Origin of the sequence: Craurococcus roseus (assembly GCF_039523795.1) — a bacterium.
In the GTDB taxonomy this organism is placed as follows: Bacteria; Pseudomonadota; Alphaproteobacteria; order Acetobacterales; family Acetobacteraceae; genus Craurococcus; species Craurococcus roseus.
In genome coordinates, this window is record NZ_BAAAFZ010000060.1 from 135,483 (window position 1) to 236,158 (window position 100,676).

General features: G+C 73.7%; 90 protein-coding genes and 1 pseudogene. 37 read left to right on the plus strand and 54 right to left on the minus strand.

All coding sequences use genetic code 11. From position 1 onward, the window contains the following. Positions 1-158: 158 nt before the first annotated feature. The 5 genes from ABD067_RS18720 to ABD067_RS18740 form a co-directional block, all read right to left on the minus strand. The gene (locus ABD067_RS18720) at positions 159-899 is read right to left on the minus strand and encodes a capsid assembly protein (RefSeq protein ID WP_343896890.1); all 741 of its coding nucleotides are present in this window, start codon (positions 897-899) and stop codon (positions 159-161) included. Continuing rightward, positions 892-2,328, minus strand: coding sequence for a portal protein (locus tag ABD067_RS18725; protein WP_343896891.1), 1,437 nt, complete (start codon positions 2,326-2,328; stop codon positions 892-894). The genes ABD067_RS18720 and ABD067_RS18725 overlap by 8 nt, the downstream gene beginning before the upstream one ends. 4 nt (positions 2,329-2,332) lie before the next feature. Beyond that, the gene (locus ABD067_RS18730) at positions 2,333-2,572 is read right to left on the minus strand and encodes a hypothetical protein (RefSeq protein ID WP_343896892.1); all 240 of its coding nucleotides are present in this window, start codon (positions 2,570-2,572) and stop codon (positions 2,333-2,335) included. Positions 2,573-2,713: 141 nt separating this feature from the next. Then, entirely contained in the window at positions 2,714-3,178 is a 465-nt protein-coding gene (locus tag ABD067_RS18735; protein WP_343896893.1) for a hypothetical protein, read from the minus strand. After that, a complete protein-coding gene (locus tag ABD067_RS18740) occupies positions 3,175-3,609 on the minus strand; it encodes a hypothetical protein (protein ID WP_343896894.1) in 435 nt (144 codons plus the stop codon). The genes ABD067_RS18735 and ABD067_RS18740 overlap by 4 nt, the downstream gene beginning before the upstream one ends. Before the next feature lie 128 nt (positions 3,610-3,737). On the opposite strand from ABD067_RS18740, the gene ABD067_RS18745 reads away from it, so the two are divergent. After that, positions 3,738-4,412: a S24 family peptidase gene (locus tag ABD067_RS18745; protein WP_343896895.1), complete on the plus strand. Its 675-nt coding sequence runs from the start codon at positions 3,738-3,740 to the stop codon at positions 4,410-4,412. 52 nt (positions 4,413-4,464) lie between these two features. Here the strand turns inward: ABD067_RS18745 and ABD067_RS18750 are convergent, their stop codons facing one another. The 4 genes and pseudogenes from ABD067_RS18750 to ABD067_RS18760 all read right to left on the minus strand — a co-directional run bounded on the left by ABD067_RS18750 (position 4,465) and on the right by ABD067_RS18760 (position 8,756). Then, complete coding sequence (locus tag ABD067_RS18750) at positions 4,465-5,019, minus strand: lipocalin-like domain-containing protein (protein WP_343896896.1); 555 nt, start codon at positions 5,017-5,019, stop codon at positions 4,465-4,467. 120 nt (positions 5,020-5,139) lie between these two features. Then, the gene (locus ABD067_RS26475) at positions 5,140-6,090 is read right to left on the minus strand and encodes a phosphatidylglycerol lysyltransferase domain-containing protein (protein WP_408871576.1); all 951 of its coding nucleotides are present in this window, start codon (positions 6,088-6,090) and stop codon (positions 5,140-5,142) included. A gap of 156 nt (positions 6,091-6,246) precedes the next feature. Next, positions 6,247-7,125 (minus strand): annotated as a pseudogene (locus tag ABD067_RS26480) (lysylphosphatidylglycerol synthase domain-containing protein); the annotation flags it as partial. Next, complete coding sequence (locus tag ABD067_RS18760; protein WP_408871575.1) at positions 7,125-8,756, minus strand: lysine--tRNA ligase; 1,632 nt, start codon at positions 8,754-8,756, stop codon at positions 7,125-7,127. The pseudogene ABD067_RS26480 and the gene ABD067_RS18760, both read right to left, overlap by 1 nt. A 368-nt stretch (positions 8,757-9,124) precedes the next feature. Between ABD067_RS18760 and ABD067_RS18765 the strand changes: the two genes are divergently transcribed. From ABD067_RS18765 to ABD067_RS18775, 3 genes are read left to right on the plus strand one after another with little or no spacing between them, the layout of a single operon-like run. Beyond that, positions 9,125-9,871, plus strand: coding sequence for a carbonic anhydrase (locus tag ABD067_RS18765; protein ID WP_343896899.1), 747 nt, complete (start codon positions 9,125-9,127; stop codon positions 9,869-9,871). Positions 9,872-9,929: 58 nt separating this feature from the next. Further along, positions 9,930-12,791 carry an ATP-dependent DNA helicase gene (locus tag ABD067_RS18770; protein ID WP_343896900.1) on the plus strand — a complete coding sequence of 954 codons (2,862 nt, stop codon included), beginning with the start codon at positions 9,930-9,932 and terminating at the stop codon, positions 12,789-12,791. Between the two features lie 50 nt (positions 12,792-12,841). Beyond that, a complete protein-coding gene (locus tag ABD067_RS18775) occupies positions 12,842-13,258 on the plus strand; it encodes a tellurite resistance TerB family protein (protein ID WP_343896901.1) in 417 nt (138 codons plus the stop codon). A gap of 81 nt (positions 13,259-13,339) precedes the next feature. Here the strand turns inward: ABD067_RS18775 and ABD067_RS18780 are convergent, their stop codons facing one another. Continuing rightward, entirely contained in the window at positions 13,340-14,134 is a 795-nt protein-coding gene (locus ABD067_RS18780) for a Bax inhibitor-1/YccA family protein (RefSeq protein ID WP_343896903.1), read from the minus strand. A 340-nt stretch (positions 14,135-14,474) separates the two neighbouring features. Here ABD067_RS18780 and ABD067_RS18785 point away from each other — a divergent pair, with 340 nt between their 5' ends. Continuing rightward, positions 14,475-16,028 carry a calcium-binding protein gene (locus ABD067_RS18785; protein ID WP_343896905.1) on the plus strand — a complete coding sequence of 518 codons (1,554 nt, stop codon included), beginning with the start codon at positions 14,475-14,477 and terminating at the stop codon, positions 16,026-16,028. Positions 16,029-16,046: 18 nt separating this feature from the next. Here ABD067_RS18785 and ABD067_RS18790 read toward each other — a convergent pair whose 3' ends face one another. Next, a complete protein-coding gene (locus ABD067_RS18790; RefSeq protein ID WP_343896906.1) occupies positions 16,047-18,557 on the minus strand; it encodes an ABC transporter permease in 2,511 nt (836 codons plus the stop codon). A gap of 100 nt (positions 18,558-18,657) precedes the next feature. Here ABD067_RS18790 and ABD067_RS18795 point away from each other — a divergent pair, with 100 nt between their 5' ends. Further along, complete coding sequence (locus ABD067_RS18795) at positions 18,658-18,915, plus strand: hypothetical protein (RefSeq protein WP_343896907.1); 258 nt, start codon at positions 18,658-18,660, stop codon at positions 18,913-18,915. 61 nt (positions 18,916-18,976) lie between these two features. On the opposite strand, the gene ABD067_RS18800 is transcribed toward ABD067_RS18795, so the two are convergent. Further along, positions 18,977-19,774, minus strand: coding sequence for an SDR family NAD(P)-dependent oxidoreductase (locus ABD067_RS18800; protein WP_343896908.1), 798 nt, complete (start codon positions 19,772-19,774; stop codon positions 18,977-18,979). A 42-nt stretch (positions 19,775-19,816) separates the two neighbouring features. Here ABD067_RS18800 and ABD067_RS18805 point away from each other — a divergent pair, with 42 nt between their 5' ends. The 4 genes from ABD067_RS18805 to ABD067_RS18820 all read left to right on the plus strand — a co-directional run bounded on the left by ABD067_RS18805 (position 19,817) and on the right by ABD067_RS18820 (position 23,526). Continuing rightward, on the plus strand, positions 19,817-20,716 hold the full coding sequence (locus ABD067_RS18805; protein WP_343896909.1) for a YicC/YloC family endoribonuclease: 900 nt from the start codon (positions 19,817-19,819) through the stop codon (positions 20,714-20,716). Next, positions 20,713-21,363, plus strand: a complete 651-nt coding sequence (gene gmk, locus ABD067_RS18810; protein ID WP_343896910.1) for a guanylate kinase — start codon at positions 20,713-20,715, stop codon at positions 21,361-21,363. The genes ABD067_RS18805 and gmk overlap by 4 nt, the downstream gene beginning before the upstream one ends. A gap of 10 nt (positions 21,364-21,373) precedes the next feature. Further along, on the plus strand, positions 21,374-22,303 hold the full coding sequence (locus ABD067_RS18815) for an AEC family transporter (RefSeq protein ID WP_343896911.1): 930 nt from the start codon (positions 21,374-21,376) through the stop codon (positions 22,301-22,303). Positions 22,304-22,437: 134 nt separating this feature from the next. After that, entirely contained in the window at positions 22,438-23,526 is a 1,089-nt protein-coding gene (locus ABD067_RS18820) for a TRAP transporter substrate-binding protein (protein ID WP_343896912.1), read from the plus strand. A gap of 54 nt (positions 23,527-23,580) precedes the next feature. On the opposite strand, the gene rsmA is transcribed toward ABD067_RS18820, so the two are convergent. The 5 genes from rsmA to ABD067_RS18845 all read right to left on the minus strand — a co-directional run bounded on the left by rsmA (position 23,581) and on the right by ABD067_RS18845 (position 28,735). After that, on the minus strand, positions 23,581-24,435 hold the full coding sequence (gene rsmA / locus ABD067_RS18825) for a 16S rRNA (adenine(1518)-N(6)/adenine(1519)-N(6))-dimethyltransferase RsmA (protein ID WP_343896984.1): 855 nt from the start codon (positions 24,433-24,435) through the stop codon (positions 23,581-23,583). Continuing rightward, the gene (locus ABD067_RS18830; protein WP_343896913.1) at positions 24,432-25,787 is read right to left on the minus strand and encodes a peptidylprolyl isomerase; all 1,356 of its coding nucleotides are present in this window, start codon (positions 25,785-25,787) and stop codon (positions 24,432-24,434) included. The genes rsmA and ABD067_RS18830 overlap by 4 nt, the downstream gene beginning before the upstream one ends. 112 nt (positions 25,788-25,899) lie before the next feature. Next, positions 25,900-27,081 (minus strand): MFS transporter, encoded by a 1,182-nt coding sequence (locus tag ABD067_RS18835; RefSeq protein ID WP_343896914.1) that lies wholly within the window; start codon positions 27,079-27,081, stop codon positions 25,900-25,902. 7 nt (positions 27,082-27,088) lie between these two features. Further along, entirely contained in the window at positions 27,089-27,784 is a 696-nt protein-coding gene (locus ABD067_RS18840; protein WP_343896915.1) for a DJ-1/PfpI family protein, read from the minus strand. A 69-nt stretch (positions 27,785-27,853) separates the two neighbouring features. Then, a complete protein-coding gene (locus ABD067_RS18845) occupies positions 27,854-28,735 on the minus strand; it encodes a TauD/TfdA dioxygenase family protein (RefSeq protein ID WP_343896916.1) in 882 nt (293 codons plus the stop codon). Between the two features lie 358 nt (positions 28,736-29,093). On the opposite strand from ABD067_RS18845, the gene ABD067_RS18850 reads away from it, so the two are divergent. Together ABD067_RS18850 and ABD067_RS18855 are read left to right on the plus strand one after the other, a co-directional pair. Beyond that, positions 29,094-30,479, plus strand: coding sequence for a vanadium-dependent haloperoxidase (locus ABD067_RS18850; RefSeq protein ID WP_343896917.1), 1,386 nt, complete (start codon positions 29,094-29,096; stop codon positions 30,477-30,479). Between the two features lie 233 nt (positions 30,480-30,712). Further along, on the plus strand, positions 30,713-31,423 hold the full coding sequence (locus ABD067_RS18855) for an SAM-dependent methyltransferase (RefSeq protein WP_343896918.1): 711 nt from the start codon (positions 30,713-30,715) through the stop codon (positions 31,421-31,423). 42 nt (positions 31,424-31,465) lie between these two features. On the opposite strand, the gene htpX is transcribed toward ABD067_RS18855, so the two are convergent. Continuing rightward, positions 31,466-32,392, minus strand: a complete 927-nt coding sequence (gene htpX / locus ABD067_RS18860; RefSeq protein WP_343896919.1) for a zinc metalloprotease HtpX — start codon at positions 32,390-32,392, stop codon at positions 31,466-31,468. A gap of 109 nt (positions 32,393-32,501) precedes the next feature. Between htpX and ABD067_RS18865 the strand changes: the two genes are divergently transcribed. After that, the gene (locus ABD067_RS18865) at positions 32,502-32,837 is read left to right on the plus strand and encodes a succinate dehydrogenase assembly factor 4 (protein WP_343896920.1); all 336 of its coding nucleotides are present in this window, start codon (positions 32,502-32,504) and stop codon (positions 32,835-32,837) included. 210 nt (positions 32,838-33,047) lie between these two features. Here the strand turns inward: ABD067_RS18865 and ABD067_RS18870 are convergent, their stop codons facing one another. Both ABD067_RS18870 and ABD067_RS18875 read right to left on the minus strand, forming a co-directional pair. Continuing rightward, the gene (locus ABD067_RS18870) at positions 33,048-34,154 is read right to left on the minus strand and encodes a S1C family serine protease (protein ID WP_343896921.1); all 1,107 of its coding nucleotides are present in this window, start codon (positions 34,152-34,154) and stop codon (positions 33,048-33,050) included. A 33-nt stretch (positions 34,155-34,187) separates the two neighbouring features. Beyond that, positions 34,188-34,973, minus strand: a complete 786-nt coding sequence (locus ABD067_RS18875; protein WP_343896922.1) for a hypothetical protein — start codon at positions 34,971-34,973, stop codon at positions 34,188-34,190. A gap of 355 nt (positions 34,974-35,328) precedes the next feature. On the opposite strand from ABD067_RS18875, the gene ABD067_RS18880 reads away from it, so the two are divergent. From ABD067_RS18880 to ABD067_RS18890, 3 genes are all read left to right on the plus strand, one after another. Beyond that, on the plus strand, positions 35,329-36,996 hold the full coding sequence (locus tag ABD067_RS18880; RefSeq protein ID WP_343896923.1) for an alpha-amylase family glycosyl hydrolase: 1,668 nt from the start codon (positions 35,329-35,331) through the stop codon (positions 36,994-36,996). A gap of 139 nt (positions 36,997-37,135) precedes the next feature. After that, positions 37,136-37,369, plus strand: coding sequence for a CopG family ribbon-helix-helix protein (locus ABD067_RS18885; protein ID WP_343896924.1), 234 nt, complete (start codon positions 37,136-37,138; stop codon positions 37,367-37,369). Next, complete coding sequence (locus tag ABD067_RS18890; RefSeq protein WP_343896925.1) at positions 37,366-37,665, plus strand: type II toxin-antitoxin system RelE/ParE family toxin; 300 nt, start codon at positions 37,366-37,368, stop codon at positions 37,663-37,665. Before ABD067_RS18885 ends, ABD067_RS18890 begins: the two co-directional genes overlap by 4 nt. Positions 37,666-37,746: 81 nt before the next feature. On the opposite strand, the gene ABD067_RS18895 is transcribed toward ABD067_RS18890, so the two are convergent. The 6 genes from ABD067_RS18895 to ABD067_RS18920 form a co-directional block, all read right to left on the minus strand. Then, a complete protein-coding gene (locus ABD067_RS18895) occupies positions 37,747-42,222 on the minus strand; it encodes a PAS domain S-box protein (RefSeq protein ID WP_343896926.1) in 4,476 nt (1,491 codons plus the stop codon). 331 nt (positions 42,223-42,553) lie between these two features. Then, positions 42,554-43,204 (minus strand): ABC-type transport auxiliary lipoprotein family protein, encoded by a 651-nt coding sequence (locus ABD067_RS18900; RefSeq protein ID WP_343896927.1) that lies wholly within the window; start codon positions 43,202-43,204, stop codon positions 42,554-42,556. A 3-nt stretch (positions 43,205-43,207) separates the two neighbouring features. Next, on the minus strand, positions 43,208-44,245 hold the full coding sequence (locus ABD067_RS18905) for an MlaD family protein (RefSeq protein ID WP_343896928.1): 1,038 nt from the start codon (positions 44,243-44,245) through the stop codon (positions 43,208-43,210). A 3-nt stretch (positions 44,246-44,248) separates the two neighbouring features. After that, positions 44,249-45,040 carry an ABC transporter ATP-binding protein gene (locus ABD067_RS18910; protein WP_343896929.1) on the minus strand — a complete coding sequence of 264 codons (792 nt, stop codon included), beginning with the start codon at positions 45,038-45,040 and terminating at the stop codon, positions 44,249-44,251. Beyond that, positions 45,037-46,182, minus strand: a complete 1,146-nt coding sequence (locus ABD067_RS18915) for an ABC transporter permease (protein ID WP_343896930.1) — start codon at positions 46,180-46,182, stop codon at positions 45,037-45,039. The genes ABD067_RS18910 and ABD067_RS18915 overlap by 4 nt, the downstream gene beginning before the upstream one ends. Before the next feature lie 121 nt (positions 46,183-46,303). Then, complete coding sequence (locus ABD067_RS18920) at positions 46,304-47,287, minus strand: tripartite tricarboxylate transporter substrate-binding protein (protein ID WP_343896931.1); 984 nt, start codon at positions 47,285-47,287, stop codon at positions 46,304-46,306. A 277-nt stretch (positions 47,288-47,564) separates the two neighbouring features. On the opposite strand from ABD067_RS18920, the gene ABD067_RS18925 reads away from it, so the two are divergent. Then, positions 47,565-49,727 (plus strand): PAS-domain containing protein, encoded by a 2,163-nt coding sequence (locus tag ABD067_RS18925; protein ID WP_343896932.1) that lies wholly within the window; start codon positions 47,565-47,567, stop codon positions 49,725-49,727. 421 nt (positions 49,728-50,148) lie between these two features. Here ABD067_RS18925 and ABD067_RS18930 read toward each other — a convergent pair whose 3' ends face one another. After that, positions 50,149-51,855, minus strand: a complete 1,707-nt coding sequence (locus ABD067_RS18930) for a sensor histidine kinase (RefSeq protein ID WP_343896933.1) — start codon at positions 51,853-51,855, stop codon at positions 50,149-50,151. A 68-nt stretch (positions 51,856-51,923) separates the two neighbouring features. Between ABD067_RS18930 and ABD067_RS18935 the strand changes: the two genes are divergently transcribed. Then, positions 51,924-52,076, plus strand: coding sequence for a type II toxin-antitoxin system Phd/YefM family antitoxin (locus tag ABD067_RS18935; protein WP_343896934.1), 153 nt, complete (start codon positions 51,924-51,926; stop codon positions 52,074-52,076). Between the two features lie 510 nt (positions 52,077-52,586). Here the strand turns inward: ABD067_RS18935 and ABD067_RS18940 are convergent. After that, on the minus strand, positions 52,587-53,288 hold the full coding sequence (locus ABD067_RS18940) for a response regulator transcription factor (RefSeq protein WP_343896935.1): 702 nt from the start codon (positions 53,286-53,288) through the stop codon (positions 52,587-52,589). A 144-nt stretch (positions 53,289-53,432) separates the two neighbouring features. On the opposite strand from ABD067_RS18940, the gene ABD067_RS18945 reads away from it, so the two are divergent. The 3 genes from ABD067_RS18945 to ABD067_RS18955 all read left to right on the plus strand — a co-directional run bounded on the left by ABD067_RS18945 (position 53,433) and on the right by ABD067_RS18955 (position 56,326). Beyond that, entirely contained in the window at positions 53,433-54,188 is a 756-nt protein-coding gene (locus tag ABD067_RS18945; RefSeq protein ID WP_343896936.1) for a HugZ family pyridoxamine 5'-phosphate oxidase, read from the plus strand. 159 nt (positions 54,189-54,347) lie between these two features. Continuing rightward, complete coding sequence (locus ABD067_RS18950; RefSeq protein ID WP_343896937.1) at positions 54,348-55,943, plus strand: phosphoenolpyruvate carboxykinase; 1,596 nt, start codon at positions 54,348-54,350, stop codon at positions 55,941-55,943. A 32-nt stretch (positions 55,944-55,975) separates the two neighbouring features. After that, positions 55,976-56,326, plus strand: coding sequence for a DUF2237 family protein (locus ABD067_RS18955; protein WP_343896938.1), 351 nt, complete (start codon positions 55,976-55,978; stop codon positions 56,324-56,326). A 9-nt stretch (positions 56,327-56,335) separates the two neighbouring features. Here ABD067_RS18955 and ABD067_RS18960 read toward each other — a convergent pair whose 3' ends face one another. The 3 genes from ABD067_RS18960 to ABD067_RS18970 form a co-directional block, all read right to left on the minus strand. Further along, positions 56,336-58,927: a sensor domain-containing phosphodiesterase gene (locus tag ABD067_RS18960; RefSeq protein WP_343896939.1), complete on the minus strand. Its 2,592-nt coding sequence runs from the start codon at positions 58,925-58,927 to the stop codon at positions 56,336-56,338. A gap of 110 nt (positions 58,928-59,037) precedes the next feature. Beyond that, positions 59,038-59,901, minus strand: a complete 864-nt coding sequence (locus ABD067_RS18965) for a prephenate dehydratase (RefSeq protein WP_343896940.1) — start codon at positions 59,899-59,901, stop codon at positions 59,038-59,040. Next, positions 59,898-60,644 carry a 3-deoxy-manno-octulosonate cytidylyltransferase gene (locus tag ABD067_RS18970; RefSeq protein WP_343896941.1) on the minus strand — a complete coding sequence of 249 codons (747 nt, stop codon included), beginning with the start codon at positions 60,642-60,644 and terminating at the stop codon, positions 59,898-59,900. The genes ABD067_RS18965 and ABD067_RS18970 overlap by 4 nt, the downstream gene beginning before the upstream one ends. 154 nt (positions 60,645-60,798) lie before the next feature. Here ABD067_RS18970 and ABD067_RS18975 point away from each other — a divergent pair, with 154 nt between their 5' ends. From ABD067_RS18975 to ABD067_RS19005, 7 genes are all read left to right on the plus strand, one after another. Beyond that, positions 60,799-61,350, plus strand: coding sequence for a c-type cytochrome (locus tag ABD067_RS18975; protein ID WP_343896942.1), 552 nt, complete (start codon positions 60,799-60,801; stop codon positions 61,348-61,350). A gap of 9 nt (positions 61,351-61,359) precedes the next feature. Next, complete coding sequence (hisN, locus tag ABD067_RS18980) at positions 61,360-62,142, plus strand: histidinol-phosphatase (protein ID WP_343896943.1); 783 nt, start codon at positions 61,360-61,362, stop codon at positions 62,140-62,142. A gap of 43 nt (positions 62,143-62,185) precedes the next feature. Next, entirely contained in the window at positions 62,186-64,066 is a 1,881-nt protein-coding gene (locus tag ABD067_RS18985) for an extracellular solute-binding protein (protein WP_343896944.1), read from the plus strand. A gap of 9 nt (positions 64,067-64,075) precedes the next feature. After that, positions 64,076-65,179 (plus strand): microcin C ABC transporter permease YejB, encoded by a 1,104-nt coding sequence (locus ABD067_RS18990; RefSeq protein WP_343896945.1) that lies wholly within the window; start codon positions 64,076-64,078, stop codon positions 65,177-65,179. 544 nt (positions 65,180-65,723) lie between these two features. Next, positions 65,724-66,764: an ABC transporter permease gene (locus ABD067_RS18995; RefSeq protein WP_343896946.1), complete on the plus strand. Its 1,041-nt coding sequence runs from the start codon at positions 65,724-65,726 to the stop codon at positions 66,762-66,764. Next, positions 66,761-68,440, plus strand: coding sequence for an ABC transporter ATP-binding protein (locus ABD067_RS19000; protein ID WP_343896947.1), 1,680 nt, complete (start codon positions 66,761-66,763; stop codon positions 68,438-68,440). The genes ABD067_RS18995 and ABD067_RS19000 overlap by 4 nt, the downstream gene beginning before the upstream one ends. Further along, positions 68,437-68,853: a hypothetical protein gene (locus tag ABD067_RS19005; RefSeq protein ID WP_343896948.1), complete on the plus strand. Its 417-nt coding sequence runs from the start codon at positions 68,437-68,439 to the stop codon at positions 68,851-68,853. Before ABD067_RS19000 ends, ABD067_RS19005 begins: the two co-directional genes overlap by 4 nt. 1 nt (position 68,854) lies before the next feature. Here ABD067_RS19005 and ABD067_RS19010 read toward each other — a convergent pair whose 3' ends face one another. Continuing rightward, positions 68,855-70,117 carry a hypothetical protein gene (locus ABD067_RS19010; RefSeq protein WP_343896949.1) on the minus strand — a complete coding sequence of 421 codons (1,263 nt, stop codon included), beginning with the start codon at positions 70,115-70,117 and terminating at the stop codon, positions 68,855-68,857. Positions 70,118-70,273: 156 nt separating this feature from the next. Between ABD067_RS19010 and ABD067_RS19015 the strand changes: the two genes are divergently transcribed. Then, positions 70,274-71,206: a 2-hydroxyacid dehydrogenase gene (locus tag ABD067_RS19015; RefSeq protein WP_343896950.1), complete on the plus strand. Its 933-nt coding sequence runs from the start codon at positions 70,274-70,276 to the stop codon at positions 71,204-71,206. Positions 71,207-71,222: 16 nt separating this feature from the next. Here ABD067_RS19015 and ABD067_RS19020 read toward each other — a convergent pair whose 3' ends face one another. The 9 genes from ABD067_RS19020 to ccoN all read right to left on the minus strand — a co-directional run bounded on the left by ABD067_RS19020 (position 71,223) and on the right by ccoN (position 78,542). Next, the gene (locus tag ABD067_RS19020) at positions 71,223-71,651 is read right to left on the minus strand and encodes a MarR family winged helix-turn-helix transcriptional regulator (RefSeq protein WP_343896951.1); all 429 of its coding nucleotides are present in this window, start codon (positions 71,649-71,651) and stop codon (positions 71,223-71,225) included. Between the two features lie 173 nt (positions 71,652-71,824). Further along, positions 71,825-73,207 (minus strand): leucyl aminopeptidase family protein, encoded by a 1,383-nt coding sequence (locus tag ABD067_RS19025; protein ID WP_343896952.1) that lies wholly within the window; start codon positions 73,205-73,207, stop codon positions 71,825-71,827. A gap of 125 nt (positions 73,208-73,332) precedes the next feature. After that, positions 73,333-74,385, minus strand: a complete 1,053-nt coding sequence (locus ABD067_RS19030; RefSeq protein WP_343896953.1) for an NAD-dependent epimerase/dehydratase family protein — start codon at positions 74,383-74,385, stop codon at positions 73,333-73,335. 198 nt (positions 74,386-74,583) lie between these two features. Continuing rightward, a complete protein-coding gene (locus tag ABD067_RS19035; RefSeq protein ID WP_343896954.1) occupies positions 74,584-74,748 on the minus strand; it encodes a hypothetical protein in 165 nt (54 codons plus the stop codon). A gap of 19 nt (positions 74,749-74,767) precedes the next feature. Beyond that, entirely contained in the window at positions 74,768-75,238 is a 471-nt protein-coding gene (locus ABD067_RS19040; protein WP_343896955.1) for a FixH family protein, read from the minus strand. Between the two features lie 11 nt (positions 75,239-75,249). Then, positions 75,250-76,119: a cytochrome-c oxidase, cbb3-type subunit III gene (ccoP, locus tag ABD067_RS19045; protein WP_343896956.1), complete on the minus strand. Its 870-nt coding sequence runs from the start codon at positions 76,117-76,119 to the stop codon at positions 75,250-75,252. Continuing rightward, entirely contained in the window at positions 76,116-76,298 is a 183-nt protein-coding gene (locus ABD067_RS19050) for a cbb3-type cytochrome c oxidase subunit 3 (protein WP_343896957.1), read from the minus strand. The genes ccoP and ABD067_RS19050 overlap by 4 nt, the downstream gene beginning before the upstream one ends. A 13-nt stretch (positions 76,299-76,311) precedes the next feature. Further along, positions 76,312-77,076, minus strand: a complete 765-nt coding sequence (ccoO, locus tag ABD067_RS19055) for a cytochrome-c oxidase, cbb3-type subunit II (protein ID WP_343896959.1) — start codon at positions 77,074-77,076, stop codon at positions 76,312-76,314. Positions 77,077-77,084: 8 nt separating this feature from the next. Then, positions 77,085-78,542: a cytochrome-c oxidase, cbb3-type subunit I gene (gene ccoN / locus ABD067_RS19060; protein WP_343896960.1), complete on the minus strand. Its 1,458-nt coding sequence runs from the start codon at positions 78,540-78,542 to the stop codon at positions 77,085-77,087. 128 nt (positions 78,543-78,670) lie between these two features. Here ccoN and ABD067_RS19065 point away from each other — a divergent pair, with 128 nt between their 5' ends. From ABD067_RS19065 to ABD067_RS19075, 3 genes are read left to right on the plus strand one after another with little or no spacing between them, the layout of a single operon-like run. Then, positions 78,671-78,895: a hypothetical protein gene (locus tag ABD067_RS19065; protein ID WP_343896961.1), complete on the plus strand. Its 225-nt coding sequence runs from the start codon at positions 78,671-78,673 to the stop codon at positions 78,893-78,895. Then, on the plus strand, positions 78,892-79,758 hold the full coding sequence (locus ABD067_RS19070) for a DUF2189 domain-containing protein (protein WP_343896962.1): 867 nt from the start codon (positions 78,892-78,894) through the stop codon (positions 79,756-79,758). The genes ABD067_RS19065 and ABD067_RS19070 overlap by 4 nt, the downstream gene beginning before the upstream one ends. Positions 79,759-79,775: 17 nt before the next feature. Next, entirely contained in the window at positions 79,776-80,468 is a 693-nt protein-coding gene (locus tag ABD067_RS19075; protein ID WP_343896963.1) for a DUF1971 domain-containing protein, read from the plus strand. A gap of 9 nt (positions 80,469-80,477) precedes the next feature. Here ABD067_RS19075 and ABD067_RS19080 read toward each other — a convergent pair whose 3' ends face one another. Genes ABD067_RS19080 through ABD067_RS19105 form a run of 6 tightly spaced genes read right to left on the minus strand, consistent with a single transcriptional unit; the run spans position 80,478 to position 87,509 of the window. After that, positions 80,478-82,877, minus strand: a complete 2,400-nt coding sequence (locus ABD067_RS19080; RefSeq protein ID WP_343896964.1) for a heavy metal translocating P-type ATPase — start codon at positions 82,875-82,877, stop codon at positions 80,478-80,480. 54 nt (positions 82,878-82,931) lie between these two features. Further along, positions 82,932-83,693: an urease accessory protein UreH domain-containing protein gene (locus tag ABD067_RS19085; protein WP_343896965.1), complete on the minus strand. Its 762-nt coding sequence runs from the start codon at positions 83,691-83,693 to the stop codon at positions 82,932-82,934. Between the two features lie 45 nt (positions 83,694-83,738). Beyond that, on the minus strand, positions 83,739-84,791 hold the full coding sequence (locus ABD067_RS19090) for a sulfate/molybdate ABC transporter ATP-binding protein (RefSeq protein ID WP_343896966.1): 1,053 nt from the start codon (positions 84,789-84,791) through the stop codon (positions 83,739-83,741). Next, on the minus strand, positions 84,788-85,645 hold the full coding sequence (cysW, locus tag ABD067_RS19095; RefSeq protein WP_343896967.1) for a sulfate ABC transporter permease subunit CysW: 858 nt from the start codon (positions 85,643-85,645) through the stop codon (positions 84,788-84,790). Before cysW ends, ABD067_RS19090 begins: the two co-directional genes overlap by 4 nt. Next, entirely contained in the window at positions 85,642-86,496 is an 855-nt protein-coding gene (gene cysT / locus ABD067_RS19100; RefSeq protein ID WP_343896968.1) for a sulfate ABC transporter permease subunit CysT, read from the minus strand. Before cysT ends, cysW begins: the two co-directional genes overlap by 4 nt. Further along, complete coding sequence (locus ABD067_RS19105; RefSeq protein WP_343896969.1) at positions 86,493-87,509, minus strand: sulfate ABC transporter substrate-binding protein; 1,017 nt, start codon at positions 87,507-87,509, stop codon at positions 86,493-86,495. Before ABD067_RS19105 ends, cysT begins: the two co-directional genes overlap by 4 nt. Positions 87,510-87,711: 202 nt before the next feature. Here ABD067_RS19105 and ABD067_RS19110 point away from each other — a divergent pair, with 202 nt between their 5' ends. Beyond that, on the plus strand, positions 87,712-88,488 hold the full coding sequence (locus tag ABD067_RS19110; RefSeq protein WP_343896970.1) for an SDR family NAD(P)-dependent oxidoreductase: 777 nt from the start codon (positions 87,712-87,714) through the stop codon (positions 88,486-88,488). A 2-nt stretch (positions 88,489-88,490) separates the two neighbouring features. Then, the gene (locus tag ABD067_RS19115) at positions 88,491-90,365 is read left to right on the plus strand and encodes an FAD-dependent monooxygenase (protein WP_343896985.1); all 1,875 of its coding nucleotides are present in this window, start codon (positions 88,491-88,493) and stop codon (positions 90,363-90,365) included. A gap of 9 nt (positions 90,366-90,374) precedes the next feature. Here ABD067_RS19115 and uvsE read toward each other — a convergent pair whose 3' ends face one another. The 6 genes from uvsE to ABD067_RS19145 form a co-directional block, all read right to left on the minus strand. Next, positions 90,375-91,448: a UV DNA damage repair endonuclease UvsE gene (gene uvsE, locus ABD067_RS19120; RefSeq protein WP_343896971.1), complete on the minus strand. Its 1,074-nt coding sequence runs from the start codon at positions 91,446-91,448 to the stop codon at positions 90,375-90,377. Further along, positions 91,445-92,434, minus strand: coding sequence for a single-stranded-DNA-specific exonuclease RecJ family protein (locus ABD067_RS19125; RefSeq protein ID WP_343896972.1), 990 nt, complete (start codon positions 92,432-92,434; stop codon positions 91,445-91,447). Before ABD067_RS19125 ends, uvsE begins: the two co-directional genes overlap by 4 nt. A 141-nt stretch (positions 92,435-92,575) precedes the next feature. Next, on the minus strand, positions 92,576-94,165 hold the full coding sequence (locus ABD067_RS19130; RefSeq protein WP_343896973.1) for an ABC transporter substrate-binding protein: 1,590 nt from the start codon (positions 94,163-94,165) through the stop codon (positions 92,576-92,578). A gap of 130 nt (positions 94,166-94,295) precedes the next feature. Next, positions 94,296-94,721 carry a hypothetical protein gene (locus ABD067_RS19135; protein ID WP_343896974.1) on the minus strand — a complete coding sequence of 142 codons (426 nt, stop codon included), beginning with the start codon at positions 94,719-94,721 and terminating at the stop codon, positions 94,296-94,298. A 31-nt stretch (positions 94,722-94,752) separates the two neighbouring features. Further along, a complete protein-coding gene (locus tag ABD067_RS19140) occupies positions 94,753-97,080 on the minus strand; it encodes a xanthine dehydrogenase family protein molybdopterin-binding subunit (protein ID WP_343896975.1) in 2,328 nt (775 codons plus the stop codon). Beyond that, positions 97,077-97,538 (minus strand): (2Fe-2S)-binding protein, encoded by a 462-nt coding sequence (locus ABD067_RS19145; protein ID WP_343896976.1) that lies wholly within the window; start codon positions 97,536-97,538, stop codon positions 97,077-97,079. Before ABD067_RS19145 ends, ABD067_RS19140 begins: the two co-directional genes overlap by 4 nt. Before the next feature lie 215 nt (positions 97,539-97,753). Here ABD067_RS19145 and ABD067_RS19150 point away from each other — a divergent pair, with 215 nt between their 5' ends. The 3 genes from ABD067_RS19150 to ABD067_RS19160 are packed head-to-tail and all read left to right on the plus strand — an operon-like array spanning position 97,754 to position 99,632. Further along, positions 97,754-98,701: a hypothetical protein gene (locus tag ABD067_RS19150; protein WP_343896977.1), complete on the plus strand. Its 948-nt coding sequence runs from the start codon at positions 97,754-97,756 to the stop codon at positions 98,699-98,701. 42 nt (positions 98,702-98,743) lie between these two features. Further along, on the plus strand, positions 98,744-99,190 hold the full coding sequence (locus ABD067_RS19155) for a CsbD family protein (RefSeq protein WP_343896978.1): 447 nt from the start codon (positions 98,744-98,746) through the stop codon (positions 99,188-99,190). A 13-nt stretch (positions 99,191-99,203) separates the two neighbouring features. Continuing rightward, on the plus strand, positions 99,204-99,632 hold the full coding sequence (locus tag ABD067_RS19160) for a hypothetical protein (RefSeq protein WP_343896979.1): 429 nt from the start codon (positions 99,204-99,206) through the stop codon (positions 99,630-99,632). Between the two features lie 41 nt (positions 99,633-99,673). Here the strand turns inward: ABD067_RS19160 and ABD067_RS19165 are convergent, their stop codons facing one another. Further along, positions 99,674-100,378, minus strand: a complete 705-nt coding sequence (locus tag ABD067_RS19165) for a YggS family pyridoxal phosphate-dependent enzyme (protein WP_343896980.1) — start codon at positions 100,376-100,378, stop codon at positions 99,674-99,676. Between the last annotated feature and the right edge of the window lie 298 nt (positions 100,379-100,676).

A 100,676-nucleotide genomic window follows, 5' to 3' on the forward strand; every position in this document is an offset into this window, starting at 1 on the left:
TCCCCGCGCGCGGGCGCGCGGCGCCGTTCCGCCGACCGGGGGTGGCGGTCGGCGGCGGCCTGCTTGCTCGCGTTGTCGGGCGGGGAGCCGCGCTGCGGCGGGGCGAGCGCGCGGGAGGGGGAGACTACGCCGCGCGCTTCACAGCCCCGCCGCGGGTTTCAGCCGCCGGCGGTGCCCACCAAGCGGCGGAAGCCTTCGGAAACGCGGCGGACGAACTCGGGCTCGCGGGAGCGCCAGTAGCGCGGGTCGCGCATCATGGCGCGCAGCTCCGCTTCGCTCTCGCGGGCGGGCGGGGCGGAGTCGCGGGAGAGGCCCGGTTCTTCCTTCCGCATCATCTGCTCCAGCGCGAGCACGCCCTCCGCGGTGCTGGCCAGCGCCTCGTACACGGGCTCAGGGAGCTTGGCGCGGCCCCAGGCGGAGAGCTGCGCCGCCACCTGGCGGAAGCGGTCCTCGCCGCCGAAGTGCGAGCACAGGCGCTCGCGCTGGCGGTCGGCCTCGAACTGCGCGGCGGCCTCGGCGATCAGCGGCACCAGGCGCTCGGCGGCGAGGTCGTAGACGAGCTGCGCCTGGGCGTTGGAGAAGTGCGCGGCGTGGAGGCGCTGGTTGACGCCCTCGTCGGCGCGGCACAGCTCGTGCGGCTCGTTGATGCTGTAGGCGCAGGGCGTCTCGGGGATGCCCATGGATTGGCGGAAGCGCAGCAGGTCTTCCGGCCCGGCGTCGTCCGAGGGCGGCGCGGCGCGCTGGGAGAGGCGGCGCTCCAGCTCGCGGTAGGACTTGAGCAGGGCGTCCACGCGGAGCGCGCCCGCCTCGGCGTCCCAGAACTTCTCCGGGACGTCCGCCGGCCGCGCCTTCGCGTCGGCGGGCGGCGGCGGCGTGTCTTGCAGCAGGTTCTCAGCCATTCGGGGCTTGCTCCGGGTTGGAGGAGAGGGGGACCAGCACCTCGGCGGGGGCGCCGAGGGTGCGGGCGAGCCAGCGCGTGGCGGCGGCGGCGTCCACCTGCGCCGCCGCGGCGCCGCCGAGGGCGTTCACGGATTGCAGGAACAGCAGCGTGTTGGCGGCGTCGGCGCGGCCCTGCACACGGGCGAGCGGGCTCTCGTAGCGGAGCGCCGCCTCGCGCCCGTCGAGCAGCAAGGGCGGAACCTCGCCGCGCCGGCGGAGGATGCCGAGGCAGCGCGTGACCAGCGGCGTCAGCAGCTCGGCTTGCAGGCGGCCGTAGGTGGCGCCGAGCAGGCGGGCCGTCTGGGCGCCGCGCTCCAGCACCTCCGTCGCCGTCATCTTGGCGTCCTGCAGCGGGCCGAGGCGGTCGGCGAGCATGGAGGCGCGGATGCGGGCGCGGAGGTCGTTCAGCACCAGTTGCGAGATGTCGAAGTTGCCGGGCGCCGCCAGCGGCGTGAGGCCGGCGCTGCCGGGCGCCTTCGGGATGATGGAGCCGGGCACGAGGCGGACGGTGGCGGGGTTCAGCACCCCGTCGTCCTCCGCCTGCCAGATGCCGGTGACGGCGATGGAGGCGTTCTTCAGCACCATCTCCACCACCGTGTTGGCGGTGCGGATGTCGGGCAGCGCCTTCATCACCGGGCCGCGGCCGTAGGTCTCGCCCGGCGCCTTCAGCCAGCGGAAGGCGACGCAGGGCGACTCGGCGAAGCGGCCTTCGGCGAGCAGGACGGGCCGGTCCGGCTCGGCGGTGAGCAGCGCGGCGTAGCGGGTGCCGGCGCGGTCGGGCCAGACGGCTTCCAGCACCGGGTGCTTGGCGTCGGCGGCGTCGGGCTTGAGCAGCGCGGGCGGCAGCTCCGCCGACGGGTAGCGGCGCCGGATGCCCGCCACGGTGAGGAGCGCCGTGCGGTACACGGTGTCGAGGCGGCCGGACGGCCCCTCCTCCAGCACCGCGTCGCGGAGCGGGACGGCGGTGAATCGGAAGGCCGACGGCTCGCCGAGCGGCGCCTCCTCCACCAGCAGGAGGCCGGTGCCGGCCACCACCAGGTCGAGGAAGGCCTGGTGCATCTCGATGGCGAAGTTGGAGCGGTCGAAGTGGCCTTGCAGGACCGCCGCCGCGTCCTCCAGCGCCTCGGCGGCGGCGCGGCCGGCTTCGGTGTCGGCGACGGGGCGCGCGGGCGCCAAGCCGAACCAGCGCGACCAGGGCGGCGTCAGTTCGGCCAGCAGCGAAGCGGCGAGCTGTTCGGCGGCGTCGGCGGCGGTGGCGTCGAACAGCGCGGGGCCGCCGGCGGGCGGCGGCAGCGCGTGGTCGTAGCAGGCGCGCCAGACGGGTTCGAGCGCGCGGCGCTTCTCCAGCGCGGCGGCGTGGCGGGCGGCGATGGCGGCGGGGTCGGTCATCGCTTCACTGCCCCAACAGCGACTTGCGCGCGAGGCCGGGCAGTTGCTCCAGCACGCCGCGCGAGGAGGTGGCGACGGTGCCGGCGATGCCGTGGGCGGCGCGGGCGCGGTTCTCGGCCCGCGCCTCCTCGCCGGCGGCCTGCGCCGCGGCTTCCGGCGCGGCGGCCACGACGGGCGCTGCGGCGGGCGCGGGCTCTGGCGCGGCGACGATCTTCGGCTTCGGGGCGCTGAACAGGCCACCCATGCGCTTCACCTCTGGCTTTGGCGGGGAAAACCGGCCCGAAACGCCGCGGGCCCGGCCCTCTGGTAGAGGAGCCGGGCCCGTTCGGTGGGTCGGGGGAGGGATCGGCCAGCGGGCGCAGTTCGCCCGTTGGCGAGGGGAGTTCTACGCGGGCGGAGCGCCAGGTGTCAAGAATATTTTCCTGTCATCGCCGCGCCGCGCGAGGGCGCGAAAAAGGCCGAAGGGGGTCATGGCGAAGGGCGCGCCGGCCCCGAGCACGGCGCGGCAAAGCGACACGCAGGAAAAAGGCGCGAACGGCGGCAGCAGACTCCGGCGCGGCCCGCCCGGCCGGAAGGGGCCGAGCACGGCGAGGCCGGCGCGGCGGTAGAAGCCCGGCAGGTCGAAGCCGGGCGGCAGGCCGTCGAGCCGCGCCACCACCAAGCGGCCCGACAACGGGTCGAGCACCGTCCAGCCGCCCGCGTCCTCCAGCGCCGCGAAGCAGTGGCGGAAGCCCCGGCGGAGCGGCCGCAGCCACGGCAGCTCGCCGCCGCCGCCGAACACGATGAACGCGCGTTGCGCCGCTTCCGCGGCGGCGCGGCGGTGCGCGGGGCGGGGCGCGCCGGCCGTCACGCGCCGCCGCCCGGGAAGGCGATGACATTGGCGCCTCCGACCGGCGCCGGCGGGACGCCCGCCACGATGCCTTTGGCGCGCAGCGGCCAGTCCAGGCGCCGCATGGCTTCGCGCCACAGGCGGGCGTCGCCGCGCTCGCGCGGGGCGCGCGGGTCGGGCGCGGCCTGCCGCTCGCCCCAAATGCCCAGGATGCGCGCGTGCTGCAGGTCGATCCGGCGCTGGCGGTACAAACGGTCGAGGCAACGGACCACGTCGTCGGGCTCGCAAGGCCGTTGCACGCGGCCGGCGCCGGACACGATGCGCGCCCCGTCTCGGCGGGCGACCAGCGCCGCCATCGTCCAGAACCACGCGTCCTCGGCGCTGCGGAACGGCTCGGCGGCGTTGGCGGCGCGCGAAACAGGGGTATATCCAAAACGAACGGCCGTTGTCATAGTGTATGTTCCTCTCGGGAAAGTGAGAACATCGAGAGAACATAATCCCTGGAATGCGAGCATCTCAAGCGCATTTTAAGGAAAATCCACCTATTGCACTCCGAACCAAGACCTAGGATGTTATCCCCATGCGGCACGACGACATCTGGCGAGCCATCGACGCCCTGGCGGCTGAGAACGGCTTGTCGGCGTCCGGCCTCGCGCGCCGCGCTGGGCTCGACGCCACCGCCTTCAACCCGTCCAAGCGGATCGGCAGCGACGGCCGCGCGCGATGGCCTTCCACCGAGAGCGTGGCCAAGGTGCTCGCGGCCACCGGCACGAACTTCGAGGTCTTCGCATCGCTCGTCACGGGCGCGCCCGGCGGCGGCCTTTCGCGCCGCGGCGACGAGGGCGCGCCCCATGCGGACCGCGCCCCGCCGCGGCGCATACCGCTGATCGGCTTCGCCCAAGCGGGCGGCGAAGGCTACTTCGGCGACGGCGGGTACCCCGTGGGGGGAGGCTGGGACGAGATCTCGGTGCCCGAGGTGGGCGACCAGAACGCCTACGCCCTGGAGATCTCCGGCGAGAGCATGGAGCCGGTGTTCCGCGACGGCGACATCGTCATCGTCTCGCCCGGCACCGCGATCCGCCGCGGCGACCGCGTGGTGGTGCGCACCGCCAAGGGCGAGGTGATGGCGAAGCAGCTCAAGCGCCAGTCGGCGCGGAGGATCGACCTGCTCAGCCTCAACCCGGCGCACCCGGACCACAGCTTCGACCTGTCCGAGATCTCCTGGATGCACCGCATCGTCTGGGCGAGCCAGTGACGGCCCGCTGAAGGGCGCGGCACCGGCGGCCGGCAGGCCTAGCGCGCGGCCTTTACCTCGCGCGCTCCCATGTCAGGCGGTTGGCGCGCTGCTCTCCCGCCCACTGGAACCGCGGCGTCGTCAGGGTCAGCCGGTCGCCGGACACTTCGGCCCGGCGCCGGTAGTTCCGCTCCACCTCTTGCGGCCACAGGCTCGCCTGCACGCGGTGGATGACGGCGCCATCCCGCTCGTCCACCTCATAGGTGCCGAAGTAGGCGTAATAGCCCATGTACGCGGCGCCGATCTCGTCCGGGGTGGCGGTCCGCTCGGGGATGCAGCACAGGCGGCCGGGCGCGAAGGTCGGCCGCGGGTCGCGCATGATCTGCACCGCCATGCGGCCCGTCGCGTCGTAGATGATCAGCCCGAGCGGGTTCCGCCCCATCCACTCGTGGCTCACCTCGCCATTCGGCCTCAGGGTCTCGACGGAAACCAGCCTCCACGTCCCGACGACATCGGCGCGCTTGAGGTCGTCGGCCTTGGCGGCGTGGGCGGAGCACAGCGAGGCGACTGCCGCCGCCGTCGCCGCTGCCAGCGCCGACGGCCGGGAACGAAGCCGATGCTTGGTCATGGCTGCCTTCTCCCGCTGGGGGAGAGCGGATTCTAACAGGTTCCGCACGGTCGGGGCGTGATCCGCGTCACGGAGCGGCGCCGTCCGCGGGGGGAGGGATCTCCTCGATGTCGAGCGGCCTCACGTCGCTTCCACGGCCGCCTTCCGTCCGGGCGGCAGTTCCCGCTGCAAGGCGGGTGGCAGGAGCTGGCGCAGCGCCTGGAGGTCGCGCTCCGCACGGCACGCCAGGAAGTGCTTGGCCTCCTCGCCGGGCGCCGCCAACGGCACCGCGGTCAGGCCGATGTCCTCGTAGACGCGCAGCAGGTCGGGGCCGACGCGCCAAAAGGCCGGGTCCACGCCCGCGCGCTCGCACGCGTCGCGGAAGCGCCAGATGGCGGAGATGGCGTCCTGGCGGTCGCCCGCCGGGTCGCCGAGGGCGAGCCAGATGCGGTCGCGCTTGAGGAAGGCGAAGCCCGCCCGCTGCTCCTGGCCGAACACGGCGCCGTCGGCCTGCACCGGCGCCAGCGCGCCGAGCGCCCGCAAGCGCCGCCGCGCCCCGTCGTCCCAGCCGACCACCCCGAGGCGCGCGGGCCGCAGCAGCCGGACCACGCCGACCAGCAGCAAGACGCCGGTGAGGCCCACCGTGAAGCGGAGCGACCAGGGCGCTTCCCTCGACAGCACGACCTCCCACCAGCTCTCGTCCGAGAACGGGCCGCCGCTGTAGGCGACCAGCGCGAGCGAGATGCCGCACACGGCGACCGCCGCCAGCGGCACCAGCGCCTGGTCCGAGAGCGGCTCGCGGGTGAGGCGCGCGTCGCGGTAGAAGGCGCCCCGTAGGGCGGCCAGCAGCGCCGCCGTCAGCAGCACCGCGCCCCAGAGCCACCAGCTCTCGCCGCGCGCCCAGACGACCACGGCGGCGTTGAGCAGCAGCAGCAGCGAGCCCCACCACGCGATGGAAAGGCGCCGCAGCAGGCCGTAGGCCATCACCAGCAGCAGCGAGCCCACCACGGACGCGGCGAAGTGCGACGCGAGCGCGGCCGCCCGGCCGAGCCAAGCCTCCGCGTCCGTGCCGCGGACCGGCAGCGCGCCCATGAAGAGCAGCAGCGCGCCGGCGAGGGCGACGAGCGAGGCGATGGCCGGCACCTCCAGCGCCTCCGTCCCGCGCCCGAGGGCGGTGACGCGCGCGAGCACGCCTCGGCGCTGGCCGACCTCGAAGCCGGCGAAGAGGCCGCCGGCGATGAAGAGCGGCACGATGTAGTAGTAGAGGCGGAACACCAGCAGCGCGCCCACCACCTCCGCCGCCGGCATGTAGGGCTGGAGGCCGAGCATGATGGCGCCGTCGAAGACGCCCAGGCCCCCGGGCACGTGCGCCAGGATGCCGGCCGCGTAGGCGGCGAGGTAGATGCCCACGAAGCGCAGGAAGGTCAGCCCTTCGGCGGCGGGGAGCAGGGCGTAGAAGATGGCCGCCGTCACCGCCACGTCCACGGTGGCGAGCGCCGTCTGCGCCAGCGCCATGCGCGGCCCCGGCAGGTCGATGTCGTACTTGAAGACGCGCACGCGCCGCACGAAGAGGCTCAGCACGACGTAGCCCAGCACCGCGCCCCAAAACGGCACCACGAGGAGCCGCAGCGCCCAATGCGGCAGGTGCTCGCCGAACCAGGGCACCACCTCCGGCTCGACCAGCAGCACGAGGCCGCCCAGCGCCAAGCCACCGAGGCCGAAGGTGAGGGAGGTGAAGCCGACGACCTTGGCGATCTCAAGCGGCGTCAGCCCCCAGGCGGAGTAGAGGCGGTACCGCACCGCCGCGCCCGAAACCGCCGCGAAGCCGAGGTTGTGCGCGAGCGCGTAGCCGCAGAAGGAGGCCACCATGGTCCTGGGCCAGGAGACGCGGCGCCCGGCGTAGATGGCGCCAAGCTTGTCGTAGATCGTCAGCACCAGGTAGGCGACGACGGTGAGGCCCGCCGCGATCCAGAGCGCGCTGACCGGCAGGGCCGCCATGGCGGCGCGGATGTCGGCCACCGAGAGGTGGCGGAACTCCTTCTGCACCACGTAGACGGCGCCGACCAGCAGCGCGACGCCGAACACCGCCGCGCCGTGCCGGCGGAGCGAAGCCGCCGCTCCCGCCATCAGACCGCCTCGCGCGCCAGCGCGGTCTCGATCAGGCCTATGGTGCCCGGGATGCCGTAGAGGGCGACGAAGCTGCCGAAGCGCGGCCCTTCCGGCTGGCCGAGCAGCACTTGGTACAACGCGTTGAACCAGGCGCGCGACACGCCCGGCCGGCCCCCGTCCTTGCCTTCGGACAGGAAGGGTTCGCGGCGGCCGGCGTCGTAGACGAGGTCCTGGATGGCCCGCGCGCGGTCGTCCGGGGGCAGGGCTTCGAGGTCGCCGGTGCGTTCGCGCAGCGCGGCCATCAGGGCCCGCAGCGCTTCGGCCTCCGCCGGCGTCGGGGCGCGGCGCTCCTTCCGGGGTTCGACGAAGTCCTTGTAGTAGTTGACCGCGTGCCGGCAGAGCGCGGGCAAGTGGTCGCGCCCCGGATCGGCGGTCGCCGCCTCGGGCGCGTAGCGGCGCACGTAGCCGAGCAGGTGCTCCGGGTCGTCGGAGCCGAGCACGGAAACGAGGTTCAGCAGCAAGGAGAAGGGCACCGGGCTCGGGGCGACGTTCGGCACACGGCCGTCGTGGATGTGCCACGCGGGGTTGGCGGGCTCCGGCGCGGCGCGCAGACGCTCCAGGTTGGCTTGGTAGTCGTCCACCGCGCGCGGGATCACGTCGAAGAAGAGGCGCTTCGCGCGCTGCGGCGCGGGGTACATGAACTGGGCCAGCGACTCGGGCGGGGCGTAGCGCAGCCACTCCTCGATGGTGAGGCCGTTGCCCTTGCTCTTGCTGATCTTCTGCCCGCCTTCGTCCAGGAACAGCTCGTAGGTGAAGCCCACCGGCGGCTCGCCGCCCAGGACGCGGCAGACCTGCGAGGAGAGCTTCACGCTGTCGATCAGATCCTTGCCGGACATCTCGTAATCGACGCCGAGCGCGAACCAGCGCAGCGCCCAGTCGGCCTTCCACTGCGCCTTGCAGTGGCCGCCGGTGATGCGCGTGCCGTGGCGCTCGCCGCTTTCCGGGTCGCGCCAGACCAGCAGGTCGTCCGCCGGGCGCACCTCCTCCATCGGCACTTGCATGACGACGCCGGTGCGCGGGTGGACCGGCAGGAAGGGCGAGTAGGTCGCGCGGCGCTCCGGTCCCAGCGTCGGCCGGATCACGTCCAGCACCGCCCCGTGGCGCTCCGCCATGCGCAGCAGCGCCGCGTCGAACCGGCCGGCGCGGTAGTAGTCGGTGGCGGAGGCGAACTCGTAATCGAAGCCGAAGGCGTCGAGGAAGGCGCGCAGCCGGGCGTTGTTGTGCGCCCCGAAGCTCGGGTGCGTGCCGAACGGGTCGGGGATGGCGGTCAGAGGCTTGCCGAGGTGGGAAGCCAGCATCTCCTTGTTCGGGACGTTGTCCGGCACCTTCCGCAGCCCGTCCATGTCGTCGCTGAAGGCGAGCAGGCGGGAGGGCAGGCCGGTCAGGCGCTTGAAGGCGTTCCGCACCCAGGTCGTGCGCGCGACCTCGCCGAAGGTGCCGATGTGCGGCAGGCCGGAGGGGCCGTAGCCGGTCTCGAACAGCGCTTCGCCCTTCCCGGACGCGCGCAGGCGATCGGCGACCTTGGCCGCCTCCTCGAACGGCCACCCCTTGGGCACGCCCGGCAAGGCTTGTGTCAACTGCGTGCTCATCCTCGTTTGGCGATACGTAGAGGGTTGTGGTCGGCGGCGGAAGGACCGGCTCCGGCGTTGCGAGGGGTCGCGGCCGGGCGAGGACTGTCGGGCACAACCGCCGTTGCCGCAACGGCGCGGCCCGCACACGCCTAGCGCCGGAGGGCGCCGCCGGTTCATGGCCCCAGCCGCCGCGCCGGCTCCTCGGAGAACGAAGGCGAGCTGCGGGCGAACGCGGCGCGGCCCCTCGAAGGCCGGCGCCCGTCCCGACAAGCCACCCGAGCGGAGACGCGGACGGCGGAGCACGGGTGGACGCCGCAGCCTTCGGTGGGTATCGCTCCCTATCGGGCGCGGCAGGAATTCCGCGCCGCTTCGATGGGGAGCGACGGATGCAGCTTTGCGAGTGCGGCCGGAACCACGCCGCCGATCCCGGCCGGCGGGCCTTCTTCGGGGCGGCCGCCGCCCTGGGGCTCGGCTGCGCGGCGGCCAGGATCGCCGCGCCCCCGGCGGCCCGGGCCGCCGACCCGGTGGCGCGGACCACGCTCACGCCGGGCCAAGCGCTGCAACTGCTGAAGGAAGGCAACGACAATTACCGCACGGACGCGCCGTTCCGCGGCGTGCAGGGCCGCGAGCGGCGCGTGGAGCTGGCGCGCGGCCAAGCGCCCTTCTGCGTGCTGGTCGGCTGCTCCGACAGCCGGGTGCCGCCGGAACTGCTGTTCGGCCGGGGCTTGGGCGAGTTGTTCATCGTCCGCAACGCCGGCAACACGGTGGACACCGCCGCGCTCGGCAGCGTCGAGTACGGCGTCGGCGTGCTGGGCTGCCCCTTGATCGTGGTGCTCGGGCACGAGAGGTGCGGGGCGGTCGCGGCGGCGGTGGACCTCGTGGAGAAGAACACCGCCTTCCCCGGCGTCATCGGCGAGATGATCCAGCCCATCGTGCCGGCGGTCTTGGAGGCGCGGCGCGCGACGGGGGGCGACCCGCTCCACAACGCGGTCGTCGCCAACGCCAAGCGCGTCGCCACCCGGCTCGGCGCGCAAAGCGCGTTGATCCAGGACGCGGTGCGGGCCGGCAAGCTCAAGATCGTCCCGGCGACCTACGACCTCGACGACGGCGACGTGGAGTTCTTCGACGGCTGAGAAGGGCTGCCGGCCGGGGTTCGACGGCGCGGGCCTCGGCGCCTTATCCTAGCGCCCGATGCCCCCCCGCGCCCGCAGCGGTGCCCCCTCCTCCCCCGCGCGGCTTCTGCTCCCGGAAGCGCCGGCCCTCGTCGCCGGCTACGGGCGCGGCACGCTGCTGACACCGGACGGCGAGCTGCTCGCGCTGTCCGCGTCGGACCTGCACGCGGCGCTGCGCGACCTGCCGCCGCCGCTGCTCGTCCACGCCCCGGCGACGGCGCGGCGGCTCGACCTGCCGCGCTTCGACGACGCCTTCGACCTGTTGGAGCTGTTCGCCTTCTGCCTGCCGGCCCAGGCCGCGGCGCCGACGCCGCGCGGCTTGGCGGCGGCGCTGGACCTGGAGCCGCCGCGCGACGACGCGGCCGCCGCCGCGCTGCTGCCGGAGATGGCGGCGGCGGTGCTGCGCCGCCTTTCGGAGACGCGCAAAGCGCCCTTGAACCGCGACGCGGCGGCGTTGGCGGCCAAGCTCGCGGACGCGGCCGCTTGGCCATGGGCGCCCTCCGTGCTGGCGGCCCTCGGCGCGCCGAACGCGAGCCCATCGACCGATGCGCTGAAGGTGTGGCGCCGGCTGCCGGACTGGGAGGACCAAGGGCCGCCCCTGCCGCCGGCGGCCTTCCCCGTGGCGCCGGCCGAGGCGCGGACGAGGCTCGCGCAGATTCTGGGCCAGTCCGCCGAACAGCGCCCGCAGCAGGCCGACTACGCCTCCGCCGCCGCGGCCGCCTTCGCCCCGCGCGAGGCGAGCGGCGCGCCGCACTTGGTGCTGGCGGAGGCCGGCACGGGCACCGGCAAGACGCTGGGCTACATCGCGCCCGCCAGCCTCTGGGCCGAGCGCAACGGCGCGCCGGTCTGGATAGCCACCTACACCCGCAACCTGCAACGGCAGATCGACCAGGAACTGGGCCGCCTCTACCCGGAGCCCGACGAGCGCCGGCGCCGCGTGGTGGTGCGCAAGGGGCGCGAGAACTACCTTTGCCTCCTGAATCTGGAGGAGGTGCTGGGCCGGGCGGGCGACCCGCGCTTCGCCGTGCCGCTCGGCTTGGTGGCGCGCTGGGCGTTGGCGACGCGCGACGGCGACCTGCTCGGCGGCGACTTCCCCGGCTGGATCGCCGAGCTGTACGGGCCGGCCGCGGTCTACCCGCTGGCCGACCGGAGGGGCGAGTGCATCCGCTCCGCCTGTCCCCGGTACAAGCAGTGCTACGTGGAGCACTCCATCCGCCGCGCCCGCGGCGCGACCCTGGTGGTGGCGAACCACGCGTTGGTCATGGTGCAGGCGGCGCGGGGCGGCGGGGAAGACGGCCGCCCGGTGCGCTACGTGTTCGACGAGGGCCACCACCTGTTCGACGCCGCCGACGCGGCCTTCTCCGCCGCGCTGACCGGGGCGGAGGCGGCGGAGCTGCGCCGCTGGCTGCTCGGCGCCGAAGGCGGGCGCAGCCGCGCGCGGGGCCTGCGACGGCGGATCGAGGAGCTGGCGGCTGGCGAGATGCCGGAACTGGTGCCTCCCATGGACGCCGCCCTCCTCGCCGCCCGCGCCCTCCCCGGCCTCGGCTGGACGACGCGGCTGGGCGAAGGGGAGCCTCCCGCTCCGGAGGCGGAGCCGGACGGCGAGGCGGCCGTCGCCAAGCGCGCGAATCCGACCGAAGCGTTCCTGCGCGCCGTCCGCCGGCAGGTCCTCGCCCGGACGGACGGGGAGGAGGGCCTCTACGACGTCGAATGCGACCTGCACCCGCTCAACCCCGGGCTGTCCGATGTGGGCGAAGCGCTGGAGCGCGCCTTGAAGCGGCTGGAGGAGCCGCTGGCGACGCTGCGCGACCGCCTCCAGGCGCGGTTGGAGGGCGACGAGGTCGACGAGCTGGACACCGGCGACCGCATCCGGCTGGAAACGGCGGCCAAGGGCATCGAGAACCGCGCCCTGGTGCCCCTGCGCGCGTGGCAGGCGATGCTGCGCGCGCTCCGCGAAGCGCCGCCCGCGCCGGGCGAGCGGCGGGACTTCGTAGACTGGCTCGCGGTGGGCCGCCGGGACGGGCGGGAGGTGGACGCCGGGATGCACCGGCACTGGCTCGACCCCACCGCGCCCTTCGCGTTGGTCGTCGCCGCGCCGGCGCACGGGCTGCTCATCACCTCCGCCACCTTGCGCGACGCCGGCCTGGGCGCCGACACGGAGGAGGAGTGGGCGGCGGCCGAGGCGCGGGTCGGCGCGACGCACCTGCCCGCGCCCGCGATCCGCGCCGCCGTGCCCTCCCCCTTCGACTACGCCGCCCGCACCCGCGCTTTCGTGGTCACGGACGTGGACAAGGCGCGCACGCCGCAGGTCGCCGCCGCGATGGCGGCGCTGTTCGAGGCGGCGGGCGGCGGCGGCCTGGGGCTGTTCACCGCCATCCGGCGGCTGCGCGAGAGCTACCACCGCATGGCGCCGGGGCTGGAGGCGTCGGGCATCCCGCTCTACGCCCAGCACGTGGACGCGATGGACAACGCCACGCTGGTGGACGTCTTCCGGGCGGAGGAGAACGCCTGCCTGCTCGGCACGGACGCCATGCGGGACGGGGTGGACGTGCCCGGCCGCTCGCTCCGCCTCCTGGTCTTCGACCGGGTGCCCTGGCCCCGCCCGTCCATCCTGCACCGGGAGCGGCGCGTCCACCTCTCGGGCGGCGAGCCCAAGGCCTACGACGACGCCCTGGCGCGGCACCGGCTGCGGCAGGCCTTCGGCCGGCTGATCCGGCGTGCGGACGACCGCGGCGTCTTCGTGCTGCTCGACCGCTCCTGCCCGAGCCGGTTGCTGGCCGGGCTGCCGGAGGGGGTGGAGGTCCAGCGGGCCGGGCTGGCGGAGGCGGTGGCGGAAACGCGGCGCTTCCTCGCCCCCGCGCCCGAGCGCACGACACCCTGAGTTGACGCCGCCCCGCTGGCGCGCGACGGAAGGGCGGAAAGGAAGGTTCCATGCTCCACCCCCGCTTCAAGCCGCAGGAGGCGCTGGTCTGCGCCATGGTGCTGATGGCGGCCGCCGACCGCCAGATGTCGGACGCCGAACTCGGCATGATGTCGCGGCTGGTGCAAGAACTGCCGGTGTTCAGCGACTTCCACCCGAGCGAGATCGGCAACGTCACCGAGACCTGCCTTTCCCTGCTGGAGCAGACGGACGGCCTCGACGCGGCCTGCACCATCATCCGGGACGCCCTGCCGCCACGGCTGCGGGAGACGGCCTACCTACTGGCCTGCGAGGTCGGCGCGGCCGACGGCGACCTGACGCAGGAGGAGTTGCAGTTCCTCCAGGACTTCCGCATCGCGCTCGACATCGACCGCCTGATCGCCGGCGCCATCGAGCGCGCGGCGCGGGCCCGCTACCAGGTCATCTGACGCCGCGCGGCGACGGCGCCAAAGAAAAAGGCCCCGGGTTCACCCCGGGGCCTCCATTCGCCGCAGCGGCGCCCTACCGGGTCACTCGCTGCTCTGCCGCACGCCCACGAGCTGCAACAGGAACTGGAACAGGTTGATGAAGTTGAGGTACAGGCCCAGCGCGTCCATCACGCTGCGCTTGCCGGCCTCTTCCGTGCCCTCGGCGTAGGAGTGCTCAATGTAGTCGGCCTTGATCCGCTGCGTGTCGTAAGCGGTCAGGCCGAGGAACACGAGCACGCCGATGACGCTGATCGCGAACTGCAGCGCCGAACTCGCCAGGAAGATGTTGACGATGCCCGCGAGGATGAGGCCGATCAGGCCCATCAGCAGGAAGCTGCCCATCCGCGTCAGGTCGGCCTTGGTGGTGTAGCCGTAGAGGCTCACCGCCGCGTACATGCCGGCCGTGATGAAGAAGGTGCTGGCGATGGAGGCGCCAGTGTAGCGGAACGCGAGGTTGCTGAGGCTCGCGCCCATGCACACGCAGAACGCCCAGAACAACGCCTGCGCCGTGCTCTTACTCAGGCGGTTGTAGCCGAAGCTGAGCACCAGCACGAAGGCGAGCGGCGACAGCGCGGCGACCCAGAACAGGATCGTCGGCTGCATCACCACGCGGCCATTCGGCAGCGTCCGGGCCGCGTAGAACAGCTCCTGGATCGCCGGCACCGTCACCACGGCGAGCGCCACGATGCCGGTGAGCAGCAGCCCGGAGGCCATCCAGTTGTAGACCCGGAGCATGTATGCCCGGAGCCCGGCATCGACGGCGGCCGCGTCGGCGGTCGCAACGCGACCCCAGCCTGGCGCACCCGTCGTGTATCGATAGTCGGGACCAACGGCCATTTGTCGGAAAACTCCCTGCAGGGGGACATCCCCAGGGCAATGATATATGGACGACGCTTAAGGTTGAACAAGTGGAATCGGTGCGTGCTCTGGTTTCAACCATTCGCACGTCGTAGCCAGCCCTGATGCTCCGCGGCGCATCGCGGCCAAGCGGCGGCAGGCGCACCAAGAACTTTGCAACGATGCGACAGACGATGCCGTGCTGCCCAGTCGATCGATAAGTACTCGACATAATAATGATGTAGCAAAATTTTGATAACAGGAACGCGACAGCTGCGTCCGTTCTCCGATGGGGTCCGTAAGCCCCTTGGATCATCTCGATCCGTTGGAGACGCGCTTAATGGATAATCACGACCACCACGGCATGCCGCACGACCATGGTTCCGGGGCGGAGCACCACGGCCAGGGCGGCGACCACGGTTACAACGGCGAGCGTCGAGAGGCCGTCTCCTTCGACCGCGAGCAGAAAGGCTCCAACGGCGCCGACGTGCTCCGGGCCGGCGAGATCTTCCGGGCCGACCTCCAGGCGCTGAACAACTCCGGCGTCGGCGGCCACGTCGAGTTGGCGCGGCAGGGCGACCGCATGACGGCGCGGGTGGAGGCCGAGGGCCTCGAAGCGGACCAGACCCACATCCAGCACATCCACGGCCGGGTCGGCGAGGACGGCGAAGCGCGGGAGTCCAACGTCCCGGGCGAAGCGTTCGACACGGACGGCGACGGCTTCGTCGAACTGGCCGAGGGCATCCCGAGCTACGGGCCGGTGCTCTTCAACCTGACCTCGCCGCAGGGCGCGGACGCGTCCGGCTTCCCGACGGCGCCGGGCGGCAAGGTGAATTTCGAGGAGACCTACGACCTTTCCCAAGCCGGCGGCTTCGGGATGGGCTTCGGCGCCGATGACCTCGCGCCCTTCGACCTGCGCGAGTACGTCATCCACGGCCTTTCCGTGGACGGCTCCAAGGGCGCCGGGACGCCGGGCGAGGTAGACGGCACCGAAGGCTACAAGCTGGTGCTGCCGGCCGCGTCCGCCGAGTTCGAGGCCGTGGGCTCCGAACTCCACGGCGGCGACGGCGCCGACACGCTGGAGGGGGGCCGGGGCGACGACACCCTCTGCGGCGACGACGGCGAGGACGACCTGCTCGGCGACGTGGGCGACGACCTGCTCCGTGGCGGCAAGGGCAACGACGGCCTGTTCGGCGAGGCGGGCGCCGACGCGCTCTATGGCGACGCCGGGAACGACGCACTCTACGGCGGCACCGGGGCCGACATCCTACTAGGCGGCGCCGGCGACGACGTGCTGTACGGTGATTCCGGTCCGGAAACCGAGCGCGGCGCCGATCTCGCCGCTGACCGGCTCAACGGCGGCGCCGGGGACGACCAGCTCTGGATCGGCGACGGCCTCGACACCGCCACCAGCGGCTCCGGCATGGACACCTTCGGCTTCCGGTTCAGCAACCCGCTGTCGCCGGCCGCCGCAGGGACCTCGCCGGCCTTCGCCTCCATCACCGACTTCGCCGCCGCTTCGGACACGCTCGCCTTCGACGTGGCCGGGCTCGGCGAGGACGCGGCCGGGGCGAACTTCGCCGACGGCAGCGGCGGCGTGGCCGGCGGCGCGGCGGAGAGCTTCTACAGCGGCGCCGCGTCCGGCTCCAACGGCGAGCGGGTGGTCGTGCTCACCGACCAGGGCTTCGCCAGCGGCGCCGACGCGGTGCGGGCGGCGCAGGGCGAGGACGCGGGCGACTTCGTCCTCTACTTCAACACCACGGTGAACACCGGCAGCCTGCTGGTGGTCTCCGCCCCCGACACGGCCACCTCCATCGCGCGCTTCACCGACGCGACCACGCTGGAGGACTTCCAGGCCATCGGCTTCTCGGCGAACGACTTCGTGTTCGTCTGATCCGGGGCTCCGGGGCCGCTACTCGTTCCTGAGCAGCGGCCCCGGGCGCGCCCGCAACGCCAGCGCGGTGCCGATCTGGCCGCAAGCCAGCGTCAACGCCGCGCAGCCGACCACGGTGAGGGCCAGCGTGCCCGGCAGGAGCACCCACTCGGCGCGCATCACGAAGCGCACCACCGCCCAGGCGGCGACCGCCCCGGCCACGGCGGCCAGGGCGCCGGCCACCAACCCGATCAGCGCGTACTCCACCAGCCAAGCGGCGCGGATCTGCGCCCGCGTGGCGCCCACCGTCTTCAGCACCACCGCGTCGCGCACCCGCTGCCGCTGCCCGGCCGCCACAGCGCCGCCCAGCACCAGGAGCCCGGCCAGCAGGGTGACGCTCCCGGTGGCCGACAAGGCGACGCCCACGCGGCCGAGCAGGGCCGAGATCGCCTCCAGCGCATCCCGGACGCGGACGCCGGAGACGTTGGGGAAGGCGTCGGTGATGCCGCGCAGGACGGCGGCGTCGCGCGCCGGGTCGCCGCGGACGGTGGCGATGTGCGTGTGCGGCGCCGCTTCCAGGAGGCCGGGGGACGCGACCATGGTGAAGTTCATGCCCAGGCCCCGCCAGTCCACCTGCCGCAAATTGGCGATCCGCAGTTCGACGTCCCGGCCCAGCACGTTGACGGTGATGGCATCGCCCACGCCCACGTTCCAGCCGGCGGCCACCCCGGCCTCGAAGGAGAGCAGCGGCGGGCCGCGGTAGTCCTCCGGCCACCACTCGCCGGCGACGATCCGCGACCCGGCCGGCGGCTTGGCTGCGTAGGTCAGGCCGCGGTCGCCGCGGAGCGCCCAGGCCGTCTCCGGCGTGGTCTGCACCTGCTCCGCCGGCACACCCTTCACCGAAACGACGCGGGCGCGGAGGCTCGGCACGCGGCGCACCTCTTCCACGCCGGGAAGGCCGCCGGCGACCCGGTCGAAGCGCGCCGCCTGGTCGGCCTGGATGTCGATGAAGTAGAAGTTCGGCGCGCGGGACGGCAGTTCGCCCGCCAGTTGCCGCTTCAGGTTGCCCTCGATCTGGGCGATGGCGACGAGCGTGGTCAGGCCGACGCCGAGGGAAACCACCAGCAGGGGCGCCGGCGTGCCCGGCCGGTGCAGGTTCGCCAAGCCCAGCCGCAGCGCCGGCCGCCGCAGGTGCCCGAGCCGCCTCGCCGCCGCCATCAGGCCGGACGCGCCGAAGCGGAACAGCAGCAGGGAGCCCACCACGGCGCCGCAGAAGCCGAGGGCGAAGGCCCGCTCCCCGGCCGTGAGGACGATCAGCGCCACCAGGGCCAGGGCGGCCGCGGCGTTGGCCGCCAGCACGCCGCGGCCGGGGATGGCGCCGGCCGGCTGCACCACGTCGCGGAACAGCGCCGCGCCGGAGATGCGCGCGGCGCGGCCCAGCGGCCACAGGGCGAAGGCAAGCGCCGTCAGCAGCCCGTACAGCGCCGCCATCGCCAGCGGCGCCGGGTAGAAGCCCAGGCGCGGCGGCACCGGCAGGCTGTCCGCCAGCGCGCCCGCCGCCGCCCAGGTCAGGCCGTACCCGGCCACCAAGCCGACGGCGACGCCCAGCACGGCCAATGCCATCACCTGGATGAGGTAGGTCAGGAACACGGTGCCTGAGGAGGCGCCGAGGCAGCGGAGCGTCGCGATGGAGCGCGACCGCGCGTCCAGCCAGCCGCGGACACCCGTGGCCACGCCGATGCCGCCCACCAGCAAGGCCGTCAGGCTGGCGAGCGTCAGGAAGGAGGCGGCGCGGTCGAGGAAGCGGTTCACCCCCGGCTCGGCCTCGCCCGCCGTGCGGACGCGCCAGCCCTCGGCGGAGAAGGCGGATTGCAGATCCGCCGCGAAGCGCCGCGCCGAAGCGCCCGGCGGCAGCCGCACGCGGTAGTCGTGCTGCACCAGGCTGCCAGGCTGGAGGAGCCGCGTCGCCGCGAGCGCGTCCAGGGTGACGAGGGCGCGCGGGCCGAAGATGGCCGGTGTGGCGACCTTGTCCGGCTCCGCCGCCACCAGCCCGGCCACGCGCAGCCGCGCCTCGCCGACGCGGACCTCGTCGCCCGCGGCAAGGCCAAGGCGTTCCGCCACCAGCGGGTCGAGCGCCACGCCGTCGGAGGGGAGCGGCTTCGGCGGGTCCAACACGAGGTCGCCATAGAGCGGATAGGCCCCGTCCACCGCCTTCAGCTCCACCAGCAGCCGCTCGCCCGAGGCGGCGGAGACCAGCATGGAGCGCATGGTGACGATGGCCGACACCTGCCCGCCGCGCGCCGCGATCCAGTCCAGCGCCTCGGTGGTCGCCGGCCGGGCGCCGGTGCGGAGTTCGACGTCGCCGCCGAGGATGCGGGCGCCGTCGGCCGCCAGCCCCGCCGCTATGCCGGCGCGCAGCGTCCCCACCGCGGCGATGGCGGCGACGCCGAGCGCCAGGCAGGCCAGGACGATCCGCAGGGACCGAACCCCGCCACGCAATTCCCGCCGCGCCAGCCTGAAGCCGAGCGCGAGCCGATCCCCGATGCCCAAATCAGACCTCCGACACGCCCCGTTGTGACCGCCGTTCGGACAAGTTTCCCCTGCAGCCTCCACCCTGCCCCGGTCCCCCGGGAAGCACGAGGGGGAGACCATGCCACGCGAGACGCGGACGCCGCGCCCTGTTCCGGTGCTGGCGGCGTTGGGGATGGCCCTGACCGGCTGCGGCTTGCCGCCATCGGACGGCCCCTACAGCTACGGTGGCGGGAGCGGCCATTACAGCTCGCCCGGTTACCACCATCGCCCCTACAGCCATCACCGCCGCAGCGAGTCCCACAAGCCGCGCACCGAGAACTGGTCGCAACAACGCTTGCAACAGCACTGGCAGAACCAGGCGGCGCGGGCGCGCTGACGCGCAGCGCTACAAGTGATGCGCCCCGGCGGCGATCCAAGGGCCGGCGGGCGGACGCCGGTCAGCGCAGGTCCGGGGCGGCCCCCTTCGCCGGCAAGCGGTTGAAGATCGCCGCCCGCAGCCCCGGCGGCAGCGCGCCCACCGCCCGCGCCGCCGCGTAGACGAGGAAGGGGTAGGCGATCCGCGTCTTGCCGCGGGAGATGCCGGTGAGCGTCCGCCGCGCCGCGTCCTCGGCGCCGATCACCATCGGCATGGGAAAACGGTTGCCCAGCGTCATGGCGGTGCGGACGTAGCCGGGGCAGACCGCGTGGAGGCGGATGCCCCGGCGCCGCTCGGACATGTCCAGCGCCTCGGCCCAGGACTGCACCGCGGCCTTGCTGGCGCAATAGGAGGGCGCCCCGCCGACGCCGATGAAGGCGGCGACGGAGGCGATCACCGCGACGCGCCCGCGCAGGCCGTCCGGCCCCGGCGGCTGCGCGGCCATCGCCTCCAGGGCCGGCAGCACCGTGTTGAGCACGCCGCCGAGGTTGGTGTCGAACACCGCGCGCGCCTGGGCGGGCGCTTCGGTCCGGCCGCCGGTGCCGGCGGAGACGCCCGCGTTGGCGATGACGAGGTCGAGCGGGCCGGCCGACGCGATCCAGCCGCGCATCGCCTCCTGGTCGCGCACGTCGAGCACCCGCGGCCGCACGTCGGCGCCGCGCGCCGCGCAGGACGCCTCCACCTCGCCCAAGCGCGCCGCGTCCCGGCCGGACAGGTGCAGCGCCACGCCGGGCGCGGCGACCGCCTCCGCCAGCGCCCGGCCGATGCCGGAGGAGGCGCCGGTGATGAGGACGCTCCGCCACGGGTACGACGATTCCATAAGCTTGCACTCCGACCCGGCGCGCGGGACAACCCGCGCCGCATGGGCACCCTTATGAGCATGACCGGCTTCGCCCGCGAGGGCGGCGCCCTGGCCGACGGCACGGCTTTCGTCTGGGAACTCCGCAGCGTCAACGGCCGCGGCCTCGACCTGCGATTGAGGCTGCCCCCGGGCCAGGACGCGCTGGAGCCCCTCCTGCGCGAGGCGGCCGGCAAGCGGCTCAAGCGCGGCAACGTCTCCGCGAACCTGTCCCTCAAGCGTGAGGAGCGGCCGCGCCTGGTGCCGGACGCCGCCGCGCTCGACCAGCTGCTGGAGATCGCGCAGGCCCTGGCCGCCCGCATCCCCGGCGCCGCGCCGCCGCGGGCGGAGGCGCTGCTCGCCCTGCCCGGCGTGATGCGCGCCGAGGCGCCGGAGGCCGACGAGGCGGCGGAGGAGGCGCGGCGCGCCGAGTTGGCCGCCGCGTTCGCCCGCGCGCTGGACGGGCTGGTCGCGGCGCGGCGGGCCGAGGGGGCGGCGCTGCACGGTGTCCTGTCGGCGCTGTTGGACGAGATCGGCGCCTTGCACGAGGCCGCGGGGCGCGAAGCGGCCGGGCAGCCGGAGGCGCAGCGCGCGCGCTTCACGGAGCAGGTGGCGGCCCTGCTCGGGGGGAACGGGGCGGCGCGGGTGCCGGAGGAGCGGCTGGCGCAAGAGGTGGCCATCCTGGCCCAGCGCTCCGACGTGCGTGAGGAGCTGGACCGCCTCGGCGCCCACATCGACGCGGCGCGGACGATGCTGCGCGCCGGCGAGGGCGTCGGCCGCAAGCTGGACTTCCTGGTCCAGGAGTTCATGCGCGAGGCCAACACGCTCTGCTCCAAATCCGCGTCCGTCGCGCTGACCCGGGTCGGCCTCGACCTCAAGGCGGCGATCGAGCGGCTGCGCGAGCAGGCGGCGAACGTCGAGTGACAGCGCCCGAGGGAGCCATTTCGCGGCGCGGCGTCTGCCTGGTGGTCGCGGCGCCCTCCGGCGCCGGCAAGTCCTCCGTCTCCCGCGCGTTGCTGGCCGCCGAGCCGGAGCTGTCCCTCTCCGTCAGCGCCACCACCCGCGCGCCGCGCCCCGGCGAGGCGGACGGCGTCCACTACCACTTCCGGGACGCGGCCGGGTTCCAGGCCATGGTGGACGCGGGCGAGATGCTGGAGCACGCCGAGGTGTTCGGCCGCCGCTACGGCACCCCGCGCGCCCCGGTGGAAGCGGCGCTGGCCGCCGGGCGGGACGTGCTGTTCGACATCGACTGGCAGGGCCACCTGCAACTGCGCGAGCGGCTGCCCGGCGACGTGGAGGGCGTGTTCCTCCTGCCGCCCGGTATGGCGGAGTTGGAGCGGCGCCTGCGTGCGCGCGGCCAGGACCCGGAACCCGAGATCGCCCGGCGCATGGCCGCGGCGCGCGGCGAGATCTCGCGCTGGACCGACTTCGGCCACGTGCTGGTCAACCGCGACTTCGACGAAACGGTGGCGGAGGTGCGGGCCATCCTGCGCGCGGCGCGGACGCGGCGGGAGCGGCAACCCTGGTTGGCCGGCTTCGTGGCGGGGCTGCTGGGCGACGGCGGCGGCTGACGGCGTCGCCGTGACCGTCGTCCTCGGCATCGTCGCGCCGGTCTTCCTCATCATCGCCCTAGGCTACGCGGCGGCCAAACGGGGCCATGTGGACCCGGCGGGCTTCAAGGGGCTGAACGCCTTCGCCTTCTCCCTCGCCGCCCCTGCGCTGCTGTTCCTCGGCGGCACAACGGGCGCGGTGGGCGGCGGTCGCGCGGCGCTGGCCTTCTTCGTCGGCACCGCTGCGGTCTACGCGACCACGCTCTACGCGGCCCGGCGCCTGGGCGGCCGGCCGCTGGGCGCGGCGGGGATGCTGGCGCTCGACGCCACCTTCGGCAACACGGTGATGATGGGCATCCCCCTCGTCACCGCCGCCTTCGGCGCCGAGGCGCTGGCGGTGCTGCTGGCGATCCTGGCGCTGCACTCGATGGTGCTGCTCGGCACCGCGACGGTGGTGGCGGAGATCGGCCTGCACGCCCGCGCACCGTGGCGCCGCGTGCTGCGGGCCACGGTGGCGGGCGTCGGGCGCAACCCGATCGTGATGGCGGTGGCCGCCGCGCTGCTCTGGCGGCTGCTCGGCCTGCCCGCGCCGCCCGGCTTCGTCCGGCGCGCGCTGGAACTCCTGGGCGCGGCCGGGCCGCCGGTGGCGCTGTTCTGCCTCGGCGGGAGCCTGGCGGGGCTCGACGCGCGCGCCACCTGGCGGGACACGCTGGCGGCGGGCTCGCTCAAGCTGTTCGTCCTCCCGGCCGCAGTTTGGGCCGCCTGCGCGGCGCTGGCCGTCCCGCCCTTCGAGACGGCGGTGACGGTGCTGGTGGCGGCGCTGCCGACCGGCGCCAACGCCTTCCTGCTGGCGCAGCGCTACCAGATCGAGGCGGACAAGTCCGGCGCGACGGTGCTGGTGACCACCGCGGCCTCGGTGGTCACGCTCTCGGCGCTGCTGGCCTGGTTCCGGACGGGGTGATCGGCGGCGGCCGCCTGGACGGCCCACCGTGCGGCGCGGTCCGCCGCTCGAACCGCATTTCCGCTGTGGCGCGACCGGCCGATCCGGCGCAGGGTGCTCCCGAAGCGTCAAAGCACGCAGGGAGGGAAACCCGCATGGACCGTCGCCGCCTCGTCGCCGGCGGGGCAGCCGGCGCCGCGACCGCCGCGCTCGCCGCCCCGAACCTCGCCTCCGCCCAGCCGAAGCTCCGCTGGCGCTGCCCGGGCAGCTACCCGAAATCCGTGGACACCCAATGGGCGTGCCACGAGCTGTTCTGCCGGCGCGTTTCCGAGCTGACGGACGGCGCCTTCCAGCTCCTCCCCTTCGGCCCGGGCGAGATCGTCCCCGGACTCCAGGTGATGGACTCGGTCGGGCAGGGCTCCGTCGAGTGCGGCTTCACCCCGTCGCTCTTCTACTACGGCAAGGACCCCGCGCTGGCCTTCGGCACCGCCGTTCCCTTCGGCCTGAGCAGCCGCCAGACCTGGTCGTGGCTGCACCAGGCCGGCGGGCGGGACATCATGCGCGACGTCTACCGCGACCAGGGCGTCCACGCGATCCCGGCGAACAACACCGGCGCGCAGATGGGCGGCTGGTTCCGCCGCGAGGTCCGCACGGTGGACGAGATGAAGGGGCTGAAGATGCGGATCGCCGGCCTCGCCGGGCTGGTCATGGGCAAGCTCGGCGTGGTGGCGCAGCAACTGGCGCCCGGCGACATCTACCCGGCGCTGGAGCGGGGCGTGATCGACGCCGCCGAGTACATCGGCCCCTACGACGACGAGAAGCTCGGCTTCAACCGCATCGCCAAGTTCTACTACTACCCGGGCTGGTGGGAATACGCGCCGTCCGCCGACATCATGGTGAACACGCGGGCATGGGACGGGCTGCCGGCGCAGTACAAGCAAGCGATGGAGACCGCGGGCGCCGAGACCTGGCACTGGTCCATGGCGCGCTTCGACGAGCTCGCGCCGCCGGCGATGCGGCGGCTGCTCGCCACCGGGACGCAGCTCAAGCCGTACTCGCGCGACATCCTGAACGCGGCGTACAAGGCGAGCCAGGAGCTGTACGCCGAACTGGGCGACCAGAACCCGCGCTTCCGGAAGGTGTGGGAGCACTGGAACAAGCACCGGGTCGAGCAGACGCAGTGGTTCCGCGTTTCCGAGGACTCGATGGCGAATTTCGCCGCCGTCGCCACGGCGCAGCGCTGACGCACCGCTCCACCGGGCGCGCCGGCCGGCTTGACGCGGAGCGGCCCCGGACCGCTACCGCGCCGCGCCCGGCGCCTGGCCGCCCCGCGCGAGCAGCGCGCGCGCCATGCGGTCGAACTCCGCAACCGTGAGCGTCTCCGCCCGCCGCGTGCCCTCGATGCCCGCGGCCTCCAGCAGCGCCTCCGCCCCGCCGAGCGCCTTCAGCGAGCCGCGCAGCATCTTCCGGCGCTGCCCGAAGGCCGCCGCGGTCAGCCGTTCCATGGCGGCGAAGAGCGCCGGGCCGGGGTCCTCCGCGCGCGGCCCGAAGCCCACCACCGCCGACCACACCTTCGGCGGCGGCGAGAAGGCGCCGGGCGGCAGGCGCAGCAGGAAGTCGCAGCGGCAGCGCCACTGCGCGAGCACCGAGAGCCGCCCGTAGGCGTCCGTGTCCGGCGCGGCGCAGATGCGCTCGGCCACCTCCTGCTGGAACATCAGCGCCATGCCCTCGAAGGCGGCGGCGGCGCGGAGCCACCCCACCAGCAACGGCGTCGCCACGTTGTAGGGCAGGTTGGCGACGATCTTGCGCGGGGCCGGCAGCAAGGCGGCGGCGTCCACCCCCAGCGCGTCCGCCTCCAACACCGTGAGCCGGCCGGGGTGCGCCTCCGCGAGCTCGGCCAGGGCCGCGACCGCGCGCCGGTCCAGTTCCACGGCCGTGACATGCGCGGCCGCGCCGTCCAGCAGGGCGCGCGTCAGGCCGCCAGGGCCGGGGCCGACCTCCAGGACGTGCCGCCCGGACAGGTCGCCCGCCAGCGCCGCGACGCGCCGGCACAGCGCTTCGTCGAGCAGGAAGTGCTGGCCCAGCGACTTGCGCGCGCCCAGCCCGTGCCGCGCGACCGTCTCGCGCAGGGACGGCAGGGCCGCCGCGGTCAGCTCCGCATCTCGATGTTCGCGCGGCGGCGGAGGTCGCGCTGCAACTGGCGGGACAGGTTCTCCACCTTGTCGCGCAGGAGCTGGCTCTTGAGCTGTTCCGGCGTCAGTTCCGCCAGGTTCTTCTGTTCGCGCGAGCAGACCATCATCACCAGCACGCCTTCCGGCGTCAGGATCGGCTGCGACGCCTTGCCCGGTTGCAGGCCGGCGATGAGCGAGCGGAGCTGCGGCGGCGTCACCGTCTCCAGCCGGATCTGCCCCGGGTCGCTCGGCCGGTCGCCGCCGCCGGCGCGCGCCGCCGCCTGCTCCACCGCGTTGCAGTTCCGCGCTTCCTGCGCGAGGCGCTGGGCGCGCTCCACCTGGTCGCGCTGCTGCGGCGTCGGGTTGTTCTGGTCGAGCGCGGAGGTGAACGGGAAATAGGCCTGCCGCAGGCTGACCATCGTGGCCATGTCGCGGCCGGACTCGCGCTTGTTGCGCAGCGCTACGATCTGGAAGCCGCCGGGGACGCGGATGGGGTTGCTGATGGCGCCGGGCGGCATCCGCTCGACCACGGAGGCCACCTCCGGGTCCAGCTCGTCGCGCCGCACGAAGCCCAGGTCGCCGCCTTGCAACGCGGTCTGCGACTGGCTGAACTGCGTCGCGGCCACCGGGAAGGGCGTGCCGGCGCGGAGCTGGCGGATCACCTCCTCGACGAACCGGCGCGTCTCGCCTTCGGTGTCCGGGTCGTCCACCGGGACGAAGATCTCGGACACCTGGTACTCCGGCTGGCCGACCCGCGCCTTGGCCGCGCGCATCGCGTCCTCGACCTCGGCGTCGGTGGGCACCGCCGAGGGGCCGAGCTGCTGGCGCAGCAGCCGTCCCCAGCCGATCTGGGTGCGGATCTGGTCGTAGAGCACGCGCGACTGCACGCCCACCTGCGCGAGCTGCGCCCGCAGGCCGCCGGGCTGGAGGTTGTTGCGCCGCTCCAGCTCCGCCACCGCGTCGGCGACCTCCGCGTCCGTGACGGGCACGCGGCGGCGCTGCACCTCCTGCATGCGCAGCCGCTCGTCCACCAGCAACCGGGTGACCTGCGGCGCCAAGCGGTCGAGGGTCTCCGGCGCGACGGCGATGCCGGCGTTCAGCGCGAAGAGCCTGGCGCGGCCCACGACATCCGCGCGGCTGACCACGTCGCCGTTCACCACGGCGACGATGCGGTTCTCCTGCGGCGCGACCTGCGTCCGGGACGGCAGTTGGGCCGCGGCCTCCCGCCCGGCGCCGGCCGCCGGCAGCGCCGCGACGGCGCCGAACAGGACGAGCGCCGCTCTCGCCGGGAAGGCGGATTTGTTGCGCTTGGCGTGGGTGATGGGACGCGGCATGGCGGCCTTTCTAGCCCCGGGGCCGCGCCGGGGCCAGGGCGCGGCGGGACGGCGGATGGGCGCCGGCCGCGGCGGCGCCGCGCCCGGCACTTCGGTCGTCGGCGTTCCTGTCCTAGCGGCGGCCGAGCCGCAGCCCGAGCGCCAGCATGCCGGCCCCGGCCAGCGCGAAGGCCGCGCCCGGCCCGAGCAGCCCGCCCGCCACGCCCACCGCCACCGGCCCGAGCGACTGGCCGACGTAGAAGTGGAAGGCGTGCAGCGCCACCGCCGAGCCCCGCGCCTCCGGCGCCACCTCCGTCACCCGCGTCTGGATGGTGTTGTGGACCATGTAGAAGCCGAGCCCCAGCACCAGCCCGGCCGCTACGAACACCGCCGCGGACGGCGCCGCGCCCAAGCCGACCAGCGCGAGCGCCGCCAAGGCGCCGCCCAGCACCACCATGCGCCCCTGCCCGATGCGCGCGAGCAGCGTCCGCGCCAGCGCGGCGAAGAGGAAGCCGCCGCAGCCGAAGGCGGCGACCGCCAGCCCCGCTTCCAGCACGCCGCCCTGCCCGCGCGCCTCCAGCACCGGCGCGAAGTAGGGGAAGGCGCCGAACACGAACACGCCCTCGGCCAGCACCGAAGCGTAGAGCACCCGCGCCGCCGGCAGCTTGAGGAGCATCCGGTAGCGCCGCAGCGCGCCCACCGGCTCGAAGCGCCGGCGCGGCTCCGGCGGCCCCGGCGGCGGCACGAACACCATAAGCGCAACGGCCGCGAGCGCCACCGCCCCGCACAGCCCGAGCACGCCGCGCCAGCCGAGGAACGGCGCCAGCACCCCCGCCAGCGCGCCGCCGCCCACCTGCCCCGCGATGGCGAAGACGATCAAGCGGCTGAGCGCCACCTGCCGCTCCCGCATCGGCACGGCGTCGCCCACGGTGGCCAGCGACAGCGGCATCACGCCGCCCGCCGCAGCGCCCGACAGCCCGCGCAGCACCGCCAAGGAGGCGAGGTCGGGCGCGAAGGGCGCGAGCAGGGTGAACACCGCCAGCAGGCAGAGCGCCGCGCGGATCACCCGCCGCTTGCCCAAGGCGTCGCCCACCGGTCCCAGCACCGGCTGCACCAGCGCGAAGGGCACGGCGAAGGCGGAGGCGAGCAGCGCCACGCTTTCCGGCTGAGCGCGGAACTCCTCCGACATGGAAACGACGAACGGGTCCGTCACGCGCGAGGCCAGGGCGCCCGCGAAGCAGGACAAGCCCAGCAGCAGGATCAGGCGGCGCGTGGCGGCGCGCCCGCCGGCCGCGCCCTCGTCGTCGGGCGCCACCGCGCCGTCAGGCCGCCGCCGCCAGCCTCGCCGCCACCCGGCCGATCAGCGCCTCGCGCTCCGTCCGCGTCGCCGAAGCGCGCCGCTTCGTCTCGGCCAGCACGGCGGGCGAGGCGGTCTTCGGCGTGCCCGAGTCGAAGGGCGGCGCGGGCGCGTACTCGATGTGGAGCTGGATGGCCTGCGCCGCCTCAGGGTCCGCCACCTCGGCGGCGATCGCCAGCGCGAAGTCGATGCCCGCCGTCACGCCCCCGCCGGTGAACAGGTTGCCGTCTCGCACCACGCGCCCCTCCACCGGCGTCGCGCCCAGCGCGGGCAGGAAGTCGTGGCTCGCCCAGTGCGTGGTCGCCCGCTTGCCGCGCAGCAGCCCCGCGGCGCCCAGCACCAGCGCCCCCGTGCAGACCGAGGTGACGTAGCGCGCCCCCGCCGCCTGCCGGCGCAGGAATTCGAGGACCTCCTCGTCCTCCATCATCGCCCCGACGCCCGGCCCGCCGGGGACGCAGACGAGGTCGAGCGGCGGGCACTCCGCCAGGGTCGTGTCGGGCAGCATGGCGATGCCCGTGTCCGCCCGCACCGGCTCCAGCGCCTTCCACACCAGCCGCACCTTCGCCCCGGGCAGGCGCGAGAACACCTCGTAGGGCCCGGTGAGGTCGAGCTGGGTGAGGCGCGGGAAGAGCAGGAAGCCTATGTTCAGCGGCTCGGCCATGGCGGGGACTCCGGCGGTGCGGCGCCGATGCTGCCACGCCGCGGCGCCGGGCGCGAACCCGCCGCCGCCTCAGACCGGCCGCTCGCCCTTCACCGTAACCCGGTTGCCGTACCGCCGGTGCGGCCAGTAGTCCCACATCGCCCGGTGCTGGACGCACCTGTTGTCCCAGAACGCCACCGAGTTCGGCCGCCAGCGGAAGCGGCACTGGAACAGCGGGTTCTCCATGTGCTCGTAGAGGTAGCGCAGGATGCCGTCGCTCTCGTCCGCCGGCACGCCGAGCAGCCGCGTGGTGAAGCCGCGGTTCACGTAGAGCGCCTTGCGCCCCGTCACCGGGTGCGTCCGCACCACCGGGTGCTCCGCCTTCGGGTAGCTCGCCTTGTCGGCCACGCCCGCGTCGGCGTAGAGGCCGCGGTAGACGTGCTCGCCCTCGTGCAGCGCCGCCATGCCGTCGAGGTAGCGCTTCATGCGGTCCGACAGCGCGTCGTAGGCCGCGTACATGCTGGCGAAGAGCGTGTCGCCGCCGGCCGGCGGGCATTCCTTGATGTAGAGGACGGAGCCCATCGGCGGCTCCTCGTCGCAGGACACGTCCGAATGCCAGCCCTCGCCGTTGGCGCGCTTGCTGTTCTCGTCGGCCTTGATGACCATCAGCTCCGGGTGGCCCGGCTCGTGCGGCGCCGCCGGATGGAGGTGCAACTCGCCGAAGCGGCGGCCGAAGGCCAAGTGCTGCTCCGGCGTGATGCGCTGGTCGCGGAAGAAGATGGCGCCGTGCTCGGCCAGCGCCCGGTGGATCTCGTCGAATTGCCGGTTGGTCAGGTTTCCGAGGTCCACGCCGCCGATCTCGGCGCCGATCACCGGCGTGAGCCGGTCGAGGGTGATCGCCTCGTAAGGCGCGGCCTCGCCGGTCCGCGCGGCGCGGATGCGCGGACCCTGGTTGCCGGAAAGGGAGCTCATCGGACGTACCCTCCTGGTTCTTCCTTCGTAGCGCTTCGGCCGGGGCGCATCCTAGCGCCGCGCCCCGGCCCGCCTCAACGCGCCGAAGCCGCCGGCCGGGCAGCGGGGCGGGCGCGCCACCCGGCGCGCCGGAGCCTTCCGGCACCGCGTTCCTCCCGTCGCTCCCTCCGGCCGGAGAATCGGCTTCCCCGGGACGAGTCCGGCCGGGGGAGGCGCGCCGACGCCGTCGACGCGCTCGCGCGCCATGCGCTGGCGCACAGCGGCGCGGCTACCGCTGGCAGCCTTGTCTCCCCGAGCCGCCGCCGCACGCGCATGCATCCAGCAACGGCGCCGGCGCGCGGCGGCCCTGGAGGCGACCATGGAATCCGCAGCCCTGTTCTGGAACGACGTCGCGCTGGAAGCCAACAAAGAGGAGCACACCGGCCCCTTCCCGCGCGAAGCGGCCGGCCCGACCTACTCCGCCCGCGTCCTGGCGATGGCGCACGCCGCCATGGCCGACGCCTTCGCCGCGGCGCACCTGGGGAACGGCGGCACGCCGCCGTTCGCGCCGTTCTTCACCGCCGCCGCCCCCGCCGGCGCGGCGTCGCCGGCGGCGGCGCTGGCCGGCGCGGCGCACACCGTGCTCTCGGCCGTCCACACCCGGCAGCGGCCCTTCTTCGACGAGCGGCTCGCCGCCTTCCAAGCGGTCCTCGCCGCCGCCGGCGTGCCCGTGGCGGAGGTGGAGAACGGGTTGGGGTTCGGCCGCACGGTCGGCGACGCCATCCTCGGCCAGCGCGCGAGCGACGGTTCGCAGGACCCGACCAACAGCAACAGCGAAAGCCCCTACGAGCCGGGCGGCCTGCCGGGCCTGCACGACGCCGACCCCTTGAACCCGAACCAAGGCTTCTACGGCTGGCGCTACGGCAAGGTGGCGCCCTTCGTGCTCCGCCCGCACGAGATGCTGGAAGCGCTGCCCCCGCCGCCGCCGCTGCTGCACGAAGCGGCCTACGTCGACGACTACGTCGAGGTCTACGGCAAGGGCGCGCGCGCGGGCGGCACCCGCACGGCCGAGGAGACCGAGACCGGCATCTTCTGGGCCTACGACGGCGTCGAGAAGATCGGCACCCCGCCGCGGCTCTACAACCAGGTCATCCGCGCGGTGGGCCTGGCGGACGGGCTGGGCGCGGACGACGCGAACGACGCCAAGTGGGCGGCGCTGCTGGCCCAGGCCAACCTGGCGCTGGCCGACGCCGGCACCGTCGCCTGGCACGCAAAGTACCTCTACAACGTGTGGCGCCCGGTGGTCGGCGTCCGCCGGCACGTCGCTCTGCCCGACCGGCCGGACGCGGACCGCGACCCGGCCTGGGAGCCGCTCGGCGCCCCGGCGTCCAACCAGTCGAACAACGGCCAGGACTTCACGCCGCCCTTCCCGGCCTACCCGTCCGGCCATGCCACCTTCGGCGCCGCCGCCTTCACGGTGCTGCGGGAATTCCGGGCGCGGCAAGGGGCGGCCGACCCCGACGTGATCAACATCGACTTCATGTCCGACGAGTTCAAAACGGGCACCACGGACGCGGCGGGCGTGGCACGGCCGGAGGTCACGCGGAACTTCACTAGCATCGAAGAGATGATCACGCAGAACCTGGAAAGCCGCGTGTTCCTCGGCGTCCACTGGCGCTTCGACGGCGTGGGCGGCCGGGAAAGCGGCGCGAAGGTCGGGCAGCGCGTGGCGGAACGGGCCTACGTCCTGACGCCGGCCGCCTGAAGCGTCGAAAACGGCGCGGCGCGACCCCCGCGGGTCGCGCCGCGCCCTTGCGGAAACGATTCCATGGGCGCGCCGACCATCCGGGACCTCGTCGAACGCTTCGCCGTGTCGAGCAGGGCGCTCGCCGCCCTGGGCGCCGCAATGCAGGCGCGCGCGACGGGAACGCCGCTCGACCCCGCCGTCCAGGCGCGCGGCACCTCGTCGAGCAGGCAAACCCGGCCGAACTCCGCCCGGTGCTCGGCGGCATCCGCACCGAGTTGCTCCTCGGCGCCCGCTTGGTGTCGGAAGCGCCGCCCGGCACCGCCTGGTCGTCCACCGACCCCGCCGTGCTCCAGGCGGCCGGGGACGTGTCGACGGCGTTCCCCGCCGCGTTGGAGCGGACGATCGCGCCGCGGCTCGACGGCTTGGCCGAGCGCCTCGCCGCCGCGGACGCCGCGTTCCTCGATGTCGGCGTGGGCGTCGCCGCGATGGCGGTCGAGATGGTCCGCCGGTGGCCGTCGCTGCGCGTGGTCGGCGTCGACCCTTTGGCGGCGTCGATCGCGCTGGCGCGCGACAACGTCGGCGCGGCCGGGCTCGCGGACCGCATCGAACTGCGCGAACAGGGCGCGGAAGACCTGCCCGACGAGGGCCGCTTCGACCTCGCGTGGGTGCCGGGCGTCTTCATCCCCGAACGGGCGCTGCCGCCCGTCCTGGAGCGCGTCCGCCGGGTGCTCCGCCCCGGGGGCTGGCTCCTGCTGGCCTTCACCGGCCCTGGCGCCGACCCGCTGGCGACAGCCCTCGCGCGGCTCCGGACAGCCCTGTGGGGAGGCGCCCAACTGGCCCCGGCCGAGTTCGAGGGCCTGCTCGCGCGGTCCGGGCTGGTCGACGTCACGTCCTTGCCGGGCCCGCCCGGCTCGACCGTCGCCATGATGGCGGGGCGCCGCCCGGGAGCGGCATCGGCGTAGCGGCCCGCTGCCGCGGAGCCGCCGAAGGCCCGCCCGGAGGCGTCACCCCCACGGGTTGCGCCCGCCGCCGCCCCAAGGCGAATACTGCCGCGGCATCGCCGACCGCTGCGGCACCGGCGCCGCCGGCGACATCGCCAGCAGCCGCGCCACCCGCTCCTCCGTCGGCGGGTGGGTGGAGAACAGCGCGTCCATCCGCAAGCCCGACAGCGGGTTCACGATGAACATGTGCGCGGTCGCCGGATTCGCCTCAGCCGCTTGGTTGATCCTCCCGTGCTTGTAGTGCTCCAGCTTTTGCAAGCCGGAGGCCAGCCAGCGCGGGTCGCCGCAGATCTCGGCGCCGATCCGGTCCGCTTCGTACTCGCGGGAGCGGCTGATCGCCGTCTGCACCAGCATGGCCGCGATCGGCCCGACGATCAGCAGCAACAGCGCCCCGAGCGGGCCGAAGGGGTTCTGCCGCCCCTGCTCGTCCCGCCCGCCGAACAGGAAGCCGAACTGCGCCAGCATCCCGATGGCGCCGGCGAGCGTCGCAGTGACCGTCATGATGAGCGTGTCGCGGTTCTTGATGTGCGCCAGCTCGTGCGCCACCACGCCCGCCACCTCTTCCTCGTCCATCAGGTCGAGCAGGCCGGCATTTACCGCGACCGCGCCCTTCTCCGGGCTGCGCCCGGTTGCGAAGGCGTTGGGCTGGTCCTCGTGGATGACGTAGAGCGCCGGCATCGGCAGCCCGGCCCGTTCCGCCAGCGCCTCCACCATCCGGTAGAGGCGCGGCGCGCTTTCGGGCGCGATCGGCTCAGCGTTGTGCATGGAGAGCACCACACGGTCGCTGTTCCACCACGCCCAAAGGTTGGTGGCGCAGGCGAGCAGGAAGGCGATCACCATCCCCTGCCGCCCGCCCATGGCGTAGCCGATGCCGACGAACAAGGCGGTGAGCCCCGCCAGCAGCACCGCCGTCCGCAGATACCCGTTCATGCCCGCCCGCGCCTCCGCCCGCGCCCGCCCGCGGCGATCCGCGCCAAACGGCCGGAAGCGGCCAGAAAAAGGTGGCGGGATGCCAGGGGTCGCACCCAGATGAAGGCACATGAGCGAAGCGACACAAGGGGCCTCTCCCCGTGCCCCCGCCGGCGCGGCCGACGCCGCCGAGCGGCGGGCGCAGGTCCCGATCTCCCCTAACGACCCGGCGGCCCCCGTGCCGCCGGTGCCGCCGCCTCCCCCCGGCCCGGACCTGCCGGAGCCGCCGGTGAAGGACCCGCCCGGCCCGGACGCGCCACTCCCGGGCGAAGACCCGGACCCGACGCCCGCCGGCGATCCGCCCACGGACCCGCCGGTGCGCATGAAGGAGGTCGGCGGCCCCACCGGCCCGGAGCCCACGCGCTACGGGGATTGGGAACGGAAGGGTCGCGCCTACGACTTCTGATGAGGCCGCCGCCGGGCGGGCCCGCCAGGACGGAGCGGGAACGCGCTAGCGTGTTCCCCGTCGACGGTGCCACGAGCCCTGGTGGGTACGCCCGGCCCTCGGCGAGTCAGCGATTCGTTCCCGCGACTCGGGGCAGGCGCCTGATTCCACTTGCTTTGTGCCCAGCGCATCGGGCGCGACCTTCACGCTTCGTTCGCGCGGCCGCACCGACTACCTCTCGCAAAGGACGAACACCGTGCTCCGGTGCGCCGCCTCGCCCACCTCGATGGCGCTGCGCTCGGTTCCGCGGCTCTCCGCCACCGCCGGGGACAGCCCCGCACGGCGGAGGAATTCCAGCGCTTCCGTACCCTTTATGGCGAAGTTGACGTTCTGGGGAATGTCGCCCGAGCGGGCGGCGACGAGGGCCGCGTTCAGCTTGGCCACCACCACGCCCATGACGTTGCCCTGCCGGTCGAGCAGCGGGCCGCCGGAGTTTCCGGGCTGCACCGGGGCGCTGATCTGGAACCGGCCCTGGTGGTCCGCGAAGCCGGACAGCGCGCTGACCTCGCCGGTGGTCAGGGTCGGGCCGGAGGACAGCAGCCCGGCCAACGGAAACCCGTAGGTGACGACCGCTTCCCCGCGCCGGACGTCGGGACCGCCGCGGAACGTCAGGGCCGGACCGGGATTGCCCGGCACGGCAATCAGGGCGAGGTCCCGCTGCACGTCCACCCGCGCCGGCGGAGTCGCGGCCAGGGTCCGGCCGTCCGGGGTCCGGATGAGGACGCGATTGCAGCCGTTGATGACGTGTTGGTTCGTCAGCACCCGGTCCGGCGCGACCACGAAGCCGGTGCCGGACGAAGCGCGGACGTGGGGGTTGGGGCGGACGATGGCGGGCGCGGAGCCGGCTACGCCGGCGGCGGCGGTGCGGCCGGGGGTGGCGGCCGCCGCCGGAGCGGCCGCAGCCGGCCCGGGCGGCACGGGCTCGGGGGCGCCCATGGCACCCGGCAACGGCGCCACGGATTGCGGCCCGACGGCCACCACCCGCACCGCGCAAACATCCTGGTCTTCCAGCCTGGCTTCCCGCCCGTCGAGCAGGAGCATGCGGATGTCGAAGCGGCAGCCGGCGGCCTCCGACGGGCGCAGCGAGAAGTTCCCGTCCGGCCCCATCGGCCGGGGCAGCAGGTTGCGCCCCCAATCGTTCGCGGCGCCGCGCGGCGACCGCACGGCGTTCAGCTCCATGACCTGCTGGCCGGTGCGGTTCACGACGCGGAACGGCTCCTGCGCCGCGGCCGGGACGGATGCGACCAGGGTCAAGCCGAGGGCCAGGACGCGCTGCATGACTCGGCACATACTCCAGCGGGGTCTCTCGCCCTATTGTGTGGCATTCCTTGCGGGGGCGAAGCAATCACAGATCGCGGCGAGCCGAGTCCAAACTTCCTGTGACCGGCTAGGCGCCCGGGCGCCGTTCGGTTGTCGCACGGCAGACCATCGGCCCGGGAACGCCCGGTCCAGTTCCGCCGCGAGCGTCCGAGCCACGCCCAAGCCGATCACCGCGACATGGAACGGCGCCAACGCCGTCAGCAGCGCCCCTTGGTAAAGCCGCCAGCTCTCCCGCAACGCGAACGCGTCGAGCGCGGCCCCGCCGTGGCGCCGCACCGACGGCACCGCCAGCGCCGCCAAAGACGCGTCGGTCAACCAAACGCCGCGCGCCCGGAGCCGGTGCAACAGCGCGGCCTTGGCCGCCAGCCGGGGCGGCGCCTCCTTTCCGGCGCCGCGGGCGATGACGGGCCAAGCCGGGCAATCCGCGCCTTCGGCCGCCGCCATCAACCGCCAGAACTGCGGGGTGCCGCCCTTCGGCCGGCCTCCGGGCCCGAGCGGCCCTTCCAGCAGTTCCGGTTCGCCGTAGCCCGCGCAGTAGATGTGGCGCACGAACCGCGTCGGCCCCGGCCAATCGAGGCCGGGCGGCAGCGCCACCCTATAGGTGAGGTCGGCGGCGCTGGTGGCGATGTGGCTTTCCGCCAACAGCAGCACGCGCACCCGCTCCGGGCGCCAGGCTTGGCGGCATTCCTCGGCGGCCACCGCAGCCTCCGGCGGCTCCGCCAGCGGCAAACGCGCCGCGAGCGCCGCCACCGCGCCCTCCAGCGCGGCCGCGGACATTTCCCCGAAACCTTTCTCTGGCATGGTCCTCCCGTGTCTCGTTCTCCAGTTCCGAAAGCCGCCGGCGTGGCGGGCGTCGCCCGCAGGCATTGCGGACCGCGAGTTCGACACGGCTCCCCGGCATCGACCTTGTGATGGGGGTCATTGCCCGCATCGTCACGTCGGCGCCACGGTGCCGTCGCACTCCCGCGCGTAACCTGAAGGCAGGGAGGAGACACCGGCCTCGGAACCGGATCGGATTCGTTACGTTACGAGACCGCCGCAACGTCTATCATTGAACGGTGGTGGTCCAGGGCGGGAAGGGGCTGAGCCCCGCGCCGGGACGGCGGCGCCGTTCGATCAGGAGTCGACTCGTATGGGGCATTTGGGTTCTGACGGCACCGCCGAGTGGTGGCGCGGCGCCGTCCTCTACCAGGTTTATCCGCGCAGCTTCCAGGACAGCGACGGCGACGGCGTCGGCGACCTCCCGGGCCTGATCGACCGCCTGGACCACATCGCCGACCTGGGCGTGGACGCGATCTGGGTCTGCCCCTTCTACCCCTCGCCCCAGCGCGACTTCGGCTACGACATTTCCGACCACTGCGCCGTGGACCCGGCGTTCGGCCGGCTGGAGGACGTGGACCGCCTGATCGCCGCCGCCCACACCCGCGGCCTGCGCGTGCTGCTCGACCTCGTGGGCGGCCACACCTCCGACCGCCACCCCTGGTTCGCGGCGAGCCGGCGCAACCGCGAAGCGCCGACCGGCGACTGGTACGTCTGGGCCGACCCGCGGCCGGACGGCACGCCGCCCAACAATTGGCTCAGCGTCTTCGGCGGCCCGGCCTGGACCTGGGAGCCGCGGCGGCGCCAGTACTACCTGCACCACTTCCTGAGCACCCAGCCGGCGCTCAACCTGCACAACCCCGCGGTGCAGGACGCGCTGCTCGGCATCGCAGAGTTCTGGCTGGAGCGCGGCGTGGACGGCTTCCGGCTGGACGCGCTCGACTTCTTCACCCACGACCCCGAACTGCGCGACAACCCGGCGAACCCGCCGCCGGACGGCTCCGTGCCGGCCAAGCTGTTCGGGATGCAGCGGCACGACCACGACATGATCCAGCCCGGCACCAAACCGGTGCTGCGGCGCCTGCGCGCGCTGCTGGACCGCTACCCGGGCCGCGCCACGCTGGGCGAGGTCTCGTCGCAGGACGGCGCCTACCGGCGCATCGCCGGCTACACCGAAGGCCGCGACCACCTGCACATGGCGTACACGCTGCGCCCGCTCCGCCACGGCTTCGACCACCCGACCGTCTCCGCGCTGCTGTCGGACGCCATCGCCACCTGCGAACGCGGCTGGCCCTGCTTCTCCTTCTCCAACCACGACGTCGAGCGCGCCGCGAGCCGCTGGGCGCCGGGCGGCCAGCCCGATCCGCGCATGACCCGCCTCCTGCTGGCCCTGCTGCTCTCCCTGCCGGGCAGCGCCTGCCTCTACCAGGGCGAGGAATTGGGCCTGCCGGAAGCGGTGCTGCGCGAGGCCGACATCCGCGACCCGTTCGGCCTCACCTACTGGCCGGAGTTCAAGGGCCGCGACGGCAGCCGCACGCCGATGCCCTGGCGCGGCGACCTGCCCCACGCCGGCTTCACCACGCCGCGCTCCACGCCCTGGCTGCCGGTGGCGGAAACGCACTACGACCTTTCCGTCTCCGAGCAGGAGATGGCGCCGGACAGCACGCTCGCGTTCACCCGCTCCCTGCTGCGGCTGCGGCGCGACGAGCCGGCGCTGCGCCACGGTGAAGCCGAGTCGCTGGGCCTGCCGGCGCCGCTCTTCGGCTTCGCGCGCGAGGCGGCGGGGCGGCGCATCACCCTGCTGTTCAACCTGTCGGGCGGGGCCGTGGCGCTGCCGCCCGAACTCTCGGAAGGGCTGACGCCCCTGATCGGGCCGTCGGTCGCGGCGCGATCGCTGCCGGCCTGGGGATTCGCCGTGCTCGCCGAGGCCGAAACGGCGGTGATGGTGATGTCGCCGGTGAACGAGCTGGCGCCGGCCTGAGACGCTTCGCCGACCCCGGCCCGCACAAGCGCGGGCCGGGCCTGCGGACATCCGCGAGTGCGGACCAACCGCATGCGCCCGTTGCGTATTCCGCTGCAATACGCCATAACACGCACCGCGAGCGAGGGGCGTGGCAGGCATGGCGCGCGACGTGGTCACGGTTCGGCTGGATGCGGAGAAGCGCGCGGCGCTCGATGCGCTCGCGAGTGCCACCGACCGCGACCGCAGCTACCTCATCAACGAAGCCATAGACGCCTATTTGAGCGTCCACCGCTGGCAGATCGCCCGCATCGAGAAAGGCGTCCGCCAAGCCGAAGCCGGCGACTTCGCAACCGATGAAGAAGTCGCCGCCGCCTTCGCCCGCTGGCGGTGATCGTCCGCTACACCCGGCAAGCCGTCGCCGATCTCGACGAAGCGCGCGCCTACATCGCCTTGGACCGCCCGCGAGTCGCGGAGGCGGTGGCCGCCCGCATCCGCGAGGCCATCGAGGGCCTCCGGCAATTTCCCGAGCGCGGGCGCGCAGGCCGGGTGCCCGGCACGCGCGAACTGGTGGTCCCGCGCACGCCGTTCGTGGTGCCCTACCGCATCGCCGGACGGGAGATCCAGGTGCTCGCCGTGCTGCACGGCGCGCGCGCTTGGCCGCCGGAGGACGATGGCGCCGGGCCTTGAGCGCGGATCGCCGCGGAGCGATCGATCGGGCGCCGGGTGAGGACGCCGCCGCCGTGCGGACTCCTGCCCCGACGCTCCCGCCTACGCCCCCGCGATCAGGTCCTTGATGCGGCTGGCCAGCGCCTCCATCGAGAACGGCTTGGTCAGCACGTGCATGCCGGGGTCCAGGTGGCCGTGGTTCAGCACGGCGTTCTCCGCGTAGCCGGTGATGAACAGCACCTTCAGGCCGGGGCGGGCCTCCCGGGCCGCGTCGGCCAACTGGCGCCCGTTCATGCCGCCGGGCAGGCCGACATCCGTGACCAGCAGGTCGATGCGGTCCGCGGACCGCAGCGCCTTCAGCCCCGAGGCCCCGTCCGCCGCTTCGATGGCGGTGTAGCCGAGGTCTTCCAGCACCTCGCCGATGAGCATCCGCACGGTCGGCTCGTCGTCCACCACCAGCACGGTCTCGCCCCGCCCGGCGCGCGGCTTCGGCGCCTCGGCCGCCGGCTCGGCGCCTTCGTCCGCGCCCCCGCCTTGGTGCCGCGGCAGGTACAGGCACACCAGCGTGCCCTTGCCGGGCTCCGAATAGATGCGCGCCTGCCCGCCCGACTGCCGGACGAAGCCGTAGATCATCGAAAGGCCCAGCCCCGTCCCCATGCCGATCGGCTTGGTGGTGAAGAACGGATCGAACGCCCGACGGGCCACGTCGGGCGTCATCCCGATGCCGGTGTCGCTGACGCAGAGCGAGACGTACTGCCCGGGCGGCAGGTCCCGCTCGCGCGCCGCGCGCGCGTCGAGCCACTTGTTGGCGGTCTCGATCGTCAGCTTGCCCCCGTCCGGCATGGCGTCGCGGGCGTTGATGCACAGGTTCAGCAACGCGTTCTCGAGCTGGTTCGGGTCCGCCAGCGTCGTCCACAGCCCCCCTGCCGCCACCACCTCGACCGCCACCGCAGGCCCCACGGTGCGCCGCACCAGTTCCTCCATGCCCGCGACCAGGCGGTTGAGGTCGATGGGCTTGGGGTCGAGCGTTTGCCGGCGCGAAAAGGCCAGCAAGCGGTGCGTCAACGCCGCGGCCCGCTTCGCCGCCCCCTGGGCGGCCGTGACGTAGCGGTCCACCTCCATGATCCGGCCTTGCGAGATGCGGGCGTTCAGCATCTCCAAGCTGCCGGCGATGCCGGTGAGCAGGTTGTTGAAGTCGTGCGCGATGCCGCCGGTGAGCTGGCCGACCGCTTCCATCTTCTGCGACTGCCGGAGTTGCTCCTCGGCCCGGCGCAGCGCGTCCGCCTGCTCCTTCTCGGCCGTTACGTCCCGCCCGTAGGCGTAGACGAGGTCGCCTTCGAGCGAGGTGCGCCAGGAGATCCAGCGCGGCGTGCCGTCCTTGTGCGTGTAGCGGTTCTCGAAGTCGGTGAGGTCGCCGGCCGAGGCCGCCGCGTCCAGCGCGTCTCGGGTCGGGCCCGCGTCCTCGGGCCAGACGAAATCCAGGAAGCTGCGGCCCACCACCTCGCCCGGCCCGTGGCCGAGGATCGCAGCCCAGGCCGGGTTGACGGCGCGGAAGACCCCGTCAGCGCCGACCACCACGAGCAGGTCGCGGGAGTTCCTCCAAACGCGGTCGAGTTCCCGCGTCCGCGCGGCCACCGTCTCTTCCAGCGACCTGTTCAGCCGCTCCAGCGCTTCTTCCGCCGCCCGCCGCGCGGTGTCGTCGCGGATGGTCAGCACGGCGCCGATCTGCCGGCCTGCCCCGTCGAGCACCGGACGGGCGTTGCCGACCGCCAGCACCTCGCCCCCGTCCGGCCGCCGGATGCGCCAGCGCGCCTCCAGCACCGTCTCGCCGCGCACGGCCCGCGCCAGCGGCAGGTCGAGGGACGGGTACGGGCGGCCGTCCTCCGTCAGCAGGCTGTACGTCTCGCTGTAGGCGTCGGGCGCCACGTCGAGCCGGCGCGCGCCGTGCAGGCGCCCGGCGGCCTCGTTGATGAGGGTGATCCGCCCAGCGGCATCCGTGACGATGACCCCTTCCGCGAGCTGGCCGAGCGTCGCGGATTGCTGCGCGGCCAGCCTGCGCGCCTCCGCTTCGCTGTGGCGCAGCGCCTGCTCCGCGCGGCGGCGCTCCACGGCCGTGCGCGTGCGGCCGGCCGCCTCCCGCACGAAGGCCAGCTCCTCCGGCGGCCATTCGCGCGCGGTCGCGTGGTTCAGGTAGAGCAGGGCGACGATGCCCCCCTGCTCGGTCACCGGCATGTTGATGAAGGCCTGGGCGCTGATAGCCTTCAGGGCCTCCGCCGTGGCGGCGGTCCTCGGGTCCTTCTCGGCGTCGGCCACGATCGCCGTCTCGCCGCGCTTGAGGTCCTCGATGTACGAGCCGTAGTCGCGGAAGCGGAGCACGCCGGCCAGGCTCTTGATGCCCGGCGCGTTCCAGTCGCGCTCGATGGTGATCGTCTCCGCGGCGGTGTCGATGGTGCCGTAGCCGGCGCGGCTCACGCCCAACGTCCGCCCGAGGATCTCGGCAGCGGCGAAGGACAGCTCGGCCGGATCTTCGATGTCGCGGACGCGGTCGCCGAGCTCGGCCAGGGCGAGGCGGCGGGCCTCCGTCCGCTTGCGTTCGGTGACGTCGCGGTAGAACACCGCGAGTCCCTCGGGAACCGGGTAGGCGCGCACCTCGAACCAGCGGCCGCGCCCGTCTGGCCAGGCGTATTCGACATCGGCGGCGACCGGCACCTGCTCGGCCATCGCACGCTTGTAAAGGCGGCCTTGCTCCGCGTCCTCGGTGCCGGGCCACGCCTCCCAATGGGTCTTGCCGAGGATGGCGGCGGCCTCGCGGCCCTCGAACCGCAAGCCCGCCGGGTTGATGGCCAGCACGCGGAAGCCGCGGTCGAGCAGCACGAAACCTTCGTTCATGCCTTCGAGCACGCCGCGGAGGCGCGTCTCGCTCTCGCGCAAGGCCTGGACCGCCGCCTTGCGCTCGCCGATGTCCCGCACGGTGCCGACGAACCGCACGGCGCGCCGGGCGGCCCCCTGACCCTCGAAGAAGGCCCTGCCCTTCGCGGCGATCCACCGCTCCATCCGGTCCTCGAGGCCGACCGTGCGGTACTCGATGTCGTACTCGCCGGGGCCGTCCGGCGCGAGGGCGCGCTGCACGGCCGCGTCGGTCGTCCCCCTGTCGTCCGGGTGCAGCCCGGCGAGGAAGGTGCCGTAATCCACCTCGGCCGATGGCGGCAGGCCGAAGAGCGCCTTGCACCGGTCGTCCCAACGGAGCGCGCCGGACACCAGGTCGTAGTCCCAGATGCCGACGCCGGTGGCTTCGGTCGCCAGCGTGAGGCGTTCGTTGCCCTCCCGCAGAGCGTCCTCCGCCTCGCGCCGGTCGCCGATGTCGATGACCGACCCGATGTAGCCGAGGAAACCGCCGTCCGGCCCGAAGCGCGGCGAAGCGGCGTCGATCGCCCAGCGGTAGACGCCGTCCGCACGGCGCAAGCGGTACTCGACGCGGAACGGCCCCTGCGCGGCGTTGGCGGCCAGGAACGCCTCCTCGGCCGCCTTCTGGTCGTCGGGGTGCGTCGCCTTCGCCCAGCCCAGGCCGAGCGCTTCCGCCTCGACCTGACCGGTGAACTCGTACCAGCGCCGGTTGAGCCAGGTGCAGTAGCCGTCCGGGTCGGTGCCCCACATCATCACCGGCGCGTGGTCGGCCATGTTGCGGAACCGCGCCTCGCTCTCGCGCAGCGCTTCTTCCGCCGTCCACGCGGCGTGGATGTCCTGGGTCGTGCCGTACCACCGCACGATGGCGCCCGCCTCGTCGCACCGGGGGAACGCGCGCGAGTGCATCCAACGGTAGGAGCCGTCCCGGAGGCGCGCGCGGTGCTGTATGTCGTAGGGCTCGCCCGTCGTGACGGAGCGCGTCCAGGCCTCCACCGAACGCGCGAGGTCGTCCGGGTGCAAAGCGTCGCCCCAGCTCGAGCCGAGGCCGCTCGTGCCGGTCCACTCGCCCCAGCGGGACCCGACGCGGTCGAGCTGGCCGTCCGGCCGCGCCGTCCAGACCGTTTGCGGCGACAGGTCGGAGGCGTAGCGGTAGTCCTCCTCGCTTTCGCGCAGGCGACGCTCCGCGAACACCTGCCCGGTCGTCTCGGTGCAGGCGCAGAACATTCCCGCCACCGCGCCGCTCTCGTCGCGCACCGGGGAGTAGGAGAAGGTGTACCAGGTGTCCTCCGGGTACCCGTTGCGCTCCATCACGAGGTGCAGGTTCTCGTGGAACGTCGCTTCGCCGGCGAGCGCCTTGGAGACCAGCGGCTCGATGTCGGCCCAGATCTCCGGCCAGACCTCCCGGAACGGCAGGCCCAGGGCGCGCGGGTGCTTGGCCCCGAAGATGGGGCGGTAGCCGTCGTTGTAGAGGAAGGCGAGTTCCGGCCCCCAGGCGACGAACATCGGGAACTTGGATTCGAGCAGCAGCCCGACGACCGAGCGCAGCGATTGCGGCCAAGTTTCCGGGCGGCCGATCGGCGAGGCCGACCAGTCGTGCCGGCGCATCAACGCGCCCATCTCGCCGCCGCCGGCGAGGAAGCCCGTCCCGCCCATCCGCCCCGTCGGCTGGTCCACCTACGTGCGCCCCGCGCCGCGCGGTTCGCCGCCGCCGCCCACGCGTCCTCGGGCCGACGCCTGATGGCGGGCGGCGGCGGAAAGCCCTCGTCCAGACATGCGGGGATTGTTGCTCCGGGCTGCCATGCCGCACGTTAATCGGAAGAGGTCGTTGCCACAACGCGCCACCCGGACGAGAACCGGACGGCGCTCCGCGGAAGCTCTCGCGCCACGGGATCGGGAAAGGCTACGCCCCGCCCGCCAAGGCCCGGGCCGCGCTTCTCGTCCGGGGCCGTTTAGGCACCGGGTAAGGTGGTAAGGCAGTAAGGAGGTGAGGCGGCGACACCCCTTGTTAGCGCACCCGCGTCCGCACCGCCCCGCGCAAGTCCCGCTCCAGCGCCGCCAGCGCCGCCGCCAGGGCGTCCCGCATCGCCGCCGCCGCTTCGCCCGCTGGCACCGCGTCGTCCCGCCGCGCCCCGCCGGGCAATGGCGCGGCGCCCTCCGGCGTGAACTGGCCGAGGATGCGGGCCTGCCCGCCGTCGCGTGGCTCCTCCAGCAGCAGCGCCGCGAGTCCGGCCCGCGCCGAGCCGGCCCGCGGCTCGGTCTGGAGGCGCAGCAACTCGGCTTCCAGCACCAAGCCCGGGCGCAGGCGGGAGCCGGGCGACACCACGGCGGAGAACAGGCCGCTGGCCGCCAGCCACTGGCGCATCGCCTCTTCCACCAGCTCCACCGGCGGCGCCGCCCACTCGTCGTAGAACGCCGTGTCCACCTGCCCGCCCGCGCCCAGGGTGCGGAGGCCGCGGCTGTCCATCCCCGGAGCCGCGCGCACGGTGCGCAGCAGCAGCACCGGCCCGCGCCGCGCCGGCGGCTCGCGGCGCGGCCGCTCCGGCGCCAAGGCGTAGCGCTGCACCTCTTGGTACGGCCGGCTCGGGAGCACGCTGCAAGCCGCGTCGCCCAACACCGCCGGGGCCAGCAGCAACGAACGGCGGCGGGAGAAATGCATCGGTCAGCGGCGCTCCGGCGGTGGCGGGGCGCCGAACAGCGCTTGGCCGGGGGAGCGGCGCAGCGCTTCGGTGGTGTCCCGCAGGTTGCCGACCGCGCTGCGCAGGTCCCGGAGGATCGGCGCCAGCTCGGCCTGGATCTCGGTGGAAGCGCCGCGCGCGACCCGCAGGCCGGACTCGAGCGCGGCGATGGTCGCGGGCAGGCGCGCGGCGGCGGTCCGCACCTCGGCGGCGGCGGCGGCGGCGTTGGCCAAGGTCTGGCGCAGCTCGCGGCTGGCGAGCAGCTCGCGCGCCTCGGCCGCCGTGCCGCGCGCCTCGGCCGCGGCGTCGCGCAGCCCGCCCAACACGCCGGGCACGTCGGCCTCCTCCACCGCGCCGCGGAGCGTGCGGAGCAGCGCGGACGCTTCTTGCAGAGTCTGCGCCACGTCGCCGCCCTCCCGCGTTTCCCGCCGCAGGTCGGACAGCAGCCCGGTGAGGTTCTCCAGCAGCCCGCCGACGTCCACGCCTTCCAGCTTCTGGAGCAGCGCTTCGGCCGCGTTCTGCACCTGCGCGACGGTGGATGGGACGGCGGGAATGTAGGTTTCCCTCGGCTCCCAGGGCACGGCCATGGCCGGGAAGCGCTCCGGGTCCACGAAGTCGAGCTCCACGTAGTACACGCCGGTGATGCCCGCCGCCGCGATGCGGGTGCGGAGGCCGAGGCGGATCGCGTCGTCCACCGAGGGCGCCTCCCCGATGCGCCGCGTGTCCACGGAGAAGCGCACGAAGACGAGCTGGTAGGCGGGGCCGAAGGTGTCCCCCTCCATGCGGGGGTACTCCGCCGAGACCAGCCCGAGGCCCTCGACGCGGCCGATGGAAACGCCGCGGTAGCGCACCGCCGCGCCGACCTCAAGGCCCTGCACGGATTCGCGGAGGTACGTCTCGTACATCACGGCGGAGTCGCCGGGGCGGTTCGCGGTGAGGAACAGCACGAAGCCCAACGCCAGCCCCAGCCCCGCCAGGACCAGCGCGCCGACGCGCAGGTAGAGGCCGCGCGACCGCTCCATCGCCTACGCCGCCGCGCCCTGCCGGTCCGGCGGCGCTTCCCGCCGGAAGAAGGCGCGCACGACCGGGTCCGCGCTCTCGTCGCGCAGCCGGCGCGGGTCGCCTTCCGCGATCATCCCGCGCGCCGCCTTGTCGAGCATGATGCAACGGTCGCCGATCGCCAGGATGGATTGCAGCTCGTGCGTCACCACGACGAAGGTGGTGCCGAGGTCGCGCGCGAGCTGCTTGATGAGCGCGTCCAGCCCCGCCGAGGTGACGGGGTCGAGGCCGGCGGAGGGCTCGTCCAGGAACAGGATCGGCGGGTCGAGCGCCATCGCGCGGGCGATGCCGGCGCGCTTGGCCATCCCGCCCGAGATCTCGGCGGGCAGCCGCCCGGCCGCGTCGGCGAGGCCGACCATCCCGAGCTTGGCCTTCGCCACCAGCGCCCGCGCCTCCGCCGGCAGCCCGGTGTGCTCCTCCAACGGCACCTCGATGTTGCCCTCCAGGGTGGACGAGCCGAACAGCGCGCCCGATTGCCACATCACGCCGATCCGGCGCAGCAGCGCCCGCCGGGCCGCGCCCTCCAGCGCGGCGATGTCCTCGCCCAGGATCTCGATGCGGCCTTCGGCCGGCGGGTACAAGCCGATCATGTGCTTGAGCAGCGTGGACTTGCCGCAACCCGAACCGCCCAGGATCACGAACACCTCGCCGCGCCTCACCTCGAAGGAAACGCGCTCGAAGACGGGGCGCCCGCCGAAGCGGGCGGCGAGGTTCTCCACGCGCACCACCGCGTCGCCGCCGGCCGGCACCGCCGTCACCAGCCCAGCCGGTAGAACAGCACGGCGAAGGCGCCGTCGATCACCACGATGGACACGATGCCGCCCACCACCGCGCCCGTCGCCGCGTCGCCCACCGCGCGCGGCCCGCCCCCGGCGTTGAGGCCGGCGCGGCACCCGATCAGGCCGATGGAAAGCCCGAAGGCGGCCGCCTTCCACAAGCCGCCCCAAAGGTCCCAAAGGCGCAGCGCGTACTGCAGCTGGCCCGCGACCCCGGCCGGCACGTAGCCGAGCGACAGCATCACGGCGCCCATGCCCAGCAACCCTGACAGGTCCATCAGCAGCGCCAGCACCGGCATCACCAGGACCGCCGCCAGCACCCGCGGCAGCACCAGCCAAGCGACCGGGTCGATGCCCATGATGCGGAGCGCGTCCACCTCCTCGTTCACCCGCATGGTGCCCAGCTCGGCGGCGAAGGCCGAGCCGGTGCGCCCGGCCAGCACCACCGCCGCCATCAGCGGCCCCAACTCCCGCAGCAGCGAAATGCCGACGAGGTTGGGGATGTAGTACTCCGCCCCGAAGCGGCGCAGCGACACGGAGGACTGGAAGGCCAGGATCAACCCGATCAGGAAGCCCAGCAGGATCGTCAAGCCGAAGGCGCGCAGCCCCGCCTCGTCCAGGTGCCGCATCACCTCGCCGAAGCGCAGGCGCCAAGGCCGCCGCGCGACGCCGGCCCCGGCCACCAACGCTTCGCCCAGGAAGGCGACCTGGTCGAGCATGCGGTCGCCACGCCCCACCGTCGCGCGGCCCAGGCGTCCGACCCAGGGCAGGCCGCCGTCGCCGGCGGCCTTGGCGGCGGCTGGAGCTTCCAGCGCGCGGCGGGTCCGCTCCAGCACCGCCCGCGCCGGGCCGTCCACCGGCAAGCCCTGCCACCGCGCCCCGCCCGCCTCGCGCTCCAGCCGCAGCAGGAGCACGGCGCCGGCGGTGTCGAGGGAGGCCAAGCGGCCGAGGTCGAGGGTGAGCGGCGCGGCGCCTTTTGCGCGGCGGGTCGCGTCCGGCCAGAGGCGCGCCACCGCGCCGGCGTCCAGCACGCCGCGGAACGCCAAGCGGAGGCCGCCCGCGCCCTCCGCGCGCGCTTCGAAGCCCGCTGCGTCCTCCACCGTGCCGGTCGCGTCTCGTGCCATCCGCGGATCAATCGCCTCCGGGCCCGGGAGGTTGCACGGGCGGGCGATCCTGTCACGCGAAAGGCGGGCGGCGCAGCGGAAACGCCGCGGTTGGGGCCGGGCGGGCCGCGGGCCGGGCCGTTCAGTCGGCGCGGATGCCCGCTTCCGCCACCAACCGGCCCCAGCGCCCCACCTCCGCCTGGACGTGCGCCGTGGACCGCGCCGAATCCCAGCCGAGCACGTCGAAGCCGCCCTCCTCGGCGCGGCGCACCAGCTCCCCGTCGCGCATGGCGAGCAGGACGTCCGCCTCCAGCCGCCGCAGCACCGGGCGCGGCACGGCGGCGTTGGTCAGCACCGCCGTCCAGTTGGTGATCAGCAGGTCCGGCGCCCCGGCCTCGGCCACCGTCGGGATGTCGGGCACCAGCCGGTGCCGCTGCCGGTCGGTGAGGGCGAGGCCGCGCAGCCGCCCGGCGCGGAGCTGGGCGATGCACTCCGGCAGGTTGGACACGATCAGGTCGAGGTTGCCGGCCACCAGGTCCGTCACCGCCGGCGCCCCGCCGCGGTAGGACACGTGGACGAGGTTCGGCCCGGCGCCCGCGATGCGCCGCACCAGTTCCAGCCCAAGGTGGGGCGGCGAGCCGTTGCCGGACGACCCCGCGCTCATCTGCCGCGTCCGCGCCATCGCCAGCAGCCCGGCCAAGTCCCGCGCCGGGTGCGCCGCGGGCACGGCGACCACCAAAGGCAGCGCGCCGAGCACGGACACGGCCGCGAAGTCCTGCCGCAGGTCGTAGGGCGCGTTGGGGTAGAGGCTCGCATTCACCGCGTGGGTCAGCGTGACCGCGAGCAGGGTGTGCCCGTCCGGCGCGGCCTTGGCGGCGGCGTCCGCGCCGATCATCGCGTTGCCGCCGGGCCGGTTGTCCACCACCACCGGCTTGCCCCAGATCTCGGACAGCCGCTGCGCCAGCAGGCGGGCCATGATGTCGGTCAGGCCCGCCGGCGCGAAGGGCACGACGTAGCGCACGGGCCGCTCGGGGAAGGCGTCCGGTGTCTGCGCCGTGGCGGTCGTCCCGGCGGGGAGCAACAGGGCGGACAGCGACGGGAGGCGGCGGCGGGGAAGGCGGATCACGGCTTCGTCCACGACAAGGCTCGGCGGGACCGTGCCCCGGGCGGGCGAGGCGCGCAACAAAGGCACGGGCGGCGCCTCCGGCCGTACCGCCCGCGACGCCGGCAGCGTCTCGAAATTGCGCCTCACAGCTCTTTCATTGGCAAATCGAGATGGTTGCGATATTATCTGGAAACGGTCGGGTGCTTGCAGGGCGGTGATGCAGAGAAGGTGGTTGGGGCCCCGGGCGAGGAGCGCAGGTTTCTCGCTCCGGCTCCTGATCTTCTCCGGCTTCATGGCCATGGCGGTCGCCACGGCCGGGCTCGGCGTCTCCGCGGTGCAGGGCATCGGCCGCCCAGGCGGCATCGGCGCCGCCGACCTCGACCATGCGCTGTCCGCCGCCTCTCTCGCCCGCTCCGCCGATGCCGGCCTGGGGGCAATGGAGGCGGCCCTCCTGCGGCGGCGCTTGGCGTCCACCCCTGCGGCGCGGCAGTCGGAGGAGGACCGCTTCGCGGGCCTGGGCAAGCGCGTCGCCGAGGACCTGCGGACCGTGGCCGACCGCGCCGACTCCGAAGCGGTGCGGCGGGCCGCCGCCGGCGCCGACGCCGCGGCGACGGCCTGGATCGACGCCGCGCGCCACACCCATCGCCAGCCTTCGCCGGATTGGGCCCGGCTCGGCCCGCTCGCGGCGGCGGCCAGGGAACGGTCCGAGGCGCTTGTCGACGCGGTCGCCGGCGACGCCCTCCGGCGGAGGGACGAGGCGCGCGCCGCGGCGACCGCGGCCACCCGCCGCATCCTGGCCGGGACGGCGGCCGCGCTCCTGTTCGGTTGCGGAGTCGCCGCGTGGCTCGCGCGGCGCGTGGCGGGCCCGATCGCGGCGGCGTCCCGGGCGGCGTCCGGCATCGCGTCGGGCCGGCTCGAGACCCCGATACCCGGGGGCGGCAGCGGCGAACTCGGCACGCTTTTGGAAGCCATGGAGCGCATGCGCGACTCTTTGAGGGTCAGGATCTCGCGCGAGAAGGCCGAGGGGCTCGACACGCGGGCGCAACTGGCCGAGGCCTTGGAGGTCTCCATGGACGGCATCGTTCTGACCGACGCCGCCGGCCGGATCACCGCGGTCAACCATCGAGCGTCCCAGATGCTGCCGGACATCGTGCTGGCGCCCGGCGAGAACTGGGACCGCGCCGCCGCGGCCCTGCATGTGCCGGACCCGGCGATGGCGGCGGCGCTGTGGCACGCCCCGCCGGCCGCGGCGGAGGTGAAGCTGGCCGGCGGGCGCTGGCTCCGCGTGTCCCGGAGCCCGGCGCGGGGCGGGGGCGCCGTCGCGATACTGTCCGACATCACCGGCCGCAAGGCGCACGAGGCCGCGCTCTCCGAAAGCAACCGGCGCTTCTCCGCCGCGATCGGCAACATGGCGCAGGGGCTCTGCATGGTGGACGCGGAGGGCCGCATCCTGGTCTGCAACCAGCGTTTCTGCGACATGTTCGGCCTGCCCCCCGCGGAGATCATGGCCGGTGTGCCGGTGCGGGACGCGTCCCGGATCGCCGTGGAGGCGGCCCGTTACCCGTTGGACCTCCTCGCGCAGATCAAGGAGGACCAGCGTTCCCTCAACGAAGGCTCGAAGCCCCTGTCCGTGGTCCGCGAAGGGGCGGGCGGCGCGGCGCTCGCCGTCAACTACCGGCCGATGCCGGGCGGCGGCTGGGTCACCACCTACGCCGACGTCACCGAACAGCGGGCGGCTGAGGAGCGGCAGGCCCTGCTGATGCGGGAACTGGACCACCGCGCCAAGAACGCCCTCGCCGTGGTGCAGGCCGCGCTGCGCCTGACGCCCAAGGACGACGCCGAAAGCTACGCCCGGGCGGTGGGCGGCCGGGTGGGCGCGCTGGCCCGGGCCCACACCCTGCTCGCCAAGGGGCAGTGGTCGGGCGCCGATCTGCGCGACCTCGCCTGGGGCGAACTGGCGCCGTTCCTGGGTTCGGCGCCGGCGGACAAGCGGCCGCAGCCGCGCGCCGCGCTGGACGGCCCCGACGTCACCCTGGTCCCCGGCGCGGCGCAGGCGATCTCCATGGCGCTGCACGAACTGGCCACCAACGCCACCAAGCACGGCGCCCTGTCGATGCCGGAGGGCCGGGTTTCGGTGTTCTGGGAGGTGGACGACGGGGCCGGGCTGCTTCGCCTGCTCTGGGCGGAGTCGGGCGGCCCGCCGTTGACCGGGGCGCCGCCCGTCCGGCGCGGCTTCGGCTCCCGCTTGCTGGAAGCCACGCTGAAGGACCAGCTCGGCGGCAAGCTGGCGCGCGACTGGCGGCCGGGCGGCCTCGTCTGCACCATCGAGCTGCCGCTCTCGCGCGCCCTGGCGGGCCAGGCGCTCCAGCGGCCGATCATGACCGGCCTCGAACCGGAGTTCGGCCCGGTCGGCGGCATGCGCTCCCCGGCCGCGCCCGTGGCCGCCGCTCCGGGACGGTGACATCCGAACCGCGGCTGGAACGCGAGCCGGGGCGGCAACGAGGAACGCGGAAACCATCAGGCTTCAGCGCTGCGCGCGGGAAGCTTGCTTATTAGAGACGTTCATGTTTTGTTCACAAACTGGCTCGCTGATCCGAAGGGCGACCTGTGCATCCACCGCCGCCAGCAGCAGTTCCCGGCCAAAGCCGCGGAGGACCGTACCCTTTCGCCGGTGTTGTCCGGTACGCCGCTGGCCGCGGCCCCGCGCTCGCGTCCCGCGGAACGCGCAAGGCGCGCGCTTCTTCGGCCTTCCCATTTGTCCGAATGCCGCAAAATGGGCCGGGCAAGACGGCGAGGGGGAAAGGTGGCGAGGCTCCGCCCGGCGACCCGGACCCCGCTCATTCGTCCGAAAGCGGCGACCGCGCCGCCCCCGCCGCGCCGCCTCACCCCGCCGGCAGGCGCACGATGAAGCGCGCCCCAACCACCTTGCCTTCCGCGTCCCGCCGGTTCTCCGCGGCGATCCGCCCGCGCAGCCCTTCCACGATCTGCTTGCTGATCGAAAGGCCGAGGCCCGAATGCTTGCCGAAGCCCTCGCCTTGCGGCCGCTCGGAGTAGAAGCGCTCGAAGATGCCTTCCAGCTTGGCGTCCGGGATGCCCGGCCCCTCGTCCTCCACCACCACCTCCACCCAGGCGCCGGCCGGCCGCGCCCGCACGTTCACCTTGCCGGCCCGCGGGCTGAACGACAGCGCGTTGCCGAGCAGGTTGCGGAACACCTGCACCAGCCGCCCCTCCACCCCGCGCACCACGAGGCCCGACGCCGGCGCCTCCAGCGCCACGGCGGGCTCGCCCTCCTTGCGCGTCGCGGCGTGCAGCTCGGCGAGCGTCGAGAGGATGGGCGCGATGTCCACCGGCACCGCCACCGTGCGCGACAGCTCCGCGTCCACGCGCGAGGAGTCGCTGATGTCGGCGATCAGGCGGTCCATCCGCACCGCGTCGTCGGCGATGATCGCCAGCAGGCGCGTCCGCTGTTCCGGATTCTCGATCCGGCGCAGGGTCTCGATGGCGCTCCGCACGCTGGTCAGCGGGTTGCGCAGCTCGTGCGCCACGTCCGCCGCGAAGCGCTCGTTGGTGTCGATGCGCGCCCAGAGGTCGCGCGCCGCCCGTTGCAGGTCGCGCGCCAGGATGCCGATCTCGTCCTCGCGCGACAGCAGCGAGAGCGGAACGCTGCCCGTCCGGCCCTCGCCCTGGCGCATCGCGGCGGCGCTGCCCGCGAGCTGCATGATCGGGTTGGCCAGCGTCTGCGCGAGATAGAAGGAGAGCGCCACGGTGAGCGCGAGCGCCACCGCGAAGATGCCCAGCACGCTGGCGCGGATCTCGAACAGGCGCTGGTCCACCTCCCGGGCCTCGCGCGTCAGCAGCACGATGCCGACCGGCTGGTTGCCGCGCCGCGCCGGCTCCGCCACCGAGACCAGCAGCCGCCCGTCCGCGGTGCGCCGGATGTAGGGCGTCACGCCGCCCTCCAGCGCCAGGCGCAGCTCCTCCCGCCGGTCGGGGCCGAGGTCCGGCTGCCAGTCGAAGGAGGGCGCGTCGGGCTGCACGTCCACCACCAGCCCCTCCCCGCCGCCGCCGGAGCCGCGCGGCACCAGCGCCACCAAGCGGTCGTAAAGGGTGCCGACGGTGGCGGAAAAGGCGTCGCGCGGCGGGTGCGGCGGCAGCGGTTCCGTCACCACCGCGCCGCCCGTGCCTTCGCGCACGCGGCTGTCCGCGACCACGAGGCCGGTGTTGTCGAACAGCCGCGCCTGCGTGTTGGGCGAGGGGTCGGTCAAGCGCCGCAGCAGCGGCTTTGCCAGTTCCGGCACCAGCACGGCGCGGTCGTCCTCCAGCCTGGTCGCGGCTTCGGCGATGCCGCCGGCATAGATGCGCGCCTGGGTCCGCAGCGCCTCCACCTCGGCCGCGAGCAACCCGTTCTGGTACTGGTCGAGGTACAGCATGGCCGCCGCCAGCAGCGCCGGCGGCAGGATGTTCAGCAGCAGGATGCGCCGCAGCAGCGGCGAGCCCCAGAGCCGGCGGCGCGGCCGGGCAGCCGGCGGCGGGGCGGAAACCGGCGCCGGCGCGGCCTGGGTGTCCGCCGGCGCGCCGACGTCAGGCATCGCCGCCTCCGCACGGAAAGTCCGGGCCCGGAGAACGGCCAGCCGCAGCCCTGCGATGAGCAGCAGGAATGATCGCCATCATTGAGACTGTCACCGCCCGCGCCGTCAACCAGCACTCCTCCCGCTTGCTCCGCGGAGTGTCGGAAGGGAAGCCCTTCGTCATAGCGCATCGCGGCCTGTCGGTCGCGCGCCTCGTGCCAGAATCCACCCCGGACGCCTAGCACATGGCGCCGGAGCAGGAACGAGCGCCCGCGGGGAGCATCGCCCGGTCGCGTTCGCTGAAACCTCCGGCCGAGCCGGCCGCGACCGGCCGCGCGACCGCCACGAATCCTACGCCGAGGTGCCGCGCGAGCGTTCCCGTGGCCGACAAGGCTCCGGCTGCCGGTCACTTTCGACAGTGTCGTTCATGTTCACACGGCCCGATCGAGCGATCCCGGTCACCTTCGCCGGCAGGCCTGACCGATCTCCGAGGAACACGCGGTCCAGATTGAGGGCGGGGGCTCGCAAAGCGGTAGGTGGCATACGCATCAGGGCAGTTGCCACCGCGAGCCAGTTAACCAAGCCGCTGCTCGGTCACGCCCATCTCGACCTCGGCCTCGGTCTGCTTGAGGCCGAGCGCTCCAATCAGCCGCCGGAGCCTCCGGCCGCACTGCTTTTCGGCGCTCGGCGACAGAGGGCAAGGGCACGTCCATACCGAAAAGGCCGGCGTCCGAAGAACCGAAGGCGGCCTGTCAGTCCTCCTTGTACCGGTACCCGATGCCGTAGAGCGTCTCGATCTGCGCGAAATCCGGGTCCGCTTGCCGGAATTTGCGCCGGACCCGCTTCACGTGGCTGTCGATGGTGCGGTCGTCCACGTAGATGTTCTCGCCGTAGGCGCCGTCGATGAGCTGGTCGCGGTTCTTCACCATGCCCGGCCGCAGCGCCAGCGCCTTGACCAATAGGAACTCCGTCACCGTGAGCTGGATGTCGTGCCCCTTCCAGGTGCAGGTGTGCTTGGTCTCGTCGAGCACCAGGTCGCCGCGGACGATGACGCCCCCGGGCGGCGCGCCGCTGCCCTCCGCCCGTCCGGCCTCGTTGCGGCGCAGCAGGGCGCGGATGCGCTCCAGCAGGAGGCGCTGGCTGAACGGCTTGGTGATGTAGTCGTCGGCGCCGAGGCGGAGGCCCATCAGCTCGTCCACCTCTTCGTCCTTGGAGGTGAGGAACACCACGGGCATGGAGGTGCGCTGGCGCAGGCGTTGCAGCAGCTCCATCCCGTCCATGCGCGGCATCTTGATGTCGAGCACGGCGAGGTCCGCCGGCCGCGACAGCAAACCCTGCAAGGCACTCTCGCCGTCGGTGTAGGTGCGCACCTGGAAGCCCTCCTGCTCCAAGGTCATGGAGACCGAGGTCAGGATGTTACGGTCGTCGTCCACCAGGGCGATCGTTTGTGTCATGTTCTGGCTCTCTGCGCGCGAACCTGAGCCGGTCGGGCGGGTTCACCGCTCGGCGGATCGGGTTCGGACTCGATGGACACCATGTAGTGCCTCGGTTTGCCGCTGAAATGTGGCACAACCCGGACGTGGGGAGGGCAAAGCGCGATGACGACGGGAGCCGAGGGCGATCCGAGCCCGGCGCAAGAAGCGCGGTGGCTGATCCGGGCGGCCGGCAGCGCCGTCCTGGCCACGCAGGCCGACGGCCAGCCCTTCGCCAGCTTGGTGACGCCGGCGGTGGCGCCCGACCTGTCCCCCTTGCTGTGGCTGTCCACCCTGTCGGAGCACACCCGCCAACTCAAGGCCGAGCCCCGCTGCGCCCTGCTTTTCACCGGCGCGCCGGACGGGCCGAACCCGCAGACCACGCCGCGCGTGACCCTCACGGGACGGGCGGAGCCGGTCGGGGGCGCGGAGGCGGCGGCGCTCAAGGCGCGCTGGCTGGCGCGCCACCCCTACGCGGCCCTGTACGCCGACTTCGCCGATTTCGCCTTGTGGCGGGTGGCGCCGGGCGGCGCCCTGCTGGTGGGCGGCTTCGCCCGCGCAGTGCGGCTGCGTTTGGCGGACCTCCTGCCCGATCCCGGGTCGGTCGCGGCGTTGGCGGCGGCCGAGTCCGGCATTGTCGAACATGTGAACGCGGACCACGCCGACGCCGTCGCGGCCATCGCCGAGAGCTTGCTGGGGCAAGCGCCGGCCGCGGCCGAACCCTGGCGCATCGCCGCGGTGGACGTGGACGGCGCCGACCTCTCGGCCGGCGAGCGGGTGTGCCGCCTGCAATTCTCCCGCTTCGCCTCGTCCGCGGAGGACGTGCGGGCGGAACTCGTGCGCGCCGCCCGCGATGGCAGGAATGCGGCGCGAACCGGGTAGTTACGGCAGACGGTCAAAGAAGCGTGCCTGGGGATTATTCCAGACGCCCGATCGCCGCAATTACGCCAATCTGCGCCATGATGAAACGCGCTTCCGCGCCGACGCCGTGCCCCCACGGGGGCCCACGGTTGGCACCTGTCGTTTGGAGGACTTCAAAGAATGACCGCGGCTGAGACCGCCCTCGCGGGCACCGGCGTGCCCGCCAAGCACGCCGTCCACCCCAACCTCGCGGCCCCCGGCCTGTACGAGCAGGCGCTGCGCCGTGGCGAGGGGCGTCTCTCCGCCGACGGCGCCTTCATGGCCATCACCGGCGTCCACACCGGGCGCTCCGTGCAGGACAAGTTCGTGGTGGACGACCCGGAGGTCCACGACAAGGTGTGGTGGGGCAAGGTCAACCAGCCGATGGCGCCGGAGAGGTTCCGGGGCCTGCGGGAGCGCGTTGTCGGCTGGCTCGGCGAGCGGCCGGTGCTGTTCACCCAGGACCTTTACGCCGGCGCCGACCCGGCGCACCGCATCCGCGTGCGGCTGGTGACGACGAATGCTTGGCACGCGCTGTTCGCGCGCAACATGTTCATCCGCCCGCCCGAGGGCGAGTTGGCCGGCTTCAAGCCGGACTTCACCATCCTGCACGCGCCGGAGTTCGAGGCCGACCCGGCCCGCGACGGCTGCCGCACCGGCACCTGCATCTCCCTCTCCTTCGCGGCCAGGACCATCCTGATCTGCGGCACCTCCTACGCCGGCGAGATCAAGAAGAGCATCTTCACCGTGATGAACTGGCTGCTGCCGGAGCGCGGCGTGCTGCCGATGCACTGCTCCGCCAACCTCGGCAAGAACGGCGACACCGCCCTGTTCTTCGGCCTGTCGGGCACGGGCAAGACCACCCTCTCCTCCGACCCCGAGCGCCGCCTGATCGGCGACGACGAGCACGGCTGGTCGGATGGGGGCGTCTTCAACTTCGAGGGCGGCTGCTACGCCAAGGTCATCCGCCTGAGCCGCGAGGCCGAGCCGCAGATCTGGGAGGCGTCGCACCGCTTCGGCGCGGTGCTGGAGAACGTGGTGGCGGACGAGCACGGCCGGCTGGACCTGCACGACGCCAATTTCACGGAGAACACCCGCTCCTGCTACCCGCTGGAGTTCATCCCGAACACCGTGCCGGACGGCCAGGGCCCGGTGCCGAAAAACGTGGTGATGCTCACCGCCGACGCCTTCGGCGTGCTGCCGCCCATCGCCAAGCTCTCGCCGGCGCAGGCGATGTACCACTTCCTGTCCGGCTACACGGCGCGCGTCGCCGGCACGGAGAAGGGGCTCGGCAAGGAGCCGCAGGCCACCTTCTCCACCTGCTTCGGCGCCCCCTTCCTGCCGCGCCACCCCGAGGTCTACGGGCGCATGCTGGAGGAGCGGATCTCCAAGCACGGCGCCGACTGCTGGTTGGTGAACACCGGCTGGACCGGCGGCGCCTTCGGCACGGGCAAGCGCATGTCCATCCAGCACACCCGCGCCCTGCTCCGCGCGGCGCTGGACGGCACGCTGGCCAAGGCGGAGTTCGTCAAGGACCCGTTCTTCGGCCTGATGATCCCGAAGGCCCTGCCGGGCGTGCCCGCGGAGGTGCTGAACCCGCGCGAGACCTGGGCCGACAAGGCCGCCTACGACCGCACCGCCCGCGACCTGGTGGCGCGGTTCGAGGCCAACTTCGAGTCCTTCGCCGGCGCCGTGGGCGAGGACGTGAAGGCCGCGGCCATACGGGCGGCCGCGTGATCTCGCGGGAAAGGTCCGAGGGCCGGAACGTCATGGGCGGGCCGCTCCTGCCCTGCTCGGTCGCGCCGCTCACCGGCTTCTTCCGCGACGGGTGCTGCAACACCGGTCCGGAGGACCGCGGGCTGCACGTGGTCTGCGTGGAGATCACGGCGGACTTCCTGGCCTTCAGCCAGTCCCAGGGCAACGACCTGATGACGCCGATCGCCGAGATCGGCTTCGCCGGCCTCAAGCCCGGCGACCGCTGGTGCGTGTGCGCCGCCCGGTGGGAAGAGGCGCGCCGCGCCGGCGCGGCGCCGCCGGTGCTGCTGGAAGCGACGCACGTGGCCGCGTTGGAGGTGTGCGGCTTGGCAGACCTCCGCGCCCACGCGGTGGACCCGCCGTAGCGGCGCCTTTCAGGCCGGGATTTCGGCCGCCTCCCGGGCGCAAGGTCCGCCCGCCCGCGGCAGGTGCTGCTCCACCACCTCGGACCCCGGTTTTGGGCGGCCGAGCAGGAAGCCTTGCGCCTCGTCGCACCCGATGTCCCGCAGCAGCGCGAGCTGCTCCGGCGTTTCCACGCCCTCCGCGGTGATGGTGACGCCGAGCGTCGCGCCGAGGCTGACCACCGCGCGCACGATGGCCATGCAGTTGGCGTCGTGCGCCATCCCCCGGACGAAGGACCGGTCGATCTTGATCTTGTCGAAGGGGAAGCGCTGCAAGTAGCCGAGGCTGGAGTATCCTGTCCCGAAATCGTCCATGGCGATGCGGACGCCGAGCGCGCGCAGCTCCCTCAGGGTGCCCAGCGTGGCCCGGTCGTCCTCGAGGAGGACGGATTCGGTGATCTCGAGTTCGAGCCGCTCGGGGGCGAGGCCCGACGCCGCGAGTGCCGATCGCACGCTGCCCACCAAGTCGCCGCGGCGGAACTGCGCGGGCGACAGGTTGACGGCGACACCGAGCACCTCCGACGGCCATCGCGCCACCTCCGCGCAAGCCTCGTGGAGCACCCAGTGGCCGATGGGGACGATCAGCCCCGTCTCCTCCGCGAGCGGGACGAAGTCCGCCGGCGGGACAAGGCCGCCGTCCGCCCGGCGCCAGCGCAGCAGCGCCTCCACGCCGCTGACGCGGCCCATGGCCGTCCGGACCAGCGGCTGGTAGTGCAGCTCGAACCGCCCCTCCCGCACCGCGCGCCGCAGGTCGGCTTCCAGCGCGCGCCGCTCCTGGAGCTGCGCGTCGAGCGCCGGCTCGAAGAAGCGGCACGTCGCGCGCCCTTCGGCCTTGGCGCGGTGGAGCGCCATGTCGGCGCGGCGGAGCAGCGTGTCCGCGTCCGCGCCGTCGGCGGGCGCCACGGCGATGCCGATGCTGGCTCCTGCCAGGAGCTGGTGCCCCTCGATCAGGAAGGGTTCGGCTAGCGCCTCCACCACGCGGCCGGCGAAACCGGCGGCGCCTTCCGGGGTGCCCGCCGGCGCCGGGAGCACCACCGCGAACTCGTCCCCGCCGAGGCGGGCGACGACGTCCCTGCCGCGGGCGCAGCCGCGCAGCCGTTCCGTCGCCGCTCGCAGCAGCGCGTCGCCGACCGGGTGGCCCAGGGTGTCGTTCACCTCCTTGAAGCGGTCGAGGTCAAGGCAGAGCACGGCCGCCGCGCCGCCCGCGGCGATCGCCTGCTGGAGCCGGTCGCGCAGCAGCGTGCGGTTCGGGAGGCCGGTCAGCGCGTCGTGGCCCGCCATGTGCGCGATGCGCGCTTCCGCCTCGCGCCGCTCGGTGATGTCCTCCGAGAATCCGAGCAGGTAGGCGGGGCGGCCGTCCTCGCCGGGGATGGCGAGCCTGGTGGTGAGCAGCAGCCGGTCCCTCCGGTCCTGCGTCCGGATCGTCTCCTCCGTGACGCGGGCCGGACCGGACCGCAGCGCGTCGCGGTCCGCCTCCTCGAAGAGGCGGGCCTGCTCCGGCGGGAAGAGGTCCCGCGCGGCCTTGCCGAGAACCGCCTCCCTCGGAGCGCCGAGCAGCTCCTCCCCGGCCTTATTGAGCAGCACGTGGCGCAGGTCCGCCGCGTCCTTGACGAACAGCATGGCCGGGACGCTCTCGACCACCGTGTCGGCGAACGCGCGGGTGCGGCGCAGTTCCGCCTCGGCGCGCTTGCGTTCCGTGATGTCGCGGATGATGGCGCCCACCGCCACCTCCCCGCCCTGGCGCCAGGCGGAAAGGGACAGCTCGATCTCGATCTCCCGGCCGGACTTGTGGCGGGCCGGCACCTCCACCGTCTTGCCGACGAGCCGCGGTCCGCCGCCGGCGGCGAGCCGCGCGAAACCGCCGTTGTGGGCGGCGCGGAAGCGCTCCGGCATGATGGTGTCGAGCGGCCTGCCCACCGCCTCCTCGCGGGTGTAGCCGAACAGCGCCTCGGCCGCCCGGTTCCAGAAGGTGATGGCGCCCCGCGCGTCGGCGCAGATGAAGGCGTCGGAGGTGGAGGCGGCGATTTGCGAGGAGGCCACCGCGACCGCGTGCAGCCGCGCGTGTTCCAGGTGCAGAACGGCCGCCCGCGCCAGGAAGCGGAGGCGGTCCGCCTGCCCGTCCCGCAGCGCCGCGCGCGGCTCGGTGTCGAAGACGGAAAGCGCGCCGACGACCTTGTCGCCGCGGCCGGTGAGCGGCACCGCGGCGCAGAACCGGACGCGGGGAGGGCCGGCGACGAGCGGGCACGCCGCGAAGCGCTCGTCCGCGGCGGCGTCCGGCACGAGGAGCAGGCCGTCGGACGCCGCGGCGCAGGCGTGGAAGGGGGCGGCCTGCCCGGCGTCTTCCGGGCCGAGGCCGACCCGCGCCCTGGGCAGCATGGCGCCGGCCGCTTCGGCGCGGAGCGCGACGACCGCGATCGGCGCGCCGAGGAGTTCGGCGGCCAGCCGCGCGATCTCCTCGCAGTTCACCTCCTCCTCGATGCCGCGGCCGAGGCAATCGGCGATGTCGGGCAGGTCCCGCGCGGCGGCCGCCTCTCGCGCGCAGGGTGGGCGGGGCGGCGTATCCATGGGCGGCGGGGCTCCGGCGTTGCGCGGGCTCCCCGCGCCGTCGCGGCGGCGGTGAGCCGGTGGAGCCTACGGGCGCGTCCTTTGACGCCTGGTAAACGCCGGGCGGCGCGTCAGCCGCCCGGCGCCCCGTGGTGCTCGGCCCGGTAGGGGTGGGCCGGGTAGGTCCCGAGCACCCGCAGCTCGCGCGAGAAGTAGCCCAGCTCTTCCAGGGCCCGCGCCACCGGCGGGTGCTCCGGGTGGCCGTCCACGTCGGCCAGGAACTGGGTGGCGGTGAACTCGCCGTCGAGCATGTAGCTCTCCAGCTTGGTCATGTTCACGCCGTTAGTGGCGAAGCCGCCCAGCGCCTTGTAGAGCGCGGCGGGGATGTTGCGGACGCGGAAGACGAAGGTCGTCACGCAGCCCGGCGCGTCCGGCGGCGGCACCCGCGGCTCCGGCGCGCAGACGTAGAAGCGCGTGGTGTTGTGCGCGGCGTCCTCCACGTTGCGCCGCAGGATCTCCAGCCCGTAGATCTCGGCGGCGAGTGCGCTGGCGATGGCCGCGTCTTCCACCCCGCCCAGCCCGGCGACGAGGTGCGCGGCGCCGGCGGTGTCCGCCTCGATCACCGGTTGGAGGCGCAGCTCGCGCAGGATGCCGCGCACCTGGCCCAGCGCGACCGGGTGGCTGCGCGCGCGCTTGATGGTGGAGAGCGTCGCGCCGCGGGGCGCCAGCAGGCAGTGCTCCACCCGCTCGAAGTGCTCGCCCACCACCGAAAGGCCGCTGTCCGGCAGCAGGCGGTGGATGTCGGGCACGCGGCCGGCGAGGGAGTTCTCGCACGGGAGCATGGCCAACGCCGCTTGTCCGCCGCGCACGGCGTCCATCGCCGCCTCGAAGCTCGGGCAGGGCAGGGTGGCCCAGCCGGGGTAGGCGTCGCGGCAGGCGAGGTCGGAATAGGCGCCCGGCAGGCCCTGGAAGGCGATGGTCTTGCTGCTCGTCATTCCTTCTTCGTCCCGGCCAGCATGGCCCGCGCCCGTTCCAGGTCGGCCGGCGTGTCCACGCCGAAGGGGCCGTGCTCCACCCGCGCCACCGCGATCCGCATCCCCGCTTCCAGCGCGCGCAGTTGCTCCAGCTTCTCCCGCACCTCCAAGGGGCTCGGCGGCAACGCCACGAAGCGCTCCAGCGCGGCGCGGCGGTAGGCGTAGACGCCGATGTGGTGCCAGAGCGGCCCTTCGCCCCACGGCACCGGCTGGCGGGAGAAGTAGAGGGCCGGCGCGACCTCCGCCCCGGGCGCGAAGTGGCAGGCGCACTTCACCACCTGCGACGCGGCGGCCTCGGCGGCGTCGGCGATCGGCGTTACCAGGCTGCCGATGTCCACCGCCGGGTCGGACGCGAGCGGGAGCAGCACGGTGCGCAGGCAAGCCGGGTCGAGGGTGGGGAAGTCGCCTTGCAGGTTCACCACCACGTCGTGCCGCCCGTCCGGGTCGAGCGTGTCCAGTGCCAGCTTCACCCGGTCGGTGCCGCTCGGCACGTCCCGATCGGCCAGCACGGCCTCGGCGCCCGCCGCGCGCACGGCTTCCGCGATGGCGGCGTCCCCGGCCGCGACCGCCACCGGGCCGACGCCCGCTTCCCGCGCGCGGTCGAGCACGCGCAGCACCATGGGCCGGCCGGCGATGTCGGCCAGCGGCTTGCCGGGCAGGCGCGTGGCCGAAAGGCGGGCGGGGATCAGAACGATCGGATTCACGGCGACGCCGCCGCGGCGCGGACTCCGCCTCGGGAGGGGCGGTTGCTGGAATGCGGAACCGACATTAGGTTCGCGCTTCTAAGGGAGGCGGCACCCCGGCGCAAACGCGCGGCCGGCGGCGCGCACGCAGGCAGGATCGAGGATCGCGTTCGGCATGGCCAACATGGAGGTCAACAAGGCGTTCTCCGCCGTCCTGGTGGCGGGCATCGCCTTCATGGTGACGGGGCTGGTGGGGCAGCAGCTCGTGCACGTCGAACGGCCGCACGAGAGCGCCATCCAGATCGGCGACGTGGCGGCGGTCGCGCCGACGCAGGCGCCCGCCGCGGAGGCGCCGAAGGTGGAGCCGATCACGCCGCTGCTCGCCAGCGCCAACGTGCAGAACGGCCAGACCCTGGCGCAGCGCTTGTGCGCGTCGTGCCATTCCTTCAACGAGGGCGGGCGGAACGGGGTCGGGCCGAACCTTCACGGCATCATCGGCGCGCCGCACGGGCACGTGGAGGGCTTCAGCTACTCGGCGGCGCTCAAGGGCAAGAACGAGCCCTGGGGCTACGAGAACATGAGCGCTTGGCTGCTCAAGCCGAACACCTACGCGCCCGGCACCCGCATGGCCTTCGCGGGCATCAGCAGCACGCAGCAACGGGCGGACGTCATCGCCTACCTGAGGAGCATCTCGCCCAAGGCGCCCGAACTGCCGCAGCCGCAGTAGCGGCGGGCCGTGGGCCTGCCCGGCGGCGCGCTGGCGGCGGCGGAGGCGGCGGCCGACCTCGCCGGGGCGGCGATACGCCCGTTGTTCCGCAGTGCGCTCCTGGTGGAGGCCAAGGGCGACGCGTCGCCGGTGACGGAGGCCGACCGCGCGGCCGAGCAGGCGATGCGCGGTTTGCTGCGCGAGCGCTTCCCCGACCACGGCATCCTGGGCGAGGAGTTCGGCCCCGAGCGGGCCGACGCCGAATGGCTCTGGGTGCTGGACCCGATCGACGGCACCCGCGCCTTCGTCACCGGGCGGCCGCTCTTCGGCACCCTGATCGGCCTGCTGCACCGGGGCCGGCCGGTGCTGGGCCTCATCGACCAGCCGGGCACCGGCGAGCGGTGGACCGGCGTGGCGGGGGAGCAGACGCGCTTCCGCTCGCCGATGGGCGGTACGCCGCGCTGCCGCCCTTGTGCCGGGATGGCGGAGGCCGAGTTGTCCTGTTCCAGTCCGGACATCTTCGACGCCGGCACCCGCCCCGGCTTCGAGCGGCTGCGCGCCGCCGCCCGCCGCGTCACCTGGGGCGGCGATTGCTACGCCTACGGTTTGGTCGCCCTCGGGCTGGTGGACGTGGTGGCGGAGGCGGGGATGCACCCCTGGGACTGGGCCGCGCTGGTGCCGGTGCTGGAGGGCGCGGGCGGCCGCGTCACCGGCTGGGACGGCGAGGCGCTGACCCTGGAAGGGGACGGGCGGGTGCTGGCCGTGGGCGACCCGGCCTTGCTGCCGGAGGCCGTGGCGCTCCTCCGCGGCTGACGAACGGTTGCCGGGAGCGGGTGGCGGCCCCATCCTCGCGTGCATGTTGAACCGCCGTGACCTGCTGGCCTCGGGCCTTGCGCTCAGCGCCGGCGCCATCCTGCCGCCGGCCGCCCCCGGTGCCCGGGCGCAGGCCGCGGGCGCCATCCGCACCCATGCCCTGTCCCTGCTGGGCGAGCCCGCCTTGCCGGCGGACTTCACCCATTGGCCCTGGGTGAACCCGAACGCGCCCAAGGGCGGCGAGCTGGCGCTCACCGCACTGGGTTCTTTCGACAGCTTCAACGCATACATCCTGCGCGGCACGCCGGCCGTCGGCTTGGGCAACCTGTACGACTCGCTGCTCAAGGAGAGCGCGGACGAGGCGAGCACGGAGTACTGCCACCTCGCCTCCATCGTGGAGGTGCCGGCGGACCGCAAGGGCGTCGCCTTCGAGCTGCACGAACAGGCGCGCTGGCACGACGGCAAGCCGATAACCGCCGAGGACGTGGTCTGGACCTTCAACACGCTGCGCCAGCACGGCCGGCCCTTCTACCGCGCCTACTGGGCGGACGTGACGGAGGTGGTGGCGGAGGGTCCGCGCCGCGTGGTGTTCCGCTTCAAGGACGACGGGAACCGCGAGTTGGCGCTGATCCTCGGCCAGCTCAACGTCATGCCGCGCCACTGGTGGGAGGGCCGCGACTTCGCCCGGCCGTCGCTCGACGTGCCGCTCGGCTCCGGGCCGTACCGGATCGAGCGGTTCGAGGCCGGGCGGTCCGTCGTGTACCGCCGCGTCGAGGACTACTGGGCGCGCGACCTGCCCACGGCGAAGGGCACCAACAACTTCGACACGATGCGTTACGAGTACTTCCGCGACAGCACGGTGGCGCTTGAGGCGTTCAAGGCCGGGCAGATCGACTTCCGCACGGAGAACATCGCCAAGGAGTGGGCCACCGCCTACGACTTCCCCGCCGTGCAGCGCGGCCTGGTGAAGCGCGACGAGATCCCCCACGACCTGCCGACCGGGATGCAGGCCTTCGCGGTGAACCTGCGTCGGCCGCTGTTCCAGGACGCGCGGGTGCGCCGCGCACTCATCGAGGTCTTCGACTTCGAGTGGATGAACGCCAATCTGTTCTACGGCTCCTATGCGCGCACCAAGTCCTACTTCTCCAACTCGGAACTGGCCTCCAGCGGTCTGCCGGAGGGGCGCGAGAAGGAAATACTGGAGCGTTTCCGCGGCCGGGTGCCCGACCAACTCTTCACGGAAGAGTACAAGCTCCCCGTCACCGACGGCTCCGGCAACAACCGCGAAGCGCTGCGCCGTGCGCTGGACCTGCTGCGGCAGGCCGGCTGGACGGTGCGCGACCGGCGGCTGGTGAACGCGCAAGGGCAGCCCTTCGCCTTCGAGATCCTGCTGAACACCCCGAGCTTCGAGCGCGTGGCGCTGCCCTATGTGCAAGTGCTCCAGCGCCTCGGCATGGAGCCGCGCGTCCGCACCGTGGACCCGGCGCAGTACCAGGTGCGGATGGACGCCTTCGACTACGACATGACGGTGGACAACATCGGCCAGAGCCTCTCGCCGGGCAACGAGCAGCGCGACTTCTTCACCTGCGCCCGCGCCAACGACAATGGCAGCCAGAACGTCGCCGGCATCTGCGACCCGGTGATCGACGAGTTGGTGGAGTTGGTGATCGGCGCCCCGGACCGCGAGGAGCTGGTGGCCCGAACCCGGGCGCTGGACCGCGTGCTGCTGTGGCACAACTACATGGTGCCGCACTGGCACAGCCGCACCTTCCGCGTGGCCTACTGGGACAAGCTCGGCCGGCCGGAGCGCAACCCGCGCTACCGCCTGGCCTTGGACTCGTGGTGGCTGGAGCGCGGCCGCGAGGGCGCGGTGGAGCAGGCCAAGCGCGAAACGCGCTCCACCACGCCGCCACCGGCGCGGTAGCGGGCCGGGGTGGGCGCCTACCTCCTCCGCCGGCTGCTGCTGGTGGTGCCGACCCTGCTCGGCATCATCCTGATCAACTTCGCCGTGGTGCAATTCGCCCCCGGCGGCCCGGTGGAGCAGATGATCGCCGAGCTGCGCGGTGAGGCGGGCAGCGCCATCGGCCGCATCTCCGGCGAGTCGCAGGGCGAGACCGGCGGGCCGCAGCGGCGCGAGGGGGGCGGGGACGAGAACAGCCGCTACCGCGGCGCCCGCGGCCTCGATCCCGCCGTGGTCGCCGAGATCGAGCGCGCCTTCGGCTTCGACAAGCCCTGGCACGAGCGGCTGCTGGCCACGCTTTCGGGCTACCTGCGCTTCGACCTCGGGCGCTCGCTGTTCCAGGACCGGCCGGTGGGGGAGCTGATCCTGAGCAAGCTGCCGGTCTCCGTCTCGCTCGGCCTCTGGTCCACGCTCATCATCTACCTGGTCTCGATCCCCCTGGGCATCCGCAAGGCGGTGCGGGACGGCTCGCGCTTCGACGTGGCGACCTCCGGCCTCGTGCTGGTGGGCTACGCCATCCCCGGTTTCCTGTTCGCCATCCTGCTGGTGGTGCTGTTCGCGGGCGGCAGCTTCCTCCAGTGGTTCCCGCTGCGCGGCTTGCTGAGCCCCGGCATGGAGGACGCCCCGTTCGCGGCGCGCGCGCTCGATTACGCCTGGCACATGGTCCTGCCCACCGCGGCGCTGGTCATCTCCGGCTTCGCCGGGCTGACGCTGCTCACCAAGAACGCCTTCATGGACGAGATCCACAAGCAGTACGTGGTCACGGCCCGGGCCAAGGGCGCGAACGAGCGGCGGGTGCTCTACGGCCACGTGTTCCGCAACGCCATGCTCATCATCATCGCCGGCTTCCCGGCGGCCTTCATCAGCATCCTGTTCACCGGCTCCCTGCTGATCGAAATCATCTTCTCGCTCGACGGGCTCGGCCTGCTCGGCTTCGAGGCGGCGATCCGCCGCGACTACCCCATCATGTTCGGCACCCTCTACGTCTTCACCCTGCTCGGGCTGGTGATGCGGATCGTGAGCGACTTCACCTACACGCTGGTGGACCCGCGCATAGACTTCGAGAGCCGCGGCTGATGGTTGAGCGGAAGGAAGCGCTTGCTGCTTGGGCCGTACTCGAGGACGCAGCGCGAAGCGTTGATCTCGCGGTCAACGCAGACGAGGACCACTGGCGAGTGCATTGGGCCGGTTCGCTTGCCTTGCTTAGAGCAGTGGGGCATGTGCTTAGAAAAGTCGATCGAGAGCGGTCAGAGTCGCACAGGAAGTGTGGGGACGAGTGGTGGAAAAGGTGGGACCCTAAAAAGGGTACAGAGGCTAAGCCGAACCTTTTTGCTGACTTCATAGAAACAGAACGCAACCTCGTTCTTAAGCAGTACGAATTTCGGTTCGATCCTGCCGAGCGTCACGGCATATTGTTTCTCCGTTCCAGCGACAAACTTCTGACGCGTGACGGGAAACTTCTTTTCACCCGCTCCCTTGAACGCTTCGTCATCACTGATGGAGCATTCAAGGACAGGGATGGCCGAGAGCTCCTGCGCGAGTCCCACAGATGGTGGGCGGCCCAACTGTCTGAGATCGACGCTCGCATCGGCGCTTTGCACTCGACAGGTGACCGCGCTTGATGGCCCTCTCGCCCCTCAACCGCCGCCGCCTCGCCAACTTCCGCGCCAACCGGCGCGGCTGGTGGTCGCTCTGGATCTTCGCCGCGCTGTTCGTCCTCTGCCTCTTCGCCGAGTTCATCGCCAACGACCGGCCGCTGGTCGCGCGGGTGGACGGGCGCCTCTTCGTCCCCGTGCTGGCCGACTACGCCGAGAGCGACATCCTCCCCGACGGCCTGCCCACCGAGGTCGACTGGCACGACACGGCCTTCCGCGCGGAGATCGAGGGGCGCGGCTGGATGGTGTGGCCGCTGATCCCCTACGCCTACAACACGGTGGTGCGCGACCTCGAACGGCCGGCGCCGGCCCCGCCTTCCGCGCGCAACTGGCTCGGCACGGACGACCAGTCGCGCGACGTGCTGGCGCGCGTGATCTACGGCTTCCGCATCTCGGTGCTGTTCGGCTTCGCCCTGACCGTCGCCGCCTCGGTGGTCGGCATCGCCGCCGGGGCGGTGCAGGGCTTCTACGGCGGGCTGACGGACCTGCTGTTCCAACGCTTCATGGAGATCTGGAGCGGCTTGCCGGAGCTGTACCTGCTCATCATCCTGGCGAGCGTGGTGCAGCCGTCCTTTTGGATACTGCTCGGCTTCCTGCTGCTGTTCTCGTGGATGGGCCTCACCGGCGTGGTGCGCGCCGAGTTCCTGCGCGGGCGAAACCTCGATTACGTGCGCGCCGCCCGCGCGCTCGGCGTCTCCGATGCGCGGTTGATGTCCCGGCACATCCTGCCCAACGCCATGGTGGCGACCCTCACCTTCCTGCCCTTCATCCTGTCGGGCAGCGTGGTGGTGCTGACCTCGCTCGACTTCCTCGGCTTCGGCCTGCCGCCGGGCTCCGCCTCGCTGGGGGAGCTGGTGGCGCAGGGCAAGAACAACCTCCAGGCGCCCTGGCTCGCCGGCACCGGCTTCGTGGTGCTGGGGGGCGTGCTGACCTTGCTGGTGTTCGTGGGCGAGGCGGTGCGCGACGCCTTCGACCCGCGCAAGCTGCCGGGCGGCTCCAAGGCATGACGCCCCCCTCCGAAGCCGGCTTGCGGCCCGGCCCGGCCGCCGGCGGGCACCGGCTGGATGCGCCGCACGCCGCGCCCCTGCTCGACGTCGAGAACCTGTCCGTCGCCTTCGGCGCGCGTCGCGTGGTGCGTGGCGTGTCCTTCGCCGTGCACCCGGGCGAGACGGTGGCGCTGGTGGGCGAGAGCGGCAGCGGCAAGTCCGTCACCGCCCTGTCGGTCCTGCGCCTCCTGCCCTCGAACGGCGCCAACCCCGAAGGGCGCATCGTCCTCGACGGCTGCGACGTGCTCCGTGCCGACGAGCCGGAATTGCGCCGGCTGCGCGGCGGCACGGCGGGCATGGTGTTCCAGGAGCCGATGACCTCGCTCAACCCGCTCCACACGGTCGGGCGGCAGGTCGGCGAGGCCATCACCCTGCACCAACCCATGGAGGGGCAGGCGCTGCGGGCGCGGGTGCTGGACCTGCTGCGGAAGGTGGGCCTGCCGCGCGTGGAGGAGCGGCTGAACGCCTTCCCGCACCAGCTCTCGGGCGGGCAGCGGCAGCGGGTGATGATCGCCGCGGCGCTGGCCAACTCGCCCAAGCTGTTGATCGCCGACGAGCCGACCACGGCGCTCGACGTCACCATCCAGGCCCAGGTGCTGGAGCTGCTGGCGGAGCTGCGCCGCACCGAGCGCATGGCGATGCTGCTCATCACCCACGACCTGCAGATCGTCCGCCGCCACGCCGACCGCGTCGTGGTGATGAAGGACGGCGAAGCGGTGGAGCAGGGCGCGGTCTCCGAAGTCTTCGCCGCCCCGCGCCACCCCTACACGCGGATGCTGCTGGAAACGGAGCCGCGCGGCCGCCCGGCGCCGGTGGCGCCGGACGCGCCCGTGGTGGCGGAGGCGGAGGCGCTCCGCGTCCACTTCCCCATCCGGCGTGGCTTGCTCCGCCGCGTCGTCGGCCACGTCAAGGCGGTGGACGGCGTGACGCTCTCGGTGCGGGAGGGCGAGACGCTCGGCTTGGTGGGCGAGAGCGGCAGCGGCAAGACCACGATCGGCCTCGCCCTGCTCCGCCTGGAGCGGAGCGAGGGCGCGATCCGCTTCGAAGGCCGGGACATCGCCGGCCTGTCCGGCGGCGCCCTGCGCCCGCTGCGGCGGCGGATGCAGATCGTGTTCCAGGACCCTTACGGCTCCCTCTCGCCGCGCATGACCGCGGGCGAGATCGTGGGCGAGGGGCTGGCCGTCCACGAGCCGGGCTTGCCCCCCGAGGAGCGCGACGCGGCGGTGGCGTCGGCTCTGGAGGAGGTCGGCCTCGACCCCGCCATGGCCGAGCGCTACCCGCACGAGTTCTCCGGCGGCCAGCGCCAGCGCATCGCCATCGCCCGCGCCCTGGTGCTGAAGCCGCGCCTGGTGGTGCTGGACGAGCCGACCAGCGCCCTCGACGTGTCCGTGCAGGCGCAGGTGGTGGACCTGCTGCGCGCGCTCCAGGCCAAGCACCGTCTGGCCTACCTGTTCATCAGCCACGACCTCCGCGTGGTGCGCGCCATGGCGCACCGGATCGTGGTGCTGAAGGACGGCGTCGTGGTAGAGGAGGGCGACGCCGAGGCGCTCACCGCCTCCCCGCGCCAGCCCTACACCCGCGCCCTCATGGCCGCCGCATTCGACTTGCGCGCGGAGGCCGGGGCCGCGCGGCAGTGACCGAGCTGGAACGGCTGCGGGCGCTGCTCGACTCCGGGCGGGTGAAGCTCGGCGTCCACATCCGCAAGATGAACAGCCCCGGCAGCCCGGTGTACCGCTCCCTGGAGAACGTGCTGCCCGCCGCGGCCATCCTGACCGCCTCCTTCACCGCCACGCTGCTGGTGCACTTCTACCTCGGCGCCGTCGTGCTGGCGGTGGCCTGCTGGTGGTGGCTCGCCCGCTGGATGCCGAGGGTGAAGGACGGGGTCTTCGACCGCACCTCGGCCCTCGTGCTGGCCGACGAGGCGAGCTTCGACTTCTGGTGGTCGCGGGGCGTGCTGAGCCTTTACGCCCAGCTTCCCGGCGGCGAGGAGCGCGCGGCGGCCCGCAAGGACGACTGGCGCGCTTGGGTCCGCGCCATCCCGGACGGCTGACTCAGCGCACCAGCCGCAGGGTGCGCGAGGACGGGATCTCGTCCGCCGACTTCTGCAGGTTCAGCAACTGCGTGGTGAGCGCCAGCACGCTGAGCGTCATGTCCTCCTCCGGGTCGTGCTCCGCCACCCACCACCGCGCCCCGCGGTACTCGACGGAGAAGCGCGGCCGGGCGGGCGGCGCCGGCCACAGCCGGAACAGGCGCGGCGTCGCGGCGCGGGAGGCGTCCAGCCCGACCGTGATCCGGTACGGCACGCCTTCCTCCTCCCGCCGCTGCACGGCGCCGAGGTAGGTCAGGATCTCGTCCACCGAGCGCAGGTACCAGGACAGGCCGCCGGTCCTGGCGTGGCCGGCGGGGGTGGGCGCGTCCGCGATTTCGTCGGCGGCGCAGGGGTCGCCCGCCTGCGGCAGGGCCGAGACCTGCGGCGCGTCGTTGTCCAGCGCCAAGGCGGTGTAGCGCGGCACGGCGCCGGGCGCGGAAGGGACGCAGATCACGATCTGCTCGACCTCGCGGAACAGCCGCCACCCCGGCCCGTCCGGCCGCAGCGCCACGTTCGGCTCGCGCGCCGCCGCCAGTACGTGGGGAGCTTTCGCCTCCGCGGCCGTCAGGCGCGGGCCGATCGGGGTCAGCCGCGTGTAGGCGTTGAACAGCAGCCGGCCGTGCCTGGTGAGGCTGTCCACCACCGCCTGGAAGCGGTCGCAGGGCGGCTGGGCTGCGGCGGCGGCCTCGGCGCACCTGGCGCGGGCGGCGGCGTCCATCGGGCGGCGCTCGTGCGGCTCGTTGACGATCGAGCGCCCGCTCGCGCCCTCGTCGAAGCGGGACACCAGCAGGTGCAGGAGGAGCTGGTCCGGCAAGCCACGGTCCGACAGGAGCCGGAACAGGCCGGGGTCGAGCGGCTTCAGGAGGCCGCGGGCGAAGTCCTGCCGGTCCAGCGGCGCCACGTCGAAGCTCGGGCTGCTGCCGGCCAGGGCCGCCGGCTCCACGCCGCTCCGCAGGCTGCTCAGGTCCAAGCCCGCGCCGGCGAACAGGCTGAACGCGCCGTGGATGGCGCCGAGCGTGCTGAAGTGGAGCGGCGCCCGGTCGCGGGCCCGCAGCACGTTCAGCACCAGCACCGTGTCCGTCGCGGCCTCGACGCTGCTGTTGTAGGCCACGCTGTGGCGCCCGACGGTCCCGCTGAGGGAACAGGCGGCCAACGGCGCAGCGGCCAGGAAGGCGAGCGTCGCCGCCCCGCGCGCCGCGCGTCCGAACCCGTGTCGTCCCGCCATCGCTCCCCACCGCGCCACCGGTCCCCTGCCGCCCACCTTCCCGCGCGCTTCCGGGGCATGGCAAGCGCCGTCGCCAGGAAGGGCGGTTTGTGCGCCGGGGCGCGAATGGGGACACTGCCGGCCTTAGCCGCACACGCAAGCCGCCGGAGCCGAAGCATGGCCGTCCTCCTTTCGACCGACCCCGCCGCCATGGAAGATTGGCGCGCCGCCTTGTTGGCGGAGGATCCCGGCCTCGACATCCGCATGTTCCCCGATGCCGGCGACCCCGCCGCCGTCGAGGCCGCGGTGGTCTGGACCTCGCACGACATGGCGGAGCTGCGCCGCTACCCGAACCTGCGGCTGGTCGTCTCCATGGGCGCCGGCGTGGACCATCTGCTACGCCCGCCCGGACCCCCGCCCGGCGTGCCGGTCGCGCGGCTGAAGGACGCGCGCCTCACCCAGGGCATGACCGAGTGGGTGCTACTGAACGTGCTGCGCTTCCACCGGCAAGACCTGGAGTACCGCGCCCTCCAGGCCGCGCGCCGCTGGGAGGAGTTGCCTGCCCCGGACACCGCCTCGCGCCGCGTCGGCATCCTGGGCTTGGGCGAGTTGGGCGGCGCGGCCGCGGCGGCGCTGGCGGCGCTGGGCTTTCCGGTGATGGGTTGGTCGCGCAGCCCCAAGGACCGGCCCGGCGTGGAGCGCTTCCACGGCCCGGAAGGCTTCGACGCGATGCTCCGTCGCGCCGACATCCTGGTGTGCCTGTTGCCGTTGACGCCCGAGACGCGAGGCATCTTGGACCGGCGCGCCCTCGGCCTGCTGCCGCACGGGGCATTCCTGCTCAACGCCGCGCGGGGCGGGCACGTCGTCCAGGACGACCTGCTGGCGGCGCTGGACGGCGGCCGGATCGCGGCCGCGGCGCTCGACGTGTTCGAGCCGGAGCCGCTTCCGCCGGACCACCCCTTCTGGTCGCACCCGCGGGTGGTGATGACGCCGCACGCGGCCAGCATCACCATCCCGTCCAGCGCCGCGCCGCAGGTGGTCGAGAACCTGCGGCGCGCCCGGTCCGGGCGGCCGCCTCTCAACCTCGTGGACTTCGGTGCGGGCTATTGACCTTCGGAGAGGAAGGTCAGCTCGCCTTCCGGGGGGCCTCGGCGGTGCCGCGCGCCGCCGCCGTATCGGCGTTGGCGACCTCGGCCGGCGGCGGCATCTCGCGCACCACGGCCTCGGCCTCGACCATGATCTGCCGCATGTCGCGGAGGAAGGCCGTGCCCTTAAGCGTGCGCTGCACGATCACGCTGCGCCGGTCCATGGGGTCCACCTTGCGGCGCGCCAGGTCGAGTTCGCCGAGGCGGTCCAAAGCGCGGGTGATGGCCGGCTTGGACACGTTCAGCTCCGCCGCCAAGCCGCGGACGGTATGGGGGCCGTCCGTGAGGTAAACCGTCAGGAAGACGCCGAGCTGCCGCGCGGAGAGGTCCGGGCCGTCCCGCCGCACCAGCGCGACAACGGTATCCCGGAGGATGCCGACGAGCTGGTCTGGGTTGCTCTGTACCGCCATCTTAAATCCTCTTGCCCTTCGGGGCTGTGCAGGGATCGGCGTATTGCCGGCCGCCGCGGTTGTCGGGAACAGGCGAAGCACTCACCACCAACGTCACTGCGGCAATTGTATAACGCATTACGTATCCGACAGGTGCTGTGCGGTGGCAAAGTTTCTGCGTCATCTCGTTTTCGTTACCTGCCCGACCCCTGTAACAGCCCCGGAAGAGTCTCAATCAGCGCCACAACGGCTCTCATTCCTTGTGTTTCTCCACCTTCTGGACGGCCGGGGCGCGTTGAGTCGTTCCAAGCGTAAAGGTCCAAATGGGCCCATCTGGTTGCGTCGGGAACAAACCTTTGAAGAAACAAAGCCCCGATGACCGCGCCCGCCATGGGTTTCGCGCTGACGTTGTTGAGGTCCGCCACCGGGCTGTCGAGCCAGCCCGCGTAGCCCGCGTGCAGCGGCAATCGCCAAAGGGGATCGGACGCGGCGCGGCCGGCGGTCAGCAGCGCTTCCGCCAGCGCGTCGTCCGGGGTGAACAGCGCCGGCAGGTCCGGCCCGAGCGCCACCCGCGCCGCGCCCGTGAGCGTGGCGAAGTCGATCGCCAGATCGGGTCGCCGCTCCGCGGCGAAGGCCAGCAGGTCGGCCAGGACCAGCCGGCCTTCCGCGTCGGTGTTGCCGACCTCCACCGTCAGGCCGGCGCGGGTTCGCAGCACGTCGAGCGGCCGGAAGGCGTCGCCCGAGACGGCGTTCTCCACCGCGCCCACCAGCAGGAGGAGCCGCACCGGCAGACGGGCGCGCATCGCGGCTTCCGCCACGCCCAGCGCCACGGCCGCGCCGCCCATGTCCTTCTTCATCCGCAGCATGGCGGAGGAGGGCTTGAGGTCGAGGCCGCCCGTGTCGAAGCAGACCCCTTTGCCGCAGAGCGCCACCAGGGGATGATCCGCCTCCCCCCATTCCAGCACGGCCACGCGCGGCGCCCGCGGGCTGCTCCGGCCCACCGCGGCCAGCGCCGGGAAGCCCTCCGCCAACGCCTCGCCTTCGACGGTCGAGAAGCGCGCGCCATGCGCCGCCGCCACCTCCCCCACCGCGGCGGCCAACTCCGCAGGGCCGAGCAGGTTGGCCGGCGTGTTGATCAGGTCGCGCGCCCGCCACGCGGCGGCGGCGGTGTCGATGGCGCGCTCCGTCCCTGGCGGCGGCACCAGCCGCGCGGCCTCCCGCTTGGCCGGCTTGAACTTCGTGAAGCGGTACGCGCCCAGGCACCAGCCGAGCGCGGCGTCCGAGGCCCACCCGCCGGGCTCGGCGAAGCGCCACGCGCTACCGGCCGGCAGCTTGTTCGGCAGCGCGCCGAAGGACCACGGGTCGGGCGGCGCGCCGCCGAGGCCCAGCACCGCGCCGGCGAGGCCGTCCTCGCCGGGCAGCAGCGCCAATTCCTGCGCTTCGGCGGCGAAACCGCTCGCTGACACGAACGCCGCGGCGCCCGCCGGCAACCGGCGCAACAGCGCATCCAGTCCGCCGGGTGTCACGACATGGAGGGGGAGGGCGGACCCGTCCGGTTCCGCGAGGCAATGGAGCATGGAGCGACCGTGTTCCCGGGAGCCGGAGACGCCGGGGCCGCTGCGGACCCGATTCGCTCCGGCTCTCAGTCACATGGCCGTGATCCGGGCGCTTGTCCAGCGTCCCGTCGCGGCCGTTCCGCCGCTCAGTCGGCGCGCGTCCAGCGCAGGTCTTCGCCGAGCCGCCCGTCCGCCATGTGCCGGTCCAGCACCTTCAGCCGGATCTGCTGCGAGGAGCGGAAGTCTTTGTCGGCGAAGCCCACGGCGTTGAGGCCGTCGCGCAGCCTGTTCACGCTGTCCGCCAGGGTGACGCGCGGCTGGTGGTCCGGCGCCATCTTCCGGAACAGGGAGAAGTCCACCCGGTAGGAGCGCTTGTCCGGCGGCGCGTCCGTGTTGATGGAGACCTTGGTGCCCGGCGTCCCGGCCGCCACCGCGCGCGCCAAGTCGCGCACCTGCACGTTCCAGTCGTCGCTGCCGGCGTTGATGGAGAGGAACCCGCCCGGCTCCACCCCGCCGCCCGTGATGGCCCATTCGATGGCGCGCGCCATGTCCCGCACGTCGATCAGCGGGCGCCAGGGCGAGCCGTCCGACAGCACGGACACCTCGCCGTTGGCGAGCGCGCCGGCCACGAAGTCGTTCAGCACGAGGTCCAGGCGCAGGCGGGGCGACATGCCGCACGCGGTCGCGAAGCGCAGGCAGGTCACGCCCATGCGGCCGCGGTCCATCTGCTTCAGCCCCTCTTCCGCCGCGATCTTGGACCGGGCGTAAGCCGTCAGCGGGTTCAGCGGATCGGTCTCCTTCCGCGCGTCGCCGGCGGCAAGGCCGTACACGCTGCATGAGGAGGCGAAGACGAAGCGCTTCACGCCGGCGTCCCGCGCCGCTTCCGCGACCTGGAGGCTGGCGCGGTGGTTGATCTCGTCCGTCACCGCCTCGAAGCGGAGGCCCATCGGGTCGTTGGAGACGGCCGCGAGGTGGACCAGCGCGTCCACGCCTTTGAGCAGGGCCGGGGGGATCGCCCGCACGTCGCCGAAGTGCTGCGCGTCCAGCACCCGCTCGGGCAACGGGCCCGGGGTGGTCAGGCAGTGGGCGAAGAAGCCGGCGTCGTAGCCGATCAGCTCGACGCCCGGCAGGGTGGCGCGCAGGTGCGCGGCGACGACGGGGCCGACATAGCCCATGTTGCCGGTGATGAGGATGCGCAAGGGAGGTGCCTTCTCTGATGCCGCTGCTGTCGGACAGCGTTTTAGCGGCGAAACGCTGTGGCGCGGTATTCAACTGATCGGCACTACGGCCGTTTGGTCTTCAAGTCCGGGCGGGCCGCCGAGGGCGGTCAGCAGCGCCGGGACGCCCCCAGGCGCGCCGGAGCCGGACCGACGGGGCCGGCCGGCGGCCTCGGCGCCTCAGTTCGAGGCGGGGTGGGGGGCCGCCATCAGGAAGAACACCACCACGACCAGGGTGGCTACCGCGACCACCGCCAAGCCGGCGGTGGCGGTGGTGCGGACGCGCCACCACCAGAAGAAGCACGCGATGACGGCAAAGAAAGCGAGGAGGGTCGATGCGGCCATGGGGGTTCCTTCATCCCGCCTAGCGGCGCAGCCGGAGCGTCGCGGTGGCGAGGACGTTGCCGGCGCCGTCGTGCGCCCGCAGCGCCACGTCCCAGGCCCCGGCGGGGAGCTCCGGAAGGGTCGCGCACCAGGGCGGGGCGCCGCCGTCCCCAGGGCCGGACCGCGCCGGGGAGAAGGCGAGCGGCGCGTCGGCGCCGGCGTCCGTGGCCCGCTGCACCGCGCCGGTCACGGCGGCTGCGGGCACCGGGCGCCCGTCCCGGTCGCGCAACCGCGCCTCCACCGCGCCGCCGGCCGGCGCCGCGTCCAGGCGCAGCCCGGTCGCCGGCGGCAGGACGTTGCCCGTGCCCAGCCGCGCCGGCGCGCCCGCCACGAGACCGGGATCGGACCGCACCGCGAGGGTGATCATCGCCGCGTCCGCCGCGACGATCGCCGCGAAGGCGCCCGCGATCGTCCAGGGTATCCAGTGGGATTTGCGCGGCGGCTCCGCCATCGCCGGGCCCCTCACTCGCCGCCCCCGAAGGCGCGGACGTACACCACGAGCTTGCGGATCGTGTCCTCGCTCAGCCGGTTGCCGAAGGCGGGCATCACGCCGGACCGCGAGCTCCAGATGGTCTTGTAGACCGCGTCCCGGCTGCCGCCGTAGAGCCACGAGTCGTCGGACAGTCGCGGCGCGCCGAACTCCTGGTTGCCCTCGCCGCGCTCGCCGTGGCAGCTCGCGCACTGCTCCGCGTAGACCGGCGCGCCGCGCTCGGCCGCCGCGGCGTCGTGCTCCTGGCCGGACAAGGCGCGCACGTGCTCCACCAGCGCCTGCACCGCCGGCCGGTCCAGCATCTTCGCGGCGCCGAAGGCGGGCATCAGGCTGGTGCGCGTTTCCGCCTCGCCGGGCCAGCGGATGCCGACGTGCAGCGTCCGCTGGATGGCTTCGGGTGTGCCGCCCCAAAGCCAATCGCGGTCGCGCAGGTTCGGGAAACCGGCCGTGCCGGCGCCGTCCTTCCCGTGGCAGGGGGCGCAGTTCTGCCCCCAGGCGGCGTGGCCGCCGGCCACCGCGTAGGCGCGCAGCGCCGGGTCCGCCTCCGCCTCCTCCAGGGACGCCGCGGCGAAGCGCCGGGCGATGTCGGGCGCCGCCGCCTCGGCCCGCTCCACCGAGCCCGCCAGCTCGTTCCGCGAACTCCACCCGAAGACGCCCCCGGTCGCGCCGGAGAACCAGGGAATCGCCGGGTAGGCGACGAGCAGCCACACCGCCGCGCCGCAGCACAGGAGGAAGAGGTAGGTCCAGAGCCGGGGCGGGTTGCTGTCCAGCTCGCGGATGCCGTCGAAGGTCGGCGGCCCGTGCCGCTCCGGCGCGTTGGGGTCCTTCTCCGCGGCGCTCACCGGCGGTCCTCCCGTCCCTGGCCATTGGGCAGCCGCCCCTCGTCCCGGAAGGGGATGAGCGCGGCGTCGTCGAGCTGGCGGCGCACCTTGGGCCGCAGCAGCCACACCAGCAGCGCCACGGAGGCGGCCACCAGCAGCACCAGCACGGCGGCGCGGAGGATCACGATGGCATCGGGCATGGGGCGCGCCGTCCTACCGCAGCATCGCCGGGTCGGGCCGGCGCCAATCGAATTCGGCCATGGTGCCGAGCACCTGGAGGTAGGCGACCAGCGCGTCCATTTCGGTGAGGCCCGGCCGGCCGTCGAAGTTGCGCTGCTGCGCGCCGGGGTAGCGCGCTTGCAGCCCGGACGGGTCGGCGTCCGGGTCGGCCTGGGCGCGCATGTCGGCGGCGGCCTCGCGCACCATCTCCTCCGAATAGGGCACGCCCACGCGGCGGTTGGCGACCAGATGGCGGCCGACCCGCTCCGGCGCCAAGGGCGCGTCGGACAGGAAGGCGTAGGCCGGCATGATGGAGCTCGGCACCACCGAGCGCGGCGCTTGCAGATGCTGCACGTGCCAGGCGTCGGAGTAGCGCCCGCCGACGCGCGCGAGGTCCGGCCCGGTGCGCTTGGAGCCCCACTGGAACGGGTGGTCGTACACGCTCTCGGCGGCGAGGCTGTAGGCGCCGTAGCGCTCCACCTCGTCGCGGAAGGGCCGGATCTGCTGGCTGTGGCAGGTGTAGCAGCCTTCGCGCACGTAAACGTCCCGGCCCGCGAGTTCCAGCGGCGTGTACGGGCGCACGCCGGACACGCGCTCCACGGTGTTCTCCAGCGCGAAGAGCGGCGCGATCTCCACCAGGCCGCCCACGGCGGACACGCCGAAGATGGCCAGCACGAAGACCAGGGCCCGGCGCTCGATGCGGCCGTGGAGCGCGGCGAAGCGGCGCGGGCGAGGGGGCGGGGTCGTGGTTCCGGACATGGTGGGCGCTACTCCGCGGGGGCCAGGGCGGCGGGACGGGGCGCCGCGAAGCGTTCGCCGGCGATGGTGCGGCGCACGTTCCACACCATCACGAGGAAGCCGGAGAGGTAGAGCAGGCCGCCGAGCAGCCGCACCGCGTAGTAGGGGCGCGCCGCCTCCACCGACTCGATGAAGGAGTACTTGAGGAAGCCCAGTTCGGTGTGGGCGCGCCACATCAGGCCTTGCAGGACGCCGGCGCCCCACATGGCGGTGACGTAGAGCATGATGCCGGCGAGGCCGAGCCAGAAGTGCCACTCGATCGCGGCGCGGGAGTGCATGCCCGGGCGGTCCCACAGCCGCGGCACCAGGTAGTAGATGGCGCCGAAGGTGATGAAGCCGTTCCAGCCGAGCGCGCCGGAGTGGACGTGGCTGATGGTCCATTCGGTGTAGTGCGACAGCCCGTTGACCGTGCGCACGCCCATCAGCGGCCCCTCGAAGGTGGCGACGCCGTAGAACACCACCGCCACGATCATGAAGCGCAGGATCGGGTCGGTGCGCAGCCTGTCCCAGCGGCCCGAGACGGTCATGAAGCCGTTCACCGTGGAGGCCCAGGACGGCATCCACAGCATGATGGAGAACGCCATGCCGAGCGTCTGCACCCAGTCCGGCAAGGAGGTGAAGTGCAGGTGGTGCGGGCCCGCCCACATGTACATGAACACCAGCGACCAGAAGGACAGGATGGACAGCCGGTAGGACCAGATCGGCGCGTCCGCCTGCTTGGGCAGGAAGTAGTACATGATGCCGAGGAAGCCCGCGGTCAGGAAAAAGCCCACCGCGTTGTGGCCGTACCACCACTCCGTCATCGCGTCCTGCACGCCGCCGAAGAGCGAGTAGGACTTGGCCTCGTTCCACGCCACGGGCACGGCAAGGTTGTTGACCACGTGCAGCAAGGTGATGGTGACGATGAAGGCGAGGTAGAACCAGTTCGCCACGTAGATGTGCGGCTCCGTCCGGCGCAGCAGCACGCCGACGAACAGGCCGCCGTAGGTGAGCCACACCACGGCGAGCCACAGGTCCACGAACCATTCCGGCTCGGCGTATTCGCGCCCGGCGGTGGCGCCCATGACGTAGCCCAGCGCCGCCAGCACGATGAAGAGCTGGTAGCCCCAGAACACGAACTCCGCGGCGAAGCGGCCGGGCAGCCGCGCCCGGCAGGTGCGCTGCACCACGTAGAAGGAGGTGCCGATCAGGGCGTTGCCGCCGAAGGCGAAGATCACGCCGCTGGTGTGGACGGGCCGCAGCCGCCCGAAGGTGGTCCAGGGCAGGTCCAGGTTCAGCGACGGGAACACCATCTGCGCCGCGATGAGCACGCCCATCGCCATGCCCACCACGCCCCAGAACAGCGCGGCCGCGACGAACAGGCGCACGATCCCGTCGTCGTACTCCACCGCTGCGGGCGGGCTCTGGTAAGCGACGGCCGAAGCCATGCGGCGTGTCTCCCCTGTCTCGGACGCGGCGACCCTACCCCGCTGGCGCAACGGCGGAATTGCGCTGGATCAAGGACGCCACGCCCGGCACGGCGCAATCTGCGGCCACGTAGCTATGGAGGTGCGGGATGGCGGCCATCGGCGAGGAGACCGCGGGAGCCCGGACGAAGGCCGGCGGGTCCGCCGCCCTCATCGGCGCGGCGCCCTGGTTCGTGCTGGTCGCGGCGCTGGTGGTGTTCGGGCTGCTGTTCGCGGCCCGCGCCGGCGACGGCTACACCCACGCGTCCGGGCTGCTCTTCGCCGCGTTCGGGCTGCTGTTCGGCGCCCGCCTGCTGCACAGGTTGCTGCCGTGAGCGGCGCCGCCACGCCGCCGCCGCCCTCGTCGCGGCGGGAGGACTTGCCGGTCGGCGCCGCTGTGGACCCGGTGAGCGCCACCGCCGAGTTCGCGCAGACCGGCCCGGACGTGCGGCGCGTCGGCCCCGGCGCGGTGTTCCGTTGGCTGCGCGCCGGCTGGGCCGACCTGTGGCGCAGCCCCGGCGTGTCCTTGGGCATCGGCGCCTGCTGCGCGCTGGTGAGCTGGGCGCTGGCCGGCGCGGTGTTCCTCACCGACTACGCGGTGCTGATCCTCCCGCTCGTCACCGGCTTCATGTTCGCCGCGCCGCTGCTGGCGATCGGCGTCTATGAGGTGAGCCGGCTGCACGAGGCGGGGGTGAGGCCCACCTTCGCCCACACCCGCGCCGCCTTGCGCCGCAACGCCTACCAGATCGCCTTCATGGGCGCGCTGCTGATGCTGTTCCTCTATGGCTGGCTGCGGGTGGCGACCATGCTCTCCGCGCTGTTCCTCGGCGACGACATCCCGCCGCTCGGCGCCTTCCTGGAGACCGCGTTCCTGTCGGGCGAGCACCTGGACTTCGCGCTTATAGGCACGGCCATCGGCGCGCTGCTGGCGTCCATCGTGTTCGGCCTGAGCGCGGTGAGCCTGCCCATGCTGATCGACCGCCCCATGGACGCGGTGACGGCGGCGGTGACGAGCATGCGCGCCTGCCTCGCCAACCCCGTGACGATGGCGCTCTGGGCGGCGGTGATCGTGGCGGTCACCCTGCTCGGCGTGCTGCCGGGCTTCCTCGGGTTGGTCCTCGCGCTGCCGCTGCTCGGCCACGCCACTTGGCACGCCTACCGCGACCTCGTGGAGCCGCCGGGCGAGGACGGGCGCTGACCGCCCCCGCGCCGCCCGTGACGGAAGGGGACATCGATCGCCTCCTCGCCGCCTTTTACGCCCGGATCCGGGCGGACGACGAACTCGGTCCCGTCTTCGCGGCGGCGGTCGGCACCACCGACGAGGACTGGGCGCCGCACCTCGCGCGCCTCCGGGATTTCTGGTCGCAGGTGATGCTGCGCCAAACCGGCCGGTACACCGGCAATCCGTACCAAGCCCACCTCCGCCTGCTTCCGGAATTGCGGCCGGAGATGTTCGGGCGCTGGCTCTCTTTGTTCGACGCGGCCTGCGCGGAAACGCAGGCGCCGGAAGCGGCGGCGCTGTTCCGGGAGCGCGCGGCGGCAATCGCCCGCAGCTTGCGCATGGGCCTGTTCGAGCCGCTCCCCGTCCGGCGCCGCGCGGAGGAGGCCGAAGCCGGCGCGCTGCCACCGGGCCTCCAGCGGGTCCGCAGCACGCCCGTCTTCACCGACGCCACGGTCCCGGCCGGGCTGCTGCGGCGGCACCGCACGGCGCCCGGCACCTGGGGGCTGATTCGGGTGCTGGAGGGCCGGTTGCTCCTACGCGTGCTCGATCCGCCCGGGGAGCGGGTGCTCGATCCCGCGCACGCGCCGGGCGTGGTCGGACCCGGCGCGCCGCACGAGGTCCAGCCGCTCGGCCCGGTGCGCTTCTTGGTCGAGTTCCACCGCGCGCCGGAGGAACCCGCCTCCTGAGAACCGGGATCAGCGCCCGGCGCGGAGCGCGTTGCCGATCACGGCGAGGGAGGAAGTGGCCATCACCACGGCCGCGCCCAGCGGCGTCACCAGCCCGGCCACCGCCGCCGGCACCGCGACGAGGTTGTAGGCCAAGCTGAAGCCGAGCGATTGCCGGGCGATGCGCCGCGACCGACGCGCCACCGACACGGCTTCGGCCATCGGCAGCAAACCGCCGGCCGTCCCGCCCCCGCGCAGCACGAAGTCGGCCGTGTCCTGGGCCAAGTCCGCGCCGCCGCCCGGGCTGGCCGACGCGTGCGCCAGCGCCATTGCCGCCGCGTCGTTGATGCCGTCGCCCACCATCAGCGGCCGGCGGCCCTCCGCCTGCAGCGCCTCGATCCGAGTCGCCTTGTCCGCCGGGGAAGCGCCGGCGCGCCACTCCTCCACGCCGACCGCGGCGGCGACGGCGGACACCGCGCCAGGGGAGTCGCCGGACAGGATCTCGGCTGCCAAGCCGAGGCGGCGCAGCGCCGAAACCGCTTCGGCGGCGTCCGGGCGGGGCGGGTCGGCGAAGCGGAACGCGACGGGCGCCGCACCGGGCGCGGCGCGCCACCACAACACGGGGCCGGGCGCCGCGTCCCCGGCCTCTGGCGCGTCGATGCCGACAAAGGCGGCGCTGCCCAGCCGCGCCCCGTCCGCCGTGCGCAAACCCGCGCCCGGCACCTCCTCCACCCCCGGCGCGGCCGGCGCGTCCGGGCAGGCTTCGGCCAGGGCGCGCGAAAGCGGGTGGCGGCTGCACCGGGCGAGCGCGGCGGCGGCGAACAGCGCCCCGTCCGGACGGGCCGGGTCCGGCAGCAGGGACGGGCGGCCTTCGGTGAGGGTGCCGGTCTTGTCCAAGACGGCGTGGTCCGCTTCGGCCAAGCGTTCGAGCGCGCTGCCGGAGGCCACCAGCACGCCGCGGCGGAACAGCGCGCCCGTCGCCACCGCGCGCGCCGCCGGCACCGCGATGGCGAGGCCGCAAGGGCAAGTCACGATCAGCACCGCCACCGCCGGCACCAGCGCTTCCCGCCAGCCGGCGCCGAGGAGGAGCCACCACAGCAGGAACGTCCCCGCCGCCACTGCATGGACCGCCGGCACGTAGAGCGCCGCCGCCCGGTCCGCGAGGTCGCCGAGCCGGCCCCGCTCCGCCTCCGCCCGGCGCACCAAGCGCGCGAGCGCTGCCAGCGAGCCATCGGCCGCGGCCGCCGTCACCCGCACCACCAGGGCGCCGGCGCCGAGGTTCACCGCGCCCGCCGGCAGAGCCTGCCCCGCCGCGGCGGGCTGGGGCATGGCCTCGCCGGTCACGGCCGAAAGGTCCAGCAGCGCGGGCGATGCGCCATCGGCCGGGGTTTCTAGAACCCCGTCCAAGCGGAGCCGCTCGCCCGGCGCCACCAGCACCCGGTCGCCGGGGCGCGCGTCGGCCGCGGGGGCCGTGCGGGCGGTGCCGTCGGAAGCCAGCAGCGCGACCTCGCCCTCGGCGAGCGCCAGCAGCCCGGACACGGCGCCCAGCGCCCGGCGGCGCGCCGCCCGGTCCAGCACGCGGCCGGCGAGCAGCAACGCCAGCAGGCTCGTGGCGCCGTCGAACCACGTGTAGGGGCCGTTGCGCAGTGCCTCGCTCAGGCTCATCGCGGCGGTGGCGAGCACGCCGAGCGACACGGCGAGGTCCATCGTCGCGCGGCCCACCCGGAGACCGGCCAGGGCGCCCCGGTAAAAGGGCAGGCCGGCCACCGCGATTGTCGGCAGGGCGATGGCGGCGGTGAGCGCGTGCAGCCACCAGCGCGTGCCCTCCCCCATGCCGCCGCCGAACCACATCGCCACCGAGAGCAGCATCACGTTCGCCGCGCCGAAGGCGGCGACGCCGAGCGCGGACAGCAGCGCCCGCCCCTCTGCGTCCTCGGCGGCGCGGAGGCACGCGGCGGACCACGGCGCCACGCCGAAGCCGAGCCGCGCCGGCAGCGCCGCCAAGGCCGCCGCCCGCTCCGCCGGCCCGCGCCACACAAGCCGCAGCCGCCGGTCGGCCAGCGAAGCGCGGGCGCGCAGCACGTCCGGCTCCGCCGCCAGCGCTTCTTCGAGCAGCCAAACGCAAGCGCCGCAGCGCAAGCCAGGCACCAGGAGGTCGAGCGAATGCGTCGTCCCCGCCGTGTCTTCCGGCCGCGTGGCACGGACGGCGAAATCGGTGTCGGGCGCCGCGGCGGCGGGGCGGAGGGACGCGGCGGCTAGGCCGGGATCAAGGCGGCTGTAGAAGGCGTCGAGCCCCAAGCCCGCGACGATCGCGTGCGCCCCCGCGCAACCGGCGCAGCAGAAGGTTCCGTCGGCGCCGGGCGGAACGGGCGCGCCGCAATGGGCGCAGGCGACCGCGGACGGCGGCGGGACCGGGCGGATGTGGCTCATCGCCCGGAACGATGCCGCCGGACCCACCGGCCGTCCTTGATCTGGAGCAAGGCCCTATGCGGCCGCGAGCATCCGCAGCGCCATCGCCCCCAGCACGCCGCCGTTCAGCAGGAACAGCGCCGCGCCCGCCAGGCGGAAGCCCGGCGCCGCGGCCCAGCGCCGGCCGAAGAAGCGGCCGAGCAGCCCGACGCCCACCAGCGCCGGCACCGTGCCCAGGGCGAAGGCGGCCATGGCCAGCGCCCCGGCGAGCGCGCTGCCGGCCGAAGCGGCGGCGACCAGCGCCCCGTAAAGCAACCCGCAGGGCAGCGCGGACAGCGACAGCCCGAGCAGCAACGGCCCGCGCCAGCCGTGAGGCGCGAGGAGCAGCGGGCGGAGCCGGCCCACCAGACCCTCCGACACGCGCACAGGCAGGCGCGGGCGGGGTAGCGGCACCTGGAACCCGAGGCGGGCGGCGCCTTGCGACAGCATCAGAACGGCCGCGAGCCCGAGCGGCGCCGCGAGCAAGGGTCGCCAGCCGGCGGCGGCCGCGAGCAGCCCCGCCGCCCCGCCGGCCGCGGCGCCGAGCAGCGCGTACCCCAGCAGCCGCCCGGCGTGGTAGGGCAGCAAGGCCGCGCCGCCGAGCCGGCGGAGGGCGCCGCCCGCCATCGCCCCGTCCGCGCGCGCCGCGACCTGCGCCAGCACGAACGGCCCGCACATGCCCGCGCAATGCGTGGCGCCGCCGGCCAGCCCGGCCAGAAACAGCGCCCCCCCGAGCGCGGCCAGGCCGCCCGGCCCCAGCGCGGCGAGGTCGTGGACGCACAGCGCGACGAGATCCATGGCCGCATCCGGTAGCACGGCGGCGGTTCGCCCGCGTGACGCAGATCAAACGCCGCCGCCGTCGCCGTCGGGGAACAGGTGGGCCACGCGGGCGCCGACCCGCACCGGGCTCCCGGGCGCCAGGAGGTCGGCGTCGCCCGCGCCGCCGCGCGACACCTCCGCTTCCAAGAGGGTGCCGTCGTCGAGTTCCAGCAGCAGCAGCCGCTCGGCGCCGCGGGCGACGCTGCGGCGGACGGTGGCGGGCACGCCGGCGCCGGAGCCGGGCGCCCCCACCTCGACGTCGCGCGGGCGCACCAGGGCGACGCCCTTGGCCGCCGCGCCGCCCGGCGGCAGCACGCCGCTCCCCGGCGGCACGCGCACCGCGTCGCCCAGGAACTCCGCGACGAAGGGCGTGGCGGGCCGGTCGTAGACCTCGGCGGGCGCGCCGACCTGCTCCAGCCGGCCGCGGTTGAGGATGGCGACCCGGTCGGCCAGCTCCATCGCCTCCTCCTGGTCGTGGGTGACGAAGACGGTGGTGAGGCCGAGCCGGTCGTGCAGCCCCCGCAGCCACCGCCGCAGCTCGCGGCGCACCTTGGCGTCCAGCGCGCCGAAGGGCTCGTCCAGCAGCAGCAGCCGCGGCTCGATCGCCAGCGCCCGGGCGAGGGCCACACGCTGCCGCTGCCCGCCCGACAGCGCGCCCGGCCGCCGGCCTTCGTAGCCGCCGAGCTGCACCGTCTCCAACAGGCGCAGCACCCGTTCGCGGATCTCGCCCTCCGGCGGCCGGTCGCGGCGGGGGCGGGCCCGGAGGCCGAAGGCCACGTTCTCGAACACCGTCATGTGCCGGAACAGGGCGTAGTTCTGGAACACGAAGCCGACCCGCCGCCGCCGCGCCGGGATGCGCGTCGCGTCCTCGCCGTCGAGCAGGATGCGCCCCGCGTCCACAGTCTCCAGCCCGGCGATCGCGCGGAGCAGCGTGGTCTTGCCGGAGCCGGACGGACCGAGCAGCGCCATCAGCTCGCCCGGCCGCGTTTCCAGAGAAACGCCGTCGAGCGCGGCGCCCTGGCCGCCGGGGAAGCGTCGCGCCACCCCCTCCACCCGGATCGCCGGATGCGGCGTCATCCCCCCTCCCCGGCGCGGCGTTCCATCCGGCGCTCCAGCAGCACCTTCAGCACGAGCGTCACGACCGCGAGGAGCGCCAGCAGGAAGGCGACGGAGAAGGCGCCCACCTCGTCGTACTCGTTGTGCAGTATCTCGATGTGCAGCGGCATGGTGTTGGTCTCGCCCCGGATGTTGCCGGAGACGACGGCGACGGCGCCGAATTCGCCCATGGCGCGGGCGTTGGTCAACAGCACGCCGTAGAGCAGGGCGAGCCCTGCGTTGGGCAGGCTGACGCGCAAGAGGGTGGTCCAGGCGCCGGCCCCGAGGGTGGCGGCGGCCTCCTCCTCCTCCACGCCCTGCCGGCGCATCACCGGGATCATGGTCCGGGCGACGTAGGGCAGGGTGACGAACACGGTCGCCAGCACCATGCCAGGCAGGGCGAAGATGATCTTGATCCCGCGCTCCGCCAGCCACGGCCCGAACCAGCCGTGGGCGCCGAACAGCAGCACGAAGACGAGGCCCGCCACCACGGGCGAGACGGAGATCGGCAGGTCCAGCAGCGCCAGCAGCAGCGACCGGCCGCGGAACTCGTGCTTGGCGACCGCCCAGGCCGCGGAAACGCCGAGCACGATGTTCACCGGCACGGAGATGGCGGCCACCAGGAGGGTGAGCCGGATGGCGGCCAGCGCGTCCGGGTCGCGCAGCGCCGCGAGGAAGGCCGGCCAGCCGCGCGCGAAGGCCTCCTGCACCACCACCGCCAGCGGCAGCACCAGGAACAGCGCGAGCCACAGCAGGGCGAAGGCGATCAGCCCCGCGGCGACCGGGCCGGGGTCGCGCAAGGCCGGGCGGGCGCCAGGGGCCGCTGGTCCGCTCAACGGGCCCCCTCGCGTTCCAGCCGCCGTTGCAGCACGGCGCCGATCGCCAGCAGCACCAGGCTCGCCGCCAGCAGCACCGCGGCTATGGCGGTGGCGGCGCCGTAGTCGTATTCCTCCAGTTGCACCACGACCAGCAGCGGCGCGATCTCGCTCACCATCGGCACGTTGCCGGCGATGAAGATGACGGAGCCGTACTCGCCGACCGAGCGGGCGAAGGCCAAGGCGAGGCCGGCTGCGGCGGCCGGCGCCAGGGCCGGCAGCACCACCCGCGTCACGGTGCGCCAGCGCGAGGCGCCGAGCAGCGCCGCCGCCTCCTCCAGCTCCGGCTCCAGGTCGGCCAGCACGGGCTGGACCGTCCGCACCACGTAGGGCAGGCCGATGAACAGCAGCGCGATGAACACGCCGGTCGGGGTAAAAGCGAGCTTCACGCCGAACTCCGCCGCGACGCGCCCGGCCAAGCCGTCCGGCGCGCAGATCGCGGTCAGCGCCACGCCGGCGACGGCCGTGGGCAGGGCGAAGGGCAGGTCCACCAGCGCGTCCGCCACGCGCCGCAGCGGGAAGCGGTAGCGCACCAGCACCCAAGCCAACAGCAGGCCCACGACGAGGTTGACCAGCGCCGCCAACGCCGAGGCGCCGAAGCTCAGACGGTAGGCCGCGAGGGCGCGGGGGGAGAAGGCCGCGGCGGCGAACTCCCCCCAACTCTGCCCGGCGGCCCGCAGCACCAGCGCCGCCAACGGCGCCAGCACCAACAGTGTCACGCCGGTCGCGGCGATGCCGAAGGCCGGGCCGAAGCCCGGCACCGCGCTGGGCCGGCGGAAGCGCAAGCCGCCGGCAGCCGCCGTTGCGCTCATCGCGCCGCCATGATGCGGTCGAACTCGCCGCCCTCGGCGAAGTGCGCGGCGTGCGCCTTCGCCCAGCCGCCGAACACGTCGTCGATGGTGAACAGATCGAGGTCCGGGAACTTGCGCATGTCCTCGGCGGCCGCGTGCTCGGGCGCGGTCGGGCGGTAATGGTGCTTCGCCGCCAAGGCCTGCGCCGTGGGCGTGTAGAGAAACTGGAGGTAGGCCCGCGCCAGCTCCAGCGTGCCGCGCCGGTTGGCGACCCGCTCCACCACCGCCACCGGCGGTTCGGCCAGGATGGAGCGGGACGGGGCGACGATCTCGAAGGCGCCGCGATCGGATTCGGCGAGGGCGAGGTGCGCCTCGTTCTCCCAGGCCAGAAGCACGTCGCCGATGTTGCGGCGGGCGAAGGTGGTGGCGGCGCCGCGGGCGGCGGTGTCCAGCACCGGCGCGTTGCGGAAGATGCCGGTCAGCAGCGCCCGCGCCGCCGCGTCATCCCCGCCCGGTTGCGACAAGGCCCAGCCCCAGGCCGCCAGGTAGTTCCAGCGCGCCCCGCCGGAGGTCTTCGGGTTGGGCGTGATGACGCCGACGCCGGGCTTGGCCAGGTCGCCCCAGTCGCGGATCGCCTTCGGGTTGCCGCGGCGGACGAGGAACACGATGGTGGAGCGGTAGGGCGCAGCGCGCGCCGGGAAGGCCTCGCGCCAGCCCTTCGACACCAGCCCGGCCTCGGCCAGCACGTCGAGGTCGTGGCCGAGGGCGAGCGTCACCACGTCCGCTTCCAGACCGTCCATCACCGCCCGCGCCTGCCTGCCGGAGCCGCCATGCGACATGCGGACGCGCACCGCCTCGCGCGTCGCTTCCCGGCGGGCCGCGGCGAAGGCGGCGTTCACGTCGCGGTAGAATTCCCGCGTCGGGTCGTACGACACGTTGAGCAGGGTGCGCTCTTGCGCCCCGGCCGGCGCGGCGGCGAGCAGGCCGGCCGAAGCTCCGCCCGCGAGGACGGATCGGCGGGAGAGACGATCCATCGCAGATTCTCCCTTTTTCATCCGTGGAATACGTGTGTTGAGCCGGAATTGTGCTGATCGAAAAGCGAAATCATCAAGCGCAATCGTATACGGCCGCATCACGAATCGACCGGCCTGCCGCAAACCCCTGAACGGCTGCTGCTTGCCTTGCCGCTCCCGCTCCGGGACGCCTAGCCTCCACGGGAGCGGGAGGCGCAGCGCGATGGAAGGTGTGGCCGTCGTCACCGGCGGGGCGAGCGGGATCGGCGCCGCGTGCTGCCGCGCCCTCGCCGCGGAGGGCATGCGGGTCGCCGTGCTCGACCTCGGCGACCGGGCGGGCGCCGTCGCCGCGGAGGTCGGCGGGCGCCCGTACTCGGCGGACGTGTCCGACGAGGCGGCCTTGTCCGCCTGCGCCGAGACGATCGAGGCGGAGATGGGCCCAGTAACCGTGCTGGTGAACAACGCCGGCGTCCTCCAGCCGCCGCTCCGCCCCGCCGCGCTCCCCATGGCGCTCTGGGACGAGGTGGTGCGGGTGGACCAGCGCGGCGTGTGGCTCGGCTGCGTGCTGTTCGGGCGGCGCATGGTGGAGCGGCGGCGCGGCAGCATCGTCAACATCGCCTCCATCGTCAGCCTACGCGCCGTGCCGCTGCACGCCTATGGGCCCGCCAAGGCGGCCGTGGCGGCGATGACGGCGAACCTCGCGGCCGAATGGGGGCCGGCGGGGGTGCGGGTGAACGCCGTGTCGCCCGGCTTCGTGGAGACGCCGGCGTTGCGGACGGAGGTGGACGCCGGCCGGCGCGACCTGTCCCTGATCGCCGGCACCAAGGCGCTGGGCCGCACGGTCCGGATGGAGGAAGTGGCGCAGGCGGTGGCGTTCCTCGCCGGAGACCGCGCCTCGGCCATCACCGGCGTCAACCTGCCGGTGGACTGCGGCTGGCTCGCCGCGAACGGCTGGGCCGCTTACGGCGGGCTGCGCGGGCCGGAAGGCGCGAACGCTTGAGCGTGGCGGAGGAGCGCGCCGCCGTCGTCGTGGTCGGCGCCGGTCCGGTCGGGTTGGTCGCCGCCATCGAGCTGGCGCGGCGCGGCCTGCGGCCCGTGGTGCTGGACGCGAAGCCGGGGATCGCCTGGAGCAGCCGCGCCATCTGCATCTCGCGCCGCAGCCAGGAGATCCTGGACCGCATCGGCGCCGGCCCGGCCTTCGCGGCCAAGGCCCTGCCCTGGTCCCGCGGGCGCACCTTCCACCGCGACCGGCTCGTGTTCCGGCTGGAACTGCCGCACGCCCCCGACGACCGGCACGCGCCCTTCATCAACCTGCAGCAGTTCCACACCGAACGCTTCCTGCTCGACACGTTCGAAGCGGCGGGCGGCGGGGTCCGTTGGAACGAACGCTTGGCCGGCGTGGAGCAGGAAGCGGACGGCGTCGCGCTCACGCTGGCCGGGCCGGAAGGGGAGCGCACGCTGCGCGCGGAGTGGGTCGTCGCGGCGGACGGCGGGCGCTCGGCGTTGCGCGAGCTGATGGGCCTATCGTTGCGCGGCACCTCCTACGAGGGCCGCTACCTCATCGCCGACGTCGAGGTCGAAGGCGCCGACTGGCCGGTGGAGCGGCACGTCTGGTTCGACCCGCCTTCCAACCCCGGCTCCACCGTGATCCTGCACGTGCAGCCGGACGGCGTGTGGCGCGTCGACATCCAGCTCCGCGACGGCGAGGACGCCGAGGAGGCGCTGCGCGACGAGAACGCCTCGGCGCGGCTCCGGGCGCAGCTCGCCGCCATGGGCGTGCGCGCGCCGTGGCGCCTGCTGTGGAAGGCGGTGTACCGCGCCCATTGCCTCACGCTGGACGGCTACCGGCACGGCCGCGTGCTGTTCGCCGGCGACGCCGCGCACCTGGTGCCCATCTTCGGCGTGCGCGGGCTGAACTCCGGCATCGACGACGCGCACAACCTCGGCTGGAAGCTGGCGATGGTGGCGCGCGGCGAGGCGCCTGAGGCGCTGCTCGACAGCTACTCGCACGAGCGGAAAGGCGCCGCGCTGGAGAACATCGCCCAAGCGGCCAAGAGCACCTGGTTCATGTCGCCGCCCGGCCCCGGCTTCCGGCTGATGCGCGACGCCGCCCTGGCCCTCGCCGCCGAGCACCCTTGGGCGAGCGCGCTGGCGGACCCGCGCCAGGCCTCCGCGCACACCTACGCCGATTCGCCCGCGGTCGTGCCCGACGGGGACGCGACGGCGGGCGTCCCGCCGGGGGCGCCGGTGCCGAACGCGCCGGCCGTTCTCGTGGAGCCGGGAAGGGGCGCGAGGCCTGGCCACCTGCATGACGCTCTGCCGGACAAGGGCTTCACGCTGCTGGTCTTCGTGGACCCGCTAGGCCCGGAGCGGGCGGCCGATCTGCTCGCCGCGCCGGCGCTCACCGGCTTGCCGTTGGAGGCGGTGCTGGTCGGGTCGGAGCGGGGCTTGGCGGCCGTGCCGACGGCCGCGCGCCGCGTGGCGGATGCCGGCGGCGCGCTGGCCGAGCGCTTCGCCGCGCGCGCCTTTCCGTTGTGCCTCGTGCGTCCGGACGAGCACGTCGCGGCCCGGTTCCGGGACGCGGATGCCGCTGCCGTCGCGGAAGCGTTCGGCGCCGCGCTCTGCCGGCACTCGACGGAGGCGCGCACGGCACCCCCGCCACCGCCCTTGCCCGATGCGCGCGCCGGCGCGCTCGGCCGCGAAGGGCTGGAGCGCGTGTTCGAGGCCGTTGGCCGCGGCGCGGGCGCGGCCCGCGGAGGGGCGGACGCGGACTTCCTGGCGCGCCTCGCCCTTCTGCTGGCCGTCGAGGTCGGCGACCCGGAGCGCGTGCTGGCGCTCGTCGCGGCGGCCTCGCCGGAGCCCGCGGCGGGCGGCTGAGCCGCGGCGTCAGGCCGCTTCGTCCACCTCCGCCGGGCCTTCCTCGGCCTCCAGCGCCGCTTCCTGCGCTTCCAGCTCGGCGGCGCCCGCGGCGGTGACGCCGAAGCGGGCCGCCACGTCGGGCGCGTAGCGGAGCAGGTCGGGGCGCAGCTTCAGCAGGCTGATGTCCTTGGCCTTGCCTTCCAGCATCACGTCGAACTCCAGCCCTTCGCAGTCGCGCATGAAGCGGGCGAACTCGAAGGGGTTGGTGAAGTCGGCGTGGCCGGTCCAGACCGGCGGGAGCTGCACCGTCTTCTTGCGCTTGGTCTTCCGGTCCACGCGCTGGATCGAGCGGAACTCGGTGCGCGGCGAGGAGTAGTGCAGCTTCGGCCGCACGCCCTCCGGCCAGCTCGCCAGGAAGCGGCGGACCGTGTCCACCATCTCCAGCCGCTCCGGATTCAGGCACCAGAAGTGCTGGTAGTCGAAGATCAGCCGTACGCCCGTTCGTTCGTGGACCCAGAGCACGTCCCCGGCGCCGAATCGGAGGTCGTCGTTCTCCAGCACCAAGCGCCGGCGCACGTGCTCCGGCAGCGTCGGCCACACCTCGGCCCAGCGCGCGCGGCTCGCTGCCGTGTCGCCGTAGGTGCCGCCCACGTGCGTCACCAGCACCGCCTCCGGCCCCAGCTCCATCCGGTCCAGCATCTCGGCCTGGGAGGACAGGTCCCAGATGCTCTTCTCCGTCAGCTTCGGGTCGGGGCTGTTGAGCAGCACGTACTGCGACGGGTGGAAGGACAGGCGGATGTCGAGCGCCCTGGCCTTGGCGCCGATCGCGCGCAGTTCGGCGTCGCTCTCCGCGACCATGCCGTGGAACTGCGGCATGTCCGGGTGCGTGGCGTAGGGCGCCAGGTCCGAAGACATGCGGTACATGTCGATCTTGTGCTTGGCGAGGTAGTCGAGGATCGCGTCGAGGTACTCGAGCGAGGTCTTCAGGTGCGGGTTCTTCTGCCAGCGCCGGGTGTCGTTGCTCTTCAGCTCCGGGTCGCCCATCACCTTGACGGGGAAGCCGAGCCGGAGTGGCCGCGCGGTGGTCGTGGGGGTCGTCATCCTGCCTGCACCTGCTGGTCCGGGCCGAAGCCAAGGCCCGACACGAAATGGTTCCAATCCTCCGGCCGGAGCGCGCCGCCCGTGGCCTGGGCGTGGCCGCTGCCGTAGTTCTCGTCCGCGCCGGGCGGGGCGTGCTCCGCCAGGAACCGGATCAGGTCCACGCCGCCGCGGGCGGAGCGCGCCGCGAAGTGGACCCAGCCCGGCCGGTAGCCGGTGTTCGCCGCTAGTACGATGTCGTCCTTCAAGCGCCCGCGCCAAGCCTGCGCCACCAAAGGGTGTATTTGGCACGGCGAGTGGAAGCGGATCAGCGCCACGCCGTTGCGCACCTTCGGGCCGACCCGTTTGGCGGCTTCGAGTTCGGCCTTGACCTCCTCGCGCGCGGCGTGGAGCGCGGCGGTCTCCGGGTGCTCGCCCGATAGCACCCCCTTCGGGCCGTCGGCCTTCAGCAACAGCGCCAGCGCCGGCCCGGCGTCGCCCGAGGCCGAGCGGCGCGGCGCGTTCAGCAGCGCCACCGCGTCGCGGAGCTTGGTCACGCCGTAGGCGCGGCGCGCCTCCTCCATTTCCGCGAAGCCGGCCTTCTCCGCCATGTCGCCGATCAGCCCGAGCGCCGCGAGCCAGAGCAGCGGCCCGGCGTCGCCGACCGCGCCCGCGCACCAGTAGGCGAGCAGGCTGGAGGTGGGGATCGGGTCGAAGGCGTGGCCGGTGATGACGGCGGCGCCTTCCGGCGTGCCGTTCGGCACGTGGTGGTCCACCACCACGGTCGGCGTGCCCGGCTTGATGGCGCCGGCGCGCACGCCGAGGTCGGTCACGACGAGGCCGCCCAGGCGCGGCCCGGAAGCGAGTTCCGCCCTCATCTCGGCCGACCAGGGGTTCTCGCCCCGGCCCAGAATGCGCGGCTCGGCGGCCCACCCGGCGCCCCGCAGCGCGCGCACGAAGATGGCGGCGGCGGACAGGCCGTCGGCGTCGTTGTGGCCCAAAACCAGCACGGGGCCGTCATCGCGCCGGAAGCCGGCGAGCGCCGCCCGGAAGGCGTCGCGGACTGCGGCTTCCACCGGCGAGGGAGGGGAAGGGCTGGCGTCTTGCACCCGCCCCTAACGAACGGGCGCGGCTTTTGTTCTCCCGTTGCGTCAGGCCGGCCGCACGCCCCAGAAGGCGAACACCTCCGAGATGGGCTCGGTGATGGTCCGCCGGTACGCCGTGGAGGCGAAGTACTGCCCGGTCGGCAGGTACGGCGCGCTGTCCAGCACCTCGCGCTGGATTTCCGCCGCGATGCGCTTCTGCGCTTCGAGATCGGGCGCGTCGAACCAGGACTGGCGCAGGGATTCCAGCTTCGGCACGTCGGGCCAGCCGAACCAGGCGTTCGGCCCGTTGGCGCGCAGGTAGGTCATGACCCCGGGGTTGATGCCGTCCAGCCCGTTCCAGGTGGTGTGGAACATGTTCCAGCCGCCGCGGTCGGGCGGCTCGCGGCTGGCGCGGCGCTGCACCAGCGTGCCCCAGTCGGAGACGCGGTAGTCCACCTCCATGCCGAGGCGGCGGAACAGGTCGGCGCCCACCTCGCCCAGCGCGGCCAGCACCGGCTGGTCGGAGGGCGCGAGCAGCACCACGCGCTCCCCGTTGTAGCCGGCCTCGCGCAACTCGCGGCGGGAGCGCTCCAGGTCGCGCGGCGCGGTGATCGCCTCCATCCCGGCGTCGTTGGCGAGCGGCGTGCCGGGCGTGAACACGCCCACCCCCTCGCGCCACAGCTCCTTGTCGGTGCCCGCGGCGGCGGTCATGAAGTCGGCCTGCGACATGGCGCGCAGTACGGCGCGGCGCACCGCCGGCTTGTCGAAGGGCGGGTGCAGGCAGTTGAAGACGCCGGTGCCGACCGTGCCCAGCGGGCTGCCGCGTTTCAGCCGCACGTCGCGGCCCCGGCGGAGCGCCGGCAACAGGTCGTTGGGCGGGTTCTCCCACCAGTCCACCTCGCCGGCTTGCAGGGCCGCGGCGGCCGTCGCGGGATCGGGCATGATGCGCCACTCGACGCGGTCGAAGTGCACGCGCTTCGGGCCGGCGGCCCAGCTCGGCTCGCCGCCTTCGCGCGGGCGGTAGGCGGGGTTGCGCTCGTACACCGCGCGGGCGCCGACCACCCGCTCGCCCGGCACGAAGCGGAACGGGCCGGAGCCGACCACCTCCGCGATCTGCCGCGACGGGTCCGTTTCGGCCAAGCGCTCGGGCATGACGAACAGCGCCGAAGGCCCGATCTTCGCCAGCGTCTCGAGCATCGGGCCGAAGGGCCGCTGGAGGCGGATGGTGAAGCCGCGGTCGTCCGGCGCCGCCATCTCCGCCAAGCGCGCCATCAGCACCTGGCCGAGCCCGTCGCGCGCCGCCCAGCGGCGGATGGAGGCGACGCAGTCGCGCCCGCGCACCGGCTCGCCGTCGTGGAAGAGGAGGCCCTCGCGCAGCCGGAAGGTCCAGCGCTTGCCGTCGTCCTCCACCGTGTGGCCTTCCACCATCTGCGGCTGCGGGCGGAGCTGGCCGTCCAGGCCGTAGAGCTGGTCCCACACCATCAGCGCGTGGTGGCGCGTGACGTAGGCGGTGGTCACCACCGGGTCGATCACGGTGAGGTCGGCTTGCGGCACGTAGCGCAGCACCCGCGCACCAGCGGGCTGGGCCAGGGCGGGGCGGGCGAACGCCGCCGCGGCGGCGGCCCCCGCGCCCTTCATCAGATCACGTCGCAGCATCGTCGTCTCCGGCTCCCGGCGGGCGGTCGGCGTGCGAGCAGGCCTCGGTCGGCGCCTTGGCGGCGCTCGTTCGGGCCAGCGAAGCGCGCCGCGCCCGCCGCCGCAAGGGCGGCGGGCCGGCCGGAGGCGGCTAGTTCTCGAGCTGCCGCTTCGCTTCGTTCACCGCTTCCATGCAGCCGGAGCCGTTGCCCTGCCCGTCCAAGGCGCGCGCCCGGTTCAACGTGGCCCGGGCCTGCATCACCCGGTCGCCGCCGCCGCCGGCCTGCGTCGCTTGCTGCGTGGCTTGCGCCTCGCGGCTTTCCGACTGGAACGGCGTCGTGGGGGCGCCGGCCGATTGGTCGCCCTGGTTGCGCGCCTCCATGGCTTGTCCACCCCGCGCGGCGGCCACCGCTTGGCCACCGGACGACGCGGCGGCGGCGGACCGCGCGGCCTCGTCGAGCCGCTGTTCGAACGCGTCGATCTGGTCCGTGCAGGGCGAGGCGAACCCCGGCCCCGCGGCGGCGGCGAGGGCCAAGAACCAGCCCCCCGCCGCCGGCATCAGCAACTTGCGCGACATCGCGTCGTCCTCCCGTCCGTCAGCCGCCCACTCAGGACGTAAGCTGGTCGCGGATCGGAAGTTGCCGGATGCGCTTGCCCGTCGCGGCGAAAACCGCGTTGGCGATGGCCGGCGCCACCGGCGGCAGGCCCGGCTCGCCCACGCCCCCGAGCGGGCGCCCGTAGTCGTTCGAGGGCAGCAGGTGGACGCGGATCTCCCGCGGGGCGGTGTCGATCCGCGTGAGCTCGTAGGCGTCGAAGTTGTTCTGCTCCACCCGCCCGTTCTTGAAGGAGATCTCGGCCGAGGTCGCCAGGCCCGCCCCCATGACCACCGCGCCCTCCATCTGCGAACGGACGCGCTCCGGGTTCACCATCGGCCCGCAGTCAACGGCGATGTCCACCCGCGGGATGGAAAGCTGGCCGCGCCCGTCCACCTCCACCTCCGCCGCCACCGCGACGTAGGAAACGAAGCTGTAGTGGCCGGCGATGCCCAAGCCCCGGTTCTGCCCCACCTGCTTGCCCCAGCCGATGCCGGCCGCCGCCGTCTCGATCACGCGCCGGAGGCGGCCGGTGTCGATCGGGTAGAGCTTCGGGTCCTCGCCGTGGTTCCACACGTCGCCGAGGTCGGTCGGGTCCACCACGCGCGGCGGCCCGATCAGCTCCAGCAGGTAGTCCTTGGGGTCGCGCCCGGCCGCGTGCGCCAGCTCGGCCACGAAGGACTGCACGGCGAAGGCGTGCGGGATGTTGGACACCGAGCGGAACCACCCGATGCGGGTGTGCGTCGCCGCTTCCGGGTTCTCGGCCCGGATGTTCGGGATGGCGAAAGGCGTGTTCACCAGCCCCATGCCCAGCTCGAAGGGCGTGGCGTGCTTCGGGTCGGCCACGAAGGTCGACCCGATGGTGGGCGCGGCGCTCCGGTGCAGCCAAGCGACCGGCTTGCCCGAGGCGTCGAGGCCCGCCTCCAACCGCTCCACCGAAACGGTGTGGTAGAAGCCGTTGTGCAGGTCGTCCTCGCGCGTCCAGGTCAGCTTCACCGGCGCGCCGTCCATGGCCTTGCTGCACAGCCCGGCCTCGATGACGAAGTCCGGCTTGGACTTCCGCCCGAAGCCGCCGCCGAGCAGCGTGACGTTCACCTTCACCTTGTCCTCGGGCATGCCGAGGCGCTCCGCGAGGCGGGTCCGGGTGATCTGCGGCGACTGGACGCAGGACCAGGCCTCGCACTGGCCGTTGGCGATGCGGACCAGCGCGGCCGGCGGTTCCAGCGGCGATTGCGCCAAGTGGGGGATGTAGTACTCCGCCTCCACCTTCTTCGCCGCGCCCGCCATGGCGCGGTCCACGTCGCCCTCGTTCCGCACCACCTTGCCGGGCTTGCGCGCCGACTGCTCCAGCGACGCGCGGTAGGCGTCGGAGGAGTACGACGCGTTGGGGCCGTCGTCCCATTCGATCTTCAGCGCGTCGCGGCCCTTCATCGCCGCGTAGGTGTTGCGGGCGACCACCGCCACGCCGCCGAGCGGCTGGAACTCGGACGGGATGGCCGGCGGGTCGATGTTCACGACCTTGAGCACACCCGGCACCTTCAGCGCCTCGGCGCTGTCCACGCTCTTCACCTTGCCGCCGAACACCGGCGGGCGGGCGACCACGGCGTAGAGGGTGCCGTCCACCCGCGCGTCGATGCCGTAGATCGCCTTGCCGGTGGTGATGTCGCGGTTGTCGATGAGGCCGGTCCCCTCCTTGCCGATGTAGCGGAAGGCGGACGGGTCCTTGAGGCGCAGCGTTTCCCGTGCGGGCACCGGCAGCTCGGCCGCGGCCCGGGCCAATTCGCCGTAACCCAGCATGCGGCCGGACGCGGCGTGGATGACGTTGTGGTTCGCCGCGCGCACCTCCGCGACCGGCACGCGCCACTGGTTGGCCGCCGCCTGCTCCAGCATGGTCCGCGCCGCGGCGCCGGCGTTGCGCATGGGGATGAAGAAGTGGCGGAGGCTGCGGGAGCCGTCCGTGTCCTGGTTGCCGAAGCGGCCCTCGTCGCCCCAGGCCTGCGCCACGCGCACCTTGGACCAATCCGCTTCGAGTTCGTCGGCCACCACCATCGGGATGGAGGTGCGGACGCCCTGCCCCATCTCGGCGCGGTGGCAGGTGACGGTCACGGTGCCGTCGGGGGCGATGGCGATGAAGACCTTCGGGTCGTCGCGCCAGCCGTTCGGCATGCCGTCGCGGCCGAAGCCCTTGGGCTGCTGCGCGTCGGCGGCGGTGGGCACGCCCACGGCGAGGACCAGCGCGCCCGCGCCGATCCCGGCGAGGAGGCCGCGGCGGCTGACGTTGGCGATGCTCTCCGGGGCGGCACCCCCCGGCGCGGGGGCATGGCGGCGGTGGCGGGCGCTCATGTCTTGCCTCCCTTCGCGGCGGCGTGCTTGATCGCGGCGCGAATGCGCGGGTAGGTGCCGCAGCGGCACAGGTTGCCGGTCATGGCCGAGTCGATGTCCTCGTCCGTCGGGTTCGGCGTGTCCTTCAGGAACGCCGCCGCCTGCATGATCTGCCCCGTCTGGCAGTACCCGCACTGGGAAACGTTCAGGTCGCGCCAGGCGACCTGGACCGGGTGGTTCCCGTCGGGCGAGAGGCCCTCGATGGTCGTGACCTTCTGGCCTTCGACCGTCCCGACGGGCGTCTGGCACGCGCGCACGGCCGTGCCCTCCACGTGAACCGTGCAAACGCCGCACAGCGCTTGGCCGCACCCGAACTTCGTGCCCGTGAGTCCCAGCTCGTCGCGCAAGAACCACAGCAGCGGCATGTCGGGGTCGCCGTCGTAGCGGCGCTCCACGCCGTTGACCACGATTGTAGCCATCGTCCCCATCTCCCGCTTGACGCGAGTAGGGACATTGGGCCGGGCACGCCGACTCAGGAAGTATGCTGAAGCCTCCATCGCGAAAGTGCGAAGAACCGCCCGCGGCCGGGGTTGGCCTGGGGAACCTTGCGCGCTTCCACGGGTTTGCCCGGCAGCCGTTGCGCGGCCGGCCGCCAGCGCCGCATTTCTTTGGACAAGGCTCGGATAAAGCGATCATGCAGGCACGCACCCCCATCGACCCGTACGCCGCGGGTTCGGCCACCATCCCCGGCGCTGCGGCGGGCCGCGCCGCCCTGGCCGAAGGCGCGCCGGCCCTCCCGCCCCGAGTGTCCTGGGGCGCCATCATCGCCGGGGCCGTCATCGCCGTGATGATCGGCCTGATGCTCAACGTCCTCGGCGCCGCGGTCGGCGTGACGGCGGTGGACGCGGTGCAGGGCGAGACGCCGGACGCCTCCACCTTCGGCATCGGCGCCGCCGTCTGGCTGCTGGTGGCGACGTTGGTCGGCCTCGGCGTCGGCGCCTACGCGGCGGCGCGGCTGTCCGGCACCGCCGACAAGACCGACGCCGCCCTGCACGGCGTGGGCGTTTGGGCGATCGGCTTCCTCTTGTCGGCCGTGCTGCTGGGCAACGTAGCCGCCGGCGCCGCCTCGTCGGTCTTCACCACCGCCTCCAGCCTGCTGGGCGGCGCGGCGCAGACGGCGGGTTCGGCGGTGTCCGGCATCGCCAGCCAGGTGAGTCCCCAGGCCGCCCTGGACCGCGCCCGCGCCGGCTTATCCAGCCCGTCCGAGCCGGCCCGCATGACAACGGAGCAGCGCGGGGCCGAGATCACCAGCATCCTCGGCAGCGGCATCGCCGGCGGCGGGTTGTCCGACGCCCAGCGGCAACGCCTCGCCGCCTTGGTCGCGGCGGAGACGGGCATCCCGCAGCAGGAGGCCGCGCAGCGCGTGCAGTCCTACGAAGCCCAGGCGCAGCAGACCGCCCGTGAGGCCGCCGAGCGCGCCCGGCGCGCCGCAGACGCCGCAGCCATCGGCGCCGCCACCGCGGCATACGCGGTGTTCGGCACGCTGCTGCTCGGCGCGATCGTGTCGATCTTCGCCGCCCGCGCCGGTGCCCGCGACCTGTACGGCGTCCGCGTGGCTGCGGGCGCCCGGCGCACCGCCTAGGCGCGCCGACACACCGCACCACGAACAAGGAGGAGCACCACCATGGACGAAAATCGGATCACCGGCTCGGCGCAGAACCTCGGCGGCAAGGCCAAGGACGCGGTCGGCGGGGCGCTCGGCGACACCAAGCTCCAGGCTGAAGGCAAGGCCGACAAGGCGGAAGGCACCGTCCGCAACGCGGTCGGCGGCGCCAAGGACACGGCCCGCGAATGGGGCGAGGACGCTCAAAGCGAACTCACCCGACTGCGCGGCCAGGTCGAGACGCTGCTGCGCGAGCGCGTTTCGCCCGCCCTGTCCGACGCGGCCGACACCGCCGGCGACTACGCCCAGCGCGCCAAGGATGTGGCGGTGCGGCAAGGCGAGTACGCGGCGGGCGTGGTCAAGGAGAACCCGCTCGTCACCGTGGGGCTCGTGGCCGCGGTCGCGTTCCTGCTCGGCCGGCTGACGGGCCATAGCCGGACCCACCACTTCCAGCCGCCCTGGCGCTGACGCGGGGCCGCCGGTGGCCTTGTTCGGCAAGCCGCGGGTCGTCCGCCTCCTGGAGGTGGCGTCCCGGGCGGAGCTGCTCCGGCGCCGGCGGCAGGTGCGCGGCGCGGCGCTGCGGGCCGGGCTCGGCGTCGCCACGGCGCTGTTCGCCTTGTTCTTGCTGGTCTGGCTGCACGTGACGGCCTGGGCGGCGCTGGCCGGCCCGTTGGGTCCGGTCGGGGCGGCCTTCGCGTTGGTCGCGCTGGATTTGGCGGTCGCGGCCGTTCTGGGCTGGCTGGCGGGGCGGGGCAGGACGGACGCGGTGGCGGACCAAGCCATCGCCGTCCGGAACACGGCGCTGCGGGGCGCCGAGATGGAGGCGCGGACCCTCGGCGGCCTGTTGCGCGCGGCTCCGGACGAAGCGCCGGGCGGCAAGCGGCGGGTGCGGATCTACCCGGCGTCGTGAGGCGCGCCGCCGGCCGCCGCCTTCGGCGGCCGGGCGTTCGTTCAGGGCGGCGGCGGCCGCGTGCCGAAGACCGCGGTGCCGACGCGGACGTGCGTGGCGCCGCACGCGATGGCCGCTTCGAAATCGCCGCTCATGCCCATGCTGAGCACCGGCAGCGCGTGCCGCACCGCGAGCTCGGCCAGGAACCCGAAGTGCGGGCGCGGGTCGTCCCCCGCGGGCGGGATGCACATCAGCCCGTTCACCGCCAAGCCGTGCTCGTCGCGGCACAGGCGGAGGAAGGCGCCCGCCTCCGCGCGCGGCACCCCGGCTTTCTGCGCCTCGTCGCCGGTGTTCACCTGCACTAGCAGTTCGGGGCGCCGGCCTTCCTTGCGCACCGCGTCGGCGAGCGAGGCGGCGAGGCGCGGTCGGTCGAGGCTCTCGATGGCGTCGGCCAGCCGCACCGCGTCGCGCGCCTTGTTGGTCTGGAGCGCGCCGATGAGGCGGAGGCGCAGCTCAGGATAGGCAGGGCGCAGGGCGGGAAACTTCGCCGCCGCTTCCTGCACGCGGTTCTCGCCGAACACGGCTTGGCCGGCGGCGAGCGCCGCTTCCACCGCCTCCACCGGGTTGGTCTTGGACACGGCGACGAGCGTGACGGAGTCCGGCGCGCGGTTGGCGCGGGCGCAGGCGTCGGCGATCCTGCCGCGAAGGCGGGCGAGGTTGTCCCGGATGAGGACGGCGTTCGTGGCGTCGGCGGTGGTGGAGGACATGCGATGCGGGGGCTGAGGTCCGGGCCCGGTCGGGACGTGCGCGCCGGCGCGGCGACTCGCTTCCTTGATTCCTTGCTTCCCTGCCCGCCGCGCGGCGGCTTTTCGGACGAAAGGCGCGGCGTGGACGGCGATCGGCAGAGTGTACCCCTTCCGCCCCGGCCGGGCGAGCGCTTCCCGCCGCCGGCGATGGCGCCGCGGTGAAGCGCCCGCCCGGCCTCGCGGCCGCCGCGCGCCGCTTGCGCGGCCCGCCCGCGCCGTCGTCGGTGCCGCGGTTGTTCCTGTTCAGCGACCCCGCGCG

Coding starts and splice junctions, on each gene's coding strand:
- ABD067_RS18960 (WP_343896939.1), bottom strand. CDS start 58,927: ATGGATACGCCGCCCCGCCCACCCTGCGCGCGAGAGGCGGCCGCCGCG.
- ABD067_RS19085 (WP_343896965.1), bottom strand. CDS start 83,693: ATGGATCTCGTCGCGCTGTGCGTCCACGACCTCGCCGCGCTGGGGCCG.
- ABD067_RS18760 (WP_408871575.1), bottom strand. CDS start 8,756: ATGAGCACGCAGTTGACACAAGCCTTGCCGGGCGTGCCCAAGGGGTGG.
- ABD067_RS19040 (WP_343896955.1), bottom strand. CDS start 75,238: ATGGCGGAGCCGCCGCGCAAATCCCACTGGATACCCTGGACGATCGCG.
- ABD067_RS18750 (WP_343896896.1), bottom strand. CDS start 5,019: ATGACCAAGCATCGGCTTCGTTCCCGGCCGTCGGCGCTGGCAGCGGCG.
- ABD067_RS18880 (WP_343896923.1), top strand. CDS start 35,329: ATGGGGCATTTGGGTTCTGACGGCACCGCCGAGTGGTGGCGCGGCGCC.
- ABD067_RS18800 (WP_343896908.1), bottom strand. CDS start 19,774: ATGGAATCGTCGTACCCGTGGCGGAGCGTCCTCATCACCGGCGCCTCC.
- ABD067_RS18940 (WP_343896935.1), bottom strand. CDS start 53,288: ATGACACAAACGATCGCCCTGGTGGACGACGACCGTAACATCCTGACC.
- ABD067_RS18905 (WP_343896928.1), bottom strand. CDS start 44,245: ATGGAGCGGTCGCGCGGCCTCTACCTGCGCGTCGGCGCGCTGGTCCTG.
- ABD067_RS18740 (WP_343896894.1), bottom strand. CDS start 3,609: ATGACAACGGCCGTTCGTTTTGGATATACCCCTGTTTCGCGCGCCGCC.
- ABD067_RS18995 (WP_343896946.1), top strand. CDS start 65,724: ATGGCCCTCTCGCCCCTCAACCGCCGCCGCCTCGCCAACTTCCGCGCC.
- ABD067_RS18915 (WP_343896930.1), bottom strand. CDS start 46,182: ATGGCACGAGACGCGACCGGCACGGTGGAGGACGCAGCGGGCTTCGAA.
- ABD067_RS18830 (WP_343896913.1), bottom strand. CDS start 25,787: ATGCCGCGTCCCATCACCCACGCCAAGCGCAACAAATCCGCCTTCCCG.
- ccoN (WP_343896960.1), bottom strand. CDS start 78,542: ATGGCTTCGGCCGTCGCTTACCAGAGCCCGCCCGCAGCGGTGGAGTAC.
- ABD067_RS19065 (WP_343896961.1), top strand. CDS start 78,671: ATGGCGGCCATCGGCGAGGAGACCGCGGGAGCCCGGACGAAGGCCGGC.
- ABD067_RS19025 (WP_343896952.1), bottom strand. CDS start 73,207: ATGCTCCATTGCCTCGCGGAACCGGACGGGTCCGCCCTCCCCCTCCAT.
- ABD067_RS18720 (WP_343896890.1), bottom strand. CDS start 899: ATGGCTGAGAACCTGCTGCAAGACACGCCGCCGCCGCCCGCCGACGCG.
- ABD067_RS19000 (WP_343896947.1), top strand. CDS start 66,761: ATGACGCCCCCCTCCGAAGCCGGCTTGCGGCCCGGCCCGGCCGCCGGC.
- ABD067_RS19015 (WP_343896950.1), top strand. CDS start 70,274: ATGGCCGTCCTCCTTTCGACCGACCCCGCCGCCATGGAAGATTGGCGC.
- ABD067_RS18875 (WP_343896922.1), bottom strand. CDS start 34,973: ATGTCCGCGGCCGCGCTGGAGGGCGCGGTGGCGGCGCTCGCGGCGCGT.
- ABD067_RS18925 (WP_343896932.1), top strand. CDS start 47,565: ATGGCGGTCGCCACGGCCGGGCTCGGCGTCTCCGCGGTGCAGGGCATC.
- ABD067_RS19135 (WP_343896974.1), bottom strand. CDS start 94,721: ATGTCGCGCAAGTTGCTGATGCCGGCGGCGGGGGGCTGGTTCTTGGCC.
- ABD067_RS18950 (WP_343896937.1), top strand. CDS start 54,348: ATGACCGCGGCTGAGACCGCCCTCGCGGGCACCGGCGTGCCCGCCAAG.
- ABD067_RS19155 (WP_343896978.1), top strand. CDS start 98,744: ATGGACGAAAATCGGATCACCGGCTCGGCGCAGAACCTCGGCGGCAAG.
- ABD067_RS18965 (WP_343896940.1), bottom strand. CDS start 59,901: ATGACGAGCAGCAAGACCATCGCCTTCCAGGGCCTGCCGGGCGCCTAT.
- ABD067_RS19110 (WP_343896970.1), top strand. CDS start 87,712: ATGGAAGGTGTGGCCGTCGTCACCGGCGGGGCGAGCGGGATCGGCGCC.
- ABD067_RS19010 (WP_343896949.1), bottom strand. CDS start 70,117: ATGGCGGGACGACACGGGTTCGGACGCGCGGCGCGCGGGGCGGCGACG.
- ABD067_RS19020 (WP_343896951.1), bottom strand. CDS start 71,651: ATGGCGGTACAGAGCAACCCAGACCAGCTCGTCGGCATCCTCCGGGAT.
- ABD067_RS18780 (WP_343896903.1), bottom strand. CDS start 14,134: ATGGCCGTTGGTCCCGACTATCGATACACGACGGGTGCGCCAGGCTGG.
- cysT (WP_343896968.1), bottom strand. CDS start 86,496: ATGAGCGCAACGGCGGCTGCCGGCGGCTTGCGCTTCCGCCGGCCCAGC.
- uvsE (WP_343896971.1), bottom strand. CDS start 91,448: ATGACGACCCCCACGACCACCGCGCGGCCACTCCGGCTCGGCTTCCCC.
- ABD067_RS18975 (WP_343896942.1), top strand. CDS start 60,799: ATGGCCAACATGGAGGTCAACAAGGCGTTCTCCGCCGTCCTGGTGGCG.
- ABD067_RS19080 (WP_343896964.1), bottom strand. CDS start 82,877: ATGAGCCACATCCGCCCGGTCCCGCCGCCGTCCGCGGTCGCCTGCGCC.
- ABD067_RS18955 (WP_343896938.1), top strand. CDS start 55,976: ATGGGCGGGCCGCTCCTGCCCTGCTCGGTCGCGCCGCTCACCGGCTTC.
- ABD067_RS18805 (WP_343896909.1), top strand. CDS start 19,817: ATGGGCACCCTTATGAGCATGACCGGCTTCGCCCGCGAGGGCGGCGCC.
- ABD067_RS19105 (WP_343896969.1), bottom strand. CDS start 87,509: ATGGATCGTCTCTCCCGCCGATCCGTCCTCGCGGGCGGAGCTTCGGCC.
- ABD067_RS18840 (WP_343896915.1), bottom strand. CDS start 27,784: ATGGCCGAGCCGCTGAACATAGGCTTCCTGCTCTTCCCGCGCCTCACC.
- ABD067_RS18885 (WP_343896924.1), top strand. CDS start 37,136: ATGGCGCGCGACGTGGTCACGGTTCGGCTGGATGCGGAGAAGCGCGCG.
- ABD067_RS18765 (WP_343896899.1), top strand. CDS start 9,125: ATGCAGCTTTGCGAGTGCGGCCGGAACCACGCCGCCGATCCCGGCCGG.
- ABD067_RS18775 (WP_343896901.1), top strand. CDS start 12,842: ATGCTCCACCCCCGCTTCAAGCCGCAGGAGGCGCTGGTCTGCGCCATG.
- ABD067_RS19145 (WP_343896976.1), bottom strand. CDS start 97,538: ATGGCTACAATCGTGGTCAACGGCGTGGAGCGCCGCTACGACGGCGAC.
- ABD067_RS18730 (WP_343896892.1), bottom strand. CDS start 2,572: ATGGGTGGCCTGTTCAGCGCCCCGAAGCCGAAGATCGTCGCCGCGCCA.
- ABD067_RS26475 (WP_408871576.1), bottom strand. CDS start 6,090: ATGGGCGCGCTGCCGGTCCGCGGCACGGACGCGGAGGCTTGGCTCGGC.
- ABD067_RS18865 (WP_343896920.1), top strand. CDS start 32,502: ATGAGCGAAGCGACACAAGGGGCCTCTCCCCGTGCCCCCGCCGGCGCG.
- ABD067_RS18845 (WP_343896916.1), bottom strand. CDS start 28,735: ATGAGCTCCCTTTCCGGCAACCAGGGTCCGCGCATCCGCGCCGCGCGG.
- ABD067_RS19035 (WP_343896954.1), bottom strand. CDS start 74,748: ATGGCCGCATCGACCCTCCTCGCTTTCTTTGCCGTCATCGCGTGCTTC.
- ABD067_RS18820 (WP_343896912.1), top strand. CDS start 22,438: ATGGACCGTCGCCGCCTCGTCGCCGGCGGGGCAGCCGGCGCCGCGACC.
- ABD067_RS19050 (WP_343896957.1), bottom strand. CDS start 76,298: ATGCCCGATGCCATCGTGATCCTCCGCGCCGCCGTGCTGGTGCTGCTG.
- ccoO (WP_343896959.1), bottom strand. CDS start 77,076: ATGTCCGGAACCACGACCCCGCCCCCTCGCCCGCGCCGCTTCGCCGCG.
- ABD067_RS18900 (WP_343896927.1), bottom strand. CDS start 43,204: ATGCATTTCTCCCGCCGCCGTTCGTTGCTGCTGGCCCCGGCGGTGTTG.
- ABD067_RS18985 (WP_343896944.1), top strand. CDS start 62,186: ATGTTGAACCGCCGTGACCTGCTGGCCTCGGGCCTTGCGCTCAGCGCC.
- ABD067_RS18770 (WP_343896900.1), top strand. CDS start 9,930: ATGCCCCCCCGCGCCCGCAGCGGTGCCCCCTCCTCCCCCGCGCGGCTT.
- ABD067_RS19140 (WP_343896975.1), bottom strand. CDS start 97,080: ATGAGCGCCCGCCACCGCCGCCATGCCCCCGCGCCGGGGGGTGCCGCC.
- ABD067_RS19090 (WP_343896966.1), bottom strand. CDS start 84,791: ATGACGCCGCATCCGGCGATCCGGGTGGAGGGGGTGGCGCGACGCTTC.
- ABD067_RS18795 (WP_343896907.1), top strand. CDS start 18,658: ATGCCACGCGAGACGCGGACGCCGCGCCCTGTTCCGGTGCTGGCGGCG.
- ABD067_RS18930 (WP_343896933.1), bottom strand. CDS start 51,855: ATGCCTGACGTCGGCGCGCCGGCGGACACCCAGGCCGCGCCGGCGCCG.
- ABD067_RS18870 (WP_343896921.1), bottom strand. CDS start 34,154: ATGCAGCGCGTCCTGGCCCTCGGCTTGACCCTGGTCGCATCCGTCCCG.
- ABD067_RS18850 (WP_343896917.1), top strand. CDS start 29,094: ATGGAATCCGCAGCCCTGTTCTGGAACGACGTCGCGCTGGAAGCCAAC.
- ABD067_RS18935 (WP_343896934.1), top strand. CDS start 51,924: ATGATCGCCATCATTGAGACTGTCACCGCCCGCGCCGTCAACCAGCAC.
- ABD067_RS19130 (WP_343896973.1), bottom strand. CDS start 94,165: ATGCTGCGACGTGATCTGATGAAGGGCGCGGGGGCCGCCGCCGCGGCG.
- ABD067_RS18945 (WP_343896936.1), top strand. CDS start 53,433: ATGACGACGGGAGCCGAGGGCGATCCGAGCCCGGCGCAAGAAGCGCGG.
- ABD067_RS18785 (WP_343896905.1), top strand. CDS start 14,475: ATGGATAATCACGACCACCACGGCATGCCGCACGACCATGGTTCCGGG.
- ABD067_RS18725 (WP_343896891.1), bottom strand. CDS start 2,328: ATGACCGACCCCGCCGCCATCGCCGCCCGCCACGCCGCCGCGCTGGAG.
- ABD067_RS18745 (WP_343896895.1), top strand. CDS start 3,738: ATGCGGCACGACGACATCTGGCGAGCCATCGACGCCCTGGCGGCTGAG.
- ABD067_RS19165 (WP_343896980.1), bottom strand. CDS start 100,378: ATGTCCTCCACCACCGCCGACGCCACGAACGCCGTCCTCATCCGGGAC.
- htpX (WP_343896919.1), bottom strand. CDS start 32,392: ATGAACGGGTATCTGCGGACGGCGGTGCTGCTGGCGGGGCTCACCGCC.
- ABD067_RS19150 (WP_343896977.1), top strand. CDS start 97,754: ATGCAGGCACGCACCCCCATCGACCCGTACGCCGCGGGTTCGGCCACC.